A 95,180-nucleotide genomic window follows, 5' to 3' on the forward strand; every position below is an offset into this window, starting at 1 on the left:
GCAGAACTGGTCGATCACCAGCTTTTCGCCCGAGGGCCTGATCGAGACCGGCTATGCCCCCTTCCTTGCCATGCTGCGCGCAGGGTTTGCCGCGGGCGGCGGGCTGCGCATCGACCATGCCTTCGGCCTTGCCCGGCTCTGGGTCATCCCCGAAGGGGGCAGCAGCGCCGAGGGGGCCTATCTCGCCTACCCCTTTGCCGATCTGTTGCGCCTCGTCACGCTCGAGGCGCATCTGGCCGGGGCGCTGGTGATCGCCGAGGATCTCGGCACCGCGCCCGAAGGCTTCACCGCCGCGGTGAGCGCCCGGCAGATGCTGGGAATGCAGGTGCTGTGGTTTTCCCGCGCCGCCGACCATGGCTTCATCGGCGCACAGGACTATCCCGCGCGCGCCGCGGCGATGAGCGGCACGCATGACACGCCGACCATCGCCGGCTGGTGGCGCGGGCGCGATCTCGATTGGGCCGCGCGGCTCGGCCGCTTGCCCGAAGGGATGAGCCGGGCCGAGGCCGAGGCGATCCGCGACTGGGATCGCGGACTCTTGTGGTCAACCCTGAGCGGGACTCACCCCCGCCCTGCCCCCGAGGCGCCGGAAGCGGTGGTCGATGCCGCGATCGCCCATATCGGCCAAACGCCAAGCGCGCTCGCGCTCGTCACCCTCGAAGACCTGCTGGCCGAGGAAGAACAGCCCAACCTGCCCGGGACGGTGGACGAACACCCCAACTGGCGCCGCCGGCATCCCGCCCCGCTTGCGCGCCTGGTGGAACGCCCCGAGGTCGCCCGCCGCCTCGCCACGCTGCGGGCGGCAAGAAGGGCAAGGGGTGCTGAAGAAGGGGCGGGATAAGGCCGCGGAAGTGGTAGCGGAGGAGGGACTCGAACCCCCGACACGCGGATTATGATTCCGCTGCTCTAACCGGCTGAGCTACTCCGCCCCATGGGCCTGCCGGCAGCCCTGTGGCAACCGGCGCGCGGGGCCGCTGTGCGGCTCGCGAGCGGCGCCCTTAGGCCGCTGCTTGGCCGCGGTCAAGCCCGGATCGGCGCGACGCGCCTCAGGCCCCGGGCTTCTCCCGACCACGATAGGTGCAGGCCCTCACCTTCTCCCACGGCCCGCCGCAATAGCGCCACAGCTCGAGCGCGGGAAAGGCAAGGCGCCCGCGCGCGATCCATGGCGCCAGCAGGGGGCCAAGCGCGGCTTGCAGCGCGCGTGCCTCGCTGCGGGCCACCTTGTTCTGGATGGTGATATGCAGGCGCGGCTCGTTGAGATCCTGCGCTGTCAGACTGCCGTGGAAATGCTCGGCAATCACCTGCCGCAGCGCCACGAGCTGGGGCGCGGCGAGCGCGATCGCGGTGCCCTGCCCCAGATCCATCACCCCGCTCACCATCCCTTCGGGCGGGGCAAAGCGCCCGGCAAGGCGCGGGAGATAGTCGGCCAACTCATCGCGCAGCGAAGGGGCAAAGGCGTGAAACAGCGTCACATGGGCATGAAGATGGTTGCGCTCAGGGGGGTAATGCGCGCGCCGCAGCCCCTCGGCAAAGGCGGCAAGATCGGGGGGCAGCGCCGCGGTGAGGATGAAGGGCTGGCCCATCGGCGCCTTCTTGCTACATCTCTCCGCGTTCGCGCCGGATCGCATACCAGCGCGCGACATTGGCATTGTGCTCTTCAAGCGTGCGGGCAAACCAATGCCCGCCGGTGCCATCGGCGACCATGTAGAGCGCATCGGTATCGGCCGGGTTCATCACCGCGGCGATGCTGGCGCGCCCGGGATTGGTGATCGGCCCTTCGGGCAGACCCACCCTGGTGTAGGTGTTGTAGCCATTGACCGCGGCGATCTCGGACTGGCGGATGCGCCGGCCGAGCGGCTTGCCCTGGGTGATGGGATAGATGATCGTGGGATCGGCCTGAAGCTTCATGCCCGCACGCAGGCGATTGGAATAGAGCCCGGCAACCATGGCGCGCTCCTCGTTCTTGCCGGTCTCCTTCTCGACGATCGAGGCGAGGATCAAGGCCTCGCGCATGGTGGACACCGCCACGCGCGGGCTGCGCCGCGCCCATTCCTCGGCGAGCGCCCGGTCCATCGCCGCCTGCATCTCTTCGACAAGGCGCGCGCGCGTCTGGCCGCGCTCGAAGGCATAGGTATCGGGCAGGATCGAGCCTTCGGGCGGCACCGGAATCTCACCGGTGAGCAGCGGTTCGGCCATCAGCCGTTCCCACACCAGGATCGAGGGCATTCCTTCGGGGATGGTGACGAAGCGGCGAATGACATCGCCCGACTGGAAGGCGGCCAGGATCTCGCGCTGGCTCATCCCGGGTTTGAGCAGGAACTCGCCCGCCTGGATCGGCGCGTCCGAGCCGAAGATGCGCGCCTGGAGCAGGAAGCCCGAGGCCGAGGAGATGAGGCCCTGGCTTTCGAGCTTCTCGGCCACCTGCGCAACCGAGGCCCCGGCGGGAATGGTGAAGCTGGTCTCGCGAGTGATGGTTGCCGCGCCCAGCAGCGCCCGGGCCAGCACCAAGGCCGCCAGCGCCGCGGCCACCACCACTAGCAGCAGCGCGCGCGCGCGGGTCACGGCCTCAATCGACCTTCTGCATCACCAGCGAGGCATTGGTGCCGCCAAAGCCGAAGGAATTGTTGAGCACCGCGCGCACCTGCCGCTTCTTGGCCTTGAGCGGGACGAGATCGACCCCTTCGGTGCCCTCATCGGGATCGATGAGGTTGAGAGTGGGCGGCACGATCTGGTCGCGGATGGCAAGGATGCAGAAGATCGCCTCGACCGCCCCGGCCCCGCCGAGCAGATGGCCGATCGCGCTCTTGGTCGAGGACATCGAGGCCCCGCCCAGATCATCGCCCAGCACCCGCTTGACCGCGGCAAGCTCGATCGTGTCGGCCATGGTCGAGGTGCCATGGGCGTTGATATAGTCGATATCGCCCGGGCCCAGCCCTGCCTTCCTCAAGGCCATGCGCATGGCGAGTTCGGCACCCTTGCCTTCGGGGTGCGGGGCGGTGACGTGATAGGCATCGCCGGAAAGGCCATAGCCCGTCACCTCGGCATAGATCCTGGCGCCGCGCGCCTTGGCGCGTTCATATTCCTCGAGCACCACGATCCCCGCGCCCTCGCCCATGACAAAGCCATCGCGGTTCCGGTCATAGGGGCGGCTGGCTTCCTTGGGCCGATCGTTCATGCTCATGTTGAGCGCGCGCGCCTGGGCAAAGCCGGCAATGCCGAGCGGGTTGATGGTGCTCTCTGCCCCGCCGGCGAGCATCACGTCGGCATCGTCCATCGCGATCATCCGCGCGGCATCGCCGATCGAATGGGCGCCGGTCGAGCAGGCGGTGACGACCGCGTGGTTGGGCCCCATGAAGCCATACTTGATCTGCACCTGCCCGGTGATGAGGTTGATGAGGCGCCCATGGACGAAATGGGGGCTGACCCGGCCCGGCCCACGCTCGTGCAGGTTGACGCTCTCATATTCGATCCCCGGCAGCCCGCCGATGCCTGAGCCGATCGAGCAGCCGGTGCGCTCCTTCTCGGCCTCGCTCATGTCGGTCAGTCCGGCATCCTCGAGCGCCTGGCCGGCCGCATCAATGCCATAGACGATGAAGGGATCGACCTGGCGCTGCACCTTGTGATCGACCCGCTTGTCGGGATCGAAGCCCCAGGGATGGTCCTTGGGCTTCACCTCGCAGGCGATGGTGCATTTCTGGTTCGAGGCATCGAAGCGGGTGATCGGCCCCGCCCCGCTCTCGCCAGCGATCAGATTGGCCCAGGTGGTCTCGACATCGCCCCCCAGCGGGGTGACAAGACCAAGCCCGGTAACAACCACACGGCGCATCGATGTTCTCCGACAAGACAACAGGCCCAACCCGGCGAGGGGCTGAGCCTGCCTAGGCCCTCATCCGCGCCCCGGCAATCACGCCGCCGGGGAGGCCAGACGCCTTGTCCCCAGGGGCGCAAGGCGCGCTGGCGCAGACCTGTGGGCAGGGGTGATGGGCTTAGCCCTTGTGTTCCTCGATATATTTGGTGGCATCGCCAACGGTGGTGATCTTCTCGGCCGCATCATCGGGGATTTCGACGCCGAACTCCTCCTCGAAGGCCATCACCAGCTCGACGATGTCGAGGCTGTCGGCGCCCAGATCGTCGATGAAGCTGGCATCCTGCGTGACCTTGTCGGCTTCGACGCCGAGGTGTTCGACAACGATCTTGGCCACCCGTTCGGCAGTGTCGCTCATGGTATTCCCTCTTGGACTGGGTTTAAAGTTTCGCCCGCCCTAAAGAAGGGCGCGGGCAAGCGCAAGGCTCTGCCTTTTGATAATGATTGATCGTCGTCCTCACCACCGCAGCGCGTCACCCGGGGTGACGATGATCACCACGCGACGATTCTGGATTCGGCCCTCGGGATCGTCGTTGGATGCGATCGGATCGCTCTCACCCAGCGCCAAGACCCGCATCCGTCCAGCCTGAAGCCCACCGGCAACCAGGGCGTCGCGCACCGCCTCGGCGCGCCGTTGCGAGAGGCGCAGATTGTACTCCGCGCTGCCCTCGGCCGAGGCGTGCCCCTCGATCGCCGCGCCGGAAATGCCGACCTCGGCAAGCTGGCGCGCCAGATCGCGCAGCATCGCCTGTTTGGGCGGTTCGATCTCGCTGCTGTCATAGCCGAACAACAGACGGTTGTTGATGCTCAGCAAATAGCCTTCCTCGCCCGCAACAAAACCATTGCGTTCGAGCACCTTACGCTGGGCGGCGGAAAATCCCGGTGCGGGAATGGTCTGACATGCCGCCAGCCCCAGCATGGCCGCAAGAACCAGCAGCTCACGACGGTTTGGCTGAGAGCAGTTCATGATGCAATTTCTCCGCGTTTCTGGCGATACATCCGGCTGTCAGCCACCCGCATCAATTGCTGCAAGGTCTGACCATCATCGGGAAATATCGCATGGCCAACGCTGATGCCAATGTGGAGGCGCGCCTCCTGAGTCACTGTCACCGGGGCGGAAGTGGCGCCGATGAGCGCGCCGCGCGTACGCGCCACCAAGGCTGCGGCATTGCTGGTTTCGCACACCATTGCAAATTCATCGCCGCCGAGGCGGAAGACGCTATCGGGGTCCTGCGCCACCGAACGCAGCGTATCGGCCACGTGGCAAAGGGTGAGATCGCCGATATCGTGCCCATGGGTATCGTTGATCTGCTTGAAGCTGTTGCAGTCGCAATAAAACACCACCACCTGTCCGCCGTTCGTCGCCACCTTGGATATCGCGGCAGTCAGATACTTTTCGAACCGACCGCGGTTGCCTAACCCGGTCAGCGGATCGCGATCCACCCGCCTTGAAAGCTCGGCATTCTCTGTCGACAAGGTCTCCTGCCAGCGCTCAAACTCGGTCAACAGGAGGTTGAAATCCTTGGCGAAGTGATCGATCTCGGCGATCCCGGGAGGCTCCAGACGCCGGGACAGATGGCGGCGGTGAATCACATCGTCGGCAATCTCGACGATACGATCAAGCGGCGCGGCCACCGCTTCTTCCAGTCGGCGTGCCAGCAACCGCGTGGCGATCACGGTAATCCCGAGACAGGCCGATGCAATCACCAGGCTGGCGAGCGTGTAGCGATAGATCGCCCCCAGCCCGCCGGCCACACGCACTGTCCCGATCACCTTGCCGCGGAAGACGATCTGCCGTTCAACCGGTGCAAGTCCCAGCCATTGCGCCGTAACCGCCCCCAGATCAGATGGATCTGCGACCTCGCGATGCCAGCGCAGGAAGGTCTGGCCAGCACCATCCCTGATCTCCACCCAGGCGATGTTGTCATTGGAAGCCAGCCGTCCCAGCATCTGTCGGGCAGCTTCGCGATCATCAAACACCAGGGCAGGCTCAACCGTATAGCTGAGCGTCTGTGCAAGCAGTGCTACATTCTGCTGGGCATAGGCCCGCAGCGCGAACAGGCCGCTGATCAGCAGCGAGAAAGAGGCGAGGATCACTGCCAGCAGCACCAGTTGCAAATGCCCGCGCGCAAGCAGCTCGCGCAGGGCGGGAGCTGGTTGCTTGCGGACCGGTCGACCGATCATCGGCTGTCTCCCCCTGAAAGTCTGAGCACCCGAGGATCAATCCGCACCTGCGAGCGCGAGACCGCATCAATGTTAAGCCGGAACGAGAGCGTCTGCGCCTCGAACAGCAAGCAGATCATTGCCCGGCTGCGGCAGGCGGGATCGTTCTCGGCGATCGTGAGCACTGCACCATCCTGCATCCGCGCCGTCACCTTGCGCTGCTCGTTGATGCCTAACCGACCAATATAAACGATCTGGCACTCTGCAGGCGTCGCGCGATCGGGGCTGCGCCCAACGACCTCTACCCCGATCTCGGCGACCTCTCGCCCCTTCAAGAGGTCGTCGGCATGATCGGTTGGTCCCACCACGCAGGCCCGCAAATGCCGCGGGTTTCCGGGCCAGCGGCTGTATTGCACGATCGCGCGCACCATGCGCGCGACCACCGCACGATAAGGATCGGCATCGTTGTCGAGCGGCATCCCGACAGGTACGGGCTGGCTTTCGGCAGCAAGTGCCAAGGCGATCAGCCATGTGGGCGCATTGGTCAGCATGCCTCCCGCTCTTTCCCCATCGACCGTTCAGCCCTCCCTCCCGGGGCGCAGCCATACGACTCCTGCCTCATCGCCCGTGCGCTCCCATCCGATCGCCAAGGACTCAACTGGACTGGCCATCCTTGGCGACAGGCGCCACCACCCGCAGGTGGAGTTCGCGCAGCGCCTTGGGCTCGGCCGGGCTGGGGGCGCCCATCAGCAGATCCTCGGCGCGCTGGTTCATCGGGAAGAGCGAGACCTCGCGCAAGTTTTTCGCCCCGCACAGCAGCATGACGATGCGATCGACCCCGGCGGCCATGCCCCCGTGCGGCGGCGCGCCATATTGGAAGGCGCGGTAAAGCCCGCCGAAGCGCTCCTCCACATCCGACCGCGAAAGCCCCACGATCTCGAAGGCCTTGACCATGGTTTCGGGGCTGTGGTTGCGGATCGAGCCCGAGGCGATCTCGTAGCCGTTGCACACAAGGTCATATTGATAGGCCTTGATGCTGAGCGGATCCTCACTGGTGAGCGCCTCGAGCCCGCCCTGCGGCATCGAGAAGGGATTGTGCGAGAACTCGATCCGCTGTTCCTCCTCGTTCCACTCGTAGAAGGGAAAGTCGACGATCCAGGCCAGCGCAAAGCGGTTTTCATCGACAAGGCCAAGCTCCTCGCCGATGCGGATACGCGCAGCGCCAGCGAGCTTGGCCGCGTCGGCTTGCTTGCCCGCGGCGAAGAACAGCCCGTCGTTCTCGCCCAGGCCAAGCTCGCCGTAGAGCCGCGCCATGCCCTCGGCCCCGTGGTTCTTGGCGATCGGCCCGCCGAACTCGCCGCCCTTGCGGGTGACATAGCCAAGCCCGGCATAACCCTGCGAGCGTGCCCAATCGTTCATGTCGTCGAAGAACTTGCGGCTCTTTTCATGCGTGCCCGGCGCGGGGATGGCGCGCACCACCCCGCCCGAAGCAACGATCTTTTCAAACAGGCCAAAGCCCGACTGCGTGAAGTGATGCGAGACATCGCTGATGATGAGCGGGTTGCGCAAATCGGGCTTGTCGGTGCCGTATTTGAGCATCGCCTCCTCATAAGGGATGCGCGGGAAGGCGCCCGCCGGCGTCACGTGCTTGTCGCCGGCAAAGGCAGCAAAGGTGCCCTGAATGACAGGCTCCATCGTCTCCCACACTTCTTCCTGGGTGACGAAGCTCATCTCGAGATCGAGCTGGTAGAACTCGCCCGGCAGGCGGTCGGCGCGCGGGTCCTCGTCGCGGAAGCACGGGGCGATCTGGAAATAGCGGTCAAAGCCCGCCACCATCAGCAACTGCTTGTATTGCTGGGGCGCCTGGGGGAGCGCGTAGAACTTGCCCGGGTGGATGCGGCTCGGCACGAGAAAGTCGCGCGCGCCTTCGGGGCTGGAAGCGGTGAGGATCGGCGTTGAAAACTCGTTGAAACCCGCCGCCGCCATGCGCGCGCGCATGTCGGCGACGATCGCCACGCGGGTCATGATGTTGCGGTGCAGGCTCTCGCGCCGAAGATCGAGGAAGCGGTATTTGAGGCGGATGTCCTCGGGGTAAGGCTGCTCGTCGGCCACCGGCATGGGCAGCTCCTCGGCGGCACTTTGCACCGTGACGCTGCGGGCGAAGACCTCGATCTGCCCGGTGGCAAGGTTGGGATTGACGGTTTCGGCAAGGCGCGCCTTGACCTCGCCCTCGATGGTCACGACGCTTTCGGCGCGCAGGCCCTCGAGCACCGGGAGCGCGGCGCTGTCGCCATCGGCCACGATCTGGGTGATGCCATAGTGATCGCGCAGATCGATGAACAGCACCCCGCCATGGTCGCGCTTGCGGTGGATCCAGCCCGAGAGGCGGACGGTCTGGCCGACTTCGGCCAAAGAAAGCTGTGCGCAAGTGTGCGTGCGGTAGGGGTGCATCTAAACTCTTGTCCTTATCGCGGCTATGACGCTAGGGCGCGCGGGCGCGGCATTGCCAGGGCCATGGGGCCTGGCGACCGCGCGCTAACAGGGGAAGCCTTGCGCTTTGTCAAGCGGCGCGGGCGCAAACCGGGTTCATTCCCGAGGGCGGCACTCCGCCCGCAAGAGCACAAGACGAGATGAAGATCCACCCGCTGATCACCACCACCGAGGCCCTCTCCGACCTCTGCGACCGCCTCGCCAAGTCCGACTTTATCGCGGTCGATACCGAATTCATGCGCGAGAACACCTATTGGCCCGAACTGTGCCTGGTGCAGATCGCCAACTCCGAGGAGGCCGCCGCGATCGATCCGCTCGCCGAGGGGATCGATCTGGCCCCGCTGCTCCACCTGCTGACCGAGAACGAGGAGGTGCTCAAGGTCTTCCACGCCGGCGGGCAGGATGTCGAGATCATCGTCAACATGACCGGCAAGACCCCGCACCCGATCTTCGACACGCAAATCGCGATGATGGCAATCAGCCAGTCCGAACAGATCGGCTATGCCAACCTGGTTGAAACCTGGCTGGGCCTCACCATCGACAAGGGCGCGCGCTTTACCGACTGGAGCCGCCGCCCGCTGACCGAGCGGCAGATCGAATATGCCATTGGTGATGTCACCCACCTCGCGGCGATCTTCCCGCGCATCCTCAAGAAGCTGATCAAGACCGGGCGCGGCGCCTGGCTCGATGCCGAGATGGAAAAGCTCGCCGATCCGGCCAACTACCTCACCGATCCCGGCCAGGCGTGGAAGCGCATCCGCCAGCCGGGGCGCAATCCCCAGGTGCTCGGCCGGCTCAAGGCGCTCGCCGCCTGGCGCGAGGCCGAGGCCCAGCACAAGAACATCCCCCGCGGGCGGATCATGCGCGATGAGACGCTGGCCGATATCGCCAGCCACCCGCCCAAGGTGCAGGCTGACCTTGCCAAGGTGCGCGGGCTTTCGGCGGCGTGGAAGGACAACGACATCGGCAAGCGGCTGATGAAGGTGCTGGCCGAGGCCGAGCCGCTGCCCAAGGAGGAAATGCCCGAGAAGGTCAAGCAGGGCGCCCCGCTCGGCCGCGAGGGCGCGCTGGTGGCCGATCTGCTAAAGCTCCTCCTCAAGATCCGCGCGCGCGAGATCGACGTCGCCCCGCGCCTGCTCACCCGCGCCGATGAGCTTGAGGCGCTGGCCTCGGGCGTGCGCAACCTGCCGGTGCTCGAAGGCTGGCGCTACGAAGTGTTCGGCAAGGACGCGCTCGAACTCGTCGAGGGCAAGCTCGCCTTCGCGGTCGAGAAGGGCAAGCTCAAGATGACCCATATCGACGAGGTGCTGGGCCAGGCGCCCGATGCGCTGGCGGCGGAATAGGGCCCGGTGACCACTTACCTTCCCACCATCAAGCAGCTGCAATATCTCGTCGCGCTGCACGAGCACGGCCATTTCGGCAAGGCAGCCGAGGCGAGCTTTGTCTCGCAATCGACCCTTTCGGCCGGGATCCGCGAACTCGAATCGCTGCTCGGCGTCACGCTGGTGGAACGTTCGCGCCGGGTGGTGCGCTTCACCGCGCTGGGCGAACAGGTGGTGGCCAAGGCCGGCCGGCTGCTGCGCGAGGCCGAGGAGCTTGCCGATCTGGTGCAGGCCGCGGGCAAGCCCTTGTCGGGCGAATTGCGCATGAGCGTCATCCCCACCATCGCCCCCTTCCTGCTGCCGCGCATCCTGCCGCGGCTGAAGCGCGAGCGGCCTGACCTCAAGCTGATGCTGCGCGAGGAGACCAGCCAGGACGCGCTCGAATCGCTCCATCACGGGCGGGTCGATTGCGTGCTGCTTGCCCTTCCCTATGACACCGGCGATGCCGCGCTCGCCCACATCGCCGAGGATCGCCTGTTCGTGGCCTTCCCCGCGGGCGATCCGCGCGATCCGCCGCCCTCGATCAAGCCCGAGATGATCGACCAGGGCCGCTTGCTGCTGCTCGAGGACGGGCATTGCCTGCGCGATCACGCGCTCGCCGCCTGCAACCGCACCGAACTGAGGGCCAGCGCCAGCGTGATAGGCACGAGCTTGCACACCCTGGTGCAGCTGGTCGACAATGACCTTGGCCTGACCATGCTCCCTGAAATGGCCTTGAAGGCCGGGATCCTCACCGGCACGCAGGTTGTTGCCCGCCCGGTGGACAGCCCCACGGCCAAGCGCGAAATCGTGCTCGCCTGGCGCAAGAACTCCCCGCGCGAGGCCGATTTCCAGCTGCTCGCCGAAGAACTGCGCGCCGGCTGATGCCCGCGCCGCGCGCCGTCAATCCATGTGCTTGAGGCCGACGCGCAGATAGTCCCACCCGGTGATGCAGGTGAGCACCGCCGCCGTCCACAGGCTGATGAGGCCCACCAGGTGCACCCAGCTTTCGCCGATCGAGCCGCAGCCCTCGCCCACCGATTGGCACGGCGGCCCATGCACCGCCCCGCCGAGGATCAGCGCGCCCAATGCCACCAGCTGGAAGGTGGTCTTCCACTTGGCCAGCCGCGAGACCGGCACCGAGACCTGGATCCCGCCCAGGAACTCGCGCAGGCCCGATACCGCGATCTCGCGCACGAGGATGATGAGCCCGGCGATCACGTGGACATCCCCGGCATAGGGCCCGCGCAGATAGCCCTGTGCGGTGAGCACCAGGATCACCGCGGCGACCATGATCTTGTCGGCGATGGGATCAAGGAAGATGCCGAGCTTCGAGACCGTCCCCTGCGCGCGGGCGAGATAGCCATCGAGAAAATCGGTGAGCGCGATCACGCAATAGAGCACGAAGGCAACCAGATAGCCCAGCCGCCATGCGGGCCACCACAGGAAGAAGGCGAGCAAGGGCACCGCGAGGATGCGCGAGAGCGTGAGGAGATTGGGCAGGCTCGACATGGCGCGCGGCTGGTCTAGCGCGGCTGGCGAGGCGGCAAAAGCCCCCGCCGCTGCGCCATCCCCGGCCCTGGCCGGTCTCGGCGCCTGCGCCGCACCCTGCCCCACCCCGATCGCTCTGCCCCTTGTCTCGGCGCACCTGCGCGCTATGGCCGCCGGGAAAGCCACCCGCACTCAGGCAGATCAGCCCCGCCCATGACCACCTCGACCCGCCTGATGCGCCAGCGCCGCTTCCTGCCGCTGTTCCTCACCCAGCTTCTGAACGCGCTCAACGACAACCTGTTCAAGAACGCGATGGTGCTGTTCGTGGTCTATCAGGTCTATGATTCCCCGGCGATGGAGACCTTCGTCAGCGGCATCGCCACCGCGGTCTTCGTGCTGCCCTTCGTGCTGTTCTCGGCCACCTCGGGCCAGCTTGCCGACATGCGCGACAAGACGAAGATCATCCGCTGGATCAAGTTTGCCGAGATCATCATCATGGCCGTGGGCGCAACCGGGCTGGTGCTCGCCGCGCGCGGGATCGAGGTTGAGACCCTGGCGATCCCGCTGATGTTCACCGCGCTCTTTGCCATGGGGGTGCATTCGACCTTCTTCGGGCCGATCAAATACGCGATCCTGCCCCAGCACCTCCACAAGGACGAGGTGCTGGCCGGCACTGGCCTGGTCGAGGCGGGCACCTATGTCGCGATCCTCGTCGGCATGATGCTGGGCGGGGCGCTGCCGATCATGGCGAGCACCGTGGCGGTGATCGTGATCGCGCTCATCGGCTATGGCGTGTGCCGCTTCATCCCCCCCGCCCCGCCCGAGACCAGCGAGCGCAAGGTGGACTGGAACCCGATCCGCGCCTCGCGCGCGCTCATCGCCTTTTCCATGGGCAATCTTGAGCTGCGCTATTCGGTGCTGGCGATCAGCTTCTTCTGGGCGATCGCGGCGATCCTGTCGGTGCAGTTCATCCCGCTCGCCAAGAACCTGCTGCTGGCTGACAAAGAGGTCGCCGCGGTGATGCTGGTGGCCTTTTCGGCCGGGATCGCGATCGGCTCGGTCTCGATCAATGCGCTGCTCAAGGGCGATATCTCGGCGCGCTATTCGGCCCCCTCGGTGCTGGTGCTGGCGGGGCTGCTCATCAGCTTCTACCTCTTGTGCCGCAGCTGGAACCTTGCGCCTGCCGCGGGCGGCTTGTTCAGCGTCGGCGAGTTTCTCGCCCAGCCGCTGGCGCTGGTGCTGATCGCCAACCTCTTGCTGATCGCGGTGGCGGGGGGCATGTTCGTGGTGCCGCTCTATGCCTTCCTCACCACCCGGGTGGCAACGTCCGAAGCCTCGCGCTCGGTTGCGGCCAACAACTTCATTTCCTCGCTGTTCATGGTCGCGGGCGCAGGGATTGCCGGGGGGCTCGGCTTTCTTGGCATTCCGCTGGCCGAGCAATTGCTCTTGAGCCTGGTGCTGTGCGGCCTCTCGGCGGTGCTGGCGCGGCGGCTCCACGCGCTCGAGGCGCTGCGCGCCCCCGAGGCGGCCTAGCGCATTTGCGCCCTAGAGGATGAAGGCCAGCACCGCCGCGGTGGTGGCGACATAGGTGCTGGCCACCCCGCGCATATCGGCCATGGTCAGCCGCCACAGGCTTTCGGCCGGGATCGGGATCAGCTCGGCCTTGACATGCGGCGGCAAAAGCCGGCGGAACCAGTGGCGGGCGCTCTCGTCGGTGAGAACCAGGCTGCGGCGCATGGGCGACTCTCCTGTTGTCCTTTTCCGCCAGTTTTAAGACTTTCTTAACCCTTGCAAACGGTCTGCGGCGAGGCTGTCACAGGCTGAGACAGGCCGCATTTGCGCCGCCGCGCCGGCGCGGCTAGAGCCGCTCGACGCCACTGATGACGGGAGAGACGCGCATGTCCGATAGCCCCACAAGCGCCGCTGCGCTGCTGGTCGATTGCCTGATCGCGCAGGGGTGCGAGCGGATCTTCACCGTGCCGGGCGAGAGCTTCCTTGCCGTGCTCGATGCGCTGGTCGAGCGGCCTCAGATCGATCTTGTCACTTGCCGGCAGGAAGGCGGGGCGGCGTTCATGGCCGCGGCCGACGGGGCGCTGACCGGGCGGCCCGGGATCGCCTTCGTCACCCGCGGGCCCGGCGCCACCAATGCCAGCATCGGGGTGCACGTGGCGCATCAGGATTCGCAGCCGATGATCCTGTTCGTCGGCGATGTGGCGCGCCCGATGCAGGGGCGCGAGGGCTTTCAGGAGATCGATTTTCCCGCCTTCTTCGCGCCGATCGCCAAGTGGGCCGCGCGGATCGACGATCCGCAGCGCATCCCCGAGCTGGTGGCGCGCGCCTATGCCGTGGCGATCAGCGGGCGGCCCGGCCCGGTGGTCCTCGCCCTGCCCGAGGACATGCTCGCCGAAGCCGTGCCCGCCAGCCTTGCCCCGCGCCCGATGGTGCTGCGCCCGGCCCAGGCGGTGTGCCCCGATGCCTTGGCCGCGCTGCGCGATCTCATCGCCGATGCGGCAAGCCCCGTGGCGATCATCGGCGGGGCCGGGTGGAACGCCAAGGCGCGGCACTATTTCCAGCAATTTGCCGAAAGGATCGGCCTGCCGGTGGCGACCGCCTTCCGCCGCCAGGATGCGATCGCGCCCGACAGCCCGGTCTATGCCGGCAATCTTGGCTATGGCCCCAATCCCAAGCTGGTCGAACGGATAAGAAATGCCGATCTCATCCTCGCCGTGGGCGCACGGCTGGGCGAGGCGACCACCGAAGGCTATACCCTGCCCAGCCCCGATCACCCGGGCCAGGTGCTGGTGCATGTCCACCCCGATCCCGAGGAGCTGGGGCGGGTCTATCGCACCGATCTGGCGCTGTGCTGCAGCCCCGATGAGTTCGCCGAATGCGCCGCGCTGTGGGACACGGGCGCGATCATTCCCTTTGGCGCCGGGGCCGAGGCGCACCGCGAATGGCTGGAATGGGCGACCCCCAGGCCATCGGGCGCGGCGCTCGACCTTGCCTCATGCGTGGCTGCCATGCGCGAGGCCCTGCCGGCCGATACGATCCTGTGCAACGGGGCGGGCAATTTTGCCGGCTGGTGGCACCGCTACTGGCGCTACAGCGCCTATCCCGGCCAGCTTGCCCCGACCTGCGGGGCGATGGGCTATGGCCTTCCCGCCGCGGTGGCCGCGGCGCTGCGCTTCCCCGAGCGCTGCGTGGTGGCGCTTGCCGGTGATGGCGATTTCCTGATGAATGGGCAGGAACTTGCCACCGCGGCGCAACATGGGGCCAACCTTCTCGTGGTGGTGGTGGACAACGGCGCCTATGGCACCATCCGCATGCACCAGGAGCGCGAATATCCGGGCCGGGTTTCGGCCACCACGCTTTCCAATCCCGATTTCGCCGCGCTCGCCCGCGCCTTTGGCGGCTGGAGCGCGCGGGCCGAGACCACCGAGGCCTTCATCGCCGCGCTCACCGAGGCGAAGGATCGTCCCGGCATCCGCCTCATCCATGCCGTGACCGATCTTGAACACATTGCCGCGAGCGGGGCGACCATCAGCGGCCTGCGCTCGCGGCCAGGCTAGGCCGCGCGCGGCCGGGCAAGGCCCCGGCGCTCACCCACCTCTCGCCCGGCTTTGGCATGGCTCTGGCGCCGCTTTGCCGGTGTTTTCGATGTTTCACGTGAAACAGACCGGGGGGGCTTGCCCCCTCAGGCGCGGCCCATGGCGCAGATCACCGCCCATTCCTCTGGCGTCACCGGCGAGACCGAGAGGCGCGACTGGCGGATGAGCTGCATCTGGGCAAGCCGCGGCTCGGCCTTGATCGCCGCAAGGCTCACCGGGCGGGCAAAGCGCTCCTTGGGCTTCACCTTCACCGCCGCCCACTTGCCGGTGGGATCGGTGGGATCGGTGATCCCGGCGACGCTGATGGTGCAGATGCCGACGATCTCCAGCCCCTCGCGCGAATGGTAGAAGAAGGCCTCGTCCCCCACCTGCATCGCCGCAAGATTGTTGCGCGCCTGATAATTGCGCACCCCGTCCCAGGTGCCCTCGCCCTCGGCGACCAGATCGTCCCAGCTGTATTTGAAGGGTTCGGACTTCATCAGCCAATAGGCCATGTCTTCGCCTGCTCCTGTGCCTGCCTTTCGGCCCGGCGATAGCCGCTCGGCCCCGCCCGCGCCAAGCCCTGCACGACGAGCTTGCGAGGCCGCGGCGGAATTAACCCGATCTTCAGCGCAATCTGCGAAGGTCTGCAAGGCAAGCCAGACTTGGCGGCCCGCCCGCGGCCTTTCGGGCGAGGCCGCCGGTGATGGGGCAAGAGGCGTTGAACGAGCACGAGCCAGAACGACCCTTGGTGAGCGCCGAGCGCGATCTGATCGCGCTGGGCATTGCCGCTGCCGCCTGCATCCTGCTGGTCGGCACCGGCGGCTCGCTCGTCGCCCGCGCGCTCGAGGCGCTGCTGGGCGAGGGCCGCCAGCCCGATGTGCTGCTGGTCAATGCCCTCTTGCTCAACCTTGCGCTGATGATCTTCGGCTGGCGGCGCTACCGCGAGCTGACCCGCGAGATCGCCGAGCGCCGCCGCGCCGAGGAGCGCGCGCGGCTGCTGGCTAATACCGATCCGCTCACCCAGTGCCTCAACCGGCGCGCCATGCTGGCCGCCACCGAGGCCCTGCGCCAGCGCGCCCGCGCGCGCGGCGAGGCGCTGGCCTATTGCATGATCGATCTCGACAATTTCAAGCAGATCAACGACGTGCACGGCCATGCCGCCGGCGATGGGGTGCTGGTGATGCTGTGCCAGCGCCTGCGCGACCTGCTGCCGAGCGAGGCACCGCTGGCGCGGCTTGGCGGGGACGAGTTCGCCTTTGTCCTGCCCTATCCGCCGCAGCACCCCGAGCGCATCGACGATCTTGTCATCCGCCTGTTCGAAAGCATGGCTGATCCCTTCCGCCTGCCCCAGCTGACGGTGGAACTGACGCTTTCGGTGGGGATCGCGGGCGACCATGATCCCATCGGGGCCGAAACCCCGGCGAGCGATGCCGCGGCACTGATGCACCGGGCCGACATGGCGCTCTACCACGCCAAGAAGGAGGGGCGAAACCGCTTCTTCTGGTTCGATCCCAGCATGGAGGCCGAACTGCGCTTCCGCCACCAGCTTGAAACCGGCATCCGCCGCGGTCTTGCCCGCGGCGAATTCGTGCCCTTCTACGAGCAGCAGATCGATGTCGAGACCGGCGCGCTGGTGGGCTTTGAGATGCTGGCGCGCTGGCAATCGCCGCAGCTGGGGCTGGTCAGCCCCGAAATCTTCGTGCCGATCGCCGAGGAGATCGGACTCATTTCCGAGCTTTCCGAACAGCTCATGGCCAAGGCCTTTGCCGAGGCGCGCGAATGGGACGAGAGCCTGACGCTGGCGATCAACATCTCACCGGTGCAGCTGCGCGATCCGTGGTTCGCCCAGCGTCTGCTCAAGCTGCTCGTCAGCGCCGGCTTTCCGCCCCACCGGCTCGAGGTCGAGATCACCGAAAGCTGCCTGCACGAGAACATCACCCTGGTGCGCGCGACGCTCGCCTCGCTGCGCAACCAGGGGGTGCGCATCAGCCTCGATGATTTCGGCACCGGCTATTCCAGCCTCGAGCAGCTGCGCAGCCTGCCCTTCGACCGCATCAAGATCGACCGCAATTTCGTGCGCGAACTGCGCCAGCCGGGGCCGCGCTCGCCGATCATCGAGGCGATCATCACCCTGGGGCGCGGGCTCGATCTGCCGATCACTGCCGAAGGGGTGGAGGATGCCACCATTCTCGAGAGCTTAAAGAGCCTCGGCCGCCTCAAGGCGCAGGGCTATGTCTACGGCCAGCCCGAGGATGGAGAGGCGGTGCGCGCGCGGCTCAGCGCCGCAGGCAAGCTCGCCCCGCAGGCCGGGCGTCCGCCAGCCGGGGCGGCGGGCACGCCCGGCGGCGCTTGCGAAGCGACAAGCCAGCCGCGCAGCGCGCAATCCTGATCGCCCGCCCGCGCCCTGAGCGCGCGGGGCTGGACGCGAGGCGCGCGCGGGCATAGAGGCGCTCGGCGTGAGTGACACCATCCCCTTCGTCAAGATGCACGGGCTCGGCAATGATTTCATCGTGCTCGATGCCCGCACAGCGCCGCTGCCGCCGCTCACTCCTGCGGTGGTGCGCGCGCTCGCTGACCGGCGCACCGGGATCGGCTGCGACCAGTTGGTGCTGCTCGAACCCGATGACACGCACGCCTTTCGCATGCGCATCTTCAACCGCGATGGCAGCGAGGTGGGCGCCTGCGGCAATGCCGCCCGGGCCGTGGCGCTGCTCCACGGCGCGCCGGTGACGATCGCCACCGGCGGCGGGCCGATCACGCTCACACCCGAGGCGGGCGGCGCCGCGGTGGATATGGGCACGCCCCGGTTTGACTGGGCCGCGATCCCGCTTGCCTATCCGCTCGACACCTTCGCCATGCCGGTGGGCTGGGACGGGCTTGCGGCGCCGATGGCGATCAATGTCGGCAATCCGCATGTGGTGTTCTTCGTCGATGATGCCGCGGCGGTGCCGCTCGCGACGCTGGGGCCGATGATCGAGCACGACCCGCTGTTTCCCGAAAGGGTCAATGTCAATGTCGCGAGCCTCGCCGGAAAGGATCACCTGCGGCTGTTCGTCTGGGAGCGCGGGGCGGGGCTCACCCGCGCCTGCGGCACCGGCGCCTGCTCCAGCGCCGTGGCGGCGATCCGCAAGGGGCTGGCCGCAAGCCCGGTGCGCGTGTCGCTGCCCGGGGGCGATCTCGTCATCACCTGGCAGGAGGGCGGCAGCATCCTCATGCATGGCCCCGCCGCGGAGAGCTTTCGCGGCCAATTCCGCTGGCAGGACTATGCCGCGCCCACCGGGGCGCACACATGAACGCGCCCAGGGTGATCGCGCTCGGATGCCGGCTCAACCTTGCCGAAGGTGAGCGGCTGCGCACCCTGCTGGCGGGCAAGAGCGATCTCGTGGTGATCAATTCCTGCGCGGTCACCGGCGAGGCGCTGCGCCAGACCCGCCAGGCGATCCGCCGCGCGCGCCGCGCCCAGCCCAGCGCGCGGCTGGTGGTAACGGGCTGCGCCGCCGAGATCGACCGCGAGGCGATCGCCGCCATGCCCGAGGTCGATGCCCTGGTGCCCAACGCCGCCAAGCTCGATCCTGCCGCCTGGAGCCTTGCGCCCTTACCCTCGCCCACGCCCTCGCCTGCCCGCGCCGCGCGCGCGCCTGCCCCGGCGCGCACCCGCGCCTTCGTGCCGGTGCAGAACGGCTGCGATCATGCCTGCACCTTCTGCGCCATTCCGCAAGGGCGCGGGCCAAGCCGTTCGGCAAGCCTTGCCGAGGCCTTGCGCGCGGTCGAGGAGGCGCTTGCCGCAGGGGCGCGCGAAGTGGTGCTCACCGGGGTTGACCTTACCAGCTGGGGCCATGATCTTCCCGGCACCCCGCGGCTCGGCGCGCTGGTGCGCGCGATCCTCGATGCCTTCCCCCAGCTTGCCCGCCTGCGGCTCTCCTCGCTCGACGGGATCGAGATCGACCCGCTGCTCTGTGAACTCATCGCGCAGGAAGCGCGGGTGATGCCGCATCTCCACCTCTCGCTCCAGCATGGGGCCGATCTGATCCTCAAGCGCATGAAGCGGCGGCATTTGCGCCGCGATGCGCTGGAACTGGTGGCCCGGCTCAAGGCCGCGCGGCCCGAGATCGCCATCGGCGCCGATCTCATCGCCGGCTTTCCCACCGAAACCGCGGCGCACCACGCACAGAGCCTTGCGATCATCGATGAACTCGAGATCGTCCATGCCCATGTCTTCCCCTTCTCGCCCCGCCCCGGCACCCCGGCGGCGCGAATGCCGCAGCTGCCGCGCGATCTCGTCAAGGCCCGCGCGGCCGAGCTGCGCGCGCGTGCCGCGGCGCGGCGCAGCGCCTGGCTCCACAGCCTCGTGGGCCAGCCGCTCGAAGTGCTTGCCGAGCGCGGCGGCACCGGCCATGCCCCCAACTTCGCCCCCGTCGCGCTGCCCGCGGGCACGGCGCCGGGCACGCTCATCACCCTTACCCCAAGCAGCCTTCAGGAGGGCCTGCTCGCATGAGTGAGACCAGCTGGACGGAGCGCCTGCTCGGCGGCTTTGCCAAGACCTCGCAGCGCCTTGCCGCCAACCTCGCCGGCGCGGGCGGCGCCAGCGCGCGGCTCGACGAGGCAACGCTCGATGAGGTCGAGGATGCGCTGATCCTCTCCGATCTCGGCCCCGCCGCGGCGCGGCGCATCCGCCAGCGCCTCGCCGACAAGCGCTTCGGCCTCGAGATCACCACCCGCGAACTGAAGGAGGCCGTGGCCGAGGAGATCGCCGCGATCCTGCGCCCGGTGGCCAAGCCGCTCGAGATCACCGCCTTTCCGCGCCCCCAGGTGATCCTGGTGATCGGGGTCAATGGCTCGGGCAAGACCACGACGATCGCCAAGCTCGCCCACCTGTTCAAGGAGGATGATTACGGCGTGCTGCTGGCCGCGGGCGACACCTTCCGCGCCGCCGCGATCGGCCAGCTGGCCACCTGGGCCGAGCGCATCGGGGTCGATATCGTCAAGGGGCCGGAGGGCGGCGATCCGGCGGCGATCGTGTTCGACGCGGTCAAGCAGGCCACCGCCAGCGGCATCGACGCGCTGATCGTCGATACCGCCGGGCGCCTCCAGAACAAGACCGAGCTGATGGACGAACTGGCCAAGATCCGCCGGGTGCTGGGGCGGCTCAACCCGGCAGCCCCGCATGATGTGGTGCTGGTGCTCGATGCCACCAACGGGCAGAACGCGCTCGCCCAGATCGACGTGTTCCGCGAGGTCGCGGGCGTGACCGGTCTCATCATGACCAAGCTCGATGGCACCGCGCGCGGCGGGGTGCTGGTGGCCGCGGCGGAGCAATATGGCCTTCCGATCCATGCCATCGGGGTGGGCGAGAAGATGGATGACCTGAGGCCCTTCGATCCCGATCTGGTGGCCCGGGTGATCGCGGGGGTGGCGTGATGGCTGACGGCGAAGGCAGGAAAGCGGCCTCGAGCTGGCTCAATGTCGCGGTCGATTATGGCCCGCTGCTGGTGTTCCTTGGCGTCTATCGCTGGAAGGCCCCGGCCGATCCCGATCCGGTGGGCGAGCTTTCGGCGATCATCGCCGGCACCGCCGCCTTCATGCTCGCCGCGGTGATCGCGCTTGCCGTCTCGAAGTGGCGGCTCGGCAAGGTCTCGCCGATGCTGTGGTTTTCCACCGCGCTCATCGTCGGCTTCGGCAGCCTCACCATCTTCTTCGGCGATCCCACCTTCGTGCAGTTGAAGCCGACGATCATCTATGCCTGCTTCGGGATTGCGCTCCTTGGCGGGGTGCTGGCCGGCAAGGCGCTGCTCAAGGTGCTGCTCGAGGCCGCCTTCGAGGGCCTGACGGATGAGGGCTGGCTGAAGCTCTCGCGCAACTGGGGGGTGTTCTTCCTCGCCCTTGCCCTGCTCAACGAGGGGCTGCGCGCGCAGCTGAGTTTTGAAAGCTGGCTGTGGGCCAAGCTCTGGGTGTTCCTGCCGCTCACCTTCCTCTTCACCTTCAGCCAGATCCCGCTGCTGATGCGCCACGGCATGAGCCTTGAGGGCCAGGCAGAGGCGGGCGATCCTCCGGCCGAGGGCTAGATCTCCACCTGGCTGCCCAGTTCCACCACCCGGTTGGTGGGCAGCTTGAAGAACTCCATCGCGCTCGCCGCATTGCGCAGCATCCAGGCGAACAGCTTTTCGCGCCAGATCGCCATGCCGGGCTTGGAGGAAGGCAGCAGCGTCTGGCGCGAAAGGAAGAAGCTCGTCTGCATCATGTCGAAGGGCGCGCCGCACAGATCGAGGCGCTTGAGCAGGCTGGGCACGTCGGTTTCCTCGAGGAAGCCGCAATTGATCGTCACCCGGTAAAAGCCGTTGCCAAGATCCTTGCACTCGTAGCGCTCGGCCTCATCGACATAGGGCACGCCCTGCACCGCCACGGTGAGGATCAGCACCCGTTCGTGCAGCACCTTGTTGTGCTTGATGTTGTGCAAGAGCGCGCTGGGCACGCCGGTATTGGTCGAGGCCATGAACACCGAGGTGCCCGGCACCCGGGTGGCGCTGTTATGCGCGCTCTTGGCGAAGATCTCGATCGGCAGCTCGCTCTCGGCCATGCTCGCGCGCATCAACTCGCGCCCGCGCGACCAGGTGGTGAGCAGGGTGAAGATGACAAAGCCGATCAGCAGCGGCACCCACCCGCCGCTCGGCACCTTGACGAGGTTGGCGCCGAAATAGGCAATATCGACGATGAGGAAGGCCACCACCAGCGGCAGCGCCTTCCACCACGGCCAGCGCCACAGGCTGAACAGCACGCCGGCCAAGAGCAGCGTGTCGATGAACATCGCGCCGGTCACCGCGATGCCATAGGCCGCGGCAAGGTTGCTCGATGACTGGAAGAACAGCACCAGCAGGATCACCATCACCATCAGCCCCCAGTTGATCACCGGGATGTAGATCTGCCCTGCCGCCGCGGCGCTGGTGTGGCGGATTTCCATGCGCGGCATGAAGCCGAGCTGGATCGCCTGCTGGGTGAGGCTGAAGGCGCCCGAGATCACCGCCTGGCTGGCGATGATGGTGGCGAGCAGCGCGAGGATGATCACTGGGACGCGCACCATATCGGGGATCATCAGGAAGAAGGGATCCTCGATCAGCACCGCGGCGGCCTCGGGCGAGGTCTGCGAGAGGATCAGCGCGCCCTGGCCCATGTAGTTGAGCATCAGCGCCGGATAGACGAAGGTGAGCCAGGAAAGCGCGATCGGCTTGCGTCCGAAATGGCCCATGTCGGCATAGAGCGCCTCGGCCCCGGTCACCGCCAGCACCACGCTGCCCAGCGCAATGAAGGCGACATAGCCATCGGTGATGAAGAACTGCACCGCGTTGAGGGGATTGATGGTCGCAAGAATGATCATCGGGTTGGCGATGAGATGCATCACCCCCAGCGTTGCCAGCATGGCAAAATAGGTCATCATCACCGGGCCGAAGAGCTTGCCCACCCGGTCGGTGCCGCGCGATTGCAGCGCGAACAGGCAAACGAGGATCGCCACCGCGGTGGGCACGATCCACGGCTCGAAACCCGGGACGATATATTGCAGCCCTTCGGTCGCCGAGAGCACCGAGATCGCCGGGGTGATCATGCTGTCGCCATAGAACAGCGCGGTGGCAAACACCCCGAGCAGCACCAGCGGCCCGGTCCACCCGGCCTTGTCCGAGGTACGCTTGATCAGCGCCAGCAGCGCCAGGCTCCCGCCCTCGCCGCGGTTGTCGGCGCGCATGATGGTGATGACATATTTGACCGTCACCCCCATCATCATCGACCAGAACACGAGGCTGAGCACCCCGTGGATGTGCTGCGCATCCGGCTCGATACCCGGCACCCCATGGTGCGAGGCAAAGGTTTCGCGAAAGGCATAAAGCGGGCTGGTGCCGATATCGCCGAACACCACCCCCATCGCGCCGATCGCCAGCGTCAGGGTGGAGGCGGCATGGGCATGGCCATGCCCGGCCTTGGGATCGGCGATTGTGGAAGTGGTGCTCATGGCAAGCGGATTTCCCGTCAACTCGGTACTGCCCATGGGGCCGGTGCGACTCCGGCGATCAAGGGCGCGCGCCTAGCACCAGCCTTTCGCACCTGCAACATCGGCCTTGCCGCTGACCCGCAGCCGTTATCGGCCCTGAAGCATCGGGGCGCGCGCGATCATCGCATCGAGCCGTGCGACCGCGGCCGCCAGCCCCTCGCGCCACGGCGCATCGGCGGGCGAGCGCGCCACCAGCCCGGCCCAGATGTCGCGCGCGGCGCGCACCTCGCCGCTCTGGAGATAGGCATAGCCGAGGAAATATTCCGCCCCCGGATGGGCCGGATCGATGGCCCGAGCGCGGTTGAAGGCCTCGACCGCCGCCGGGGTGACATTGCCATCGGCATGGCCGATGAGCGCGAGGCCGAGCGCGAGCCAGCCTTCAAGATCGCGCGGGTTTTCGGCCAGGCCGCGCTGGAGCAGGCCGGCGGCATCGGCAAACTGCCCGCGCCGGGCAAAGGCATCGGAGGTGACGATATAATCGGGCGGCGGCACCGCACGGTCGAACAGCGCGGCGCGGCCCTCGACCATGGCTTCGCCCTCATTATTCATCGCCCCGCCGGGGGCCTTGGGGGCCGCGGCAAGCCCGGGCGAACCCTGCCAGGCATAGCCCGCAAGGCCAAGCGCCAGCACCGCGCCGAACAGCGCCAGCCCTTCGCGCGGCAGGCGCAGCACCAGTACCGCAAAGGCAAAGGCGCCAAGCGCCAGCGCGCCGACCGCAAGCCAGGTGGCGATCATGCTTCCTCCCCCCCCGCCCCGCCGCGGCGCCGCCCGAGCCGGCGCAGCAGCACCCCGGCGGCGATCAGGATCACCAGCGCGGGGATCACGAAAAGCGGCCAGGTGGTGGTGCTGACCCGCGGCTCGTAGCTGACATAGTCACCATAGCGCGCGATCAGCCAGGCGCGGATCTCCTCCGGGCTTTCGCCGGCAAGGATGCGGCTGCGCACCTGGTGGCGCATGTCACCGGCCATCGGCGCATCCGAATCGGCGATCGATTGCGACTGGCACTTGAGGCAGCGCAGCGTGTGCATCAGCGCGGCGGCCCTGGCCTCGAGCGCCGGGTCTTCAAGCTGAGTATAGGCGTAAGGGGCAGGCGGCATGGTGTCCTGCGCCAGCGCCGGCAAGGCGATGAGGGCCGCGAGAAGGACGAGCAAAGCGCGGATCATTTCGCCTTCTCCAGCTCTTTCAGCAGCAGCGGCACGTGTTCGGGCCGAATATCGCCGATGTGCTGATAGCGGATCACGCCCTTGGCATCGATCACGAAGGTCTCGGGCACGCCCGAGGAACCGATCGCCAGCTGCACCTCGGAAATGGGATCGGCGCCGATGCGGCTATAGGGATTGCCATGGCGGGCAAGGAAGGCGGCGACATCCTCGGGCCGATCGCGGATGGCGATGCCGACGATTTCGACCCCGCGTGCCTTGAGCGCCTCGAGCTGGGGCGCTTCGGCGATGCAGGGCAGGCACCAGCTTGCCCAGATGTTGAGCAGGCGCGGCTTCCCCCCGACGAGATCGGCCCGCGCAAGGCCGGGCAGCCCGGCAAAGGCCGGCTGAAGCGCGAAATCGGGCAGCGGCTGACCGATCATCGCGCTTTCGACGAACTGGTCCTTATCCTGCGTGAGCATATAGGCGGCAAGGCCGGCGAAGAAGGCGAACAGGCCAAGCGGCACCCACAGGGCAAGACGGCGCGCCATGAGAGCCTATTCCGCCGGAACCGGGGCGCCGGCAAGCGCTTCGAGATCGGCCCGCCGCGCCGCGCCCTGGCGGCGCGCCATGCGCCGCTTGAGATCGACCCGCACCCGGCCCGCGATCGCCAGCACGCCGCCGAGCGCAATCAGCATCCCGCCATACCAGATGAAGGTGACAAAGGGCTTCCACCACAGCCGCAGCTGCCAGCGCCCATCGGCGGCCTGATTGCCGATCACCGCATAAAGCTGGCCGTTCCAGCGGGTGAGGAGCGCGCTTTCGCTGGTCGATTGCGGCGGCGACCAGAAATTGCGCGCCTGGGGGGTGAGGATCACCGGCGCGCCATCACCTTGGCGCACCGCAAGGCGCGCCTCGATCGCGGTCCAGTTGGGCCCGGCCACGGGCACCACGCGCTCGAGCGTCACGGCAAAATCGCCAACCTCGACACTGCCCCCTGGCGCCACCGCGGCGAGGCGCTCCTTGGTGAAGGCGCCTTCCGAGGCCATGCCGAAGAGCGCCACCGCGACCCCAAAATGCGCCAGCACCATGCCCCAGGTCGCCACCGGCACGCGGGCGAGCCGGCGCCCGCGCAGCGGCAGGAAGGCCGCAACGCCAAGCCCCGCGGCAAGGCCAAGGCCAAGGAGCGGCAGGAAGGGGAAGGAGCCGAAGAAGCTCACCGCCGCGATCACGCCGATGATGAGCGCGGCCACCAGCATCACCTCGAACTGGATGCGCTCCGGCCTGTCCGCGCGCCAGCGCAGCAGCGGGCCCACCGCCATCACCAGCAGCATCGGCACGGCAAAGATCGCGCTCGCCGGGTTGAAATAGGGCGGGCCGACCGAGACGCGCACGTCAAAGGCTTCGGTGAGCAAGGGATAGAGCGTGCCCAAGAGCACGATCCCCAAGATCGCCGAGAGCATGACATTGTTGAACACCAGCGCGCCCTCGCGGCTCAGCGCGGCAAAGCGCTTGCCTTCGGCCACCGCTCCGGCGCGCAGGGCAAAGATGGCAAAGGCCCCGCCGATATAGAGCGCGAGCAGGCCGAGGATGAAGGCCCCGCGCTCGGGATCGACGGCAAAGGCGTGCACGCTGGTGAGCACGCCCGAGCGCACCAGGAAGGTGCCGAGCATCGACATCGAGAAGGCGAGCACGCCGAGCATGATCGTCCAGGTGCGCAGGGCATCGCGCGCGGCGAGCACGCTCACCGAATGGAGCAGCGCGGTGGCCGCGAGCCAGGGCATCAGCGAGGCATTCTCGACCGGGTCCCAGAACCACCAGCCACCCCAGCCCAGCTCGTAATAGGCCCAGTAGGAGCCGGCGGTGATCCCCAGCGTCAGCAGCACCCAGGCCCCCAGCACCCAGGGGCGCATCACCCGGGCAAAGGCCGGGCCGACCGCGCGGGTGAGCAGCGCCCCCATCGCCAGGCTGAAGGCGACCGAGAGGCCGACATAGCCGGCATAGAGCGTGGGCGGGTGGAAGGCGAGGCCGATGTCCTGGAGCAGCGGGTTGAGGCCGCTGCCCTCGGCGGCGGGCACGGGCAGGCGCTCGAAGGGGTTGGAGGACAAGAGCAGGAAGGCATAGAAGCCGAGCGCGACGAAGCCCTGCACCGCCAGCGTCGCGCCCAGGGTGCGCTCGGGCAGGCGGCGCTCGAAGGCGGCGAGCAGGCCCCCGGAGACCGCCAGCACCGTGACCCACAGCAGCATCGAGCCCTCATGATTGCCCCAGGTGCCGGTGAGCTTGTAGATGAAGGGCTTCATCGAATGCGAATTGGTCGCCACCAGCTTGATCGAAAGATCGGTGACGGCAAAGGCATAGAGCAGCATGGCAAAGGCAAGGCTGGCGAGCAGCGCCTGCACCACCGCGGCCGGGCGGGCATAGAGCGCGAGCGGGCTTGCCGCGCCCTCACCCCCGCGCAGCGCCGCCGCCCCGGCAACGAGCTGCAAGGCCGCGAGCGCCGCTGCGAGCCACAGGGCGGCAAGGCCGATCTCGGCGATCATCGCGCCGCCTCCGGGCGCACGGGCTTGCTGCGTGGCACGATCAGTTCAGCCCCACCGTGGTTTCAGAGGCCATCTTGGCCGCTGCCGCCGTGTCCATACCCTCAAGCTCGCGGGGCACATAGTTCTCATCGTGCTTGGCCAGGAGGTTGGTGGCGCGGAACACCCCGTCCGCCCCGAGGCTGCCCTCGGCCACCACGCCCGAGCCTTCAACGAACAGATCGGGCAGGATGCCGGTGTAGCGTACCGGGATCGCCGCATCGCTGTTGCCGGTGACCCGGAAGGTGACGGTGACGCCATCAGCAGCGGTGGTGAGCGAGCCCTTCTCGACCATGCCGCCGAGCCGCACCGCCTGGCCCACCGCGGGCGGATCAGCCGCCATTTGCTCGGGCAGGTAGAAATAATTGGCCTGGTTGCGCAGCGCCCAGGCGGCAAGCAGGCCAGCCCCGATGATCGCCACCAGCGCGATCACCACCAGCACAAGGCGTTGATGCTTGGCCTTCATCGTGTGCTCCCTGTCAGCGCCGCCGCGTCGCATCGCGCCGCGCCTCGGCCCGGTGCATGGCGCGCCAGGCCCAGATGATGAGCGCGCCAAGCGCAATCGTAGAGACGGCATAGGCGAGGATCACGAAATCCCATTGGTCGAGTGCCTCGCGCATCAGGCCTGCTCCATTGCCACGCCCGCCGCCGCCGGCGGCGTCTCATCCTCGAGCGCGCGGCGGCGCAACCGCGCTTCGACCTGACCCTCGGCGATCAGCGTGCGCATCCGCATCAGCACGATCCCGCCGAACAGCAGCGAGAAGCCCAGCACCGCCACCAGCAGCGGCACCAGGAAGGTCGCCTCAATCGCGCTCTTGCCTGCGGTGATGCTGGGCGGCTGGTGGAGCGAGTTCCACCACACCACAGAGCGGTTGATGATCGGCACGTTGATCGCGCCGACCATCCCGAAGATCGCGGCAATGCGGCTCGATCCGCCCTCGCGGCTGGCCGCCTCGGTGAGCGCCAGATAGCCGGCATAGAGGAACAACAGCACGAGCATGCTGGTCAGCCGCCCGTCCCATTCCCACCAGGTGCCCCAGGTGGGCCGCCCCCAGATCGAGCCGGTGGCAAGGCAGATGGCGCAGAACACCATCCCCGGCACGGCAATCGCGCGCGCGGCGATGGCGGCGAGCGGATGCTTCCAGATCAGCAGCATGGCAGAGGCGATCGCAATCCCCGCCCAGCCGCCCATGCCGAGCCACGCGGCCGGCACGTGGATGAACAGGATGCGCACGGTCTCGCCCATCAGCCGGTCGGGCGGCACCGCCAAGAGGCCCCAGCCAACCGCGCCGAGCGCAATCACCAGCCCGCTCCAGAACAGGAGCGGGGTGAGCCACTTGGCCAGCGACAGGAAACGGGTGGGATTGGCGTAGATGTGCATGATGGGTCGCTTTGGCGCGGGGGCAGCCTTACACCCGAACCGGACGATAAGGCAATTCACCCAAGGGCGAATTCGTTCCCGCCGCCAAGGCCCGATCAGCCCCGACCGATCAGCCCCGCCCGATCAGCTTCTGCGCCATGCGGTCGGCCACCACGTCGGCAGGTTCGCCGCGCGCCGCGCTTTCCTGCCAGATGGTCTCGAGCCGCGCGGGGATCTGGCCGATCAGCCGGGTGACCTCGGCAAGATCGGCGCGGCGCCCTTCGCGCCGGGCGAGATATTCGATCCCCACCGAGATGATCCCCCCGGCGTTGATGACGTAATCGGGGGCATAGAGGATGCCGCGCTGTGCCAGCAGCGCGCCGTGCTCGGGCCGGGCAAGCTGGTTGTTGGCCCCGCCCGCCACGATCGCGCAATCGAGCGCGGCAATGCGCGCCTCATCGAGGATGGCGCCCAAGGCATTGGGGCTGAAGACATCGCAGGGCGTTGTCATGATCGCCTCGCTCGGCACATGCGCCGCGCCCAGCTCTGCCGCCAGCGCCGCAGCGCGGCCCGCATCAATATCGGCAAGCGTGAGGCGCGCCCCGTCGCGCGCCAGCAGCCGCGCCACCCCGCCGCCAACGCTGCCCGTGCCCTGGAGCGCCACATGCACCCCGGCAAGGCTGTCCTTGCCGAGCTGGTGGCGCACCGCCGCCTTGATGCCGAGATAGATGCCTTGCGCGGTGAACGGCCCGGGATCGCCCCCGGCCTCGCCCGCGCCCTTGACCGGCAGGCCGGAGACATGGACGGTGCGCGCGGCGATCGCCACCATGTCAGCTTCGCTCATGCCGACATCCTCGGCGGTGACATAGCGCCCGCCGAGCGCCGCGATCGCATCGCCGAAGGCCGCGAGCATGGCCTGCGTCTTGGTGCGCTCAGGGTCGGCCAGGATCACCGCCTTGCCCCCGCCCAGCGGCAAGCCGGCCATGGCGTTCTTGTAGCTCATCCCGCGCGCGAGCCTGAGGCAATCGCGCATCGCCGCGGCCGGATCGGCATAGTGCCAGAAGCGGGTGCCGCCCGCCGCCGGGCCGCAATGGGTGGAATGGATCGCGATGATCGCGGTCAGCCCGCTTGCCCTATCGTGCACCAGCTGCACCAGTTCGTGCGCGTCAAAATCGGGCTCGGCCCAGAAAGCGGTCATCACAATCCCCTGTCGGGCGCGGAGCCGGGCGGCACGACGAGAACGGGGTGAAGGACGGATGGGGCGACCAACGGGGTTCGAACCCGTGACCTCCGGTACCACAAACCGGCGCTCTAACCAGCTGAGCTATGGTCGCCACACGCCCCGTGCCCGCATAGCACCTTCCCGGTGCGTGCCAAGCCCGCGCGAGGCCGCGCGGATTACCCATGGCGCGCGGGCGGTCAAGCCCGCGGGGCGCGGGGCAAGCGCCTGTTGCACAAAGCCCCCGCCAAGGGAAGCGAAAACTGCCACGCGCGCAGCTTCGCGCAAGATTGTTGCGCACGCCGCCGCGCCATTGCCAAGCCCGGCGCGGCTTCTATCCTCACGGAGCCATGCTCGCCGCTGCCGATTCCATCGCCGCCCGCCTCGCCGCGCACCCGGGGATGCAGCGCGTGCCTACCCCCAAGGCCGAGCTGTTCCAGTGCCGCCGATTCGCCAACCCGGAGCTGTGCGCGGCGCTGATCGACCTCATCGAGCGCGACCGGCGCCCCTCGACCATCGCCGATGACAATGGCGATCCGCTGTTCCGCACCAGCGAGACCTGCGATCTTGCCGCCGATTTCGCGCCGGCGCAGGAGGTCGAAGCGCTGCTGAGCGCGGTCTCGGGGCTAGATCCGGCCTTTGGCGAGCCGCTTCAGGGCCAGCGCTATGCCGTGGGGCAGGAGTTCAAGCCCCATACCGACTATTTCGTGCCGGGCGGGCGCGACTATCACAAATATTGCAGCCTTTCGGGCAACCGCACCTGGACCTTCATGATCTATCTCAATGACGTGCCGGCAGGCGGGGCTACCCGCTTCAAGCTGCTCGACAAGACCTTTCAGCCCGAGGCGGGCAAGCTCCTTGCCTGGAACAACCGGCTCGCCGATGGCAGCATCAACCCGATGACGCTGCACCACGGGATGAAGGTGCGAAAGGGAATCAAATACGTGATCACCAAGTGGTATCGCGAGAAGGAATGGAGGGGATGATGCAGGACTATTCTGATCTGGCCGCCAAGCTGCGCGCGCGGCTGGCCGAACTGACGGCACGGGCCGACGAGATCGAGGAGGATCTGCGCCATCCGCTCGATCCCGATTTTTCCGAGCAGGCGATCGACCTTGCCGATGACGAGGCGCTCGAGGGGATCGACGAGGTGCTGCGCGCCGAGGCCGCACAGGTGCGCGCCGCGCTCCAGCGGATTGCCAATGGCACCTATGGCATCTGCGCCAATTGCGGTGCCGAAATCCCGCGCGCCCGGCTCGAGGCCCAGCCGGTGGCGACGCGCTGCGTCAACTGCGCTGCCTGAAACGCGAAAGGCGGCCCCGCAAGGCCGCCTTCCCCTGCGCCGCGATCACGCGGCTGCGCGCTGAGGCGCAAGGCTTACTTCTTGAGCGTGAGCCCGCCGAAGCGCTTGTTGAACGCCGCCACGCGCCCGCCTTCGGCCACCTGCTGGCGCCCCCCGGTCCAGGCCGGATGGCTGAGCGGGTCGATCTCGAGCGACATCACGTCGCCTTCCTTGCCCCAGGTCGAACGGGTCTGATACTCGGTCCCGTCGGTCATGCGGACCGTGATCATGTGGTAATCGGGGTGCCCTTGGGCCTTCATGTGCCTGTCCTTTGCAGCCTTTCGCCGGTGCCGACCGGCGGTGCTATGAATGGGAAGCGGCGCGCTTAGTGGGGATCGGGCGCAAATGCAACCTCTAATGATGCCGCCCCGCCCCCATCAGGCAGGCGGATCGGCCATCATCGCGGTGAACTCGGCTTCGCAGGTGACCTTGCCCTCGACGCTGGCCTTGCCGGCGAAGCGATAGACGCGGCTGCGCTTCTGGGTGAACTCCACATGGAGATCGAGCAGGCAGCCAGGCGTTACCGGCGCGCGGAACTTGGCGTTCTCGATCCCCATGAAGATGACGAGCTTGCCGGTGCCGGCAAGCTCCATCGTCTCGATCCCGAGGATGCCGGCGGCCTGGGCCAGCGCCTCGATCTGGAGCACACCGGGCATGATCGGGGCGCCGGGAAAATGGCCCTGGAAGAACTGTTCGTTCATGCTCACGGCCTTGACCGCGTGGATGCGCTCACCCAGCGTCATCGACCGCACCCGATCAACCAGCAGCAGCGGGTAGCGGTGCGGCAGGGCCTTGAGGATCCTGCCGATGTCATAATCCGCCGTGCCCGCTGCCGGGCCTGCCGCCTCGCTCATGGCGCTCGCTCCCTTAAGCCCCTGTCAGCGCCCGACCGGCGCTGCAGGGTTGCCCTGCTGCTGCTGCGCCGCGGCGGCCTGCTGCTGGGCGATCTGGGCGGCGATCAGGCGCTGCTGGATCTCCTGGAAAATCTGCACGCCTTCGCGGCTCGGCTTCCAATCGGCCGGCGGCACCACGCCCACGCTCGGCACCTTGGTGTTGAGCGCGGCGATCACCGCCTGGGTGATATCGGCTTCGGGCGGGGCGTAGAGCAGCGAACCGGGATCGACCACCAGCTTGATCTGCCGGGCCTTGATCACTTCTTCCAGCGCAGCGCCATATTGCAGGAGGATCTGCTCGATCGCATAGACGCGCGCGCCATCGATCTGGTTGGCGATCGCCTGGATTTCCTGATCGAGCGTCTGGAGCTTGGTGTAATCCGGGGTGTTGCGCTTGGCCTCCAGTTCGGCGTCATCAACCTGCTTGTCGCCGTTCTTGTCGAAGGTGGCGAGCAGGGTCTGGCGCTCCTGCGCCTTGTTGCGGCGCAGCTCGGCCTGGGGCGCGTAGGTCTGGGCGATCTGCTCGTAAGCGGTCTGGAAGGCGCTGGTGCCGATGATCGTGCGCGAGATATCGACCGTGGCAAGCCGGCCTTCCACCTGCGCCTGGGCCGGCACGGCAGCAAGGGCGGCGAGCGCAAGGCCGGCCGGGGCGAAAAGTTTGGTGAGCATATTCATCAGAATTGGGTTCCTACGTTGAAGGTCAGGCGCCGTTCGTCATCGCCCGGCACCTTGCGGATGGTCTGGGCAAGGTCGATGCGGAACGGCCCGAAGGGCGAGTTCCAGTTGACCCCGATCCCGGCGGTGATGCGCGGACTGGGCGAATCGCCGAGGAAGGTCTCCTTGATCCGGCTGCCCGGGCGGATCGCCGGGGAATTGGCGCTGCCATCGGGCGCGAGCGGATTGGTGGTGCGGTCAAACACCGGCTGGCCATCGATCAGCACCGGCTGGCCATTGGCATCGAGGCGGCGGGTGAAATAGACGAGATTGCCGTTGGCATCGCGTTCCTGCACGCCGAAGGGATTGTCCTGGAGCACCGGCTGCTCCACCCCCCACAGCGCCCCGATATCGGTCCAGATCGAGGGCCTGAGGCCCAGCTCGCGCGCGCCCGAGCCGAGCGGGATCTCGAGCTCGGCCCGGCCGAGATAGTAGTTGCGCCCGCCGATGGCATCATCGCGGGTCTGGTTGCGATCGGTGATGAGGATCGGCGGGCCGCCTTCAGGATCATCGACATAGGCCTGGGTGAGCACCCGCGGGCCAACCCCGCGGATGGCAAAGCCGCGGAACTGCGGCTCGCCGAGGAAGAAGCGGTCGGTGAGGAACACATCATCAACCCCCGCACCCGGCCGATCCTGGAGCGGGATGATGGTGCCGCCCTCAGCCAGAAGCGAGAAGATGAAGCCCGAATTGCCCACCCGCCAGAACTGCTGGGCGCGTCCGCGGAAGCGCACATAGCGCACATCACCCCCGAGCCCAGCAAATTCGGTGCTCAGCGTGACGCTGCGCCCCTGGGTCGGCCGAATGCGCGAGTTCAGGGAGTTGTAGTTGAGGCTGAGGCCAAGGATCGAACTGAGCCGCGTGCCCAGCGCATCGCACAGGAAGCGCCCGGCCAGCAGCGGATCGCACTCGCGCACCCCGTCGCCATTGATATCGGAGAAGAACTGGTTCTCATCGAGCGAGACGTCATCATTGTTGAGCGTGTAGCTGCCGATCAGCGCCATGTATTCGGTCAGCGGCACCCCGACGCGCATCGAAAAGCCGGTGGTGGCCTGCTCGAAGGTGGTGTTGCGATCGCGGTTGGTGAAGTTGAAGCTGTTGAAATCGCGCCGGTAGATATCGATCCCGCCGGAGATGTTGCGATCGAAGATATAGGGCTCGGAAAAGCTCACCTGGGCCGAGCGCGAGAACTGCGAATAGTTGACCGAAAGGCCCACCGTCTGCCCGCGCCCGCGGAAATTGCGCTGGCGGATGGAGCCAGCAAGGATGAACTGCTCGATCGAGGAGAACCCGGCGGAGAACTGCAATTCGCCGGTGGGCTTTTCCTCGACATTGGCCTCGAGCACGATGCGGTCGGGCGCGCTGCCCTCGACCTGCTTGACCTCGAAATTCTCCTGGAAATAGGCGAGTGAATTGATGCGGGCATTGGTGCGCTGCACCGCCAGGCTGTTGAAGGCATCGCCCTCGGCCAGGCGGAACTCGCGGCGGATCACCTTGTCCTGGGTGAGCGTGTTGCCGTTGACATCGATCCGCTCGACATAAACCCGCGGCGCCTCGCGCAGCAGGAACGTGACATTCATCTGCCGCTTGTCGGCATCGCGGCGGAAGCGCGGCTGCACATCGGCAAAGGCATAGCCGAAGCGCCCGGCCAGCTCGGTGAGCTGCTCAACCGTGTCCTCGACGGTCTTGGCATTGTACCAGTCGCCGGTCTTCATCGGCAGCTGGGCGCTCATGACCTCGCTGTCGAAGTCGCGCAACTGGCTGTCAACCTTGACTTCGCCGAAGGTGTAGCGCTCACCCTCCTCGACCACATAGGTGATGATGAAGTCGCGCTGGTCCGGGGTCAGCTCGGCCACGGCCGAGACCACGCGGAAATCGGCATAGCCATTGGTGAGGTAGAACTGGCGCAGCTTCTGCTGGTCGAAGGCCAGCCGATCGGGATCGTAGCTGGTGTTCGAGCTGAAGAAGCGGGTCAGGCGCGCCTGCTTGGTCACCATCTCGCCGCGCAGCTCGCCATCGGAAAACTTCTCGTTGCCGAGGATGTTGATCTGTCTGACCTTGGACTTGGGCCCCTCGCTGATCTCGAAGATGATATCGACGCGGTTCTGCGGCAGCTGCACCAACTTGGGCTCGACCTTGGCGGCAAAGCGGCCCTGGCGCTTGTAAAGCTCGATGATGCGGGCCACGTCCGCACGCACCTTGGAACGGGTGAAGATCTGGCGCGGGGCGAGCTTGATCTCGGGCAGGATCTTGTCGTTCTTGAGCCGCTGGTTGCCTTCCAGCACGATGCGGTTGATCACCGGGTTTTCAACGACGGTGATCACCACGTTGCCGTTGTCATTGCGGATGCTGGTGTTGGCGAACAGTTCGGTGGCGCCCAGGTCCTTGATCGCCTCGTCGGCGGCAAGCGCGGTATATTCCTGCCCGACGCGCAGGCGGATGTAGCTCAGGATGGTGGTGGGCTCGAGCCTTTCGGCCCCGACCACGCTGATGCTGCGGATGATGTTGCCGCGCTCGGCCGGTGCAGGAGCCGGGGCCGGGGCCGGAGAGGGGGCGGGAGCCGGGGCCTGCTCCTGCGCCAGCGCCATGCCGGGCAGGCCGGCAAGCAGCGAACCGCCACACAGCAAGGCGGCAAGGCGCGCGCGGCGCGCCCCCCCCGGTGCCGCAGCGCTGCCCCGCGCCGGATTGCCATGGACCGGCGCCACCACCGTCTCGCTCGATGCGTTCATGCCGCTAAAATCCCGTCTTCTTCCTTGCTGCCCGCGCCCCTGCGACGGACACGCCTCGCCGACTCTCAGGCCGGATGCCTGCCCCCCCGCCGTGCCGTCCCGCTGCGGCGCCAGCATCTCGGCCCTCGCCTGTGCCCGATGTGCCGAGCGCAATCAAGCCGCGAGGGTGGCACGGCTGCGACTGGACGCGCGCTTTCCCCGGCAAAGCGCAGGAGCGCGGACGCAATGCGCTCAGCTGCCGAACAAGGGGAGCGAAAAGAGGTCATTCACCGTCACCACCGCCATCAGCATCAGCACCAGCGCGATCCCGGTGCGATAGGCCCATTCGGTCGCCTGCGGCCCCACCGGCTTGCGGCGGATCGCCTCGGCCAGATAGAACATCAGGTGCCCGCCATCGAGCGCGGGGATTGGCAAGAAGTTGATGAATGCCAAATTAAGCGAAATGAGCGCGGCGAAGTGGACGAAGGCCGCCACCCCCATGCTCATCTGCTCGCCCGAATATTTGGCGATCTTGATCGGCCCGCCCAGCTCCTTGACCGAGCGATCGCCGCTGATGATCTGCTTGATACCGGTGACCATCAGCAAGGTGAAATCCCAGCTCTGCTTGACCCCGAGCCCGATCGCCTCGAGCGGGCCGACCTTCTCAAGCACGAATTTCCCGCCCACCGGCGCCACCCCGATCAGGCCCTCGGTGCTGACATTGCCGAAATTGTCGCGCCGCTCCACCCGCGCCGTGGTCACGGCAACATCGCGCGTCGTCCCATCGCGCGCGACGGTAAAGACCATGCGCTTGCCCGGGTGGAGCGCCACCTTGGTCTTGATATCGGTGAAATCGCGCACCGGCCGCCCGTCGATCGCCACCACCACATCGCCCACCTTGAGCCCGGCGGCAGCCGCAGGACTGTTTGCGGTGAAGGCGCCGATGGTGCGCGAATCCTCGGGATCGACCAGCGTGGGCTTGCCGAGAATGGCAAAGAAGGCGGCAAAGATCGCCACCGCCACCACGAGGTTGGTGACCGGGCCGGCCGCGACGATCAGCGCGCGCTTCCACAGCGCCGCGGCCTGAAAGGCGCCTTCCTCCACCGCGGCGGATGGATCGGGCACGCTGGCCGGGTTCATGTCGCCCTTGAACTGGACATAGCCCCCCAGCGGCAGCGCCGAGAGCTTCCAGCGGGTGCCGTGGCGATCGGTAAAGCCGAAAAGCTCGCGCCCGAAGCCGACCGAGAAGGCCTCGGCCTTGACCCCGAACAGCCGGCCCACGAGCAGGTGGCCAAGCTCGTGCACGGTCACCAGCGGGCCCAGCAGCAGCAGGAAGCCCACGACATACATCCAGAAGGGCGGGCTATCCAACAAGGGCGGGATTCTCCAGCAGGCGCTGTGCTTCACGCCGCGCCGATTGATCGATCGCCAGCACGTCCTCGAGGCTGGCGGGCGCAGCGCCGAGCGGGCTGCGCTCCAGGGTTTCCTCCACCAATGCCGCAATGTGGGTGAACCGCAACTGACCGGCAAGGAAGGCGGCCACCGCCACCTCGTTGGCGGCATTGAGGATCGCCGGCGCGGCGCCGCCCGCGGCCAGCGCCTCGCGCGCCAGGCGGGTGGCGGGGAAGCGCTCCTCGTCGGGCGCGTGGAAGGTGAGTTCGCCGATGGCGGCAAGATCGAGCGGGCCGAGCGGGGTTTCCATCCGCTCGGGCCAGGCCAGGCACGAGGCGATCGGCACCCGCATGTCCGAAGGGCCAAGCTGGGCAAGGGTCGAACGGTCGCGGAACTCGACCATCGAATGGATCACGCTTTGCGGGTGGATGACAATCGAGAGCTTGTCGAGCCCCACCGGAAAGAGGTGATAGGCCTCGATATATTCAAGGCCCTTGTTCATCATCGTGGCCGAATCGACGCTGATCTTGGCCCCCATCGACCAATTGGGATGGGCAATCGCCTCGGCCGGGGTGGCGGTGTGGAGCCGCTCGGCGCTCCAGGTGCGCAAGGGCCCGCCGCTCGCGGTGAGGGTGATGCGCGCGACATCGGCGATGCGGTTGCCGGCAAGGCACTGGAAGATGGCGTTGTGTTCCGAATCGGTCGGAAGCAAGGTGGCGCCGTGGCGCGCCACCGCCGCCATCAGCACCTCGCCGGCCGAAACCAGCGCCTCCTTGTTGGCAAGCGCGATGGTGCCGCCGCGCTCGACCGCGGCCATGACCGGCGCGAGGCCCGCACAGCCGACGATCGCCGCCACCGTCATGTCCACCGGCCGCGCCGCCGCCTCGATCAGCGCCGCGCGCCCGCCCGCCGCGGCGATCCCGGTGCCGGCGAGCGCGTCACGCAGCTCGGGCAGGCAGGCCTCGTCCCCCACCACCGCAAGCCGCGCATCGAACTCGATCGCGAGCGCGGCAAGCTGGGCGGCGCTGCACTGGGCGGTGAGCGCCTCGATCTGCCAGGCCGCGCGGTTGCGCCGCACCAGATCGAGCGTCGATGCCCCGATCGAGCCGGTCGCGCCAAGCAGGGTGAGCGTGCGCGTCATCTGCCCATCATCCCAGCAAAAGGGGCAGCGTGGCAATCACAAACAGCACGAAGAACACCGCGATGAAGCCATCGAGCCGGTCAAACAGCCCGCCATGTCCCGGAATGAGATGGCCCGAATCCTTCACCCCGGCGCGCCGCTTCATCCAGCTTTCAAAGAAATCCCCGGCCTGGGCGATGAGCGCGATCAGCACCCCGCCGAGCACCGCCATGCCGAGCGCCCCGACCGTGTAGCCCGGCACCGCCGCGGGGCCGAAATCGCTGATCTCGACGCCCACGCCGACGAGCGCGGCAAGCGCGGCGCCGCCGCCGAGGCCCGCCCAGGTCTTGGCCGGGCTGATCCGGGGCGCGATCTTCGGCCCGCCGATCGCGCGCCCGGCGAAATAGGCGCCGACATCGACCGCCACGATCGGCAGGATGAAGGCGACGAGCACCTCGAGCGGGCCATAGCCCGAGGCTGAGGGATCGAGCGGGAGCACCTGGCGCCCGTTGCGCACCACCAGCATGGCCAGCGCCGCCCCGCCGATATAGATCACCCCGGCAAAGAACCACAGCGTCTCGCCCAAAAGCGACAGGCCAAAGCGGCTCACCAGCCGGTTCCACTCCCACAGCAGCCCGAGCGCGAGCGCGCCCACCAGCAGCGTCCACACCCAGCCGCCCAGCCACAGCGCCCCGCCCGCCACCACCAGCATGACGATGGCGCTGGCAAGGCGCACCGGCAGATCGGACACCCCTGCCCTCACATCGCGCACCCGGTCGCTATCTTCCGCCATAGCGTCGCTCCCTGCGGGCAAAATCATCAAGCGCTTGGGCAAGATGCGCTGGCTCGAAATCGGGCCAGAGCGTCTCGACAAACAGCATCTCGGCATAGGCCGCCTGCCACAGCAGGAAATTGGACAGGCGGATCTCCCCGCTGGTGCGGATGAGAAGGTCAAGCGGGGGCAGATCGGCGGTATCGAGATGGGCGGCGATGGTCTCGATCGTCACGTCCCCCTCGGCCGCCGCCTTGGCCGCGGCCCGGGCAATCTCGTGCTGGCCGCCGTAATTGAGCGCCACCGCGAGGGTGCGCTTGCCCTCGGCGGTGCGGGCCAGCGCGTCTTCGAGCATGGCGACAATATCAGGAGCAAGCGCCCGCCAGTCGCCGATGATCTTGAGCCTGACCTTGTTGGCGACGAATTCCTCGAGGTCGGATTTGATGAACCGGCGCATCAGGTTCATCAGATCATCGACCTCCTCGTCGGGCCGCTTCCAGTTTTCCGAGGAGAAGGCATAGAGGGTGAGGCATTCGAGGCCCGTCGGCTCGAGGCTGCGCACCAGCCGCCGCACCGCCTCGACCCCGCGCTGGTGGCCGACCGCGCGCGGCAGGCCCCGCTGCTTGGCCCAGCGGCCATTGCCATCCATGATGATGGCGACATGGCGGGCGCGCGATTGCTGCAAGCTGTCCCCCTTCATCCGCCGCGACCCGCTTACTGGCTCAGGATTTCCTGCTCCTTCTTGGCGGCGGCCTCGTCGGCTTCCTTCACATATTGGTCGGTGAGCTTCTGCACCTCGTCCTCGCGGCGCTTGCGCTCGTCCTCGGAGATTTCCTTTTTCTTCTCGTCGGCCTTGAGGCTTTCCATCGCGTCGCGGCGCACGTTGCGGATCGCGATCTTGGCCTTCTCGGCATATTGGCCGGCAAGCTTGGCGAGTTCCTTGCGGCGCTCCTGGGTGAGATCGGGGATCGGCAGGCGCAGCGTCTGCCCGTCGATGATCGGGTTGAGGCCGAGATTGGCATGGGCGATGCCCTTCTCCACCGCGGTCATGTTGGCGCGGTCCCACACCTGCACCGAGAGCATCCGCGGCTCGGGCGCCGAGACCGTGGCGACCTGGTTCAAGGGCATCATCGCGCCATAGACCTCGACCACCACCGGATCGAGCAGGCTGGTGTTGGCGCGGCCGGTGCGCAGGCCCTGCAGATCGCTCTTGAGCGCTTCGACCGCGCCCTTCATCCGGCGTTCGACATCGGCCTTGTCATATTGCGGCATGGCTGGGGTTCCTTCGCTCTTTCAGCTGTCTTGCACGATGGTCTGCACGCCCTTGCCGGCAAGCACGCGGGCAAGGTTGCCCTTCTCGCGGATCGAAAAGACCACGATGGGGATCTTGTTGTCGCGGCACAGCGCCACGGCCGAGGCGTCCATCACCTTGAGATTGTCGGCGAGCACCCGGTCGTAAGCGACGGTATCGAAACGGATTGCCTTGGGATTGAGCTTGGGATCGCTGTCATAGACCCCATCGACGCTGGTGCCCTTCAAAAGCGCGTCGCACTTCATTTCCGCAGCCCGCAGCGCCGCGCCGCTGTCGGTGGTGAAATAAGGCGCGCCCACGCCCGCGGCAAAGATCACCACCCGGCCCTTTTCAAGGTGGCGCTCGGCCCGGCGGCGGATCACCGGCTCGCACACCTGGTCCATCTGGATCGCGCTCTGCACCCGGGTTTCAACCCCCAGCTGCTCGAGCGCGTTCTGCATGGCGAGCGCGTTCATCACCGTCGCCAGCATACCCATGTAATCGGCCTGGGCGCGGTCCATCCCCTTGGCTGCCCCCGCCATGCCGCGAAAGATGTTGCCGCCCCCGATGACGAGGCAGATTTCAAGCCCCGTGTCCTTGGCCGCCTTCACCTCCTTGGCCAGTTCGGCGACGAATTCGGGATCGATCCCGAACTGCTGATTGCCCATCAGCACCTCGCCCGAAAGCTTCAGGAGCACGCGCTTGAGCGGGGGGAGAGACATGGGGGCGATGGGCTCCGGGCTGAAATCTCGGGTGCGGCGCACTTAACGGGCAATCGCCCGCAGCGCAAAGGGTAAGCTGCAAGGGGCGGGCGGCGGTTCCACGCAAACGGCCGCCGCAGCATGAGGGCTGCGACGGCCGCAATGCCTGGCGCCGGGGGGGATCAGCCCTTGACGGCAGCGGCCACTTCGGCGGCGAAGTCGACCTGTTCCTTCTCGATCCCCTCGCCGAGCTGGAAGCGCACGTAATCGACCAGCTTGATGGTCTTGCCCGCTTCCTTGGCGATGCGGGCGATGTGCTCCTCGACGGTCGCCTTGCCGTCCTTGACGAAGACCTGGCTCAGCAGCGCGTTTTCCTTGGCGAACTTCTTGACCGCGCCCTCGACCATCTTGGCCTGGACCTCGGCGGGCTTGCCGCTTTCGGCAGCCTTTTCCGCGGCGATCTTGCGCTCGCGCTCGATCACGGCCGGATCGAGGCTGTCGGCATCGAGCGCCTGGGGGAACATCGCCGCGGCGTGCTGGGCAATGTCCTTGCCGAGCGCGCTCAGCGTATCGGCATCGGCATCGCTTTCGAGCGCCACCAGCACGCCGATCTTGCCCAGCCCTTCGCCCGCGGCATTGTGGATATAGGGCACGATCGCGCCCTGGGTGACGCTCACCGACTTGATCCGGCGGATCTGCTGGTTCTCGCCGATGGTGGCGATGTTGTCGGTGAGCTTCTCGCCCACGGTGCCGCCATCGGGATAGGCCGCGGCCTTGAGCGCCTCGACATCATCGCTGCCCAGCGCCAGCGCCACCGCCGTCACCTTGCGCACGAAATCCTGGAACTTGTCGTTCTTGGCGACGAAATCGGTTTCCGAATTGACCTCGACCGCCACGCCCCGGGTTCCCTCGACGAGCACGCCGACGAGGCCCTCGGCCGCGGTGCGGCTCGACTTCTTCTGCGCCGTGGCCAGGCCCTTGGCGCGCAGCGCGTCGATCGCCGCCTCGATATCGCCATTGGCTTCGGCCAGCGCCTTCTTGGCGTCCATCATGCCAGCGCCGGTGCGCTCGCGCAGCTTCTTCACGTCAGCGACGGAAAAATCGGCCATGAGTATTTCCTTGTAGCTATGGGTTGCGCCCGCCCGGCCCTGCCCGCCTGTGGGGCCATGCCGGGCGCGCTAGAGGGGGAATGTGACGGGCGCTTGACGGCTGCCGACAGGCGCCCGCGGCAGACGATCAGGCCCCGGCTTCCTCGGCGCTCGGTTCGGCCACGACCGCCTCGCTCTCGGCCGGAGGCTCGGCGAGCGCGCCCAGGTCTTCAGCCACATCGGCGGCAAGCTTGCCCTTGCCCGCCAGCGCCGCCTTGGCCACCGCCTCGCAATAGAGCCGCACCGCGCGGCTGGCATCGTCGTTGCCCGGCACCGGGAAGGCAATGCCCGAAGGATCGACATTGGTGTCGAGGATCGCGATCACCGGGATGCCCAGCACATTGGCTTCCTTGATCGCCAAGTCTTCCTTGTTGGCATCGATCACGAACATCACGTCAGGCAGCCCGCCCATGTCGCGGATGCCGCCGAGCGACAGCTCGAGCTTGTCGCGCTCGCGGGTGAGGTTGAGCACTTCCTTCTTGGTCAGGCCGCTGGTGTCACCGGCAAGGGTTTCCTCGAGCGCCTTGAGCCGGCGGATCGAGCCGCTGATGGTCTTCCAGTTGGTGAGCATCCCGCCCAGCCAGCGGTGGTTGACATAGTGCTGGCCCGACATGCGCGCAGCCTCGGCGATCGGCTCCTGGGCCTGGCGCTTGGTGCCGACGAACAGCACCTTGCCGCCGGCACGCACGGTCTGCTCGACGAAATCGAGCGCGCGCGCGAACAGCGGCACGGTCTGCGACAGGTCGATGATGTGCACCCCGTTGCGCGCCCCGAAGATATAGGGCTTCATGCGGGGGTTCCAGCGGTGGGTCTGGTGGCCGAAATGCGCGCCGGCCTCGATCAATGCTTGCATCGTGACGACAGGTGCCGCCATGGTCTTCATCCTTTCCGGTTGTGCCTCTGGAAGGCAGATGACCGCGCGGGCGAGCCTCTCGCCAAGCGGCACCGGCATGTGCGCCTTCCATGCGAATTTGCCCCGGTGACGGGCCCCATGCCCGCCGCAAGGCGCCGCGCGCTTAGCCGCGGCCCTCACAAAAATCCAGCCCCGATTGGCAAGCCGGACCAGATTTTTCGCGCTCCCTTGCGCAGAAGGCGCTTGACAGGACGGAACATGTAGGGAACAACGGGCAGGAACAAAGAACGAACCTTTGGGAAAGGCTCTCCGATGATCGCGCTTCTTTCCAGCCTTGCCGCCACGCTCCTCTTTGCGCTTGCCGGGCTGTTCGCCGCGGCGGTGCTGGTGGATAGCGCGATCAAGGCGCGGGCGGCCCATGCCCGGCTGACGGCACAGCTCGCGGCGCTGGCGCAGGGTGAGGGCAGCGGCGCCAGCCCTCAACCTGCAAGGCTGCGACAGCGGGCGGCGGCAGGTGTGCGCGCCGCTAGGCGCCCGGCGCGGCGGCAGGCGGCGGGGGCGGTGGTGCAGCCGCTGCCGCGGCCTCTTGCCGGCGCCGCCGCTTGATCCGGCCATATTTGATGAGGCCATAGGGCATCAGCGCCAGATAGGTGAGGCTGATCGCCGCGAGCGTCCACCACGGCTCGATCACCAGCGCGGCAAAGGCCATGGCGATGAGCGCGATGAGCGCGAGCCGGATCGAGCGGCGCGGGCGCAGCGAGGCCCAACTGAGCGTCGCCATGTTGGAGATCATCAGGATCGCGATCAGCGTCAGCCACAGGGCCATCACCTCGGGCGCGCGGAAGATCTCGGCGCCGGTGCCGTGCCACAGGTAGAAGGGGGTGAAGGCCAGCCCCGCCCCCACCGGCGCGGGCACCCCGGTGAGAAAGCCGGCGGACTTGTGCGGCTGGTCGTCCATGTCGATGCGGGCGTTGAAGCGCGCCAGGCGCAGCGCGCAGCAGATCGCAAAGGCGAGCGCGGCAAACCAGCCGAAGCGCGGCCAATCATGCAGCGACCACAGGAACAGGATCAGCGCCGGGGCGACCCCGAAGGAGATCGAATCGGCGAGGCTGTCGAGTTCGGCGCCGAAGCGGGACTGGGCCTTGAGCAGCCGGGCGATGCGCCCGTCGATCCCGTCGAGCACCCCGGCAAGCACCACCAGCGCGATCGCATGGGTCCACTGCGCATCGATGGCAAAGCGGATGCCGGTCAGCCCCGCACACAGCGCTGCGGCGGTGATCGCATTGGGCAGCATCGCCCGCAGGGTAAGCCCGCCGGCGGCGGCGCTGGCGAGGCTGGCGCGCTGATCCTCGTCCTCGGCGGCCTTGGGCCCGAGCCGGGCGGGCAGGAAGCGCGCCGCGGCCAGCCGGCGCGCGCCCCGCTTGCGCGCGGGCCGGCTCATCGCGCCCTGCGCGCCGCGCGGCTCATTGCGCGATCCCCTCGATCAGCCCGCGCGCGCCGATCTCGGCAATCACGGTCTCGCCCGCCACCACCCGCTGGCCGATCAGCACCTTGGGATCGGTGCCGGCGGGCAGATAGACATCGACCCGGCTGCCAAAGCGGATCAGCCCGACGCGCTGGCCCTTGGCCACGATGTCGCCGGGCTTGACGAAAGGCACGATCCGCCGCGCCACGAGGCCGGCAATCTGGGTGAAGCCGAGCTTGAGGCCATCGGCGCGCTCGATCAGGATGTGCTGGCGCTCGTTCTCCTCGCTCGCCTTGTCGAGATCGGCGTTCATGAACTTGCCGGGGATATAGACCACGCGCCGCACCGTCCCGCCGATCGGGGTGCGGTTGATGTGGACATCGAACACGCTCATGAAGATCGACACCCGCGTCACCGGGCCGGGCGGCAGGCCCTTGCTCCCGGTGCCATCGTCGATCTGCAGCTCGAGCGGCGGCTCGACCTCGGTGATCAGCGTCACCAGCCCATCGGCCGGGGCGACGATGCTGTGCTCGCCCTGCGGCACCACGCGCTCAGGATCGCGGAAGAAGGCAAAGACGCCGAGGCTGAGCAGCAGCAGCGGCCAGCCGATGATTTCCCAATCGAGCGCGAGCAACACGAACAGGCTGATGCCCAGCGCAATCAGCCCGAACTTGCGCCCTTCGGGATGAATGCTCGGCCAGTTCCAGCTCGCCTCGCCGCGACCTTTGTTATCGAGGATTTCGCCTGCCATTGTGCCTCAGCTTCTAGGGGCGGCGCCGCGCCCCTGCAAGCCAGCGCCTCAATGCACCTTGCGCACGAACACCGTGCCGGCCGAATAGCCCGCCCCGAAAGAGCAGATCAGGCCGACATCGCCCGCCGCCAGATCATCGCTGTGGAGGTGGAAGGCGATGATCGAGCCGGCGCTCGAGGTGTTGCCATAGGTGTCGAGCACGGTCGGGCTTTCATCCTCGCTCGCCTCGTGGCCCAGCACCTTGTGCGCGATCAGCCGGTTCATCCCGGCATTGGCCTGGTGCAGCCACAGCCGGCGCAAGGCCTCGGGCGCGATGCCAAGGCGCGCGGCCTCGTCGAGGATCATCTGCGCCACCATCGGCACCACTTCCTTGAACACCTTGCGCCCCTCCTGCACGAACAGCTTGTCGGGCGCAGCGGCGGTTTCGGGATGGGCGCGGTTCAGAAAGCCGAAATTGTTGCGGATATTGTTGGAAAAGACGGTCTTGAGCCGCGTGCCGAGGATTTCCCAGTGCCGCGCCGGGGCGATTGCCGCATCCTCCACCAGCACCGCGGTGGCAACATCGCCGAAGATGAAATGGCTGTCGCGGTCGCGCCAGTTGAGGTGGCCCGAGGTGATCTCGGGGCTGACCACCAGCACGCTCCTCGCATGGCCGGCGCGGATATAGTCTGCCGCGGTCTGGATGCCGAAGGTGGCCGAGGAACAGGCCACGTTCATGTCGAAGCCGAAGCCCTCGATCCCCAGCGCCGCCTGGATCTCGATCGCCATGGCCGGATAGGGGCGCTGCATGTTCGAGGCCGCGCACAGCACCGCATCGACATCCTCCGCCCGGCGCCCGGCGCGCGCCAGCGCGTCGCGCGCGGCGGCCACCCCGATCTCGGCCATCACCGACAATTCGTCATTGGCGCGCTCGGGCAGGCGCGGACACATGATCTCGGGGTCAAGGATCGGCGCCTTGCTGAGCACGTGGCGCGCCTTGATCCCGCTCGCCTTCTCGATGAACTCGGCCGAGGAATGGGCGAGCGGCGCCAGCGCGCCCGCGGCAATCTCGTCGGCATGGGCGGCGTTGTAACGATCGACATAGGCGTTGAAGCTTGCGACCAGCTCGGCGTTGGTGATGCTCTCGGGCGGGGTGTAAAGGCCGGTGGCGGCGATCACCGGGCGCCCGGTGAGCGGGGCGGCGGCGGGGGCGGGGTGCGATTCCTGCATGGGCTTCTCTTGTGGTCTCCTGCGTGCGCGCCCTTACTGTCCGCGCCAGCGGGGTGCAAGCAGCCCACGGGCGCGCCTGCCCGCCCTGCCCCGCCCGCGGCGCAGGCGCGCCGTGTCGAATCCCCATCACCAAACCGGGCCAGAGGAGTGCCCCTGCCCGCCCCACCCCGCGGGCGGCCAGCGCCCAGGGAGCCTGCCCGAGCCTTGCCGCGCGCCATGTCGCCGCCTTTCGCGCCGCGGGAACGGGAGCGCTGATTGCCAATGCCGCCTGCGAGGTGCTGCTGCTGCGCCAAGAGGGCCACGAATTGCCGGTGCCGGTGGATGATGGCCGGCGCGGGCTTTCCTATGTCTCCAGCCCGCACCGCACAAATGTGCTCTTTCCGCGCGACGAGATCGCGCTGCTCGGCCTTGCGCACCTGCGCCCGCTGGCCGAGGCGGTGCTGGCGCTGGTGGCGGGGCTGATCCGCCTGGCCGGCCTCAACCGCGCGGTGCATCTCGACAACTGGCTGCTTTCGACCAACCTTCACGGCAATTGGGACGGCAGCGGCCTTGCGGCGATGCGCGCGGGGCTGGCGGCGCGCTATCCCGATCATGCCCTCATCATCCGCTCGCTCGATTGCTGGAGCTGCCCGGCGCTGCTGGCGGCGGTGCGCGCGGATGGCTGGGTGCTGCTGCCCGCGCGCCAGGTGTGGGTGATCGAGGATCTTGCGCGCGACTGGCAGGGGCGCAGCCACACCAGGGCTGATGCCCGGGCGCTACGCCGCTCGGGCCTTGCGCTCGCGCGGCCCGCGGCGATCGGCAGCGAGGATGCCGCGCGCATCGCCGAGCTTTACCGCCAGCTCTATCTGGCGCGCTATTCGCCGATCAACCCGCGCTTCACCCCGGCCTTCATCACCGCCAGCGCCGCGAGCGGCCTGCTCCACTACAGCCTGCTGCGCGATGGCCAAGGCAAGATCATGGCCTTTGCCGCGCTGCGCTGTGCCGGGGGGATCGGCACCGTGCCGCTGATGGGCTTTGACACCGCCCGCCCGCAGAGCGAGGCGCTCTACCGCATCGCCAGCCATGCGGCGCTGGCGCTGGCGCGCGAGCGCGCCCTGCGCTTCCACGGCTCGGCCGGGGCCGGGCAGTTCAAGCGCAACCGCGGGGCGCGCGGGGTGATCGAATACATGGCCGTTGATGCCCGCCACCTTGCGCCGAGGCGCCGGGCGGCGCTGCGGCTGCTTGCCGCCGGGCTCAATCGCTTCATGGTGCCGCTGCTCACCCGCCGGGGTTGGTGATCAGGCTTCGGGTGCGGCGCCGCCGAGCACCTCCTTGAGCAGCGGATTGGGGAAAGTGCGGGCGATGGTAACGGCAAAGAAGGGCTCGACGATCTCGGGCAGCTGCGCCAGTTCGTAGAGAAGGCCGGTGCCAAGCTCGTCGCGCACCACGATCGGCGGGATCACCGCCACCCCGGCATCGGCGCGGGCGAGCAGGCGCAGCATCGCCATGTCATCAGCCTCGGCAGCGATGCGCGGGACGATCCCCATGCGCTCGAGCATCGCATCAAACCCGGCGCGCAGCGCGGTCTCGGGCGTGGGCAGGATCAGCGGCGCGTGGGCGAGCAGATGCGCCAGGCCCTGGGCCGCCAGCACCAGCCGCGAACGCGCCCCCACCAGGCTCACCGGCTGTTCAGCGAGCCGGTGGACGAGATAGGGGCTGGCCGCATCGCGCGCCGGCATCTGGTTGGTGAGCAGCACATCGATGCGCAGCGCCTCGAGCGCGCGCAGCAACCCGGCTTGCGTGCCCGAGCGCAGCACCACCTCGACATCATCGCGCCCGACCAGCGGGGCGAGGAATTGCAGCTGGAAGTTGCGCGAGAGCGTCGCCTGCGCGCCGATGCGCAGCACCTTGCGCTGCTCGCCCACGGCGCGGAAGGTGGCGGCAAGCTGATCGGCGGCGCGGAAGATCTGCTCGGCATAGTCGAGCGCGATCCGCCCGGCCTCGGTGAGCACGAGGTTGCGCCCGCGCCGCTCGAACAGGTCATGCCCGAGATCGGCCTCGAGCGCCTTGATCTGGGTGGAGATGGCGCTTTGCGAAATGTTGAGCGCGCGCGCTGCGGCGGTGAGCGTGCCCTCGCGCGCGGTGGCGCGGAACAGGCGCAGGTGGTGGAGATTGAGGTTGGCCATGGTCAGGCGCGGCAATTGTTCTATCTGATCGAATATTTTGGCGCAAAATATGTATTTTCTTTAATTCTGTCCAGCCTTTATCCGGCATGGCGTTCGCAACCCTGCGTTTTGCCGGAGTCCTGCCAGCCATGCCCGAAACGCCGCCCGATCTGCTCGCCTTGAGCTTCCTTGCCCCGCTGGTGCTGCTGCCTGCCGCGCTGCTCGCCGCCCTGCGCCCAGGTCGTCGCCCGGGGATGGCGGTGCGCCTGTCCGAGGGCGCCGCGCTCGCTGCCTTTGCCCTTGCGCTTGCCGGGCTGGTGCAGGCGGCGCTCGGCGCTGCGGGCGGCATCGGGGTTGGCGAAGGCGCGCTTGCCCTTGGCCTGCGCGCCGATCTGGTGAGCACCAGCATCGCCGCGCTGGTCGGCTTCATCGGCTGGATCGTGATGCGCTACAGCCGCACCTATCTCGATGGCGAGGCGCGCGAGGGGCTGTTCCACGCGCTGATGCTCACCACGCTCGCCGCAGTGCTGGTGTTCGTGCAGGCGGGCACGGTGCCGACGCTGATCCTTGCCACGATCGCCGTGGGCGCGGCGCTGCGCCAGCTGCTGCTGTTCTATCCCGAGCGGGGCGAGGCCCGGCGCGCGGCGACCAAGTTCGCGCTCGTCTGGCACGCGGGCGATGCCATGCTCGTGCTCGCCGCCGGCCTCCTTGTTGCCCGCTTCGGCACGCTTGATCTTGCCGCCCTTCCCGCTGCCGCCGAAGCCGCCGGGCTGGGCCTTGCCGGCACCCTTGGCATCGCCGCGATCATTGCCGCTGCCGCGCTCAAGACCGCGGCCTTCCCGCTGCACGGCTGGCTCACCGAGGTGATGGAGGCCCCGACCCCGGTCTCGGCCCTGCTCCATGCCGGGATCATCAATTCGGGCGGGGTGCTGCTGATCAGCGCGGCGGGCCTTGTCCAGCAGAGCGCCGGGGCCATGGCCGCGCTGGTGATGATCGGCGGCTTTACCGCGCTGTTCGGCGCGGCGGTGATGCTCACCCAGAGCGCGATAAAGACCGCGCTCGCCTGGTCCACCGTCTCGCAGATGGGCTTCATGCTGCTGCAATGCGGGCTGGGGCTGTGGAGCCTGGCGCTGCTGCACATCATCGCCCACTCGCTCTACAAGGCCCACGCCTTCCTTTCCTCGGGCAATGCCGTTGCGGAAGTTGCGCGCATCCGCCGGCCCGGGCCGGTGGCGGTGCCGAGCGTTGCCGCGGTGCTCAAGAGCTTTGCCCTCGCTCTGGCGATCTTTGTCGCGATTGCCGCGAGCTTTACCGCCGCCTTCGGCCCCAAATCGCCCCAGGCGCTGGCGCTCGGCGCGATCCTGATCTTCGGGGTGGCCTACCTCGTCGCCCAGGGCCTGGCTGACCGCGCCCCGGTCGCGCTGACCAAGCGCACCGCCGCTGCCGCGCTCGCCGCCGCGATCGGCTATTTCAGCTTCCAGGCGATCGCCCAGGCGCTGTGGGGCCCGCTGCTGCCCCCTGCCCCCACCCCGGATGCGCTCGAATGGGCGCTGCTGGTGGTGGCGGTGGCGAGCTTCGGCCTCGTCGCCTTTGCCCAGGCGCTGTTCCCGCTGTGGGCGCACCATCCGGCGAGCGCGGGCCTGAGGGTCCACCTTGCCAACGGCCTTTACATGAACGCCCTGCTCGACCGCGCGATTGGGGGCCTTCGCACCACCCGCCCGCTCTGACCACCCTTTGCTGCATCAGGAGTTTGCCATGCTGATGAACCACGGCGCGATCGCCCCGGCCCGCTTTTCGGCCCTGCTCGATGCTGCCGAGGTCGCGGTGCGCGCCATCCCCCCGGCCTTTCCGCTCGATGCCACCGTGGCGGTGAACCCCTTCCTCGGGCAGACCCACGAGGATCTCGCCACCGCCGCGGCGCGCCTTGCCCGGGTGGCGGGGGTGCGGCTCACCCGCTCGGGCGCGGATTACTGCGAGGCGATCGCCGCGGGCGCGATCAGCGAGACCGACCTTGCCGAAGCCCTCGCTGCCTGCCCCTCGCCGTTGACGCCCGCCGACACCGCGATGCTGCGCCACATCGCCGCGCGCATCGGCACTGCGCCTCCGCCCCCGGCGCTGCCCACGGTCGCCGATCTGGCCGCCGAGGCGAGCGGGATCGACTGGCCGGCGCTGATCGACCGCTGCTTCGGCCTGTGGGCGGCGGGCCATTTCGATCGTGGCCAGGCGCTGTGGTCGCCCGCCCCGGGGGCCGAGGCCTTCGCTGCCTGGCGCGCCTGGGCGATGCACGATCTCACCCCGGAAATCGCCGGGCTGACGGATTTCTGCGCCCATGTCGCCTGCGCGCCGGACACCACCGAGCGCGCGATCCTCTCGGCCGCAGAGACGCTCGGGATCGGCGATGCGGCCGCCCCCACCGCCTTCCACCGCCTGCTGATGAGCCTCGGCGGCTGGGCCCAGCACGCCCGCTGGCTGCTGTGGCAGGCCGAGCTCGAAGGCGGCACCGATCGCACCCTGCTCGATCTCCTTGCCATCCGCCTCGTCTGGGACGAGGCGCTGCTGGTGCAGTTCCCCCAGATCGCCGAAAAGTGGGCCGCGACGCTCGCCGCGCACGCCGCCCCAGTCACCCCGAGCACCGAGGAGGTGGCGCTTGCCATCCTCCAGGATGCGGCCGACCGTGGCCACCAGCGCCGCCTCGCCGCCGCGCTCGAGGGTGCGACCGATCCGGTCGAGGCGCGGCCTTTCCTCCAGGCCGCCTTTTGCATCGACGTGCGCTCGGAAGTGTTCCGCCGCGCGCTCGAGAGCCTCGATCCCAACGTCGAGACGATCGGCTTTGCCGGCTTCTTCGGCCTGCCGCTTGCGCATCATGCCCATGGCTCGGACATCCGCGAGGCCCATCTGCCGGTGCTGCTCACCCCCGCGCTCGAGACCACCAGCGCGGGCGATCCGGCGCAAGACCAGGCCAGCCGCATCGCGGCGCGCACCACCCGCGCCTGGGGCCGCTTCCGCCAGGCGGCGGTCTCCTCCTTCGCCTTTGTCGAGGCGATGGGCCCGGTCTATGCGATCAAGCTGATCAAGGCGGCGCTGGGCTTCGTCCCGGCGCAAAGGCCCGAACCGGCGCCGCAGGTGATCGGGGGCCTCAGCCCCGCGGCCAAGGCCGATACCGCCGCCGCGGTGCTGGGCGCGATGAGCCTCACCAAGGGCCACGGCGAGGTGGTGCTGCTGCTCGGCCACGGCGGCAATGTCACCAACAACCCGCACGAGAGCGCCTATCACTGCGGCGCCTGCGGTGGCTATACCGGCGAGGTCTCGGCCCGGCTGCTGGCGATCCTGCTCAACGATCCCGAAACCCGCGCCGGCCTGGCCGAGCGGGGCATCACCCTGCCCGAGGACACGCTGTTTGTCGCCGGGCTGCACGACACCACCACCGACCGGATCACGCTCTATGCCGAGGATCTGCCCGAAGGTCGCCGCAGCGTGATCGGGCGGGTGACGCGGCTGCTCGACGAGGCCGGGCGCATCGCCCGGGCCGAGCGCGCCCAGCGCCTGCCCGGAGCGCGGGGCGAGACCATCGCCGCGCGGGCGCGCAACTGGGCCGAGATCCGGCCCGAATGGGGCCTGGCTGGCTGCGCCGCCTTCATCGCCGCGCCGCGCCGCGCCACCGCGGGGCGCGATCTGGGCGGACGCGCCTTCCTCCATTCCTATGATTGGCAGGCGGACAAGGACTTTGCCACGCTCGAGCTCATCATCACCGCCCCGGTGGTGGTGGCAAGCTGGATCTCGCTTCAATATTACGGCTCGTCGGTCGCGCCCGAGATGTTCGGCGGGGGCAACAAGCTGCTCCACAACGTCGTTGGCGGGTTCGGGGTGATCGAGGGCAATGGCGGGCGCCTGCGCGCCGGGCTGCCGTGGCAGGCGGTGCATGATGGCGAGCGCCTTGTGCACGAGCCGCTGCGCCTGAGCGTAATGATCGAGGCCCCGCGCGAGCAGATCCTCAAGGTGCTCGAGAAGCACCCGGACGTGCGCGCGCTGTTCGACAATGGCTGGCTGCACCTCTTTGTGCTCGAGGGCGGCAAGGTGGCGGCGCGCTACCTGCCCGGGCTGGCCTTTGCCGAGGCTGCCGCGCTCGCCAAGGCCGCCTGAGGCCGCGCCGGCCCCGGCGCCCCCTGACCTCGCCGGTCACCGCCGCCCGCCATGCGATCGCGTCCTGCCGCCCGCCTTGCGCGCGGCGGGACGGGCGGGCGGCGGCAAGCGCGGCCCTGCCAATGTTTCACGTGAAACATTTGGTGAACGCCATCGACTGAGCGGCCACCGGGCTGCCGAACCCCGCTGGTGGCCCCTGGCGCCGTCGCGCCGCACGCAGATCGCCCCAACCTCTCAAAATTGTTAGTTGCCCACTTCCGGGTGCAAGAGGCGTCATGTCCCCTGCAAAGGTCCGACAGACAAGGGCCAGCACAAGCGGTCAACCGCCAGGGGAGGGACAAGGAATGAGCATTGCGTCTGCTATTCGCAGCGGTTTTGTGGCCAGCGTATCGGTGATCGGCCTCATCGCCACATCGGCACAAGCCCAGGATGCATCCAGTCAGGACAGCACCGAGGAGCGCGGCGTCAGGGAAATCATCGTCACCGCACAGCGACAGGCGCAGAGCCTGCAGGACGTGCCGATCGCGGTGACCGCCTTTGATGCCACCACCCTGCAGCGTCAGCAGATCAACAACCCGCTCGACATCCAGCTCACCCTGCCCAACATCACCTTCACCAAAACCAATTTCACCGGCGCCAGCTTCACCGTGCGCGGGGTTGGCGATCTGTGCGTGGGCGTGACGTGCGATTCGGCCACCGCGATCCATGCCGAGGGCATGCCGCTGTTCGCCACCCGCCTGTTCGAATCCGAGTTCTTCGATCTTGAACGGGTCGAGGTGCTGCGTGGGCCCCAGGGCACGCTGTTCGGGCGCAATGCCACCGGCGGCGTGGTCAACTTCGTGGCGGCCAAGCCGCGCGCCGACGCAATCCGGGCAGCGGGCGAGATCGAATATGGCAATTTCGATTCGCTGCGCCTCAAGGGCATGTTCAACCTCCCGCTCGCCGATAATCTCGCGCTGCGCGTGGCCGGCACCTATCTGCGCCGCGATGGCTTTACCCAGAACGTCTTCAACAACACCCGGATCGATGGGCGCGATCTTTACGCTGTGCGCGGCAGCCTGCGCTGGGAGCCGACCGCGGACACCACCATCGATCTGATGGCCTATTACTTCCGCGAGAATGATGATCGCAGCCGCATCCAGAAGCAGCTGTGCCAGACCGACCCGACCGGCATTCTCGGCTGCCTTCCCGCGCGCCGCGACTTCGGCTTCATCAATGCCAATTCCACCTTCGTCGGCACGCTGGCGAGCCGCGAGTTCCTGATCACCCAAGGGGGTGCGGCCTTCGGTGCGCTGGGCCTTGGCAGCCTCTATGGCACCGATGCCTACAATTTCCCCGGCAACACCAATCCCGCCAATGTGCGGCAGGTGCGCACCGATTTCACGCCGAGCTATTTTGCCGAGGAAGAACAATACATGCTGCGCGTCCAGCATGATTTCGGCGGCGTCAACCTGCAGCTCACCGGGATGTATCAGCGCAACGCGGTGGACAGCCAGGTGGACTACAACCTCTCGGTCTTCAACCCGGCGGTGGCGGCCAATGCCCTTGCGACCGCGCGGCTGTTCGCCGGGGCGATCCCCGGCCTCAACAATGTCGTCAACGCCGTATCCTCGGGCAACCAGTTCTGCACCTCGCTGGCAACCGAAACCGGGCTGGGCGCCTATGGCGGTGAGCGGCTGTGCTCGGCGACGCCGCAGGATTTCGACCGTTCCAACCAGGTGGTGCGCGGCAAGACCCTCGAGGCCATCATCAGCTCGCAATGGGACAGCAATTTCAACTTCCTGCTGGGGGCGATCTACGTCAACACGGTGCTGCCCGAGAACAGCTACTATGTGAACAGCTGGGGCATCGACTATCTGGTCGGCGTGCTCGGGGCGGCCAATGGCGGCTTTCTTGGCACCCCCTTCTTCCGCAACAACACCGATCGCTATGAGCTGGAAAGCTACGGCATCTTCGGCGAGGCCTATATCAACCTCTCCGACACGGTGAAGCTGACCGCGGGGCTGCGCTACAACCACGATGACAAATATGTCCGCGCCCGCTCCACCCTGGCGAGCTTCTTCGTGCCCTTCGGCACCACCGGCAATGCCTTCAACTCACCGCTGGCTGCGGGCTTTGATGCCGATCCGGGCCGCCCCGGGGTGCAACCCTTCCAGGAGCGCAATGTTTCCTTCAGCGAATTGACCGGCCGCGCGGTGATCGACTGGCAGGTCACGCCCGACAATCTGCTCTATGCCTCCTATGCCCGCGGCTACAAGTCGGGCGGGATCAACCCCCCGCTCCAGCCGATCTTTGCCGTGCCGGACACCTTCGAGCCGGAATTCATCGACGCCTTTGAAATCGGCTCGAAGAACACCTTCCTCAATGGCGCGCTGCAGGCGAACATCACCGCCTTCTATTACAAGTACAAGGGCCTGCAGCTCAGCCGCATCACCGCGCGCACCTCGGTCAACGACAACGTCGATGCCGATATCTACGGGGTGGAAGGCGAGTTCGTCCTCGAGCCGGTGGAGAACCTGGTGTTCAACATCAGCGGCTCGGTGATGAAGACCAAGGTGACGAGCGACAAGTTCCTGGCCAATCCGCGCAATCCGGCCGGCGATCGCAGCGACGCGGTGATCATCAAGGACATCTCCAACGGGTCCAATTGCGCCATCATCAACAATGGCCCCGGTGGACAGGCCGCCACCCGGGCGTTCGTCAACAATGTCAACGCCGCGATCAATGCCGGGGCCATTCCCGGTCTGCAGGCCGGTGCAGGCTTGCAGGGGGTAACCAACTTCCCGGCTGATAGCGGCCTGCCTGCCGGGGTTGGCGGCGCCTTCAGCTTCTGCGCGGTGCTCCAGGCGCTCAGCGCCAATACCGGCTTCCAGATGCTGCCCGAAGGCGTGCTGCAGAACATTCGCGGCAACGAGTTGCCCCAGGCCCCGGACTACAAGATCTCGGCCGGGGTGCAGTACACCTTCAATGTTGGTGACAACATGAGCTTTGTGCCGCGCTTTGATGTTGCCCACACGGGCTCCAGCTTTGGCAACATCTTCAATGGCGCGATCAACCGCGTGCCCTCCTACACCGTGCTCAACGCCCAGGCCCAGTTCAATGGCCCGGACGACAAGTGGTACGTGCGCGCCTTTGTCCAGAACCTCACCAACAGCAATGCGGTGACCGGGCTTTACGTGACCGACCAGTCCTCGGGCCTGTTCACCAATGTCTTCACGCTGGAGCCGCGCCGGTACGGCCTTGCCGCCGGCTTCCGCTTCTGAAAGGCAAGGCGAGGCAATCTGTTGCGGGGCGGTCGGCAACGGCCGCCCCTCATTCTTGCCTTTGGCGCCGGGCAAGCAGGCCAGCCGCATCCGGTTTTGCACGAAGCTTCGGCTGAAGGGCAGAAGGGGTGGTGGACAGGGCTGGATTCGAACCAGCGTACGCTTGCGCGGGCAGATTTACAGTCTGCTGCCTTTAACCACTCGGCCACCTGTCCACACAGTCCCCGCTCTTGCGGGGGGCATCTGCGAGCCTTTCGGGCTCTTAACCTTGTGCGAGTCCCTTGCCGGGCCTGCCGCCGAGAGGCGCCCCTTTGGCGAAGCGGTGCTTGCCTGTCAATGGCCCTGCTGGCAGGGGCCTTGGGCAGCAGTCATGAGCCGGGACAAGCGATGAGCAAGGCAGAACGAAAGCGCGCCCTCAGGGGCAGGGCCGGTCGGATGAAGGGCGGGCGCGGATCAGGCCGCGCCGCGCGCGCGCCGGTGCGCCTGTGGGGCCGCCACCCGGTCGAGGCCGCGCTCAAGAACCCCGAGCGCCAGCACCGCAAGCTCTGGGCCACGCCCGAGGGCCTCGCCAGCCTCGATGGCGAGCTGCCCCCCGGCTTTCCGATCGAGCACGCCCAGGCGGCCGATCTGGCCCGGCTGGTGCCGCGCGATGCGCCGCACCAGGGGCTGGTGCTCGAATGCGCCCCGCTCGAGGATGTGTTCCTCGATGAGGTGGCGCTTGGCCAACCTGAGCGGCCGATCGTGGTGCTCGATCAGGTTACCGATCCGCACAATGTGGGCGCCATCCTGCGCTCGGCGGCGGCCTTCGGGGCGGCGGCGATCGTCACCCAGGATCGCCATGCCCCGCCCGAAGGCGGGGTGCTGGCCAAGGCCGCCTCGGGCGCGCTCGAGACGGTGCCCTGGGTGCGGGTGGTCAACCTCGCCCGCGCGCTCGAGGAGCTGGCCGAGGCCGGATATTGGCGCATCGGCCTTGCCGGCGAGGCCGAGGCGGTGCTCGCCGAGATCCTGCCCGGCGGCCCGGTGGCGCTGGTGCTCGGCGCCGAGGGTGAGGGCCTGCGCCCCAATATCGCCGCCCATTGCGACGTGCTGGCGCGCCTGCCGATCAGCGCCGCGATCGAAAGCCTCAATGTCTCGAACGCCGCGGCGATTGCGCTTTATGCGCTGGCCACCCGCGGCTAGTATGCCCGCGGGGCCGCGCCGCGGCGCAATGGGAGGGGAATGATCATGGCGATGCTTTCATCGATGCGGCTGCGCGCTGCGGCGCTGCTCGCCGGCCTGGCGCTGGCGCTTTCAGGCTGCTTCGTCTCGCCCGGCAAGTTCACCTCCGAACTGGTGCTGACCGGGCCTGACAGCTTCACCTTCCACTACGAGGGCGAGATCTTCTTCCTCGGCCTCAGCAAGCTGGCGCAGATGGGGGCCGAGGGGGAGGAGACCTTCACCCCTTCGCAATGCTACAAGGACGGATCGGACGAGACCCGCCCCTGCACCAGGAACGAGATCGAGGCCCAGCGCGCCGAATGGGAGGCCGGTGCCGCCGAGCGCGCTGCCAGGGCCAAGCAAGAAGCGCAGCAAATGGCCGCGATCATGGGCGGGATCGACCCCACCGATCCCAAGGCCGCCGATGAGCTGGTGGCGCTGCTCCAGCGCCAGAAGGGCTGGGAACGGGTGGTCAACAAGGGCGATGGGGTGTTCGAGGTCAGCTACCGGGTGAGCGGCAGCATGAGCCACGATTTCATGTTCCCGACGATCGAGGGCTTTCCTGCCACCAATCCGTTTGTCCAGGTGATCCAGCGCAAGGGCGGGCAGCTGCGCATCAATGCGCCGGGCTTTGCCACGCAGACGGGCGACCAGGCCGGCGGGCCAATGGGCGCGCTGTTCGGCCTCGGCTCGCTCGGCACGCTGGCGGCGATGGGCGCGGGCGATGCCCAGCAATCGGGCGAGAGCGAAGCCCTCAAGAACGTGCCCAAGATCGAGGGCACCTTTGCCATCCGCGCCGCAAGCGGGATGCGCATCCTTGCCAACAACACCGATGAAGGCCCGCGCGCCGAGGCCGACGGGGGCGAGACGCTGATCTGGCGCATCACCCCGCGCACCGCACAGATCCCGACCGCGCTGATCGCCACCACGCCCTGACAGCCCGTGCGCGCTGCGCCGCGGCACAGCGCAAGCGGCACAAGAAAACCCCGCTGGCCAGGTGGCCGGCGGGGTTTTTTCGCAGCGATCCGCCAAAAAGGCTTCAGCCGCCGGTCAGTTGACCGCGTCCTTGAGGCCCTTTCCGGCCTTGAACTTGGGCTGGTTCGAGGCCTTGATCTTCATCGGCTCGCCGGTGCGCGGATTGCGCCCGGTCGATGCCTTGCGCTTGGCCACCGAGAAGGTGCCGAAGCCCACCAGCCGCACCTCGTCACCAGATGAAAGCGCCTTGGTGATCGCATCGAACACGCTTTCCACCGCATTGGCGGCATCGTTCTTCGACAGGCCGCTGGCGGCAGCCACGGCGCTGATCAGGTCATTCTTGTTCATAAGGGGACCCCCTCGTTCGTGGATGTTCTGGTCTGGATGAATCGCGCTTGCGGAAAGGCCAGAGATTGAGACCTTTTTGCAGGACCTGTCAAAGGCAAACCGCCGCACGCGGGCAGCCTCTGGCAAGGCTGCCACGCCCACCCTGCCGGGCACGAAACGGCGGCAGGGGATTTCAAGCGGTTGCCCTCACATCTGCCGGAACAAGTGCGACCCTGCCGCGAATCACGGCAAGTGGGGGCGTTCTAGCGGCTCAATGCGCGGTTGGCACCTCTGCTGCGGCGGGATTTGCCGCGGTGGCGGCGGCATCGGGCTGGCTCGCCAGATCGTCCTCCTCGCTCCACTCGATCGGCTGCGGCGCCTCAACGAGCGCCCGGGCAAGCACCTCATCGACGTGGGAGACCGGCACGATCTCGAGCCCTTCCTTCACATTGGCCGGGATCTCGGCCAAGTCCTTGAGGTTCTCCTCGGGGATGAGCACCGTGGTGATGCCGCCGCGCAGCGCCGCGAGCAGCTTTTCCTTGAGCCCACCGATCGCCAGCACCCGCCCGCGCAGCGTGACCTCGCCGGTCATCGCCACATCGGGGCGCACCGCGATGCCGGTCAAGGTCGAGACGATCGAGGTGACCATGCCGATCCCGGCGCTCGGCCCGTCCTTGGGCACCGCGCCCTCGGGCAGGTGGATGTGGACGTTGCGGCGCTGGAACAGGCTGGGCTTGATGCCATAGGTGGCGCTGCGCGACTTGACGAAGCTGAAGGCCGCCTGGACGCTCTCGTTCATCACCTGGCCGAGCTTGCCGGTGGTCTTGATCTCGCCCTTGCCGGGGGTGGTGACGCTCTCGATGGTGAGCAGCTCGCCGCCCACCGAAGTCCAGGCCAGCCCGGTGACCGCGCCGATCTGCGGCTCGGCTTCCGAAACCCCGTGCTTGAACTTGCGCACCCCGGCAAAGTCGGCAAGGTTTTCGGGCGTGACGGTGATCGTGCTGGCCTTGTTCTCGAGGATCTGCCGCAGCGACTTCCGCGCCAGCTTGGCGATCTCGCGCTCGAGTGTGCGCACCCCGGCCTCGCGGGTGTAATAGCGGATGAGATCGCGCAGACCGGCCTCGGTGAGGGTGAATTCGCCCGGCTTGAGGCCGTGGGCCTCGATCTGCTTGGGGATGAGGTGGCGCTGTGCGATCTCCACCTTCTCGTCCTCGGTATAGCCCTCGAGCCGGATGATCTCCATGCGGTCGAGCAGCGGCTGGGGCAGGTTGAGGCTGTTCGCGGTGCACACGAACATCACGTCGGACAGATCAAGATCGATCTCGAGATAGTGATCCTGGAAGCGGTTGTTCTGTTCGGGATCGAGCACCTCGAGCAGCGCCGCGGCCGGATCGCCGCGGAAATCCTGGCCGAGCTTGTCGATCTCGTCCAAGAGGAACAGCGGGTTGCTGGTGCCGGCCTTCCTCAGGTTGGCGACGATCTTGCCCGGCATCGAGCCGATATAGGTGCGCCGATGGCCACGGATCTCGGCCTCGTCGCGCACCCCGCCCAGCGACTGGCGCACGAATTCGCGGCCCGTCGCCTTGGCGATCGACTTGCCGAGCGAGGTCTTGCCCACCCCCGGCGGGCCGACGAGGCACAGGATCGGCCCCTTGAGCTTGTTGGTGCGCGCCTGCACCGCGAGATATTCGACAATCCGGTCCTTGACCTTGTCGAGCGCGTAGTGATCGGCATCGAGCACCGCTTGCGCGCGGGCGATGTCCTTCTTGAGCTTGGACTTCTTGCCCCAGGGCAGGCCGAGGAGCACGTCGAGATAGTTGCGGATGACGGTCGCCTCGGCGCTCATCGGCTGCATCGCCTTGAGCTTCTTCAGCTCGGCCTCCGCCTTGGCGCGGGCTTCCTTGGAGAGCTTGGTCTTGGCGATCTTCTCGGTGAGTTCGGCGATCTCGTTGGCAGCGCCATCATCGCCCCCGCCGAGTTCCGACTGGATCGCCTTCAATTGCTCGTTGAGGTAATATTCGCGCTGGGTCTTTTCCATCTGGCGCTTGACCCGCCCGCGGATGCGCCGCTCGACCTGGAGCACCGCCAGCTCGCCCTCCATGAAGGCCAGCACCAGCTCGAGCCGCTTCAGGGGATTGGCCTCGGCCAAGAGGCTCTGCTTGTCGGCCACCTTGGCGCCGAGCGCGGCGGCGATGGTGTCGGCAAGCTGCCCGGCATCATCGACTTCGCCAAGATCAACCGCGGCATCCTCGCCCAGCTTCTTGTTGAGCTTGGCATATTCGGCAAATTGCTGGGCGACCTCGCGCATCAGCGCGGTGACCTCACTGCCCGAAACGGTCTCGGGCTCCACCTGTTCGACCGCGGCGGCGATATAGGTGCCCTCGTCGGCAAGGCCCCTGAGCCGCGCCCGGGCCTTGCCCTCGACCAGCACGCGCACCGTGCCATCGGGGAGCTTCAGAAGCTGGAGCACCTGGGCGATGACGCCGACATCATAGAGATCCTCGGCCCCCGGATCGTCGCAGCCGGGATCGAGCTGGGCGATGAGGACGATATCGCGCGAGGCTTCCATCGCCGCTTCGAGCGCTGCCACCGACTTCTCGCGCCCGACAAACAGGGGCACGACCATGCCAGGAAAGACGACGATGTCACGCAGGGGGAGGAGAGGAAAGGTTTCGGTCATGGCGGGGATATGGGGAGCGCGCCGGTCGCCTGCAACACGCAGGACCGATCGCCTGTGGATTGGCGTTGAGGCTTGGCCATGTTGGCGGGAGTTCGGGCGACAGGGCGCCCTTACCCCAGCCCCGGCAGGTTGAAGCCCGGCGGCAGGCCGATCGAGGCCTGCATTTCCTGCATCTGCTCGCTCGAGACCCGGTCGGCCCGGTCGCGCGCATCGTTGAAGGCGGCAGCGACGAGATCCTCGAGGATCTGCTTTTCCTCGGGCTTCATCAGGCTGTCATCGATGGAAACCCCGAGAATGCGGCCCTTGGCGCTGGCGCGGATCTTGACCAGCCCGCCGCCGGCCTGGCCCTCGACCTCGATATTGTCGAGCCGCACCTGCATCTCGTTCATCTGCTTGCTGATGGTCTCGGCGGCGGCCTGCGCGGCCTTCATCATCTCTTCCATCGATTTCATCGCGGGGGTGCTCCTCAGTTCCAGGGGGGTGCGCCCGCACCGGCGGCGCGGGCGGGGCTGTCGATCAGCTCGGCCTCGGGAAAGGCCTCGAAGGCGGCCTTGACAAGGGGATCGCTGCGGATGCGCGCCTCGGCGGCGCGGGCCTCGGCCTCGGCCACTTCGCCCAGCGAGGGCTGGGCCGGGCCGCTGCCGCGCTCGACCTGCCAGTGGCGCCCAGTGACCGCGCGCAGCGCCTCGCGGATTTCCGGCCCGGGATCGTCGGGAAAATCATCAGCCTTTGCATAGACCAGATGCTCGCGCGCCAGCGCGATCACCCGCACCCGGCGGCGCATCATCTCGGCAACGTGGAGATGCCCGTGGCGATCGACCTCATCGACGAGCGCCGCCCATTGCGCGCGCAGCGCCGCGCCGGGATCAGCCGCCGCCGGCGGCGCCGCGGTCGCTGCCCCGGCCTGCGGCGCGGCCGCAGCGACAGAAGCCAATTCCTCGATCCGCCGGGCCAGCTGGCCGGGATCGGGCAATTGCGCGGCGTGCAGGATGCGCAGCAACGCCATCTCCAGCGCCACCAGCGGATCGGGCGCGGCCTTCACCTCCTCGTGCCCCTTGAGCAGCAATTGCCACAGGCGATGAAGCTCGGCCGGGCCAAGCCGCGCGGCAAGATCGGCCAGCGCAGCGCGCTCCTCCTCGCTCGGCGCCTCCGGGGGCGTGCCGGCCACTTGGGCAAGCGTGATGCGGTGGGTCAGGTCCATCAGCGCGCGCAGCAGCGCCAGCGGCTCGACCCCGAGGGCATATTGCTCGGCAATGGCCGCGAGCAGGGCCTTGGCATCGCCGGCGAGCAGATGGCCGAACAGGCGCCGCTGCGCGCTCTTGTCAGCCTGGCCCAGCATGTCGCACACCTGCGCCGCGCGCACCCGACCCTCGCCCTCAAGATCGGCATGGGCGATGGCCTGATCGAGGATCGAGAGGCCATCGCGCACCGAGCCTTCGGCGGCATTGGCGATGATGGCCAGCGCCTCGGGCTCGGCCTCGACGCCTTCGGCCGCGCAGACCTTGGCGAAGTGTTCGGCCAGCAGCGCGGCGGGAATGCGGCGCAGATCGAAGCGCTGGGTGCGGCTCAGCACCGTGACCGGGAGCTTGTCCACCTCGGTGGTGGCAAAGAGGAACTTCACATGCGGCGGCGGTTCCTCGAGCGTCTTGAGCAAGGCGTTGAAGGCATTGCGCGAGAGCATGTGCACTTCGTCGATGATGTAGATCTTGAAGCGCGCCGAGACCGCGGCGTAGCGCACCTGCTCGATGATCTCGCGCACATCATCGACCCCGGTGTTGGAGGCCGCGTCCATCTCGATCACGTCGATATGGCGTCCCTCGGCGATCGCCCGGCACGGCTCGCACACGCCGCAAGGATCGATCGTCGGCCCGCCCGTCCCATCCGGCCCGACGCAGTTCAAGGCCTTGGCGATGAGCCGCGCGGTCGAGGTCTTGCCCACCCCGCGCACCCCGGTCATCAGGAAGGCATGCGCCAGCCGGCCGCGGGCGATGGCATTGGCGAGCGTGCGCACCATCGCTTCCTGCCCGATCAGTTCGGCAAAGGTTTGCGGGCGATATTTGCGCGCAAGCACGCGATAGGGCTGCGCGGCGGCAGGCGCGGGCGCGCTCGGGGGCGGCGGAGCGGCAGGAGCAGGCGCGGGCGCGGCTGGCGCGGGATCGCCGAAAAGCGCGCTTTGCCCGGCCGCTTCCAGCTCGGCCGCGCTCGGCGGGGCTTCCTCCTCGGGCAGATCGGGATCGGATTCGTGCATCGAAACCATCTTAGGCAAGGGCCCCAGGAAAGTCGAAGCCCCAACCCCGCCTTTCCCGCAAGCCGGGGCTTGACAAATCGGTTGCATTTTGCAATCTATCTTGACGAAAGGAGCCTGCCATGACCATCATCCCCGGCCGCATGACCGATGCCCACAGCGGCCCCCTGGTGGTGTTCCTGATCGGGATGCGGATCAACCATTTCCACAAGATCACCCGCTGGTGGCCGGTGATGCGGGCGATGGGGCCGATGCTGCGCGAACTGGCGGCAAATCCGCAAAGCGGCTTTCTTGGCAGCGAGGTGGCGCTGTGCTCGCTGCGGCAGATTATCCTCATCCAGTATTGGCGCGATTTCGACAGTCTCGAGCACTATGCCCGCGACCGCGATGCGCTCCACTGGCCCGCCTGGACCGCCTTCAACCGCGCCATCGGATCTGATGGCAGCGTGGGCATCTATCACGAGACCTATTGCGTTGCGGCCGAGGCGCACGAGACGGTCTATGCCAATATGCCGCCCTTTGGCTTGGCGCGCTTTGCCGGCAGCCTGCCTGCCACTGGCTCGCGGAACGAGGCGCGCAGCCGAATGCGCGCGGCGCAGGAACCCGTCGCTTGAGGGAAGAAGGAGCCGGGCGACCCGTCGCAATCCACCTGGGCTGCTGCCTTCCGGCCCTGACCCGGTGGGCGGACGCCAACGTCCACCCGACTCCCGCCAGCGCATATGGCGCAGGCAGGGCGGGAAATCAACTCAGCGGAAATTGTCCGCGTAGGCCTGGAGCTTGAGCCGCCGCGGCGGGGTGGCGTGAACCCTGGCGGGAATGCCGTATTTCTCGGCATAGGCCTTGGCCGCTTCCTTGGAGGGGAAGGTCAGGCGCACCTGGGTCTGGGTGTCGGAGGTGCCCGTCCAGCCCATCAAGGGATCGGCAAAGCGCGCCGAAGATGGCGCAAACTCGAGCACCCATTCATCCGTATGGGCCTTGCCCGATTGCATCGCGTGCTTGGGCTTCTGGTAGATTCGCGCGCTCATGGCCGCGCGCCTTAGATCACGAATCGCTGCGGTTGAAGGCGTTTTTGGTCTTGAGACTGGGCACTTCGCGCCAGGGCTGATCGGGCCAGCGGTGCTTGGGATAGCGCCCCTTCATCTCGCGCACCACCTCGCGCCAGCTGCCGCGCCAGAAGCCCGGCAGATCGCGCGTTGCCTGGATCGGGCGGCCCGCCGGGCTGGTGAGCTTGAGCAGCAGCGGCGTGGCCCCGATCATTGGCTGGGCATCACACCCGAACAGCGCCTGCACCCGCACCTCGACGCTGGGGGCATCATCGCCGGCATAGTCGATTGCGTGGCGGGTGCCGGCGGGCGAGATGAAATGCGTTGGCGCGGCCCGATCGAGCGCCTGGCGCGTGTTCCAGTCAATGAGGCCGAGCGCTGCCTCGGCAAAGCGTTCGGGAGGCAGATCAAGGTCGCGCCGCCCGGCAAGCAGCGGCGCCAGCCATTCGCCCACGCGCGCGCTGAGCGCCTCGGGCGCGAGCGCCGCGATCCCGGCAAAGCGCGCCCGGGCGAGGAAGCCCTTGGGCAGGAGTTCCCCCAGCAGTTCCAGAGCTTTCTCCACAAGGATATCCACACACAGCGCCGGATCGGGGGCCGGCTCGGGCACGCTTGCCAGCACGATCGCGCCGAGCCGCCGCTCGCGCCGCGCCTCGACCCGCGCTTTCTCCGCGTTCCAGCGGGTTATCACCCGTTCCTCAAGCTCCTTGGCAAACAGCGCCGCGATCCGCTCGGGCGCAAGTTCGGCCGCCGCGGTGATGCGCGCGCCGCGCGCCTCGCCCTGAGCGTCACCAATCACCAGCCATTCGGCCCGCGCAAGGGGCGAGGCCGGATCGAGCACATAGCCCCGCCCGCCCGCGCTCAGCCACTGGGTGCCCGAGGGATCGCGCCGGCGGGCAACGAAATCGGGCCGGGCGAGCGCCAGCGCCTCGGCCGCAGACTGCGCCGGGCTGTGTCCGATCACCTTGGAGCGCTGCGCGGCCTGCCGGGCCCAGCCCGCCACGCTTTGCGCCGCTGCCGCAGCGCGCGCGCCACGCTCGACCCGCCAACGGGCGAGGCGCTGGAGGAGGTCCTCTCCCGGCCCGCCCAGGCCGCGCTCCTGCAGCAGCATCACCAGCCGGGCGGTCTCCTCCCCCACCCCGGCCGCCGCCCCATGCAGCAGCGCCGCGGCCTGATCGGGCGCCATCGGCAGGCTGGCGAGCGCCTCGCCCAGCGGGGTGATGCGCCCGGCCGTATCGAGCGCGTCCAGCTTGGTGAGCGCCGCGCGCGCCGCTGCCAGCGCCGCCTCGGGCGGCGGATCGAGCCAGGCGAGCGCGCTGGGATCGCGCGCGCCCCAATGCGCCAGGCGCAGCAGCAGGGGGGCAAGATCGGCGGTGAGGATTTCGGGCGGAGCGAAAGCGGGGCGTGCGGCGTGGCCGGCCTCGGCCCACAGACGATAGGCCACCCCCGGCCCCTGGCGCGCCGCGCGCCCGGCGCGCTGGGCAGCCGCCGCCTGGCTGGCGCGGCGGGTAACGAGCCGCGTGGTGCCGGCGAGGCGATCGAACTCGGCCAAGCGGGCAAGGCCGCTATCGACCACCACCCGCACGCCATCGAGCGTGAGCGAGGTTTCGGCAATCGCGGTGGCGAGCACGATGCGGCGGCGCCCGGCGGGATCGCGGCGCATCGCCGCGCGCTGGGCGGCAGGCTCGATCTGGCCGTGGAGCGGATGGATCGGGGTATCGGGCAGGCGCGCGGCCAGCCGCTCGTGCACTGCGGCGATCTCGCGCACCCCGGGCAGGAAGGCAAGGATATCGCCGCTCTCAGCGCGCCAGGCCTCGAGGATCGCCGCGCTCATGCGTTCGGCGAGCGGCGTCGCCGCATCCTCGCCGAGCCAGCGGATCGCCAGCGGATGGCTGCGCCCGGCGCTTTCGATCACCGGCGCGCCCTCGCCCAGAAGCTGGGCAAAGCGCGCGCCATCGAGCGTTGCCGACATCACGAGAAGGCGCAGATCGGGGCGCAGCACGGCGCGGCTCTCGAGCGCGAGGGCAAGGGCCAGATCGGTATCGAGGCTGCGCTCGTGCACCTCATCGAGCAGCAGCGCGGCAACCCCTGAAAGCTCGGGATCGGCGATCAGGCGGTTGACGAGGATCGCCTCGGTCACCACCAGGATGCGGCTGTCCGCCGAGGCCTTGCGCTCGAGCCGGGTGACATAGCCCACTTTCCCCCCCACGCCCTCGCCCAGCAGTTCGGCGATGCGCTCGGCCGCGGCCCGGGCCGCGAGCCGCCGCGGCGCGGTGAGGATGATCTGGCCGGTGCACCAGGGCTGGGCGAGCATGTCGGGCGCGACCAAGGTGGTCTTGCCCGCGCCCGGCGGGGCGATCAGCACCGCGGCGCCCGCGCCCGCCAACGCGGCGCGCAGATCGGGCAGCACGGCATGGATCGGCAGATCGGAGGTCATCGCCCCCGCGCGATAGCCCGCCTAGTGCCCGCGCGCGACCGCGAATTGCGCCGCTTCGGCCATCGCCTGGCGCGCCTTGCCATCGGGGAAGATCGAGATCGCATCGATCGCCCGCGCGGCGAAATGGCGCGCCCGCTCGCGCGTGTCGGCGATGGCATTGTGCCGCTCGATCAGCGCGATCGCCTCGGCAAGATCGGCATCGGAAGCGCGGTGGCCAAGGATCGCATCGCGCCAGAAGCGCCTTTCGGCCTCGCCCCCGCGGGCATAGGCGAGGATCACCGGCAGCGTCATCTTGCCCTCGCGGAAATCATCGCCCTGCTGCTTGCCCATCTGGGCCGCGTCGGAGGAATAGTCGATCGCATCATCGACCAGCTGGAAGGCGATCCCGAGGTTGCGGCCATAGGCTTCAAGCGCGCGTTCCTGTTCCTCGGAGCACTCGGCCACCACCGCGCTGATCTGGCTCGCCGCAGCAAAGAGCGCGGCGGTCTTGGCGCCGATGATTTCCAGATATTGCTCCTCGCTGGTGGTGATCTGGCGCTGGGCAGAAAGCTGCGAGACCTCGCCCTCGGCGATCACCGCGCTCGCACGGCTCAGGATCGAAAGCACGCGCAAGCTCCCATCCTCGGTCATCAGCTCGAAGGCGCGGGAGAACAGGAAATCGCCCACCAGCACGGTGGCCGGATTGCCGAAGATGATGTTGGCCGCCGCCTTGCCGCGTCTGAGTTCGCTGCCGTCCACCACGTCATCGTGCAAGAGCGTGGCGGTGTGGATGAACTCGACCGCAGCGGCAAGCTTGTGATGGCGCGTGCCCTTGTAGCCGACCAGTTCCGCCCCGGCGAGGGTGAGCATCGGGCGCAGCCGCTTGCCCCCGCCGCTGATGAGGTGCCCGGCAAGGCGCGGAATGAGCGGGATCTCGCTCTGCATCCGCTCGAGGATCACGGCGTTGACGGCGTTCATCCCGGGCGCGGTCAGAGCCAGCATGGGATCAAGCGTGGGCGCCTTGCGCGGCAGGGGAACGACATCGGCGCTCATGGCGCAAGCCTTAGGGGCTTGCCCGCGCGCTTGGCAAGCGGGGAATTGGTGCTAGGTTTGCAGGCGATGAACGATCCCGCGCAAGCCCCCGCCAACCCTCCCGCGCAAGCGCCCGACCCGGTGCTCGCCGCCTATCGCAAGAGCATCGACAATATTGATGCAGCGCTCATCCACATGCTGGCCGAGCGCTTCCGCATCACCCAGGCCGTGGGCGAATACAAGGCCAGAGCCGCCCTGCCCCCGGCCGATCCCGAGCGCGAGGCGCGGCAGATCGCGCGCCTGAGGAAACTTTCCGAGGAAGCCGATCTCGACCCGGAATTTTCCGAGAAGTTCCTGCGCTTCATCATCGATGAGGTGATCCGCCACCACGAAAAGGCGCGCCGCGCCTGAGCGTCATTCGGGCGGTGCGGCCTGTGGCTCGGCCGGCCGTGCTTGCGGAGCTTCCGACTGCGGCGGGGACGTGCCAGGCGTGCCTTGATCGGCGGGTGGCGGCGCCGTGGGCGCCAGCCGGGCCTCGCGGCGCGCGCGCCAGCTTTCGATGAGGGCGCGGCGCTCGGCGGGCGGCAGTTCGCGCAGCCGCTGGCGCCACGCGGGCACGGGCGGATCGCCGGGGAGCGGACGGCGGAAATCATCTGGCGTGACCGCCTCGCCACGCGCCACCTTGTCCTCGAGCTGGGCGCGGCGCGCGGCAAGGCGCGCTTCGGCCTGCTGCTGGCGCTGTGCCGCGCGCTCGGCGATCCGCGCGCGCAGGGCCGCCTCCTCCTCGGGCGAAGGCAGCGGCAGGCCCGCCGCGCGGCGGCGTTCGAGCGCGGCATCGAGCCGCTGTGCCGCCAGCGCCGCGCGCGCGGCGGCGCGGCCCTGGCGCACGGCCTCGATCCGGCGCAGCACTTCCTCAAGCTCGGCCTTGGTATCGACCGGGCCGTCAAGGACAACCGGGCCGGCCTCGTCGGGCGCAGCGGGCGCCGCCGCATCCCCGGCCGCAGCCAGCCTCCCCTCCGATGTGCGCTTGGCCGGCGGTGCCGATGGCTCGGCAAGGCGCGCCCAGACGGTGCTTGCCGATGGCACCGGCAGGCCCGCCCGCTCGAGCACGCCGGTGGCTGCCGCCGCGCTCGCCAGCGCCAGCACCCCGGCAGCGCCAGCCAGCACCCGCGGCCCCAGCCGCCAGCGCCGCCACGAAGGGGTGCGGCGCAGCGGCGGCAGGGCGGCGGGGCGCGTCGCCGCGGCTGCCAGCACCCGCTCGGCAAAGCCTTCGGACAGGGTCGGCACGCGATCAGAATCGAGCAGCCGGGCGAGCGGCGAGCCGGGGGGGATGGCAGCCCCGCGATCTTGAGCAGGTTGGGTCACGGCTCGCCTCCTTGCATCCTTGCCTCATAGGCCCGGCGCAGCGCCGCACGGGCGCGCAGCAGCAGCGATTCAAAGGCCTTGAGGTTCATCTCCAGCGCCGCCGCGGCGGCGGCATTGGGCAATTCCTCATAGTAAGTCAGCACGATCGCGGCGCGTTGCCGCTCGGGCAGGGCCGCGATCAGCGCCCGGGCGGCGCCTTGCGCCTCGTCCGCCTCGATCCGGGCATCGGCGCGCGGCGCTGCGTCAGGCCCGTCGGGCACGGTGCCCAGCGTCACCCGCCGGGCGCGGCGGATGCGGTCGATGGCAAGGTTGGTCACCACCCGGGTGAGCCAGCCGCCAAGCCGCAACTTCGATGCCGCCGCGCTGCCCATGGGGTGCCGCGCCGCAAGCGCCGGGGCGTGGTCCCACAGCCTCAGCAGCGCCTCCTGCACGATGTCCTCGGCCTCGCTGGCATCGCCGATCATGCGATAGGCGATGCGGTGGAGCCCCGCCGCCTCGCGCGCGATGATCTGGCGCAGGGCACCCGCCTCGCGCGCAGCAAGGCGCGCCAGCAGCGCCGCATCGCCGCCGCCCGCATCGGCACGGGGCACCGCGGCGGTGTCACCGGGCATGGGCTGGCGGCGGGCATTCATGCCAGCAGGTCCTTGTCCTCGATCAGCGCTTGCGGGGCCATATCCATGTGCCCAACGGCGCAGCATGGCCAACCCTTCGCCGCCGCCTCAATCGGCGCGCGGCAGGCGCAGTTCGACGAGGAGGCCGCCCAGATCCTCGCTCTCTGCAAGGCGCACGCTGCCGCCATAGATCTCGGCCACATCGCGCACAATCGCCAGGCCAAGGCCGGTGCCGGGCTTGTCGGTATCGAGCCTGACCCCGCGATCGAAGATGCGGCTGCGCTGTGCCTCGGGAATGCCGGGGCCGTCATCCTCGATCCAGATCAGGCACTGCCCCGGATCGCGCGGGGCCTCGGCCTCCTCGGGATCGATGGTCACGAACACGCTGCCGCCACCATATTTGGCGGCGTTCTCGATCAGGTTGCCGAGCAGCTCGTCGAGATCCTGCCGCTCGAGCGCGACCATCGCGGTCTTGCTCCCGGCGATGTCAAACCGGCCCTGGGGATAGAGCCGCTCGATCGCGCGGCGCACGGCCTCGGCGCTGGCATAGACATTGGTGCGGGCATGGCCGATGGCGCGGCGGCCAACGGCGCGGGCGCGGGCGAGATGGTGATCGACATGGCGCTGCATCGTGCGCACCTCGCGCATCACCGTTTCGGGCAGATCCGGGGCGCGCGCGGTGGCGGCGTTGGTCAGCACGGTGAGCGGCGTCTTGAGCGCATGGGCAAGGTTGCCCGCATGGCGGCGCGCCTCCTCGGCCTGGCGCTCGGAGTGCTCGAGAAGGGCATTGAGTTCCTCGACCAGCGGCTGCACCTCGAGCGGCAGCGGATCGGTGATGCGATTGGCCCCGGTGCTGCGCAGCTTCTGAATCGCCGCGCGCACCCGCCGCAGCGGCGAAAGGCCATAGCGGATTTGCAGCAGCGCCATCACCAACAGGCCAAGGCCGAGCACGGCAAAGCTCCAGATCAGGATCAGCCGCACGCGCCCGATCTGGCGGTCCATCTGCTCGGTGGCGCTGGCCACCGCGAAGGTCCAGCGGGTTTCCGAGCCGGGCAGGATCACGGTGCGCTCGGCAATCCGCAAAGGCTCACCCGGGAACTGGTCGGAATCGTAGAAATGCGTCTGGCTGTCGAAATGCTCGCCCTTCTGGCCAGTGCCCTTGAGCCTCAAGGTGCGGTCCCACAGGCTGCGCGAAGGCCAGGGATCGAAATTGCCGCCGCTGATCTGCCAGTAAAGCCCGCTGCCCGGCTCGAGAAAGCGCTGGTCGCCCAGCGTGCGGTAGAAATAGACCTCGCCATTGGGATCGATCTCGGCCGAAGCGATCATCGCGGTGAGGATGTAATCGAGCTGCTCGTCGAAATTGGCCTCGACCTGGCGGGTCAGGGTGCGCTCGAGCGCGAGGCCGCCGCCCAGCAGCAGCACGAAGATCCACCCCGCCGCGATCAGCCCCATGCGTCGGGCAAGGCTGGCGCGCGGCGCTTGCGCGGTTGCCGATGCGGGTGCGGCGGCCGCTTCGGGGGATGCCGCGGGCGCGCCGGGCGCGGCCTGCCCTGCGGGCAAGGCCGCTCTGCCCTCGCCGCCGCGCGCGCCTTGCTCAGGCGCGGGGGGCGTCGGCGGGGTCGTCGAGGCTGTAACCGAGGCCACGGATGGTGGTGATCACGTCTGCGCCGAGCTTCTTGCGGATGCGGGTGACGAACACCTCGATGGTGTTCGAATCGCGGTCGAAATCCTGATCATAGATGTGCTCGATCAGTTCGGTGCGGCTCACCACCTTGCCCTTGTGGTGCATGAGGTAGGAGAGCAGCTTGTATTCCTGCGCGGTCAGCTTGACCGGCTCGCCCGCGAGCGTGACCCGGCCCGAGCGGGTGTCGAGGCGGACATCACCGGCAACCAGTTCGGATGAGGTATTGCCCGAAGCCCGGCGGATGAGCGCGCGCAGGCGGGCGATCAGCTCCTCGGTCTGGAAAGGCTTGGCGAGGTAATCATCGGCCCCGGCATCGAGCCCGGCAACCTTGTCCGACCAGGAATCGCGCGCGGTCAGCACCAGCACCGGGAAGCTGCGCCCCTCGCGCCGCCACATTCCCAGCACCGTCAGCCCGTCGATCTCGGGCAGGCCAAGATCGAGGATCACCGCATCGTAATCCTCGGTCGAACCCATGAAGTGCCCGTCCTCCCCGTCGGTGGACAGATCGACCGCATAGCCCTGCCCCTCGAGCGTCGCCTTGAGCTGCGCGCCGAGGGTCGGTTCGTCTTCGACGATCAGAATCCGCATGATTCACCCTAAGTCCTGCTTATCCCTGCGCTAGGCTCGTGCGCCTTTGGCAGGATTGCGTCAAGCAAGGCGCATGGCCGCGACCGGGCTGCCCCGCGCTCAGCGCGACCGGCCGATGATCCGCCCGGTGCGGGCATCGACATCGACATAGGTCACACGGCCATCCCTGATGAACTTGAGCCGATAGGCGCGCGCCGCCGAATCATAGGCCGGGCCAAGATATTCGGCGCCCAGCATCTGCGGCAGGATGCGCCGCTCGATCTCGCGCAGGCTGAGCTGGTTGCCCGCCTCGGCCTCGCGGCGCGCCTCGCTCTGCTCCCCGCGCGGCTGATCCTGCGCTGCAGCCGGGGCGACGAACCCGGCAAGCGCCAGCGCAGCGAGCATGACGGCGATGAGCGAGCGAGCCTGTTTCATGGCGCCACCATGCCTAGGGCGGCGGTATTGAACAAGCCGTGAATGGGCCGCCGGGCGCTCACTGGCCGGCGCCCTTCACCAGCTCGTAGGTGATCGAAAGGCTCACCCCGGCCTCGACCAGCCCCGGCTCGACCGGGGGCACGGCCGAGACCTTGCCGGCATCGGCGCGGATCATCACCGTCTCGGGCATGGGGCCGCGTCCGGTGAGCGTTTCGGCGATCGCCAGCACCTTCGCCCCGCCATAGCCGAGGCTGCGGGCATAGGCCTCGGCGCGGGCCGTGGCGCGATCGAGCGCGCGCTTGCGGGCTTCATCCTTGGCCGCCTCGTCGTTCTCGATGGCAAAGCTCGGGCCGCTCAAATCGTTGACCCCGGCGGCCACCAGCGCATCGAGCACCCGGCCCACTTCGGCGATCTGGCGCAGCTTCACGCTCACCCGGTTGGCGGCCTGGTAGCCGCGGAACACCGGGCGCTGCGCGGCAGGATCATAGTCATAGCGGGCATTGAGGCTGATGCCGGTGGTCTGGATGTCGCGCTCGGCAATGCCCAGCGCCTTGATCCGGGCGATCACCGCGCTCATCTGCGCAGCGTTCTGCTGCATCGCCGCGCTGGCGCTGTCTGCCTCGGTGGTCACCCCGGCGCCGATGGTGGCGATGTCGGGCGCGACCGCAACGCTCTCGAACACGCTGAGTTCGACCACCGGGCCGGACGGGGCAAGCGTGACCTCGGCAGCGGCAAGCGGCCCGGCAGGCAGCGCGAGCGCGGTGGCGGCAAGGGGCAGGAAGGCAGATCGCATCATCGGCAGGTTCCTTGTGGTTGAGCCGCGCCCCTGCACCGCGGCGACTTTCGCGGGGCTGAACCGGCTTGTCGGGCGCGGTTCAAACTCCTAGGTGGCTCGGCCCATGGCCCAGCCCCCGATCCTCTCGCTCGAAGGCATGGCCCTGCAGCAGGGCGGCCGCTGGCTGTTCGGCGGCCCTCCCGGAGCCGATGGCCCGCCCCCGCTCGACCTCCACGTGCTGCCCGGTGACCGGCTGGCGCTGATCGGGCGCAACGGCGCGGGCAAGACCACCCTGTTGCGCCTCATCACCGGGCGGATCGAAGCCGATCGTGGGCAGCGCCGGGTCAAGCCGGGCACGCGCATCGTGTTCCTCGAGCAGGAGCCCGATCTTGCCCCCTTTGCCACGCTGATGGACTTTGCCCTCGCCGGGCCCGATGCCCCTGCCGCGCACGCGGTGGAAGCGATCGCCGGCCAGCTCGGGATCGACATGAGCCGCGCGGCTGCCACCGCCAGCGGGGGTGAGAGGCGCCGCGCCGCGATCGCTCGAGCGCTGGCGCAGGAGCCCGATCTCTTGCTCCTCGACGAGCCGACCAACCACCTTGATCTGGGCGCGATCGACTGGCTCGAGGACTGGCTCAGCCGCTATCGCGGCGCCTTCATCACCATCAGCCATGATCGCACCTTCCTCACCCGCCTGACGCGGGCGACCTTGTGGCTCGACCGCGGCACCCTGCGGCGCAAGGAGATCGGCTTTGGCGGCTACGAGGCCTGGGAGGAACAGGTCTATGCCGAGGAAGCCCGGGCCGCCGAGAAGCTCGATGCCAAGCTCAAGATCGAGGCCCATTGGCTCGAACGCGGGGTGACCGCGCGGCGGCGGCGCAACCAGGGGCGGCTGGCCAAGCTCCAGCAGATGCGCGCCGCCCGCGCGGCGATGATCGCCGGGGCCGCGGCGGGCACGGCCAAACTCGCCCTGGCCGAGGACGAGGCGTTCAAGTCAAAATCGGTGATCGTCGCCGAGAACATCTCCAAGGCCTTTGGCGCGCGGGTGGTGATCAAGCCCTTCTCGCTGCGCATCCAGAACGGCGACCGCATCGGCATTGTCGGGGCCAATGGCGCGGGCAAGACCACGCTGCTCAAGTTGCTCACGCGCGAGCTCGAGCCCGATAGTGGCACCGTCACCCATGCCAAGACGCTCTCCGGGGTGATGATCGACCAGCAGCGCAGGCTGCTCGATCCGCAGGCAAGCGTGCGGCAGTTCCTCGCCCAGGGGGGCGACTGGATCGATGTGCGCGGAGTGCGAAAGCACGTCCAGGCCTATCTCAAGGACTTCCTGTTCGATCCCCGGCTGGTCGATACCAAGATCGGCATCCTTTCCGGCGGAGAGCGTTCGCGCCTGCTGCTCGCGCGCGAATTTGCCCGCACCGCCAACCTCCTGGTGCTCGACGAGCCGACCAACGATCTTGACCTTGAAACGCTCGACCTCCTGCAGGAGGTGATCGCCGATTTTGACGGCACGGTGCTGATCGTCAGCCACGACCGCGATTTTCTCGACCGCACGGTGACGGTGACGCTCGGGCTCGACGGCTCGGGCAAGGTCGATATCGTCGCGGGCGGCTATGCCGATTGGGAAGCGCGCCGCTGCGCCGAGGCCGCGCCGCGCCCCGCCGCGCGCCGGGCTGAAGCGCGCAGCCCCGCCACGCCTGCGCCCGCCCCTCCGCCCCGGTCGCGTTCCGCGGTCAAGCTGTCCTACAAGGATCAGCGCGATTACGAGCTTTTGCCCGCGCGCATCGCCGAGCTTGAAGCGGCGATTGCCCGGGACGAGGCGCTGCTCGCCGATCCCGATCTTTACACCCGCGATCCCCAGCGCTTCCACGCGATCACCGAGAGCATCGCCAAGGCCCGGGCGGAAAAGGACGCGGCCGAGGAACGCTGGCTGATGCTGGCGGAGATGGTGGAAGGCTAAGGCGCGGCCGCGCAATTGCCGCATTCCAGGGCCAATCCGCCTCATCCCCGCACGGAGACTCGCCGATGATCACCGAAGATATCGCCCGCGCCTTTGCCGCTGCGATCCGCGCCGATGATGCACCCGCCAATCAGGCGCTGTGGGCCGATGACATCGTCAGCCTCGAACCTCATGGCGGTGACGGCGCGCGCGTCGAAGGGCGCGCGGCACTGCTTGCCAAGCACGTCTGGTGGGAGGCCCATGCCACCATGCACAGCTTCGTCACCGAAGGGCCCTTCGTGTTCGGGGACCAGTTCGCGCTGCACTTCACCATGGATGTGACCATGCAGGGCGAGCGTGTGCAGGCGCGCGAGATCGCGCTTTACACCGTGCGGGACGGCAAGATCGCCGAGGAGCGGTTTTTCTCCGAGGTCTCGGGCTAAAGTCAGGCTATGCGGTAATAGTCGGCCACCCGTTCAAGCGCGATGCGCAACACCAGCTTGCCGCTGCGCGCCGGCCAGCCGAGCGCCCTTTCCGCCTCGGGCAGGGCCTCGCCCGCGCACACCACCCGCCACAGGATATCCTCAAGGCCGCGGCCAGCCGCGCGGATCGCCCCGTCGAAGCGCTGGCGCGCGGCGATCTGGCGTTCGGACGCTTCAAGCCCACGCTCGCCGGTGGTTTTCACCCGCACCGGGTCCCAGCGCATGGTGATGCTGGGGGCGATCTGCGCGCGCTCGTAATCGGCACGCAGCGCCTCGCCCGCATCGCGCAGCCGGTCGCTCAGATGGCCGCGCGCGTGCAGCCAGGTGATCGGGCTTTCACCAAGGTTGACCGTCACCGTGCGCGCCGGGCGCCGGGCACCCTTGGCCGGAGCGCTGCGGCGCGGGCCCTCCGGGGTGAGTTCGCGTTCGACGAGGTGGCGCGTCATTGTTTGTCCTCCCGCTTGTTGGCATCCGACGACTTGCCAAGACGGCGTATCTGTAGGAAAGGAAAAACCAATCCGGTTAAACAAGGCGCTGCCCGCGATGACCAACCGTATCCGCGACCTGAGGAAAGCGAGGGGCATGACCCTCGCCGATCTTGCCGCTGCCTGCGTGCCCCCGACCACGGCGCAGACCATTGGCCGGCTCGAGACCGGCACGCGCCAGCTCTCGCTCGCCTGGATGGAGCGCATCGCCGCCGCGCTCAAGGTCGAACCGGCGAGCCTGATGCGCGCCGAGGAGAGCGAGCCGGCGCGGATCATCGCCGAGCTCGGCCCCGCCGGCCCCGAGCCGCTGAGCACCCCGCGCGAGGCGGTGCCCCCGGCCGATCTTGCCGCCGGCGTGGGGGCGTCTGCCCCCTTGGTGCTGGCGGTCGCGGCCAGCATCGGGGAATATCGCCCGGGCGACCAGATCTGGCTGCAATCCCTTGATCCGGCAGCCGATGCCGCGGCGCTCACCCGCGCAATCAACCGCGATTGCCTGGCACCGCGCCCCGGCGGGCGGCTCGCCTTCGGGCGGCTGATCGACCGGCAGGGCGCGCGCATCGGCCTGCTGCCGCCGGGCGCGGGGCAGAAGCAGGTGGTGATCGACAATCCCGCCTGGATCGCCTGCGCGATCATGCTGGTGAGGCCGCTTTAACCGCAAGGCCCCTAAGGCAGCCCCATCGTGAAACACGTCCTCAGCCTCGCCACGCTCTATCCCAGCCCGGCAAGCCCGCGCTTTGGCATCTTCGTTGCGCAATCGCTCGAGGCGCTGGCGCAGCGGGGAGATTGGCGGGTGAGCGTGATCAACCCGATCGGCCTGCCGCCGCTGGCGCTGGGGCGCTATCGCCCGCTGGCAGACCTGCCGCAAAGGGCAGAGGAAGGGGGCATCACCGTCCACCGCCCGCGCTTCACGCTGATTCCGCGGATCGGGGCGCGTCGCAATGCCGCCGCGATCGCGCGCGCCGCTCTGCCGCTGGTCCGGCAGATCCATGCAGCAACTCCCATCGACCTGATCGACGCCCAATTCTTTTTCCCCGATGGCCCGGCGGCGGCCATCATCGCCAAGGCCATGGGGCTGCCGCTATCGATCAAGGCCCGCGGCAGCGACATCACCTATTGGGGCAAGCAGGATTTCGCCCGCCGACAGATGCTCGAGGCGGCCGAGGCGGCCGAGGGTCTGCTCGCGGTGAGCCGCGATCTTGCACAGCGCATGGCGGCCATGGGCATGGCGCCGGACAAGATCACGCTCCACTACACCGGGCTTGATCGAGACCGCTTCCGCCCGCTCGCCCATCCGCAACTGCGCCGCCAATTGACGCGCGAACTCGGCCTGCCCCTGCCCGATGCTGCACCGCTGCTCGTGAGCGTCGGCGCGCTCATCGAACGCAAGGGCCAGGCCATTGCCATCGCCGCGCTGGCCGATTTGCCCGAGGCGCGGCTGGTGCTGGTTGGCAAGGGCGAGGACGAGCCCCGCCTGCGCGCCCGGGCGGCGGGGCTGGGGCTGGCCGAGCGGGTGCTGTTTGCCGGCGTCATCGATCATGACGTGATGCCGCTGCTGCTCTCGGCGGCGGACGTGATGGTGCTGCCAAGCGCGGACGAGGGCCTCGCCAATGCCTGGGTCGAGGCGCTGGCCTGTGGCACGCCGGTGGTGACCTGCGATGTCGGCGGCGCGCGCGAGCTGATCACCAGCGAGGTTGCCGGGCGGCTGGTTGCCCGCACGCCCGAGGCGGTGGCAGAAGGTGTGCGCGCGCTGCTGGCAAGCCCGCCCCCGCGCGAGGCAGTCGCCGCGCTTGCCGACGGGTTCAGCTGGCAGGCCAACGCCGCCGCGCTTGCCGCCCATTACGAGGGCCTCGTCGCCCGCGCCTGAAGCGCGGCCTCAAGCCTCGCCGCGGGCGATCTTCTCCTGCCGATCAAGCGCGGTTTCGCGCGGCACGAAGCTGTCCGACGTGACCCCCATCCAGATCAGCAGCGGCCCGGCCATGTAGATCGAGGAATAGGTGCCGACGAACAGGCCGAAGGTGATCGCCGCGACCATGCCGAACAGGCTGGGCGGGCCGAAGATCAGCAGCGGGATCAGCGCCACGAACAACGTGAGCGAGGTCATCACCGTGCGCGCCAAGGTCTCGTTGACCGACAGGTCAAGCAGTTCATTGAGCGGCATCTTGCGGTATTTCTTCAGGTTCTCGCGGATGCGGTCATAAACGACGATGGTGTCGTTGAGCGAGTAACCGATGATCGCCAGCACCGCCGCGACGATCTGGAGGCTGAACTCCATCTGCGTCACCGCAAACAGGCCGAGCGTGAGAGAGACGTCATGCACCAGCGCAAACATCGCGCCGACGCCGAATTGCCATTCGAACCGCACCCAGATGTAGAGCGAGACCGCTGCCATCGCCGCCAGCAGGGCAAGCAGCGCCGAGGTGCGGAACTCACCCGCCACCTTGCCCGAAACCGTATCGTTCCCGTCCTTGCGGGCATCGGGATATTTGGCGGTGATCGCGGCGATCACCCGATCACCAATGGCCGTGGCAGCGCCGGGGGTGTCCTCGGCCTTCTCGGGCAGGCGCACGCGGATCGAGACCTGGTTGGGGGCGCCGAACTCCTGCACCACTGGCTCGCCATAGCCCAGGCCGCCAACCAGCGCGCGCAGCTCGGGTATCGGCGCGGCGGCACGCTCGGTAAAGGTGAGGCGCACCTCCTGCCCGCCGGCAAAATCGACGCCGAAATTGAGCCCCTTGACCGCCACCGCCGCCCAGCTGCCGAGGATCAGCGCAAGGCTGACCACGAAGAAGGGGACGCGCACCTTCAGGAACTTGATGTTGGTGTTGTCAGGGACGAGCTTCAACAGCTTCATCGTCGCGCTCCTCTCAGATCACCAGATCGGTCGGCCGGGCGCGGCGCAGCCAGCCGGCCACCCACATCCGGGTCAGCGTCACGCCGGTAAAGACCGAGGTGAACAGGCCCAGCACCAGCACCACGGCAAAGCCCTTGACCGGGCCCGAGCCGAAGGCGAACAGCGCCACCCCGGCGATGAAGTTGGTGAGGTTGGCGTCCCAGATCGCGCGGCTGGCTTCCTTGTAACCGGTCTCGACCGCGGAGACGACCTTGCGTCCGCGCTTGCGCTCCTCGCGGATGCGCTCGTTGATGAGCACGTTGGCGTCCACCGCCGCACCGATGGTGATGACGAAGCCGGCGATACCGGGCAGCGTCAGGGTGAAATTGCCGAGCGCCATCAACCCCAGCAGCATCAGCACGTTGAAGACGAGGGCAATTGTCGCATAGACCCCGAAGCGCCCATAGCTGGCGATCATCAGCGCAATCACCGCGAGGCTGCCGATGGCCATGGCGATCAGCCCCTTGCGGATCGAATCGGCGCCGAGATCCGGCCCCACGGTGCGTTCCTCGACCACGTGGAGCGGCACCGGCAGCGCGCCTGAACGCAGCGCGATCGCCAGGTTGTTGGCGCTCTCTGGAGTGAAATTCCCCGAGATCTGCGCCCGTCCGCCGATGATCGGCTCGTTGATCACCGGCGCCGAGAGCACCTTGCCATCGAGGATGATGGCAAAGGGCTTGCCGACATTCTCGGTGGTGAGCTTGGCAAACTTGGCCCCGCCCTGGGCATCGAAGGTGATGTTGACGATGTTCTGGTTGGTCTGCGGATCGACCCCGGCCTGCGCGCCGGTCAGGCTGTCACCGCGAATCCCGCCGAGCCGCCGCACCGCCTCGAACCGGCCTTCCTGCGGAGTGCCGGGGGCATAGGGGAAGATCTCGCTGCCCGGCGGGGCGATCCCGGCCTGGACGTTTTCGGGCAGGGCATTGAGATCGACCAGCCTGAACTCGAGCTGCGCGGTCTGGCCGAGCAGGTTCTTGAGCGCCTCGGGATCCTGCAGGCCCGGCACCTGCACCACGATCCGGGTGCTGCCCTGGCGGATGATGGTCGGCTCGCGCGTACCCAGCTCGTCGATGCGGCGGCGCACCACTTCGGTGGCGCTCGCCATGGCATCATCGATCGCCTGGGCAAGGCCGGCCTCGGTCGGGGTGAGCACGATGCGCTGGCCATCGACCACGCTCAGATCCCATTCGCGCGTGCTGGTCTGCCCCTGCATCACCGGCTCGATGAGGCCGCGCGCCCGATCAATATCGGCGGCGTTCTCGAGCATGAAGGAGAGCTTGCCATCGGCGGTGGAGACATCGCCGATGCGGATGCGCGGCTTGGCCCCGCGCATCAGCTGGCGCACCGTTTCTTCCATATTGGTGAGGCGCTGGGCGCGCACGTCATCGGCCTTGGCCTCGAGCAGGAGGTGCGAGCCGCCGGCAAGGTCAAGCCCGAGATTGACCTCGGGACCGGGCAAGCCCGCGGGCCAAGGCAGGCCAGCGACCTTGGCGAGCGACGGCAGCGCCAGCGCCGCGGCGGCAAGCGTCAGCGCCCAGAGCGAAATCTTCTTCCAGAGCGGAAATTCGAGCATGGCCGTTCAGGGTCTCGTGCGGGAAGCGGGGCTTGGGGCAGCGCGGGGAGCGGCGCGGGAAGCGGCGCGGGGCCGCATCAATCGTTGGCCGGCGTGCCGCCCGGCGGGATGATATCGCCGATCGTCGCCTTGACCGCCCGCACCCGGACGTTGGGACCAAGATCAAGCTCGACATAGGTGTCATCGACCTTGACCACCTTGCCCACGAGACCCCCGGCGGTGATCACCTGATCGCCCTTCTTCATCGCCGCGATCTTGGCCTGGTGCTCCTTCTGCCGCTTCATCTGCGGCCGGATGATGAGGAACCAGAAGATCGCGATCATGCCGATGATCGGCAGGAAGCTGATCCACGCGGGCGGCGCGGCGGCGGCACCGGCCGGGGCGGCGGCAAGAAGATCGAAAGTCATAAGCTATGAGGCCCGTCAGATCCCGTGTGAAGTGGCCGGGCATGGTGCCCGCAGCCGTTCAAGTAGGCGCGCCTAGCAGCATTGGCGCCGCGCCGCAATCGCACCAAGCCGGCGCACCGGCCACACGGGGCCAGCCGCGTGTTGCCAGCGGCTCGCCAAACCACCTTGCCAGCCTGTGGCGAGCGCCCTATAGGCGCCGCTCCACTGGCGCGGGACGTAGCGCAGCCTGGTAGCGCATCACACTGGGGGTGTGGGGGTCGCTGGTTCGAATCCAGTCGTCCCGACCAGTGGTCTTCCCTCAAATTGCAGCCTCCGGCGCCGCCCGCAGCGGGCGGCGATTGCGCCGGCGCACGGGGCTGGCTAGGCTGGCGGCACCAACCTCTCATGAAGGCCCACCCCCAGGCATGACCCGTTGGCGCCTTGCCGCCCCGATCGAGGATATCCGCGAAGCGCTGCTGGCGCTGCCCGCGCTGCCGCCGCGCTTTGCCATCGCCACGCTGGTCGAGGTCGATGGCTCGGCCCCGCGCGAGGTGGGCGCGCAGATGCTGATCACTGAGGAGGCGCATTGGGGCTTCCTGTCGGGCGGCTGCATCGAGGAGGATGTTGCCCGCCATGCCCGCGCCGCGATGGCCTTAGGGAAGCCGCGGCTGCTGCGCTATGGCGAGGGCAGCCCGTGGATCGACATCCGGCTTGCCTGCGGATCGGGAATCAGCGTGCTGGTCGAGCCGGTGGCGGGGGATGAGGCAGCGCTTGCCACCCTCATCGCGGCACGCGCCGCGCGCCAGGCCCTGGTGTGGTGCAGCGATGGCCACACGCGCACGGCCGCCCCCTGCGCCGCGCCCCCGCCCGATGGCTGGGACGGTGCGCGCTACACCCGGGCCTTTCTGCCGCCGCTGCGGCTGGTGCTGGTGGGGGATGACGGTGCGACGCTCGCGGCGCTGGGGCTGGCGCGTGAGCTAGGCTGGGAGGTGGCGCTGATCGCCCCCGGCGGGCCGGCCGAGCCGCCCTGCCCCGGAATTTCCTATCACACCGGCGCGCCGGCAGCGGCGCTGGACGCGATCGGGATCGACCGCTGGAGCGCGATTGCCGTGCTCACGCACGACCGCGAAGATGACGAGCGGGGCCTTGCCGCTGCGCTCGCAAGCGAGGCCTGCTATGTCGGCGCGATCGGCGCGCGGGCCCGGCTCGCAGCAAGGCTGGAACGGCTGCGCGGTCATGGGGTGAGCGCGGCGGCGCTGGCGCGGCTCCACGCCCCGATCGGGCTTCAAGGCTTCGGCAAGGGCCCACGCGCGGTGGCGCTCTCGCTGGTGGCCGAGGTGGCGCAGGTCTTCCACGCCGCCGTGAGCGCCGCAAGATCGGCTGGGGTGTCGATGTCGAGCAGCGCGCCCCGATCTGCGGTGTCGAGGTAGGCCACGGCCAAGCCCCGCGCCGCGAGCAGCGCGCTTGCCCCCTGATCGCCCTTGAGCGCCAACAGGTCGGCAAAGGCCGCCCGGGTGAAGGCCACCGGGTGGCCGGGGCGGCCCATGCAGCGCGCCCGCGCGGCATAGCCCGACGCCTCGGCCGCAGCGACGAGATCCTCGCACAGCGCCACCGGCACCAGCGGCATGTCACCCAGAAACAGGCATGCCCCGCGCGCGTCTGGTGACAGCGCCGCCACCCCGGCGCGCAGGCTCGCGGCCATGCCTTCGGCCCAGTCGGGCGCGGCGATGATGCGCAGATCGATGCCCGCAAGCGCCGCCTTGATCCGGTCATGCGCGGCCCCGGTGATGCACACCACCTCGCCAAACCCGGCATCGGCGACACGCGCGGCGAGGCGCCGGATCACCGGGGCGCCCGCAAGGTCGGCGAGCAGCTTGTCCCCCGGCGCCGCCCCGGCAAAGCGCCGCCCTGCCCCGCCGGCAAGGATCAGCGCCGCCCAGCCGGCGAGGCTCAAGCCTTCGCCTGCGCCAGCACCGGCAGCGTGCGGATGCGCTTGCCCGTGAGCGCTGCCAGCGCATTGACGAGTGCCGGGCTGGCAGGCGGCAGGCCCGGCTCGCCGATCCCCCCGGTCTTGGCGCCGCTGTCGATGAAATGCACATCGACCACCGGCGGCGCGTCGGCGAGCTTGAGGATCGGGTAATCGGTGAAATTTCTCTCCACCACCGCGCCCTTCTCGAGCGTCACCTGCTCGCCCATCGCCGAGGAAAGGCCCATGATCAGCCCGCCCATTATCTGCGCCTCGGCATTCAAGGGGTTGATCGTGGTCCCGCAATCGACCACGGCCCAGGCGCGCAGCACCTTGGGGGTGCCATCCTCCTTGAGCGCCGCCTCGACCACCTCGGCAACGATGGTGCCGAAGCTCTCGACAATGGCAATGCCGCGCCCCACGCCCGCAGGAAGCGGCGTGCCCCAGCTAGCGCGGCGGGCGACTTCATCGAGCACCTTCACATGGCGCGAGCCCTCGGGCAGGTGCTTGCGGCGGAAGCGGTAGGGATCTTCGCCCGCCGCCGCGGCGAGTTCGTCGATGAAGCTCTCGGTGTAAAAGCCCAGCTGCGTCGCGTTGACCGAGCGCCACGGCCCATCGATCTGGTTCGATCGATAGGCAAAGTGCCGCCGCGAGACCGCCGGAAGATCATAGATGAAAGGCACCTCGCCCTCGGCGCTGCCGCTCTGGACATAGTCGATCCGCATCGCGGTGATGCGCCCGTCCTTGACCGCACCGGTGAGCAGCGCCGAGGATTGCGGGCGATAGGTGCCGTGGCGCAGCTCCTCTTCGCGGCTCCAGATCAGCTTGACCGGATAGGGCACCTGCATTGCCAGCACCGCCACCTGATCGATGATCTCGACCAGATCGGGAAAGCGCCGGCCGAAGCCGCCGCCCATGATCATCGGGGTGAAGACCACGTCCTCGACCGCAAGGCCCGCGGCCTTGGCCGCGCGGGTGCGGGTGCTCAGCGGGTCCTGCAATCCGCCCCACAGATGAAGCTTGCCGTCCTTGAAATGGCCGGTGAGCGCGAAAGGCTCCATCATCGCGTGGTGGAGAAAGGGCACGCGGTATTCGGCCTCGATGCGCCGCGCTCCCGCCGCGCTCAGCGCCGCTTCGACATCGCCGCTGCCGCTCTCGTTGTCGGGCTTCTGCGCGCTCTGGCGCAGGCGCGCCTGGGCGGCATAGATCGCCGCGGTCGAGATCGCCCCGTGGCCGCCATCGCTCCAGGTGGGCGCAAGCGCCTCGAGCCCCTTTCTCGCCTGCCAATAACCCTTGCCGACAACGATCACCGCGTCATCGAGCCTGACCACCTTCTCGACACCCTTGACCGCCAGCGCCGGGGCCTCATCGAGGCTTTCGAGCTTGCCGCCGCGCACCGGGGCCATGGCGATGGTGGCAACGCGCATGCCGGGGAGGGTAAAGTCGATACCATAGACCGCACTGCCATCGACCTTGGCGGGAATGTCGCGCCGGGGAATTGGCTTGCCGATCAGCTTCCACTGCGCGCGGGTCTTGAGCACCGGATCGCTTGAAAGCGGGCGCTGCGCCGCGCCTGCCGCCAGCTCGCCATAGCGCAGCGACCTGCCGGATGGGGCGTGGGTCACGCGCGAATCGCCCGTGGCAAGCTCGCGCTCCGGCACGCCCAGCCGTTGGGCTGCTTCGGCCACCAGCGCCGCGCGCACCGCCGCGCCGGTCTTGCGCATCGCCACTTCGCCAGTGAAGCGGATCGCCGAGGAGCCGCCGGTGATCTGCAGCGGCATCGCGCGCGCCATCATCCCGATCACCGCATCGGGGATGAGACCGGCGACGGTCTCGCCCACCATCAAAGGCAGGAAACCCTTGGCAAGCGCCGCATTGGCAAAGGCCAGATCGGCCGGGGCCTGCTCCACCGTAACCTTGTCCCACGCCGCATCGAGTTCATCGGCGAGCATCTGGCCCAGCGCGGTGTGCGAACCCTGGCCGAAATCGATGTGCGGCGAATAGATGGTGACACTGTCATCCTCGGCGATCTTGACCCAGGCAGCAAAGGCGTGCTCGCCCTTGCCCTCGACCAGCGCCTTGGCCTTGCTGCGGGCGCTGCTGTCGGCCCACCACAGGGCAAAGACGCCGCCGCCGGCGACGAGCGCGGTGCCGGCAAGAAACAGGCGCCGCTTGATGCCCTTGCGCGTCGGCGGAGTTTCCGACCGCTCAGGCGCGGCCGGGGTTTGCGGATAATCAAGCTCGGGCTGGGGGTTGTCGGCCATCAGGCGTCTCCCTGCTCGGCGGGGACGGAAGCGGCGGTGGCCGCAGCGGCAGCCCCGGTCGCAGCGCGGATCGCGGCGCGGATGCGCGGATAGGTGCCGCAGCGGCAGATATTGGTCATGGCTGCATCGATCTCGGCATCGCTCGGCGTCCCCACCTGTTCGATCAGGGCGACGGCGGCCATGATCTGGCCCGATTGGCAATAGCCGCATTGCGGCACCTGCGCGGCGATCCACGCCTGTTGCACCTTGTGCAGCGTGCCATCGGCGGCCTTCAGCCCCTCGATCGTGCGCACCGCCTTGCCGGCTGCCTCGCCCACCGGCAAGCTGCACGACCGCACCAGCGCCCCATCAACCTGCACCGAGCAGGCCCCGCAGGCCGCCACGCCGCAGCCGAACTTGGTGCCGGTCAACCCCAGCTCCTCGCGCAGCACCCACAGCAGCGGCGTGTCCTCCTCCACCGTGACGCTGACCGGCTGGCCGTTGACCGTAAACGCGATTGCCACGTGAGGCTCTCCCCGGCTGATTGAAACCGGTCTCGCATAGCAACCGGAAGCCCGGCCCGCCATGGGAAAGATGGCGCAAGGCGGCACCCCCTTGCGCCCTGTTGCGCATGGCCTTGCCGGCGGGCGGCAGGCTTTCTAAGCGCAGGGGCAAGAGAGGAACCCAGCATGGCCACCGCATCCACCCCGCCCCGCCCGCTGCCTGGCAGAAGGCGCTCCTGGCTGTTCGCCCCGGGCGACAGCGAGAGGAAGATCGCCAAGGCGATTGCCGGCCCGGCAGACATCGTGCTGCTTGACCTTGAGGATTCGGTCGCGCCCGAGCGCAAGGCGGCCGCGCGCCAGCTGGTGGCGGCCGAGCTTGGCGCGCGCGCGGTGGAGGCGCGAGCGCGGCTGTGGGTGAGGATCAACCCGCTCGCCACCCCGGATTGCCTTGCCGATCTGGTGGCGGTGATCCCTGAGCGCCCCGGCGGGGTGCTGCTGCCCAAGGCCGAGGGCGCTGCCGACATCACCCGCCTGCACCATTACCTCTCGGCGCTCGAGGCGGCGAGCGGCCTTGCCGCGGGCAGCACCGCGATCGCCGCGCTCGTCACCGAGACCGCCGCGGCAATGTTCCGCACTGGGGAATATGCCGGCAATTATCCGGGGCGCGAGCGGCTGGTGGCGCTGACCTGGGGGGCGGAGGATCTTTCCGCCGCGCTCGGCGCGCGCCAACAGCGAGGGGATGATGGGGAATATGCCCACACCTACGAGATGGCGCGTAGCCTGTGTCTGATCGGCGCCGCGGCTGCCGGGGTGCCGGCGATCGAGACGGTGCAGCCCGAGTTCCGCGACACGCAGGCGCTCGAGCGCCGCGCGCGGGCGGTGCGGGCCGCGGGCTTTGCCGGGATGCTGGCGATCCACCCGGCGCAGGTCGAGCCGATCAATGCCGCCTTCACCCCCAGCCCCGAGGAACTGGCCCACGCCCGGGCGGTGGTGGAGGCCTTTGCCGCCCAGCCCGGGGCCGGGGTGGTGGCGCTCGATGGCGCCATGCTCGATCGCCCGCACCTCATGCTGGCCCGGCGGCTGCTGGCCGAGGCAGGCGAGGAATAGGATAAAATATTTTCCTACACGAACCAAAATGGTGAAATTGGGCGCGACTCATCGAGAGCGGAGCGCGCCCATGGCCCTTATCGAAACCCTGATCGGCCCGATCGCGGCGATCATCGACAAGATCATCCCCGACAAGGAAGCCCGCGAGCGGGCCAAGCTCGAGCTGATCGCGCTCGAGGGCACGCAGGAGCTGAAGCTGATCGAGGCCCGGCTCCAGGCTATCGTGGCCGAGGCCAATTCCGCCGATCCCTGGACCAGCCGCGCCCGGCCGAGCTTTCTTTACGTCATGTATGTGCTGCTGCTCACCGCCCTGCCGATGGGGGTGCTCTCGGCCTTCAGCCCGGCGACCGCGCGCGACATTGCAGCGGGCATGAACGCCTATCTGGCGGGCCTGCCCGAGCCGCTCTACGCGCTCTTTGGCACGGGCTACCTCGGCTACACCGCCGCGCGCCAATGGGGCAAGGTCAAGGGCGTGGATCGCTGAGGCTGAAACGCAGGCGCACCTAACAGCATTTGTCACGGGCCTTCGCGCGCGTCTTGGCCTAAAAATGCGCCTGCGACCCAAGGAGCCATGTGGTTCCACACCTCACGCCCTCGCCTTCGGGCGGGGGCATTTTTTCGCGTCGCTTACCCTGTGGAAGACCTGCCGCGCAGCACCCCGCGCTTGCCCGGCGCATGGCCTCGGGACTAAGCGGGCGGGCATGAGCAACCTTGTCTATGTCCTCAACGGCCCCAACCTCAACCTTCTGGGCCTGCGCGAGCCGGAGATCTACGGCACCACCACGCTCGACGAGATCGCCGGGATGCTGGAAGACCGCGCCCGCGAGTTGGGGCTGGAAATCGACATGCGCCAGACCAACCATGAAGGGATGCTGGTGGACTGGCTGCACGAAGCGCAAGGCCAAGGCGCGCGTGCGGTGCTGCTGAACGCTGCGGCCTACACCCATACCTCGATTGCCCTGCTCGATGCGTGTCGGGCGATCACGACGCCGGTGATCGAGGTGCATCTGTCCAATCCCAAGACCCGCGAGCCCTTCCGCCACCTGTCCTATGTCGGCATGGGCGTGGCGCTGACGGTCGAGGGCCACGGCGCCCAATCCTACCTGATCGCGCTCGAAGCCGTAGCGGCAGGCAAGGTGTAAAAATCGCGCGCGCCTTTCACAAATTGCATCCTTGCCACTTGCCAGCCGCAATTGCCAGCAATAGTCCCCGCCGCTTCACGGTCGCATGAAAGAGCAAGGGGCACACATGGCAAACGAGGCTGGCGAAGGCAGCAAGGCAGGCGGGCGCAAGGGGGGCATGAACATCGACACCGCGCTGGTGCGCGAGCTTGCCGAACTGCTCAACGAGACCGGTCTCACCGAGATCGAGGTCGAGGATGACGACCGCAAGATCCGGGTCTCGCGCGGGGGCGTTGCTGCCGCTCCCGCACCGGCCTACGCTCCCGCGCCCGCGCCGCTTGCCGCCGCGCCCGCTCCCGCGGCCACAACCCCGGCCCCGGTCGAGACCGCCGCGCCCTCCGGCGCGGAGCTTGGCAATGCGGTCAAATCGCCGATGGTCGGCACCTGCTATCTTGCCCCCGAGCCGGGAGCCGCGCCTTTCGTCACGGTCGGCCAGGCGGTGAAGGAAGGCGATACCCTGCTGATCGTCGAGGCGATGAAGGTGATGAACCCGATCACCGCGCCCCGATCGGGCACGGTCAGCGCCATCCTGGTGGAGAACGCCCAGCCGGTCGAGTTCGATCAGCCGCTGGTGGTGATCGCGTAATCCCATGGGCATCAAGCGTATCCTGATCGCCAACCGCGGCGAGATCGCGCTGCGCATCCACCGCGCTGCGCACGAGATGGGGATCGAGACCGTGGCGGTGCATTCCACCGCCGATGCCGATGCCATGCATGTGCGGCTCGCCGATCATGCGGTGTGCATCGGCCCGCCGCCTGCGGCCGAGAGCTATCTCAACATCGCCAACATCATCTCTGCCGCCGAGATCGCCCAGTGCGATGCGATCCACCCCGGCTATGGCTTCCTTTCGGAGAATGCCAAGTTCGCCGAGATCGTCGAGGCGCACGAGATCATCTGGATCGGCCCCAAGCCCGAGCATATCCGCACCATGGGAGACAAGGTCGAGGCCAAGCGCACCGCAGGGGCGCTCGGCCTGCCGCTGGTGCCGGGCAGCGACGGGGCGGTTTCCGACTTCGACGAGGCGCGCAAGATTGCCGCCGACATCGGCTATCCGGTGATCATCAAGGCCGCGGCCGGGGGTGGCGGACGCGGCATGAAGGTGTGCGAGAGCGAGGACAAGCTCGAAACCCTGATGCAGCAGGCCGGCAGCGAGGCCAAGGCGGCCTTTGGCGATGGCACCGTCTATATCGAGAAGTACCTCGCCAATCCGCGCCATATCGAGTTCCAGGTGTTCGGCGATGGCAAGGGCAATGCCATCCATCTTGGCGAGCGCGATTGCTCGCTCCAGCGCCGCCACCAGAAGGTGCTCGAGGAAGCGCCCTCGCCGGTGATCTCGCCCGAGGAACGCCAGCGCATGGGCGAGATCTGCGCCCAGGCGATGCGCGACATGGGCTATCGCGGCGCCGGCACGATCGAGTTCCTGTGGGAGAACGGCCAGTTCTACTTCATCGAGATGAACACCCGCCTGCAGGTCGAACACCCCGTCACCGAGGCAATCACGGGCGTTGATCTGGTGCGCGAGCAGATCCGCATCGCCGAAGGCCGGCCGCTCTCCGTCAAGCAAGAGGAGCTCGCCTTCACCGGCCACGCGATCGAGTGCCGGATCAACGCCGAAGACCCCTTCACCTTCGCCCCCTCGCCCGGCCTCGTAACCTATTATCACGCAGCCGGCGGGATGCATGTGCGGGTGGATAGCGGGCTTTATGCCGGATACCGCATCCCGCCCTATTACGACAGCATGATCGCCAAGCTGATCGTCTATGGCCGCACCCGCGAAGGCTGCATCATGCGCCTGCGCCGCGCGCTAGAGGAAATGGTGGTCGAAGGGGTGAAGACCAATATCCCGCTGCACCAGGAACTGCTGCGCCAGCCCGATGTGCTCAACGGCGACTATTCGATCAAGTGGCTGGAGAAATGGCTCGCCGAGCGCGAGGGCTGAGCCGGCAAGCGCGCAGCCCCGTGTTGCCGGCAGGCGACACAACCTCGCAAAAATGATAGGGGCCGGCCCATGATGGGGGAACCGGCAACGGGATTCGCGGCTTGGGGCTTCGGCGCGGCGCTGGCCCGCGCCCGCTTGCCCGCTGGCCTGGTCGGGCGGGTGGGGGAGCCCGGCAAGGCTGTGGAGGTCGAATGAACCGCAAGACCCAGATCGTTGTCGTCGGCGGGGGCGCGGGCGGGCTGGAGCTGGTGCGCAGGCTGGGCGCCAAATATGGCCGCAAGCGCCACGACATCATCCTTGTCGACAAGAACCTCTCGCACATCTGGAAACCCCTGCTGCACGAGGTGGCGGCTGGCTCGCTCGACGCCAATCTCGACGAGGTGGGCTATCGCGACCATTGCTCGCGCTGGGGCTACCGCTTCTTCCAGGGCAGCCTCGAGAGCATCGACCGCGTGGCGAGGACCATCAGCCTTGCGCCGGTCAAGGACGAGGATGGCAGCGAACTGATCGCCGGCCACACCATCCGCTATGACATCCTGGTGCTGGCGCTAGGCTCGGTCTCCAATGATTTCGGGGTGCCGGGGGTGAAGGAGCATTGCCTCTATCTCGACAGCCGCGAACAGGCCGATCGCTTCCGCACCCGCCTGCTTAACCACTGCCTGCGCGTGAGCCGGGCGATGCTGCGCGATCCGAGCGCCGATGAGCAGGTGCGCGTGGCGATCGTCGGCGGCGGGGCGACGGGGGTGGAACTGGCGGCCGAGCTTTACAACGCCGCTGCGGGCCTCAGACACTATGGCCTCGAGGTGTTCGACGAGAGCCGCCTCCATGTCACCCTGCTCGAGGCCGGCCCGCGCATCCTGCCCGCCCTGCCGGAAAAGCTTGCCGATGCCGCGCGCTTCGAGCTTGAACGGCTCGGGGTTGAAGTGCGCCCGGCCACCCAGGTAGTAGAAGCCCGCCCGCGCCAGCTTATCACCCGCGATGGCGCGGTGATCGAGGCGGATCTGATGGTCTGGGCAGCCGGGGTCAAGGGCGCCGATTTCCTTGCCGGGTTGGGGCTTGAAACCAACGCGCGCAACCAGATCATCGTCACCGACACACTCCAGACCACGGTCGATCCAAACATCTTCGCGCTGGGCGATTGCGCCAGCTACACCCCGCCGGGGGAGGGCAGGCCGGTGCCCCCACGTGCCCAGGCCGCGCACCAGATGGCAGCGGTGGTCTTTGCCAATATCGTGCGGCTGCAACAGGGCCGGCCGCTCAAGCACTTCGTCTATCGCGACAAGGGTTCGCTCGTCTCCTTGAGCCGCTTTTCCACCGTCGGCAGCCTGATGGGCAACCTCATCGGCGGGAGCATGGCGATCGAGGGGCGCCTTGCGCGCTTCATCTACACCTCGCTCTATCGCCTCCACCTCATCGGCATCCACGGCTGGGTGAAGGCGACCTTCCTGATGGCCGTGGGCCGGGTGAACCGTATCGTGCGGCCCAAGCTCAAGCTGCACTGAGACGGGGCAAGCCACCGCTAGAGTGGCACGCCTGGTTCCTGCTTGGCGGTGCGGATGGTGAGCGAGGTCTTGACGCTTTCCACGTTGGGCGCAGGCGTGAGCTTGCCGGTCAGGAACTCCTGGAAGCTCTGCAGATCCTTGCTCACGATCTTGAGGATGAAGTCGATCTCGCCATTGAGCATGTGGCACTCGCGCACTTCGGGCAGGGCCTTCATGTGCTCCTCGAATTCGCGCAGCGCCGCCTCGGCCTGGCTCTTGAGGCTGACCATGGCAAAGACGGTGATGGTAAAGCCGAGCTTGGCCGGATCGAGATCGGCGTGGTAGCCGCGGATCACCCCGTCCTCCTCAAGCCCGCGTACCCGCCTGAGGCAAGGCGGCGCGGTCAGCCCGACACGCTGCGCCAGTTCGACATTGGTTACCCGGCCTTCCGCCTGCAGTTCCGCCAGCAGACGGCGGTCGATCTCGTCCAGATTGGCCACGTGGCACAAGCTCCTGCTGCACCGCGGGCGCGCCGCTTGATGGCCGCCGCGGGCTCGATGATCCCCATGAAACAAGGGGCGCGCCTGATGGCACGCTTCGCTAATATTATTAGCTCTGCCAGCAATTGTCCCGCTTTGCAACGCGGCTGTCGCGCCAGACTGTGACAATTTCCCCATCCTGATAAGACGCGAAGGCTGGCCGGGGCTATGCTGGCCGCCTCGCCGGGCCGCGGCACGTGCGAGTCGGCTCGAGCCGCTGCCGACAGGGAGTGAATGTGCTGTTCGATGATCGCCTTGCCACCGTGCTGCGCCAGCGCGCCACTGGCGAGGCGGGCTTGCGCACCCAGATGCGACAATTGCTCGATCTGCTCGGCCGCGCCCGTGCCGGGGCACAGGGCGATCAGAGCCTGCTGGCGGCGGCCTGGCTGCGGCTCGAGGCGCTGGCCGAAGCGATCCCCGCATCAGAGCGCGCGCGGATGATCCGCGAGCCGGGCTGGCGCCTCGGCAATCCTGCTCTGGTGGCGCACCTTGCCGAACAAGAAAGCGAGGTTGCCGCCGCCGCGCTCTCGCGCGCAAGCCTGTCCGCCGAGGAATGGACCGCGCTGATCCCCGATCTGCCGGTGCGCGCGCGCGGCTTCCTCAGGTTGCGCCGCGATCTGCCGGTCGATGTCGAGGCGCTGCTGGCGCGGCTCGGGGTGCATGATCGCGGCCTGCCCGCCCCCGATCCGGCGCCCGAGGCAAGCCCGCAAGCCGCACCCCCCAGCCCCGCCCTCGCCGCGCCCGGGGCGCGCCCCGACCCGCCGCCGCTCAGGGTGGTCAGCCCCGCCGCGCCCCCTTCACCGCCTCCCGCGCCCACGGCGGCCTCCGGCACCGAGGCACGCACCCGCAGCCGCGAGGAAAGCGGCCGCAGCGAAATCTCCGCGCTGGTCGAACGCATCGCCCAATACCAGCGCACCCGCGGGGAAAGCCGCGCCGAGCTCGAGATCGCCCCGCGCCTGCCACTCGGCGAAGCGCCCGAGCGCAGCCGGCGCGCGCTGCGCAGCTTTGGCTTTGCTGCGGACACCACCGGTCGGATCGAATGGGCGAGCGGCGAGGCCGCGCCGATGGTGATCGGCACGCGCCTGTTCCAACCCCCGCGCCTAGGCGAGGGCGCCACCCCGGAGGCGGGCCTTGCCCGCGCCTTTGCCCGCCGCCAGCCGATCGTGCAGGCGCCGCTCACACTGGTCGGCGCGCCCGCGATCGCCGGGGACTGGCTGGTCGATGCGACGCCGCAATTCAGCGAGGAGGGGCACTTTTCCGGCTATTTCGGGCGGCTGCGCCGCGATCCCGGCCCCGCCAGCGCCCCGCCCCGACCCGAGGTGCGCGAGGCCGACCGCATCCGCCAGCTGCTGCACGAGCTGCGCACCCCCGTCACCGCGGTGCAGGGCTATGCCGAGGTGATCCAGCAGCAGCTGTTCGGCCCGGCCCCGCACGAATACCGCGCCTTGGCGGCAGCGATCGCCGCCGATGCGGCGCGCATCCTTGCCGGTTTCGAAGAACTCGACCGGCTCGCCCGGCTCGAGACCGGGGCGCTGGCGCTCGCGCCCGGGGAGGCCGATCTGGCCGCGCTGGTACGCGCCACCGCCACGCAGCTCGATCCGGTGATTGCCGGGCGCGCGGCGGCGCTGGTGCCGGCCTTCGCGCCCGAGACCGCGCTCCTCGTCGGGATCGATCACGATGATGCCGAAGCGATGGTGTGGCGGCTGCTTGCCAGTCTTGCCGCCGCGGCTGGCGCGGGCGAGCGGCTGTCGCTCAGCCTCGCGCCGCTCATCGGCCCGGGAACGGCCATGGCCCGGCTGGCGTGCACCCTGCCGGCAGCGCTGGCGGGAGAGGAGAACCTCTTTGCCGCCACCGCGCGCAGCGGCGAGAGCGCGGTGAGCCCGGGCCTGTTCGGCACCGGCTTTGCCCTGCGGCTTGCCCGGGCCGAGGCGCGCGCGGCCGGCGGCGCACTGCAGCGCGAGGGCGAATTGTTGGTGCTGCGCCTGCCGCTCTTGACCGAAAGCGGCCTCGTGCCTAGCCCCCAAGCGCAAGGCGCGGAAGGGTCGGGGGTGTGATCCCCCCGCGCTGATGGGGTCTGGGGAATGGCAACCGCATCGATGCTGGCAGCGCCGGGTGCCGAGCGCACCGCCGTCTTTCCGCCCGGCTTCGGGCGGCGGGTGCTGCTGACCGTCGATACCGAGGAGGAGTTCGACTGGAAGGCGCCTTTTCGCCGGGAAGGCTTCGGGCTCAGCCACATCGCCGCGATCCCGCGCTTCCAGGCCTTCTGCGAGCGCATCGGTGCGCATCCGGTCTATCTCGTCGATTGGCCGGTGGTGCATGATCGCGCCGCCATCGAAGTGATCGGCGATGCGGTGCGGCGCGGCACCGCCGAAGTGGGCATCCAGCTTCATCCCTGGGTCAATCCGCCCTTCGAGGAAGAGGTGAGCGAGCACAATTCCTTTGCCGGCAATCTCTCCCCGGCGCTCGAGGCGGCCAAGTTCACCCGCCTGCGCGATGCGATCGAGGCGGCCTTCGGCACCGCCCCGCAGATCTACCGCGCGGGGCGCTACGGGCTGGGGCCGCACACCGCCGAGCTGCTGCTCGCCGCGGGCGTGCGCATCGACACCTCGGTGCGCAGCCTGTTCGATTACAGCCATCAGGGCGGGCCGGACTACAGCCACCATCCGCCGCTGCCCTATTGGGTGGATGATGAGCGCCGCCTGCTCGAACTGCCGGTGACCAGCGTCTATTCGGGCCGCCTCAAGCAGTTCGGGCCGATGCTGCACCGGGTCGAACGGCACCTGCCGACCTTCTACTCGGGCCTGTCGCGCTTCAACCTCATCGAGCGTATCGCGCTCACGCCCGAGGGCGTCTCGGCCGCCGAAGCCCGGCGCGGCATCGACCTCGCGCTTGCCGCCGGCCTGCCGGTGCTGGTGCTCTCGTTCCACAGCCCGACGCTTGCCCCGGGGCACACGCCCTATGCCCCGACGCCAGAGGCGGTGGAGCAGCTCTATGCGTGGTTCGCCGAGGTCTATGCCGCGCTCGCCGAACGCGGGGTGAAAAGCTGCACCGTCGCCGAGGTGATCGCGGCAATCGGCAGCTGAGGCGCGCTCGGCGCTTGTGCGCGGGCACGCTCCGCATTAGGGCAAGGCACTGCCCTGCCCTGCCCGATCCTGCCACGGGCCTGTAGCTCAGCGGTTAGAGCTGGCCGCTCATAACGGCTAGGTCGCGGGTTCGAATCCTGCCGGGCCCACCGGGGCGGGGGGCGGTTGGTAATGCAAGGCCGGCCCCACAGGGCCGGGCGGAAGTGTCGGGGAGTAGCGCAGCCCGGTAGCGCGCCTGCTTTGGGAGCAGGATGTCGCAGGTTCGAATCCTGTCTCCCCGACCACTTTCGGCACTTTAGACCTCCAAATCTCTGGTTTTGCAGGATTTTCCCCAAACTGAGGAAATTGGTTGGGAATCATTGTGCGCGATTGTGCCCCAAATTGTGCCAGGGTGATCTGTTACGAGCCGTCGCGGTCCGATGACGGGGCGCTACGCCAAAGGCTGCGCGAGCTGGCGGCGGAACGTCGTCGGTTCGGTTACCGCCGCCTGGGCTACCTGCTGGCGCGAGAGGGCATCGCCCCCAACCACAAGAATCTGCTGCGCATCTACCGCGAGGAAGGACTGCGCGTGCGGCGCCGTGGCGGCCGGAAGCGGGCGCTGGGCACGCGCAGGCCAATGGTGCTGCCGGATGGTCCGAACCAGCGTCGGAGCCTCGAGTTGGGCGCTGCGCGCCCTTCTCCGCTTCGCTTCGAATCCGTCTCCGACAGCCTGATCTGCGGTCGGCGCTTCCGCATCCTGTGCGTGGTCGATGATTATACGCGGGAGTGCCTGGCGCTGGTGGCCGATACATCGCTGTCCGGTGCTCGGGTAGCGCGGGAACTGACCAGCCTGATG

General features: G+C 68.3%; 90 protein-coding genes, 6 tRNA genes, 1 other RNA gene and 2 pseudogenes (1 of these 99 cut by a window edge). 38 read left to right on the forward strand and 61 right to left on the reverse strand.

Features of this window, described 5'->3' with window-relative positions:
• Positions 1–841: the end of a 4-alpha-glucanotransferase gene (malQ, locus tag G524_RS0107075; protein WP_027443090.1), read on the forward strand. Its footprint begins 1,157 nt before the window's first position; only the last 841 of its 1,998 coding nucleotides appear in the window; its start codon lies off the left edge, out of view; it ends in the stop codon at positions 839–841.
• An 11-nt stretch (positions 842–852) separates the two neighbouring features.
• On the opposite strand, the gene G524_RS0107080 is transcribed toward malQ, so the two are convergent.
• The 9 genes from G524_RS0107080 to aspS all read right to left on the reverse strand — a co-directional run bounded on the left by G524_RS0107080 (position 853) and on the right by aspS (position 8,479).
• Positions 853–929 (reverse strand) — tRNA-Met (locus G524_RS0107080).
• A gap of 117 nt (positions 930–1,046) precedes the next feature.
• Positions 1,047–1,583 (reverse strand): 2'-5' RNA ligase family protein, encoded by a 537-nt coding sequence (locus G524_RS0107085; protein ID WP_027443091.1) that lies wholly within the window; start codon positions 1,581–1,583, stop codon positions 1,047–1,049.
• A 13-nt stretch (positions 1,584–1,596) separates the two neighbouring features.
• A complete protein-coding gene (gene mltG, locus G524_RS0107090) occupies positions 1,597–2,562 on the reverse strand; it encodes an endolytic transglycosylase MltG (protein ID WP_027443092.1) in 966 nt (321 codons plus the stop codon).
• Positions 2,563–2,566: 4 nt separating this feature from the next.
• On the reverse strand, positions 2,567–3,826 hold the full coding sequence (fabF, locus tag G524_RS0107095; RefSeq protein ID WP_027443093.1) for a beta-ketoacyl-ACP synthase II: 1,260 nt from the start codon (positions 3,824–3,826) through the stop codon (positions 2,567–2,569).
• Between the two features lie 160 nt (positions 3,827–3,986).
• Positions 3,987–4,223: an acyl carrier protein gene (locus tag G524_RS0107100; protein ID WP_027443094.1), complete on the reverse strand. Its 237-nt coding sequence runs from the start codon at positions 4,221–4,223 to the stop codon at positions 3,987–3,989.
• A 99-nt stretch (positions 4,224–4,322) separates the two neighbouring features.
• A complete protein-coding gene (gene yfiB / locus G524_RS0107105) occupies positions 4,323–4,832 on the reverse strand; it encodes an outer membrane lipoprotein YfiB (protein ID WP_084625087.1) in 510 nt (169 codons plus the stop codon).
• Positions 4,829–6,049, reverse strand: coding sequence for a diguanylate cyclase DgcN/YfiN (gene dgcN, locus G524_RS0107110; RefSeq protein ID WP_027443096.1), 1,221 nt, complete (start codon positions 6,047–6,049; stop codon positions 4,829–4,831). The genes yfiB and dgcN overlap by 4 nt, the downstream gene beginning before the upstream one ends.
• Positions 6,046–6,579, reverse strand: coding sequence for a regulatory sequestration protein YfiR (yfiR, locus tag G524_RS0107115; protein ID WP_027443097.1), 534 nt, complete (start codon positions 6,577–6,579; stop codon positions 6,046–6,048). Before yfiR ends, dgcN begins: the two co-directional genes overlap by 4 nt.
• Positions 6,580–6,682: 103 nt before the next feature.
• Entirely contained in the window at positions 6,683–8,479 is a 1,797-nt protein-coding gene (gene aspS / locus G524_RS0107120) for an aspartate--tRNA ligase (protein WP_027443098.1), read from the reverse strand.
• A 179-nt stretch (positions 8,480–8,658) separates the two neighbouring features.
• Here aspS and rnd point away from each other — a divergent pair, with 179 nt between their 5' ends.
• Both rnd and G524_RS0107130 read left to right on the forward strand, forming a co-directional pair.
• A complete protein-coding gene (gene rnd, locus G524_RS0107125; protein ID WP_027443099.1) occupies positions 8,659–9,861 on the forward strand; it encodes a ribonuclease D in 1,203 nt (400 codons plus the stop codon).
• A 6-nt stretch (positions 9,862–9,867) separates the two neighbouring features.
• Positions 9,868–10,764 (forward strand): hydrogen peroxide-inducible genes activator, encoded by an 897-nt coding sequence (locus tag G524_RS0107130; protein ID WP_027443100.1) that lies wholly within the window; start codon positions 9,868–9,870, stop codon positions 10,762–10,764.
• Between the two features lie 18 nt (positions 10,765–10,782).
• Here G524_RS0107130 and pgsA read toward each other — a convergent pair whose 3' ends face one another.
• Positions 10,783–11,391, reverse strand: coding sequence for a CDP-diacylglycerol--glycerol-3-phosphate 3-phosphatidyltransferase (pgsA, locus tag G524_RS0107135; RefSeq protein ID WP_027443101.1), 609 nt, complete (start codon positions 11,389–11,391; stop codon positions 10,783–10,785).
• Positions 11,392–11,583: 192 nt separating this feature from the next.
• Here pgsA and G524_RS0107140 point away from each other — a divergent pair, with 192 nt between their 5' ends.
• A complete protein-coding gene (locus G524_RS0107140; RefSeq protein ID WP_027443102.1) occupies positions 11,584–12,903 on the forward strand; it encodes an MFS transporter in 1,320 nt (439 codons plus the stop codon).
• A 12-nt stretch (positions 12,904–12,915) separates the two neighbouring features.
• Here G524_RS0107140 and G524_RS15245 read toward each other — a convergent pair whose 3' ends face one another.
• The gene (locus G524_RS15245; protein ID WP_036857605.1) at positions 12,916–13,107 is read right to left on the reverse strand and encodes a hypothetical protein; all 192 of its coding nucleotides are present in this window, start codon (positions 13,105–13,107) and stop codon (positions 12,916–12,918) included.
• Positions 13,108–13,268: 161 nt separating this feature from the next.
• Here G524_RS15245 and G524_RS0107150 point away from each other — a divergent pair, with 161 nt between their 5' ends.
• Positions 13,269–14,939 (forward strand): thiamine pyrophosphate-binding protein, encoded by a 1,671-nt coding sequence (locus G524_RS0107150; RefSeq protein WP_027443103.1) that lies wholly within the window; start codon positions 13,269–13,271, stop codon positions 14,937–14,939.
• 125 nt (positions 14,940–15,064) lie between these two features.
• On the opposite strand, the gene G524_RS0107155 is transcribed toward G524_RS0107150, so the two are convergent.
• Complete coding sequence (locus G524_RS0107155; RefSeq protein ID WP_027443104.1) at positions 15,065–15,472, reverse strand: EVE domain-containing protein; 408 nt, start codon at positions 15,470–15,472, stop codon at positions 15,065–15,067.
• Positions 15,473–15,708: 236 nt separating this feature from the next.
• Here G524_RS0107155 and G524_RS15250 point away from each other — a divergent pair, with 236 nt between their 5' ends.
• The 5 genes from G524_RS15250 to G524_RS0107180 all read left to right on the forward strand — a co-directional run bounded on the left by G524_RS15250 (position 15,709) and on the right by G524_RS0107180 (position 21,022).
• Entirely contained in the window at positions 15,709–17,349 is a 1,641-nt protein-coding gene (locus G524_RS15250; RefSeq protein WP_245561320.1) for a putative bifunctional diguanylate cyclase/phosphodiesterase, read from the forward strand.
• Between the two features lie 94 nt (positions 17,350–17,443).
• Positions 17,444–18,253, forward strand: a complete 810-nt coding sequence (gene dapF / locus G524_RS0107165; protein ID WP_036857618.1) for a diaminopimelate epimerase — start codon at positions 17,444–17,446, stop codon at positions 18,251–18,253.
• A complete protein-coding gene (locus tag G524_RS0107170; protein ID WP_027443106.1) occupies positions 18,250–19,455 on the forward strand; it encodes a MiaB/RimO family radical SAM methylthiotransferase in 1,206 nt (401 codons plus the stop codon). The genes dapF and G524_RS0107170 overlap by 4 nt, the downstream gene beginning before the upstream one ends.
• Positions 19,452–20,378 carry a signal recognition particle-docking protein FtsY gene (ftsY, locus tag G524_RS0107175; protein WP_027443107.1) on the forward strand — a complete coding sequence of 309 codons (927 nt, stop codon included), beginning with the start codon at positions 19,452–19,454 and terminating at the stop codon, positions 20,376–20,378. The genes G524_RS0107170 and ftsY overlap by 4 nt, the downstream gene beginning before the upstream one ends.
• On the forward strand, positions 20,378–21,022 hold the full coding sequence (locus G524_RS0107180) for an inner membrane-spanning protein YciB (RefSeq protein ID WP_027443108.1): 645 nt from the start codon (positions 20,378–20,380) through the stop codon (positions 21,020–21,022). The genes ftsY and G524_RS0107180 overlap by 1 nt, the downstream gene beginning before the upstream one ends.
• Here G524_RS0107180 and G524_RS0107185 read toward each other — a convergent pair.
• The 10 genes from G524_RS0107185 to G524_RS0107230 form a co-directional block, all read right to left on the reverse strand.
• Positions 21,019–22,956 carry a potassium transporter Kup gene (locus G524_RS0107185; RefSeq protein WP_051220970.1) on the reverse strand — a complete coding sequence of 646 codons (1,938 nt, stop codon included), beginning with the start codon at positions 22,954–22,956 and terminating at the stop codon, positions 21,019–21,021. The genes G524_RS0107180 and G524_RS0107185 overlap by 4 nt on opposite strands.
• A gap of 126 nt (positions 22,957–23,082) precedes the next feature.
• Positions 23,083–23,730 carry a tetratricopeptide repeat protein gene (locus G524_RS0107190; RefSeq protein WP_027443110.1) on the reverse strand — a complete coding sequence of 216 codons (648 nt, stop codon included), beginning with the start codon at positions 23,728–23,730 and terminating at the stop codon, positions 23,083–23,085.
• Complete coding sequence (locus G524_RS0107195; RefSeq protein WP_027443111.1) at positions 23,727–24,158, reverse strand: cytochrome c-type biogenesis protein; 432 nt, start codon at positions 24,156–24,158, stop codon at positions 23,727–23,729. Before G524_RS0107195 ends, G524_RS0107190 begins: the two co-directional genes overlap by 4 nt.
• Positions 24,155–24,685 (reverse strand): DsbE family thiol:disulfide interchange protein, encoded by a 531-nt coding sequence (locus G524_RS0107200; RefSeq protein WP_027443112.1) that lies wholly within the window; start codon positions 24,683–24,685, stop codon positions 24,155–24,157. The genes G524_RS0107195 and G524_RS0107200 overlap by 4 nt, the downstream gene beginning before the upstream one ends.
• 6 nt (positions 24,686–24,691) lie before the next feature.
• Positions 24,692–26,674, reverse strand: a complete 1,983-nt coding sequence (locus G524_RS0107205; protein WP_027443113.1) for a heme lyase CcmF/NrfE family subunit — start codon at positions 26,672–26,674, stop codon at positions 24,692–24,694.
• 40 nt (positions 26,675–26,714) lie between these two features.
• Positions 26,715–27,176 carry a cytochrome c maturation protein CcmE gene (ccmE, locus tag G524_RS0107210; protein WP_027443114.1) on the reverse strand — a complete coding sequence of 154 codons (462 nt, stop codon included), beginning with the start codon at positions 27,174–27,176 and terminating at the stop codon, positions 26,715–26,717.
• Positions 27,177–27,189: 13 nt separating this feature from the next.
• Positions 27,190–27,330, reverse strand: a complete 141-nt coding sequence (ccmD, locus tag G524_RS16985; protein ID WP_169447836.1) for a heme exporter protein CcmD — start codon at positions 27,328–27,330, stop codon at positions 27,190–27,192.
• Positions 27,330–28,091: a heme ABC transporter permease CcmC gene (gene ccmC, locus G524_RS0107220; RefSeq protein ID WP_027443115.1), complete on the reverse strand. Its 762-nt coding sequence runs from the start codon at positions 28,089–28,091 to the stop codon at positions 27,330–27,332. The genes ccmD and ccmC overlap by 1 nt, the downstream gene beginning before the upstream one ends.
• Before the next feature lie 109 nt (positions 28,092–28,200).
• Positions 28,201–29,268 (reverse strand): Glu/Leu/Phe/Val family dehydrogenase, encoded by a 1,068-nt coding sequence (locus G524_RS0107225; RefSeq protein ID WP_027443116.1) that lies wholly within the window; start codon positions 29,266–29,268, stop codon positions 28,201–28,203.
• Positions 29,269–29,327: 59 nt separating this feature from the next.
• A tRNA-His gene (locus tag G524_RS0107230) sits at positions 29,328–29,404 on the reverse strand.
• 235 nt (positions 29,405–29,639) lie between these two features.
• Between G524_RS0107230 and G524_RS0107235 the strand changes: the two genes are divergently transcribed.
• Complete coding sequence (locus G524_RS0107235) at positions 29,640–30,275, forward strand: prolyl hydroxylase family protein (protein ID WP_027443117.1); 636 nt, start codon at positions 29,640–29,642, stop codon at positions 30,273–30,275.
• Positions 30,272–30,592 (forward strand): TraR/DksA family transcriptional regulator, encoded by a 321-nt coding sequence (locus G524_RS0107240; RefSeq protein WP_245561321.1) that lies wholly within the window; start codon positions 30,272–30,274, stop codon positions 30,590–30,592. Before G524_RS0107235 ends, G524_RS0107240 begins: the two co-directional genes overlap by 4 nt.
• Positions 30,593–30,666: 74 nt before the next feature.
• Here G524_RS0107240 and rpmE read toward each other — a convergent pair whose 3' ends face one another.
• The 12 genes from rpmE to rpsB all read right to left on the reverse strand — a co-directional run bounded on the left by rpmE (position 30,667) and on the right by rpsB (position 42,244).
• Positions 30,667–30,891: a 50S ribosomal protein L31 gene (gene rpmE / locus G524_RS0107245; protein ID WP_027443119.1), complete on the reverse strand. Its 225-nt coding sequence runs from the start codon at positions 30,889–30,891 to the stop codon at positions 30,667–30,669.
• A gap of 117 nt (positions 30,892–31,008) precedes the next feature.
• Positions 31,009–31,485, reverse strand: coding sequence for a 3-hydroxyacyl-ACP dehydratase FabZ (fabZ, locus tag G524_RS0107250; RefSeq protein ID WP_027443120.1), 477 nt, complete (start codon positions 31,483–31,485; stop codon positions 31,009–31,011).
• 24 nt (positions 31,486–31,509) lie between these two features.
• On the reverse strand, positions 31,510–32,199 hold the full coding sequence (locus tag G524_RS0107255; RefSeq protein WP_027443121.1) for an OmpH/Skp family outer membrane protein: 690 nt from the start codon (positions 32,197–32,199) through the stop codon (positions 31,510–31,512).
• Positions 32,199–34,967: an outer membrane protein assembly factor BamA gene (gene bamA, locus G524_RS0107260; RefSeq protein ID WP_084625088.1), complete on the reverse strand. Its 2,769-nt coding sequence runs from the start codon at positions 34,965–34,967 to the stop codon at positions 32,199–32,201. Before bamA ends, G524_RS0107255 begins: the two co-directional genes overlap by 1 nt.
• Positions 34,968–35,198: 231 nt before the next feature.
• A complete protein-coding gene (rseP, locus tag G524_RS0107265) occupies positions 35,199–36,296 on the reverse strand; it encodes an RIP metalloprotease RseP (RefSeq protein ID WP_027443123.1) in 1,098 nt (365 codons plus the stop codon).
• A gap of 13 nt (positions 36,297–36,309) precedes the next feature.
• Positions 36,310–37,479, reverse strand: a complete 1,170-nt coding sequence (gene dxr, locus G524_RS0107270) for a 1-deoxy-D-xylulose-5-phosphate reductoisomerase (RefSeq protein WP_027443124.1) — start codon at positions 37,477–37,479, stop codon at positions 36,310–36,312.
• 7 nt (positions 37,480–37,486) lie between these two features.
• Positions 37,487–38,251: a phosphatidate cytidylyltransferase gene (locus tag G524_RS0107275; RefSeq protein ID WP_051220971.1), complete on the reverse strand. Its 765-nt coding sequence runs from the start codon at positions 38,249–38,251 to the stop codon at positions 37,487–37,489.
• Positions 38,238–38,930: a polyprenyl diphosphate synthase gene (gene uppS / locus G524_RS0107280; RefSeq protein WP_036857607.1), complete on the reverse strand. Its 693-nt coding sequence runs from the start codon at positions 38,928–38,930 to the stop codon at positions 38,238–38,240. The genes G524_RS0107275 and uppS overlap by 14 nt, the downstream gene beginning before the upstream one ends.
• 14 nt (positions 38,931–38,944) lie before the next feature.
• Complete coding sequence (gene frr / locus G524_RS0107285; RefSeq protein ID WP_027443127.1) at positions 38,945–39,502, reverse strand: ribosome recycling factor; 558 nt, start codon at positions 39,500–39,502, stop codon at positions 38,945–38,947.
• 21 nt (positions 39,503–39,523) lie between these two features.
• The gene (gene pyrH / locus G524_RS0107290) at positions 39,524–40,243 is read right to left on the reverse strand and encodes a UMP kinase (RefSeq protein WP_027443128.1); all 720 of its coding nucleotides are present in this window, start codon (positions 40,241–40,243) and stop codon (positions 39,524–39,526) included.
• A gap of 161 nt (positions 40,244–40,404) precedes the next feature.
• Positions 40,405–41,331: a translation elongation factor Ts gene (tsf, locus tag G524_RS0107295; RefSeq protein ID WP_027443129.1), complete on the reverse strand. Its 927-nt coding sequence runs from the start codon at positions 41,329–41,331 to the stop codon at positions 40,405–40,407.
• Positions 41,332–41,458: 127 nt separating this feature from the next.
• Positions 41,459–42,244, reverse strand: a complete 786-nt coding sequence (rpsB, locus tag G524_RS0107300; protein ID WP_027443130.1) for a 30S ribosomal protein S2 — start codon at positions 42,242–42,244, stop codon at positions 41,459–41,461.
• Positions 42,245–42,535: 291 nt separating this feature from the next.
• Between rpsB and G524_RS0107305 the strand changes: the two genes are divergently transcribed.
• A complete protein-coding gene (locus G524_RS0107305; RefSeq protein ID WP_027443131.1) occupies positions 42,536–42,829 on the forward strand; it encodes a hypothetical protein in 294 nt (97 codons plus the stop codon).
• Here the strand turns inward: G524_RS0107305 and pssA are convergent.
• The 3 genes from pssA to G524_RS0107320 are packed head-to-tail and all read right to left on the reverse strand — an operon-like array spanning position 42,750 to position 45,648.
• A complete protein-coding gene (gene pssA / locus G524_RS15255; RefSeq protein ID WP_051220972.1) occupies positions 42,750–43,664 on the reverse strand; it encodes a CDP-diacylglycerol--serine O-phosphatidyltransferase in 915 nt (304 codons plus the stop codon). The two genes, G524_RS0107305 and pssA, sit on opposite strands and share 80 nt — an antisense overlap.
• Positions 43,665–43,686: 22 nt before the next feature.
• A complete protein-coding gene (locus G524_RS0107315) occupies positions 43,687–44,439 on the reverse strand; it encodes a phosphatidylserine decarboxylase (protein WP_027443132.1) in 753 nt (250 codons plus the stop codon).
• 48 nt (positions 44,440–44,487) lie between these two features.
• Positions 44,488–45,648, reverse strand: coding sequence for a beta-ketoacyl-ACP synthase III (locus G524_RS0107320; RefSeq protein WP_027443133.1), 1,161 nt, complete (start codon positions 45,646–45,648; stop codon positions 44,488–44,490).
• 23 nt (positions 45,649–45,671) lie between these two features.
• Between G524_RS0107320 and G524_RS0107325 the strand changes: the two genes are divergently transcribed.
• Positions 45,672–46,925: a hypothetical protein gene (locus G524_RS0107325; protein ID WP_156894039.1), complete on the forward strand. Its 1,254-nt coding sequence runs from the start codon at positions 45,672–45,674 to the stop codon at positions 46,923–46,925.
• Here G524_RS0107325 and G524_RS0107330 read toward each other — a convergent pair whose 3' ends face one another.
• Positions 46,926–47,813, reverse strand: a complete 888-nt coding sequence (locus G524_RS0107330; protein WP_027443135.1) for a LysR family transcriptional regulator — start codon at positions 47,811–47,813, stop codon at positions 46,926–46,928. It abuts the gene before it with no gap.
• 86 nt (positions 47,814–47,899) lie between these two features.
• Between G524_RS0107330 and G524_RS0107335 the strand changes: the two genes are divergently transcribed.
• From G524_RS0107335 to G524_RS0107345, 3 genes are all read left to right on the forward strand, one after another.
• Positions 47,900–49,519, forward strand: coding sequence for a proton-conducting transporter transmembrane domain-containing protein (locus tag G524_RS0107335; protein ID WP_245561322.1), 1,620 nt, complete (start codon positions 47,900–47,902; stop codon positions 49,517–49,519).
• Positions 49,520–49,547: 28 nt separating this feature from the next.
• A complete protein-coding gene (locus G524_RS0107340) occupies positions 49,548–51,932 on the forward strand; it encodes a YbcC family protein (RefSeq protein ID WP_084625097.1) in 2,385 nt (794 codons plus the stop codon).
• Positions 51,933–52,276: 344 nt separating this feature from the next.
• On the forward strand, positions 52,277–55,195 hold the full coding sequence (locus G524_RS0107345) for a TonB-dependent receptor (protein WP_084625089.1): 2,919 nt from the start codon (positions 52,277–52,279) through the stop codon (positions 55,193–55,195).
• Positions 55,196–55,324: 129 nt separating this feature from the next.
• Here the strand turns inward: G524_RS0107345 and G524_RS0107350 are convergent.
• Positions 55,325–55,410 (reverse strand) — tRNA-Tyr (locus tag G524_RS0107350).
• A 172-nt stretch (positions 55,411–55,582) separates the two neighbouring features.
• On the opposite strand from G524_RS0107350, the gene G524_RS0107355 reads away from it, so the two are divergent.
• Both G524_RS0107355 and G524_RS0107360 read left to right on the forward strand, forming a co-directional pair.
• The gene (locus tag G524_RS0107355; RefSeq protein ID WP_027443139.1) at positions 55,583–56,374 is read left to right on the forward strand and encodes a TrmH family RNA methyltransferase; all 792 of its coding nucleotides are present in this window, start codon (positions 55,583–55,585) and stop codon (positions 56,372–56,374) included.
• A gap of 45 nt (positions 56,375–56,419) precedes the next feature.
• Complete coding sequence (locus G524_RS0107360) at positions 56,420–57,328, forward strand: hypothetical protein (protein ID WP_027443140.1); 909 nt, start codon at positions 56,420–56,422, stop codon at positions 57,326–57,328.
• A gap of 114 nt (positions 57,329–57,442) precedes the next feature.
• Here the strand turns inward: G524_RS0107360 and G524_RS0107365 are convergent, their stop codons facing one another.
• From G524_RS0107365 to G524_RS0107380, 4 genes are all read right to left on the reverse strand, one after another.
• The gene (locus tag G524_RS0107365) at positions 57,443–57,715 is read right to left on the reverse strand and encodes an HU family DNA-binding protein (protein ID WP_027443141.1); all 273 of its coding nucleotides are present in this window, start codon (positions 57,713–57,715) and stop codon (positions 57,443–57,445) included.
• Between the two features lie 250 nt (positions 57,716–57,965).
• Complete coding sequence (gene lon, locus G524_RS0107370; RefSeq protein ID WP_027443142.1) at positions 57,966–60,374, reverse strand: endopeptidase La; 2,409 nt, start codon at positions 60,372–60,374, stop codon at positions 57,966–57,968.
• A gap of 110 nt (positions 60,375–60,484) precedes the next feature.
• Entirely contained in the window at positions 60,485–60,826 is a 342-nt protein-coding gene (locus G524_RS0107375; RefSeq protein WP_027443143.1) for a YbaB/EbfC family nucleoid-associated protein, read from the reverse strand.
• 14 nt (positions 60,827–60,840) lie between these two features.
• Positions 60,841–62,622 carry a DNA polymerase III subunit gamma/tau gene (locus G524_RS0107380; protein ID WP_027443144.1) on the reverse strand — a complete coding sequence of 594 codons (1,782 nt, stop codon included), beginning with the start codon at positions 62,620–62,622 and terminating at the stop codon, positions 60,841–60,843.
• Between the two features lie 119 nt (positions 62,623–62,741).
• On the opposite strand from G524_RS0107380, the gene G524_RS0107385 reads away from it, so the two are divergent.
• Positions 62,742–63,233 carry a DUF4188 domain-containing protein gene (locus G524_RS0107385; protein WP_027443145.1) on the forward strand — a complete coding sequence of 164 codons (492 nt, stop codon included), beginning with the start codon at positions 62,742–62,744 and terminating at the stop codon, positions 63,231–63,233.
• Positions 63,234–63,235: 2 nt separating this feature from the next.
• On the opposite strand, the gene ffs is transcribed toward G524_RS0107385, so the two are convergent.
• The 4 genes from ffs to G524_RS0107400 form a co-directional block, all read right to left on the reverse strand.
• Positions 63,236–63,330: signal recognition particle sRNA small type (ffs, locus tag G524_RS16580), an RNA gene on the reverse strand.
• A gap of 35 nt (positions 63,331–63,365) precedes the next feature.
• On the reverse strand, positions 63,366–63,644 hold the full coding sequence (locus tag G524_RS0107390; RefSeq protein WP_027443146.1) for an ETC complex I subunit: 279 nt from the start codon (positions 63,642–63,644) through the stop codon (positions 63,366–63,368).
• A 16-nt stretch (positions 63,645–63,660) separates the two neighbouring features.
• Positions 63,661–66,096 (reverse strand): ATP-dependent helicase HrpB, encoded by a 2,436-nt coding sequence (gene hrpB / locus G524_RS0107395; protein WP_027443147.1) that lies wholly within the window; start codon positions 66,094–66,096, stop codon positions 63,661–63,663.
• Positions 66,097–66,117: 21 nt separating this feature from the next.
• Positions 66,118–67,128 carry a polyprenyl synthetase family protein gene (locus G524_RS0107400; RefSeq protein ID WP_027443148.1) on the reverse strand — a complete coding sequence of 337 codons (1,011 nt, stop codon included), beginning with the start codon at positions 67,126–67,128 and terminating at the stop codon, positions 66,118–66,120.
• Between the two features lie 66 nt (positions 67,129–67,194).
• On the opposite strand from G524_RS0107400, the gene G524_RS0107405 reads away from it, so the two are divergent.
• Positions 67,195–67,518 (forward strand): chorismate mutase, encoded by a 324-nt coding sequence (locus G524_RS0107405; protein ID WP_027443149.1) that lies wholly within the window; start codon positions 67,195–67,197, stop codon positions 67,516–67,518.
• A 3-nt stretch (positions 67,519–67,521) separates the two neighbouring features.
• On the opposite strand, the gene G524_RS0107410 is transcribed toward G524_RS0107405, so the two are convergent.
• The 6 genes from G524_RS0107410 to G524_RS0107435 form a co-directional block, all read right to left on the reverse strand.
• Positions 67,522–68,472: a hypothetical protein gene (locus tag G524_RS0107410; protein ID WP_027443150.1), complete on the reverse strand. Its 951-nt coding sequence runs from the start codon at positions 68,470–68,472 to the stop codon at positions 67,522–67,524.
• Complete coding sequence (locus G524_RS0107415; protein WP_051220974.1) at positions 68,469–69,104, reverse strand: sigma-70 family RNA polymerase sigma factor; 636 nt, start codon at positions 69,102–69,104, stop codon at positions 68,469–68,471. Before G524_RS0107415 ends, G524_RS0107410 begins: the two co-directional genes overlap by 4 nt.
• Positions 69,105–69,191: 87 nt before the next feature.
• On the reverse strand, positions 69,192–70,727 hold the full coding sequence (locus tag G524_RS0107420) for a sensor histidine kinase (RefSeq protein WP_027443152.1): 1,536 nt from the start codon (positions 70,725–70,727) through the stop codon (positions 69,192–69,194).
• Positions 70,678–71,355 (reverse strand): response regulator transcription factor, encoded by a 678-nt coding sequence (locus G524_RS0107425; RefSeq protein ID WP_027443153.1) that lies wholly within the window; start codon positions 71,353–71,355, stop codon positions 70,678–70,680. The genes G524_RS0107420 and G524_RS0107425 overlap by 50 nt, the downstream gene beginning before the upstream one ends.
• Before the next feature lie 99 nt (positions 71,356–71,454).
• Complete coding sequence (locus tag G524_RS0107430) at positions 71,455–71,769, reverse strand: PepSY domain-containing protein (protein WP_027443154.1); 315 nt, start codon at positions 71,767–71,769, stop codon at positions 71,455–71,457.
• A 58-nt stretch (positions 71,770–71,827) separates the two neighbouring features.
• Positions 71,828–72,565: an SIMPL domain-containing protein gene (locus G524_RS0107435; protein WP_027443155.1), complete on the reverse strand. Its 738-nt coding sequence runs from the start codon at positions 72,563–72,565 to the stop codon at positions 71,828–71,830.
• A gap of 103 nt (positions 72,566–72,668) precedes the next feature.
• On the opposite strand from G524_RS0107435, the gene G524_RS0107440 reads away from it, so the two are divergent.
• Positions 72,669–74,507, forward strand: a complete 1,839-nt coding sequence (locus G524_RS0107440) for an ABC-F family ATP-binding cassette domain-containing protein (protein ID WP_027443156.1) — start codon at positions 72,669–72,671, stop codon at positions 74,505–74,507.
• A 65-nt stretch (positions 74,508–74,572) separates the two neighbouring features.
• A complete protein-coding gene (locus G524_RS0107445) occupies positions 74,573–74,929 on the forward strand; it encodes a nuclear transport factor 2 family protein (protein WP_027443157.1) in 357 nt (118 codons plus the stop codon).
• Positions 74,930–74,931: 2 nt separating this feature from the next.
• Here the strand turns inward: G524_RS0107445 and G524_RS0107450 are convergent, their stop codons facing one another.
• Positions 74,932–75,414 (reverse strand): DUF6456 domain-containing protein, encoded by a 483-nt coding sequence (locus G524_RS0107450; RefSeq protein WP_027443158.1) that lies wholly within the window; start codon positions 75,412–75,414, stop codon positions 74,932–74,934.
• Positions 75,415–75,511: 97 nt separating this feature from the next.
• Between G524_RS0107450 and G524_RS0107455 the strand changes: the two genes are divergently transcribed.
• Complete coding sequence (locus G524_RS0107455) at positions 75,512–76,105, forward strand: helix-turn-helix domain-containing protein (protein WP_027443159.1); 594 nt, start codon at positions 75,512–75,514, stop codon at positions 76,103–76,105.
• 27 nt (positions 76,106–76,132) lie between these two features.
• Complete coding sequence (locus G524_RS0107460; RefSeq protein WP_027443160.1) at positions 76,133–77,317, forward strand: glycosyltransferase; 1,185 nt, start codon at positions 76,133–76,135, stop codon at positions 77,315–77,317.
• Positions 77,318–77,326: 9 nt separating this feature from the next.
• Here G524_RS0107460 and secF read toward each other — a convergent pair whose 3' ends face one another.
• The 3 genes from secF to yajC form a co-directional block, all read right to left on the reverse strand.
• Positions 77,327–78,304 (reverse strand): protein translocase subunit SecF, encoded by a 978-nt coding sequence (secF, locus tag G524_RS0107465; RefSeq protein WP_027443161.1) that lies wholly within the window; start codon positions 78,302–78,304, stop codon positions 77,327–77,329.
• A 13-nt stretch (positions 78,305–78,317) separates the two neighbouring features.
• Positions 78,318–79,916 carry a protein translocase subunit SecD gene (gene secD, locus G524_RS0107470; protein WP_027443162.1) on the reverse strand — a complete coding sequence of 533 codons (1,599 nt, stop codon included), beginning with the start codon at positions 79,914–79,916 and terminating at the stop codon, positions 78,318–78,320.
• Between the two features lie 77 nt (positions 79,917–79,993).
• Positions 79,994–80,323, reverse strand: coding sequence for a preprotein translocase subunit YajC (yajC, locus tag G524_RS0107475; protein WP_027443163.1), 330 nt, complete (start codon positions 80,321–80,323; stop codon positions 79,994–79,996).
• 210 nt (positions 80,324–80,533) lie between these two features.
• Between yajC and G524_RS0107480 the strand changes: the two genes are divergently transcribed.
• Together G524_RS0107480 and G524_RS0107485 are read left to right on the forward strand one after the other, a co-directional pair.
• A tRNA-Pro gene (locus tag G524_RS0107480) sits at positions 80,534–80,610 on the forward strand.
• 117 nt (positions 80,611–80,727) lie between these two features.
• Entirely contained in the window at positions 80,728–81,732 is a 1,005-nt protein-coding gene (locus G524_RS0107485) for an XdhC family protein (RefSeq protein ID WP_027443164.1), read from the forward strand.
• A 29-nt stretch (positions 81,733–81,761) separates the two neighbouring features.
• Here the strand turns inward: G524_RS0107485 and G524_RS17195 are convergent.
• From G524_RS17195 to G524_RS0107500, 3 genes and pseudogenes are all read right to left on the reverse strand, one after another.
• Positions 81,762–82,256: pseudogene (locus G524_RS17195) on the reverse strand (nucleotidyltransferase family protein); the annotation flags it as partial.
• The gene (locus G524_RS0107495) at positions 82,253–84,532 is read right to left on the reverse strand and encodes a xanthine dehydrogenase family protein molybdopterin-binding subunit (protein ID WP_036857609.1); all 2,280 of its coding nucleotides are present in this window, start codon (positions 84,530–84,532) and stop codon (positions 82,253–82,255) included. The gene G524_RS0107495 and the pseudogene G524_RS17195, both read right to left, overlap by 4 nt.
• Positions 84,532–85,035, reverse strand: coding sequence for a (2Fe-2S)-binding protein (locus G524_RS0107500; protein ID WP_027443166.1), 504 nt, complete (start codon positions 85,033–85,035; stop codon positions 84,532–84,534). The genes G524_RS0107495 and G524_RS0107500 overlap by 1 nt, the downstream gene beginning before the upstream one ends.
• 165 nt (positions 85,036–85,200) lie before the next feature.
• On the opposite strand from G524_RS0107500, the gene G524_RS0107505 reads away from it, so the two are divergent.
• From G524_RS0107505 to G524_RS0107535, 6 genes are all read left to right on the forward strand, one after another.
• Positions 85,201–86,121 (forward strand): HpcH/HpaI aldolase/citrate lyase family protein, encoded by a 921-nt coding sequence (locus G524_RS0107505; RefSeq protein WP_051220975.1) that lies wholly within the window; start codon positions 85,201–85,203, stop codon positions 86,119–86,121.
• Positions 86,122–86,191: 70 nt separating this feature from the next.
• On the forward strand, positions 86,192–86,605 hold the full coding sequence (locus G524_RS0107510) for a holin family protein (RefSeq protein ID WP_027443168.1): 414 nt from the start codon (positions 86,192–86,194) through the stop codon (positions 86,603–86,605).
• 217 nt (positions 86,606–86,822) lie between these two features.
• A complete protein-coding gene (locus G524_RS0107515) occupies positions 86,823–87,263 on the forward strand; it encodes a type II 3-dehydroquinate dehydratase (protein ID WP_027443169.1) in 441 nt (146 codons plus the stop codon).
• Between the two features lie 106 nt (positions 87,264–87,369).
• On the forward strand, positions 87,370–87,888 hold the full coding sequence (gene accB, locus G524_RS0107520; RefSeq protein WP_245561323.1) for an acetyl-CoA carboxylase biotin carboxyl carrier protein: 519 nt from the start codon (positions 87,370–87,372) through the stop codon (positions 87,886–87,888).
• A 4-nt stretch (positions 87,889–87,892) separates the two neighbouring features.
• Positions 87,893–89,242 carry an acetyl-CoA carboxylase biotin carboxylase subunit gene (gene accC, locus G524_RS0107525; protein WP_027443171.1) on the forward strand — a complete coding sequence of 450 codons (1,350 nt, stop codon included), beginning with the start codon at positions 87,893–87,895 and terminating at the stop codon, positions 89,240–89,242.
• Positions 89,243–89,433: 191 nt separating this feature from the next.
• Positions 89,434–90,744 carry an NAD(P)/FAD-dependent oxidoreductase gene (locus tag G524_RS0107535; protein ID WP_027443172.1) on the forward strand — a complete coding sequence of 437 codons (1,311 nt, stop codon included), beginning with the start codon at positions 89,434–89,436 and terminating at the stop codon, positions 90,742–90,744.
• Positions 90,745–90,761: 17 nt separating this feature from the next.
• On the opposite strand, the gene G524_RS0107540 is transcribed toward G524_RS0107535, so the two are convergent.
• Positions 90,762–91,223 carry an Lrp/AsnC family transcriptional regulator gene (locus G524_RS0107540; protein WP_027443173.1) on the reverse strand — a complete coding sequence of 154 codons (462 nt, stop codon included), beginning with the start codon at positions 91,221–91,223 and terminating at the stop codon, positions 90,762–90,764.
• Positions 91,224–91,498: 275 nt separating this feature from the next.
• Here G524_RS0107540 and G524_RS15265 point away from each other — a divergent pair, with 275 nt between their 5' ends.
• The 5 genes and pseudogenes from G524_RS15265 to G524_RS16590 form a co-directional block, all read left to right on the forward strand.
• A complete protein-coding gene (locus tag G524_RS15265) occupies positions 91,499–93,316 on the forward strand; it encodes a histidine kinase dimerization/phospho-acceptor domain-containing protein (RefSeq protein ID WP_084625098.1) in 1,818 nt (605 codons plus the stop codon).
• Between the two features lie 27 nt (positions 93,317–93,343).
• Entirely contained in the window at positions 93,344–94,345 is a 1,002-nt protein-coding gene (locus G524_RS0107550) for a polysaccharide deacetylase family protein (RefSeq protein WP_027443174.1), read from the forward strand.
• 76 nt (positions 94,346–94,421) lie between these two features.
• A tRNA-Ile gene (locus tag G524_RS0107555) sits at positions 94,422–94,494 on the forward strand.
• Positions 94,495–94,552: 58 nt separating this feature from the next.
• Positions 94,553–94,629: transfer RNA gene (locus G524_RS0107560), tRNA-Pro, on the forward strand.
• 104 nt (positions 94,630–94,733) lie between these two features.
• A pseudogene (locus G524_RS16590) lies at positions 94,734–95,180 on the forward strand (IS3 family transposase); the annotation flags it as partial.

This window comes from Erythrobacter cryptus DSM 12079 (genome assembly GCF_000422985.1).
Classification (GTDB): domain Bacteria; phylum Pseudomonadota; class Alphaproteobacteria; order Sphingomonadales; family Sphingomonadaceae; genus Erythrobacter; species Erythrobacter cryptus.

Excerpts from the sequence above, each read along its gene's own strand:
- G524_RS0107305 (WP_027443131.1), top strand. The coding sequence starts at position 42,536 with ATGATCGCGCTTCTTTCCAGCCTTGCCGCCACGCTCCTCTTTGCGCTT.
- G524_RS0107385 (WP_027443145.1), top strand. The coding sequence starts at position 62,742 with ATGACCATCATCCCCGGCCGCATGACCGATGCCCACAGCGGCCCCCTG.
- rnd (WP_027443099.1), top strand. The coding sequence starts at position 8,659 with ATGAAGATCCACCCGCTGATCACCACCACCGAGGCCCTCTCCGACCTC.
- ccmC (WP_027443115.1), bottom strand. The coding sequence starts at position 28,091 with ATGCACATCTACGCCAATCCCACCCGTTTCCTGTCGCTGGCCAAGTGG.
- G524_RS0107435 (WP_027443155.1), bottom strand. The coding sequence starts at position 72,565 with ATGATGCGATCTGCCTTCCTGCCCCTTGCCGCCACCGCGCTCGCGCTG.
- G524_RS0107085 (WP_027443091.1), bottom strand. The coding sequence starts at position 1,583 with ATGGGCCAGCCCTTCATCCTCACCGCGGCGCTGCCCCCCGATCTTGCC.
- G524_RS0107550 (WP_027443174.1), top strand. The coding sequence starts at position 93,344 with ATGGCAACCGCATCGATGCTGGCAGCGCCGGGTGCCGAGCGCACCGCC.
- G524_RS0107155 (WP_027443104.1), bottom strand. The coding sequence starts at position 15,472 with ATGGCCTATTGGCTGATGAAGTCCGAACCCTTCAAATACAGCTGGGAC.
- secF (WP_027443161.1), bottom strand. The coding sequence starts at position 78,304 with ATGAAGCTGTTGAAGCTCGTCCCTGACAACACCAACATCAAGTTCCTG.
- G524_RS0107380 (WP_027443144.1), bottom strand. The coding sequence starts at position 62,622 with ATGCACGAATCCGATCCCGATCTGCCCGAGGAGGAAGCCCCGCCGAGC.
- G524_RS0107415 (WP_051220974.1), bottom strand. The coding sequence starts at position 69,104 with ATGAATGCCCGCCGCCAGCCCATGCCCGGTGACACCGCCGCGGTGCCC.
- G524_RS0107195 (WP_027443111.1), bottom strand. The coding sequence starts at position 24,158 with ATGATCCGCGCTTTGCTCGTCCTTCTCGCGGCCCTCATCGCCTTGCCG.
- rseP (WP_027443123.1), bottom strand. The coding sequence starts at position 36,296 with ATGTATGTCGTGGGCTTCCTGCTGCTGCTGGGCCCGCTGGTGACCGTG.
- frr (WP_027443127.1), bottom strand. The coding sequence starts at position 39,502 with ATGCCGCAATATGACAAGGCCGATGTCGAACGCCGGATGAAGGGCGCG.
- bamA (WP_084625088.1), bottom strand. The coding sequence starts at position 34,967 with ATGAACGCATCGAGCGAGACGGTGGTGGCGCCGGTCCATGGCAATCCG.
- G524_RS0107400 (WP_027443148.1), bottom strand. The coding sequence starts at position 67,128 with ATGAGCGCCGATGTCGTTCCCCTGCCGCGCAAGGCGCCCACGCTTGAT.
- ftsY (WP_027443107.1), top strand. The coding sequence starts at position 19,452 with ATGAGTGAGACCAGCTGGACGGAGCGCCTGCTCGGCGGCTTTGCCAAG.
- G524_RS0107390 (WP_027443146.1), bottom strand. The coding sequence starts at position 63,644 with ATGAGCGCGCGAATCTACCAGAAGCCCAAGCACGCGATGCAATCGGGC.
- yfiR (WP_027443097.1), bottom strand. The coding sequence starts at position 6,579 with ATGCTGACCAATGCGCCCACATGGCTGATCGCCTTGGCACTTGCTGCC.
- G524_RS0107205 (WP_027443113.1), bottom strand. The coding sequence starts at position 26,674 with ATGATCGCCGAGATCGGCCTTGCCGCCCTGTGGCTCGCAGCGGCGCTC.
- lon (WP_027443142.1), bottom strand. The coding sequence starts at position 60,374 with ATGACCGAAACCTTTCCTCTCCTCCCCCTGCGTGACATCGTCGTCTTT.
- dxr (WP_027443124.1), bottom strand. The coding sequence starts at position 37,479 with ATGACGCGCACGCTCACCCTGCTTGGCGCGACCGGCTCGATCGGGGCA.
- accC (WP_027443171.1), top strand. The coding sequence starts at position 87,893 with ATGGGCATCAAGCGTATCCTGATCGCCAACCGCGGCGAGATCGCGCTG.
- G524_RS0107235 (WP_027443117.1), top strand. The coding sequence starts at position 29,640 with ATGCTCGCCGCTGCCGATTCCATCGCCGCCCGCCTCGCCGCGCACCCG.
- G524_RS0107255 (WP_027443121.1), bottom strand. The coding sequence starts at position 32,199 with ATGAATATGCTCACCAAACTTTTCGCCCCGGCCGGCCTTGCGCTCGCC.
- uppS (WP_036857607.1), bottom strand. The coding sequence starts at position 38,930 with ATGAAGGGGGACAGCTTGCAGCAATCGCGCGCCCGCCATGTCGCCATC.
- G524_RS0107405 (WP_027443149.1), top strand. The coding sequence starts at position 67,195 with ATGAACGATCCCGCGCAAGCCCCCGCCAACCCTCCCGCGCAAGCGCCC.
- G524_RS0107185 (WP_051220970.1), bottom strand. The coding sequence starts at position 22,956 with ATGAGCACCACTTCCACAATCGCCGATCCCAAGGCCGGGCATGGCCAT.
- pgsA (WP_027443101.1), bottom strand. The coding sequence starts at position 11,391 with ATGTCGAGCCTGCCCAATCTCCTCACGCTCTCGCGCATCCTCGCGGTG.
- tsf (WP_027443129.1), bottom strand. The coding sequence starts at position 41,331 with ATGGCCGATTTTTCCGTCGCTGACGTGAAGAAGCTGCGCGAGCGCACC.
- hrpB (WP_027443147.1), bottom strand. The coding sequence starts at position 66,096 with ATGACCTCCGATCTGCCGATCCATGCCGTGCTGCCCGATCTGCGCGCC.
- G524_RS0107445 (WP_027443157.1), top strand. The coding sequence starts at position 74,573 with ATGATCACCGAAGATATCGCCCGCGCCTTTGCCGCTGCGATCCGCGCC.
- G524_RS0107360 (WP_027443140.1), top strand. The coding sequence starts at position 56,420 with ATGGCGATGCTTTCATCGATGCGGCTGCGCGCTGCGGCGCTGCTCGCC.
- G524_RS0107200 (WP_027443112.1), bottom strand. The coding sequence starts at position 24,685 with ATGGCGCGCCGTCTTGCCCTGTGGGTGCCGCTTGGCCTGTTCGCCTTC.
- G524_RS0107365 (WP_027443141.1), bottom strand. The coding sequence starts at position 57,715 with ATGAACAAGAATGACCTGATCAGCGCCGTGGCTGCCGCCAGCGGCCTG.
- G524_RS0107505 (WP_051220975.1), top strand. The coding sequence starts at position 85,201 with ATGGCCACCGCATCCACCCCGCCCCGCCCGCTGCCTGGCAGAAGGCGC.
- accB (WP_245561323.1), top strand. The coding sequence starts at position 87,370 with ATGGCAAACGAGGCTGGCGAAGGCAGCAAGGCAGGCGGGCGCAAGGGG.
- G524_RS0107275 (WP_051220971.1), bottom strand. The coding sequence starts at position 38,251 with ATGGCGGAAGATAGCGACCGGGTGCGCGATGTGAGGGCAGGGGTGTCC.
- yfiB (WP_084625087.1), bottom strand. The coding sequence starts at position 4,832 with ATGAACTGCTCTCAGCCAAACCGTCGTGAGCTGCTGGTTCTTGCGGCC.
- G524_RS0107340 (WP_084625097.1), top strand. The coding sequence starts at position 49,548 with ATGCTGATGAACCACGGCGCGATCGCCCCGGCCCGCTTTTCGGCCCTG.
- G524_RS0107240 (WP_245561321.1), top strand. The coding sequence starts at position 30,272 with ATGATGCAGGACTATTCTGATCTGGCCGCCAAGCTGCGCGCGCGGCTG.
- G524_RS0107455 (WP_027443159.1), top strand. The coding sequence starts at position 75,512 with ATGACCAACCGTATCCGCGACCTGAGGAAAGCGAGGGGCATGACCCTC.
- pyrH (WP_027443128.1), bottom strand. The coding sequence starts at position 40,243 with ATGTCTCTCCCCCCGCTCAAGCGCGTGCTCCTGAAGCTTTCGGGCGAG.
- rpsB (WP_027443130.1), bottom strand. The coding sequence starts at position 42,244 with ATGGCGGCACCTGTCGTCACGATGCAAGCATTGATCGAGGCCGGCGCG.
- G524_RS0107320 (WP_027443133.1), bottom strand. The coding sequence starts at position 45,648 with ATGCAGGAATCGCACCCCGCCCCCGCCGCCGCCCCGCTCACCGGGCGC.
- G524_RS0107450 (WP_027443158.1), bottom strand. The coding sequence starts at position 75,414 with ATGACGCGCCACCTCGTCGAACGCGAACTCACCCCGGAGGGCCCGCGC.
- G524_RS0107440 (WP_027443156.1), top strand. The coding sequence starts at position 72,669 with ATGGCCCAGCCCCCGATCCTCTCGCTCGAAGGCATGGCCCTGCAGCAG.
- G524_RS0107495 (WP_036857609.1), bottom strand. The coding sequence starts at position 84,532 with ATGGCCGACAACCCCCAGCCCGAGCTTGATTATCCGCAAACCCCGGCC.
- G524_RS0107330 (WP_027443135.1), bottom strand. The coding sequence starts at position 47,813 with ATGGCCAACCTCAATCTCCACCACCTGCGCCTGTTCCGCGCCACCGCG.
- yajC (WP_027443163.1), bottom strand. The coding sequence starts at position 80,323 with ATGACTTTCGATCTTCTTGCCGCCGCCCCGGCCGGTGCCGCCGCCGCG.
- ccmD (WP_169447836.1), bottom strand. The coding sequence starts at position 27,330 with ATGCGCGAGGCACTCGACCAATGGGATTTCGTGATCCTCGCCTATGCC.
- G524_RS0107485 (WP_027443164.1), top strand. The coding sequence starts at position 80,728 with ATGACCCGTTGGCGCCTTGCCGCCCCGATCGAGGATATCCGCGAAGCG.
- G524_RS0107355 (WP_027443139.1), top strand. The coding sequence starts at position 55,583 with ATGAGCAAGGCAGAACGAAAGCGCGCCCTCAGGGGCAGGGCCGGTCGG.
- G524_RS0107515 (WP_027443169.1), top strand. The coding sequence starts at position 86,823 with ATGAGCAACCTTGTCTATGTCCTCAACGGCCCCAACCTCAACCTTCTG.
- G524_RS0107190 (WP_027443110.1), bottom strand. The coding sequence starts at position 23,730 with ATGATCGCCACCTGGCTTGCGGTCGGCGCGCTGGCGCTTGGCGCCTTT.
- G524_RS0107180 (WP_027443108.1), top strand. The coding sequence starts at position 20,378 with ATGGCTGACGGCGAAGGCAGGAAAGCGGCCTCGAGCTGGCTCAATGTC.
- dgcN (WP_027443096.1), bottom strand. The coding sequence starts at position 6,049 with ATGATCGGTCGACCGGTCCGCAAGCAACCAGCTCCCGCCCTGCGCGAG.
- G524_RS0107225 (WP_027443116.1), bottom strand. The coding sequence starts at position 29,268 with ATGACCGCTTTCTGGGCCGAGCCCGATTTTGACGCGCACGAACTGGTG.
- ccmE (WP_027443114.1), bottom strand. The coding sequence starts at position 27,176 with ATGAAGGCCAAGCATCAACGCCTTGTGCTGGTGGTGATCGCGCTGGTG.
- secD (WP_027443162.1), bottom strand. The coding sequence starts at position 79,916 with ATGCTCGAATTTCCGCTCTGGAAGAAGATTTCGCTCTGGGCGCTGACG.
- pssA (WP_051220972.1), bottom strand. The coding sequence starts at position 43,664 with ATGAGCCGGCCCGCGCGCAAGCGGGGCGCGCGCCGGCTGGCCGCGGCG.
- G524_RS0107375 (WP_027443143.1), bottom strand. The coding sequence starts at position 60,826 with ATGAAATCGATGGAAGAGATGATGAAGGCCGCGCAGGCCGCCGCCGAG.
- rpmE (WP_027443119.1), bottom strand. The coding sequence starts at position 30,891 with ATGAAGGCCCAAGGGCACCCCGATTACCACATGATCACGGTCCGCATG.
- dapF (WP_036857618.1), top strand. The coding sequence starts at position 17,444 with ATGCACGGGCTCGGCAATGATTTCATCGTGCTCGATGCCCGCACAGCG.
- G524_RS0107430 (WP_027443154.1), bottom strand. The coding sequence starts at position 71,769 with ATGAAACAGGCTCGCTCGCTCATCGCCGTCATGCTCGCTGCGCTGGCG.
- G524_RS0107345 (WP_084625089.1), top strand. The coding sequence starts at position 52,277 with ATGAGCATTGCGTCTGCTATTCGCAGCGGTTTTGTGGCCAGCGTATCG.
- G524_RS0107170 (WP_027443106.1), top strand. The coding sequence starts at position 18,250 with ATGAACGCGCCCAGGGTGATCGCGCTCGGATGCCGGCTCAACCTTGCC.
- G524_RS0107315 (WP_027443132.1), bottom strand. The coding sequence starts at position 44,439 with ATGGCAGGCGAAATCCTCGATAACAAAGGTCGCGGCGAGGCGAGCTGG.
- G524_RS0107535 (WP_027443172.1), top strand. The coding sequence starts at position 89,434 with ATGAACCGCAAGACCCAGATCGTTGTCGTCGGCGGGGGCGCGGGCGGG.
- G524_RS0107100 (WP_027443094.1), bottom strand. The coding sequence starts at position 4,223 with ATGAGCGACACTGCCGAACGGGTGGCCAAGATCGTTGTCGAACACCTC.
- G524_RS0107150 (WP_027443103.1), top strand. The coding sequence starts at position 13,269 with ATGTCCGATAGCCCCACAAGCGCCGCTGCGCTGCTGGTCGATTGCCTG.
- G524_RS15245 (WP_036857605.1), bottom strand. The coding sequence starts at position 13,107 with ATGCGCCGCAGCCTGGTTCTCACCGACGAGAGCGCCCGCCACTGGTTC.
- G524_RS0107335 (WP_245561322.1), top strand. The coding sequence starts at position 47,900 with ATGGCGTTCGCAACCCTGCGTTTTGCCGGAGTCCTGCCAGCCATGCCC.
- aspS (WP_027443098.1), bottom strand. The coding sequence starts at position 8,479 with ATGCACCCCTACCGCACGCACACTTGCGCACAGCTTTCTTTGGCCGAA.
- fabZ (WP_027443120.1), bottom strand. The coding sequence starts at position 31,485 with ATGAGCGAGGCGGCAGGCCCGGCAGCGGGCACGGCGGATTATGACATC.
- G524_RS0107425 (WP_027443153.1), bottom strand. The coding sequence starts at position 71,355 with ATGCGGATTCTGATCGTCGAAGACGAACCGACCCTCGGCGCGCAGCTC.
- G524_RS0107510 (WP_027443168.1), top strand. The coding sequence starts at position 86,192 with ATGGCCCTTATCGAAACCCTGATCGGCCCGATCGCGGCGATCATCGAC.
- fabF (WP_027443093.1), bottom strand. The coding sequence starts at position 3,826 with ATGCGCCGTGTGGTTGTTACCGGGCTTGGTCTTGTCACCCCGCTGGGG.
- G524_RS0107140 (WP_027443102.1), top strand. The coding sequence starts at position 11,584 with ATGACCACCTCGACCCGCCTGATGCGCCAGCGCCGCTTCCTGCCGCTG.